The sequence below is a fragment of the Pseudomonas sp. Au-Pse12 genome (assembly GCF_021341665.1).
GTDB lineage: Bacteria > Pseudomonadota > Gammaproteobacteria > Pseudomonadales > Pseudomonadaceae > Aquipseudomonas.
On record NZ_JAJTTH010000006.1, the window covers coordinates 1 to 114,085 of the forward strand.

Sequence of the window (114,085 nt, forward strand, 5' to 3'; positions counted from 1 at the left end):
AGCCGCTGCTGAGCGCCAGCGAAGCTGCGAACGAGGACGCAGTCCTCGCAACCTGCTTTTTCCTGACACCCCGCAGTTGCCTGTTTTTACGGTCGCAGCCTCGCTGGCGCTCGGCAGCGGCTACAGGTCATCAGTCCACCAGCAGGCGGCCCAGGCGCTGCTTGAGCATCTGGTTCTCGGCGCGCAGTTGCCGCACTTCGTCCAGCAGGTCCAGGGCCAGGGCGACGCCTTCCCACTCCAGGTCCAGATCGCGGCGCAGCTTCGCCGCGCGCTTGGCCAGGGACAGTTCAACATCGTTGAAACGCCAGTCCTGGGGCGCCGTCCCCTGAGGTTCGAGAATGCCGTGCTCGACGATTTCGATCACGTAGGCCGCCGACAAATCGGCCACTTCACAGAATTCTTCCATGTCCAGCTGAACGATCAGGGTGCTCATGATCAGCGCCTCCTAGTGTCGAATCAGAAATGTTCCCGGGGATCGAACGCCGCCTTCTTCGCCAGCTCCTGCCACAAGGCCTTGACGTCGTCGCCGGTGTGCTTGGGCATCACCGCCTTGAGCTGGACGAACAGGTAGCCGCGCTGGCCGGCCTTGTTCAGCAGGCCGTGGCCCTTGGCGCGCATGCGCTGGCCATTCTGGCTGCCGGCCGGAACCTTGAGGTTGATCTTGCCGGTCAGGGTCGGTACCGCGACCTCGGTGCCCAGCGCCAGCTCCCAAGGGGCCAGCGGCAGGGTGATGATCAGGTTCTCGCCTTCGACATCGAATTTCGGGTGCGGCGCGAAGCGAATGGTCAGGTACAGGTCGCCATTGGCTCCGCCGCCCACGCCCGGCGCGCCCTGGCCCTTGAGGCGGATGCGCTCGCCGTCGGTGACCCCGGCCGGAATCTTCACGTTCAGGCTCTTGCTGGTGTTGCTGACGTGCTGGCCGGCGGCGTTGTACTGCGGCACCTGGAAGCTGATCTTCTTCGACTCGGCCGACAGGGTTTCCTCAAGAAAGATCGGCAGTTCCATTTCCACATCCTGTCCACGACGACCGCTGCTGCGGCGCTGCTCCGGGCCGCCGAATCCTGGCCCCCGGTTACCAAAGATCGAACTGAAGAAGTCCGAGAAATCGCCACCACCGTCGCCGCCGCCAAAGCCGCCACGGCTCTGCCAGCCCGGCGGCCCCTGGAACGGTTGGCCATGCTGGCCGTACTTGCGCAGGTCGTCGTACTCGGCGCGCTTGTCGGCGCTTTTCAGCGCTTCATAGGCTTCCGAGGCATCCTTGAACTTGGCCTCGGCATCCTTTTCCTTACTGACGTCGGGGTGGTATTTGCGCGCCAGCTTGCGATAGGCGGCCTTGATCGCCTTGTCGTCCGCTGTCGGCTCCACGCCGAGAATCTTGTAATAGTCTTTGAAGTCCATCGAGGGAATCACCATCCGTTATCAAAGTCGCGCGGCGTGCAGCACAGCATGCTCGGTCTGGCAGCATGAGAATTGATCAATCTCAATCCTCTGACTGAACGGCGCATCAGAAGTTTATCGGCAGCCGCGGACGGATCTTGTGATCCCGAGTGGCTGCTCGGCCCATGCCTGCAAGTTTGGGGGTCAAGGATAGTCTTTCAAGGCACAACAGGTGGTGATTTAGCAGATAGTCGGCCTTTGCAACGCGCGAGGACTGGCGTACGCTGCGCGGCCGTTTTTTTCACCGGACCCAAAGACATGAACAACGCCACCCCGGCCCGTGCCTGCGGCATTGACTTCGGTACCTCCAACTCCACCGTCGGCTGGCTGCGCCCCGGCGAGGAGACGCTGATCGCCCTGGAGGACGACAAGATCACCCTGCCTTCGGTGGTGTTCTTCAATATCGAGGAACGCCGTCCGGTGTACGGCCGCCTGGCGCTGCACGAGTACCTGGAAGGCTACGAAGGCCGGCTGATGCGCTCGCTGAAAAGCCTGCTGGGCTCCAAGCTGATCAAGCACGACACCAGCGTGCTGGGCACCGCAATGCCCTTCAAGGACCTGTTGGGGCTGTTCATCGGCCAACTGAAAAGCCGCGCCGAAGCCACCGCCGGCCGCGAGTTCGAAGAAGTGGTACTCGGGCGCCCGGTGTTCTTCGTCGATGACGACGCCGCCGCCGACCAGGAAGCCGAAGACACCCTGGTGGAAGTGGCGCGCAAGATCGGCTTCAAGGAAGTGTCCTTCCAGTACGAACCGATCGCCGCGGCCTTCGACTACGAGTCCAGCATCGAGCGCGAAGAGCTGGTGCTGATCGTCGACATCGGCGGCGGTACTTCCGACTTCTCCCTGGTGCGCCTGTCCCCCGAGCGCCGTGGCGTCGATAACCGCCACGACGACATCCTCGCCACCGGCGGCGTGCACGTCGGCGGCACCGACTTCGACAAGCAACTGAGCCTGCAGGGCGTAATGCCGCTGTTCGGCTACGGCAGCCGGATGAAGAGCGGCGCCTACATGCCCACCAGCCACCACATGAACCTGGCGACCTGGCACACCATCAACTCGGTGTACTCGCAAAAATCCCAGCTGGCCCTGGGCAGCATGCGCTACGACATTGAAGACACCGGCGGCATCGACCGTCTGTTCAAGCTGATCGAACAGCGCGCCGGGCACTGGCTGGCCATGGAAGTGGAAGAGACCAAGATCCAGCTGACCCACGCCGAAAGCCGCCTGGTGGCCCTGGACCGCATCGAGCGCGACCTCAGCGTCGACCTGAGCCGGGCCCTGTTCGAATCCTCCATCGACGGTTTGCTGGAACGCATCCGCACCAGCGTCACCCAGTTGCTGAGCGACGCCAATGTCGGTGTGGCCCAGGTCGACACGGTGTTCTTCACCGGCGGCTCCAGCGGCATTCCGGCGCTGCGCCAGAGCGTGGCGGCCATGCTGCCCAACGCCCGTCACGTGGAAGGCAATATCTTCGGCAGCATCGGCAGCGGCCTGGCCATCGAGGCCAAGAAGCGCTACGGATAAAGGCAGCGGCAAGCTACAAGTAAAGGCAGGACGGCGCCCGGCCCTGGCTTGTCGCTTGAAGCTTGCCGCTTGCAGCTGCCGTCCTAGACCAAGCCCGCCAGCTTCAACTCGCTCTTCAGGTACGCGTAGTAGATCGGCCCCGCCACCACCCCGGGCAGGCCGAAGGCGGCCTCGAACACCAGCATCGCCAGGAGCAGTTCCCAGGACTTGGCACTGATCTGCCCGCCGACGATCCGCGCGTTGAGGAAGTATTCCAGCTTGTGGATAAAGATCAGGTAGCCCAGCGCCGCTACCGCCACCCAGATCGACAGCGACAGCCCGACGATGGTGATCAGGGTGTTGGAGATCAGGTTGCCGATCACCGGCAACAGGCCCAGCAGGAAAGTCAGCACGATCAGGGTCTTGGTCAGCGGCAGCTTGACCCCGAACAGCGGCAGGACCAGCGCCAGGAAGATCCCGGTGAAGAAGGTGTTGAGCAGGGAGATCTTGATCTGCGCGAAGACGATGTTGCGAAACGCCTGGACCAGCAGGTGCAGGCGATCGAACAACGCCGCCGCCAGAGGCTTGCGCTTGGTCAGGTCGGGGATGCGCTGCAGGGCGATGATCGCCCCCAGGACCATGCCGATCAACAGGGTCACGAACATGTGCGCCGCGTCCTTGCCCACCAGCTGCAACTCGCTCAGGTGCTTGCTGGCCCAGGCGCCGATGGCGGCCTGGAACTCCGCGGCGCTGGCCGGCAGGTAGGCGTCGAGGAACGGCGGCAACTGGCCCCGGGCCTTGTCCACCACCACCATGAACTTGCCCAGCGAGGCGCCGGGATTCTCTGCTTCATGCAGCAAGAAACTGATGGCCCCGGCGAACAACAGGGTCAGCAGACTGACCACCAGCGTGCCCAGCAGCGCCACCGCCAGCCAGCGCGCGCGCCGGCCCTCGATCAGCCGCTGCAATTGCGGGGTGAGCATGTTGACCAGCTCGAACACCAACAGCCCTGCCAGCAAGCTGGGCAACAGACGCAGGGGCAAGGCCAGCAACAGGCCACCGAAAATGATGATCCAACTGATGAACAACAGATGACGCTGTGAAAACGCTGGCATATAGCCTCAAGACAAACAGCGGGAAAAGACCGGCAGTCTGCCAGCCTTCACCCCCGAGGAATAGTGGCAGGCGCCCCAAGGGCATGGGCTTACAGGGTACTGGAGCGTTGTGACCGGCGAAGGTTCAGTCGGTTTTGGCCTGAGGCACCGGGGCTGAAAGGTCGGGCAGCGGGACGTCGTAGCCGCAGTAGTGCAAGTGTGTCCGGATCAGTCGCTTGTCGGGGTAGTCACTCCCCCAGGGCAGCTTCTGGTCGTAGCGCGACTTGATATGGGCACAGAACCCCTGGATATCAGCCCGGGCCTTGGCCAGCACCGGCGCCGGCAGCGGATTGATCTTCAGGCTCTGAAAGAACGGCACGATGAACACCTGATCCAGATCGTAGCCCTTGCTCCCAAGGGGCAGGCGCTGGCCGGCATGCACATAGAAGGGTTGTTGCAGGCCGCTCTCCTGTTCCCAGCACCAGTACTTGACCTCATCCTCGAAGATCCCGACCGCGACGCCCTCCCAACGCTCATAGATGCGTAGGCATTGGTGCCCCCGCATGCTCACCCAGTCGATGCTGCTGGGCTTGACGCCGCTATAGGACGGCAGGGCCTGACGAGCCAGGAGATCGTCCAGAAACGCCTGCGGCGGATAGGGCAAGCCGTCCGCCCGGCCATCGAGAAAGCTGTTGACCCGCATATAGAGCGCAGATGCCGTCACCTGAATGTCGCCGTAGGAGAAAGACCCGGAGGTGCCGACAGACAAAGCATCGCGGCCCTTCTCGTAGGTAAAGCCACTGGTAATGGTGCCGCATTGCGCATGCCGATACGGCCCGGGCAAATCGAAGGAATAGCGCTGCATCAGGGTGATCCGCTTCGCGCCTTCGGTGCACAGCATGCGGCTGTCCAAGCGATCATTTTCGTAGACCAGGGGCGGCGACATGCAGCCGCTGATGATCACCAGAAGTCCGCCTACCAGTGCGCGCTCGATAGCGCGGCGCATGCTCATGGCCAGCCTCATCAGGCTCATTGCTGATATTTGCTGATAAATGAATATTGGCTCCCCGCGGCTTCGACGAGGCCCCGCATTTCCTGCTCCTGCGCCGGCTCGCCGACAAAGAACACCCAGACCCGAGGAAACTGCTGATCACTCAGCGCACCGCCGACAATCGCCTTGTCCAATGCCGGGTTGGCGCCGAATATCACGAACGTTCCATACTGCTCTGCCGAGGCTGTGCGAAACATATCGCGCATGTTGAACCGTTCCATTCCGCCTCCCGCCACAATCGCCAGGCGATCCGGAAGCACTCCATGACTGTTGATCCGAGTGAAGACCAGTGGCGGGCCTTCCTGGGATTGCAACGAACCATCGCGGCTGTGCTGCACAGCTGACACCACGTCAGAGAGGACCTCATCCTGGCTTTTTTGACGAGGAGCAGAAGCACACCCGGCAAGAACACAACACAGCAGAACCCACAGAACTTTTTTCACCGTCACTTCCCTATGCAATTGCTGGCCAGCTCCAAGCGCTGCGCCTCCATTAAGGCGTCGAACATCCGCCCCCTCGCTTGCGATGAAGCGCAAAGGATCATAAACACAATGACGGAATATGGCTGAAAAAAAACAGCCATGTGCAACGAGGCGCGCGGGAGATGAGCCTCCCCAAGGCAAGACGGGGAGGCGCAATGACGGTATCGATTGGACTTATTTCTTCTTCAGGCAATCACTCATGAACGCCTTGCGCGCATCGCCCTTGAGGGCCTTGGCGGTGGCGTCGGCGTTGCAGGTCTTCATTCTTTCCTGAGGCGTGGAAGGGGTGGCGGCGGCAGCCGGGGCGGCCTTGAGGCAGGTGCTCATGAAGGCCTTGCGCTCGTCGCCCTTGAGGCTCTTGGCGGTGGCTTCGGCGTTACAGTTGGTCATCTTGTTCTGTTGGGCAGTGGCGGCAAACCCCTGGGAGCACAGCAGCAGGCCCACCATCAACAACGGAATACGCAACATCTTCATGGAGTGTTCTCCTGGTCACCGCGCCGACGGGCACGGCCTCCTGCGCAGTGTAGACAAAGCCTGTTACACCTTCATCTGTTCTGCAGGCCGGCCCGGCGGTACTGCTCGGGCGTACTGCCGGCCTGGCGCTGGAACATCGCGATAAACGCCGAGGCGCTGCTGTAGCCCATGTCGAAGGCGATTTCCTGGATGCTGCGCGGGCTGTCCAGGGCCTCGATGGAGGCCAGGAAACGCTGGCGCTGGCGCCATTCGCCAAAGCTCATGCCCAGCTCGCGAACGAACTGCCGGGCCAGGGTCCGTTCGCTGACATGGGCCTGCCGCGCCCAGTGGGCAAGAGGCTGGTTGTTGCCCGGCTCGGCCTGCAACACCTGGAGCACCCGCAGCAGATCGGGGCTGCTGGCGTAAGGCAGGTAGCAGGTATGCACCGGCGCCTGGCGCAACTGATCCAGCAGTACCTGAGCCAGGCGCTGGTCGGCCTCGCCCTCGGGGATCTGCACGTCACGGGCGGCGAAGTCCTTGAGGATTGCCTTGAGGATCTCGCTGATGGCCAGGGTGCTGCCCTGAGCGGGCAACTGCGCGCACAGCTCCGGGGCCAGCAGCACGGCGCGGTAATTGATCGGCTGCGAGGTGTAGAAACTGTGGGGCGTCTGCGGCGGCACCCAGACCGCGTATTGCGGTGGCGACATGAAGCGCTGGCCGTCGATTTCCATGTGCATCACGCCGTGCGCCGAATACTCCAGGCAGCCCCAGGGATGACGGTGCTCCAGGGCATGGCTGTGGGCGGCGAAGTCGGCATAACGGAAATACACCGGCGCGGGCAGCCCGTGGAAATCCAGAAGATCGATGTGTTTTTTGCTCATGCTGTCCGGATGTCGGGGCGGGTTGTCTGGTTCGCAGTATAGGCATTGATTCGGACAAGGGGATAATCAGCCCTCATCAACTCTGTGGTTGTCTCCATGCAATACGCTTATCCACTGCTGGCCATCTTTATCTGGGCTGGCAATACCGTGATCAACAAACTCGCCGTGGGCGCGATCTTCCCCGCGGAGATCGGCTTCTATCGCTGGTTGCTGGCCGGCCTGCTGTTCACCCCCTTCATGCTCAAGCCGGTGCTCAGCCACTGGCCGGTGATCCGTCCCAACCTGTGGCGCATCGCCATTCTCGGCATCCTGGGCATGGCGGTGTATCAGAGCCTGGCTTACTTCGCCGCCAGCCTGACCTCGGCCACCAACATGGGCATCATCCTTTCGCTGATGCCGCTGATGTCCCTGGCCATGGCCATCGCCGCCCTGGGCCAGCGCCTGACCGCCGGGGCCCTGGTGGGCGCGGTGCTGTCGTTTGCCGGGGTGCTGCTGGTGGTGTCCTCCGGCAGCCTGGCCGCACTGCTGCAGCACGGGGTCAACCTGGGGGACGCAATGATGCTGGTGGCCACCCTGGCCTATGCGATCTACAGCACCTTGCTGAAAAAATGGCAGCTGCGCCTGCCACCGCTGGTGCTGCTGTACCTGCAGGTGCTGGTGGCGGTGGTGGTATTGCTACCGCTGTTCCTGGCCTCGCCCAAAGTCGGGCCGACCCTGCAGAACATTCCCCTGGTGCTTTACGCCTGCCTGCTGGCCTCGATGCTCGCGCCCCTGGCCTGGATGCAGGCGGTGGTGCACCTGGGGCCAAGCCGCACCACGCTGTTCTTCAACCTCTTGCCATTGATCACGGCGCTGATTGCCGCCGTGGTGCTGCATGAGCAACTGGCCTGGTTCCATCTGGTGGGTGGTGTGCTGACGTTGGCCGGGGTGGTTCTTTCGGAGCGCTGGACCACGGTGCTGCGGCCGTTCGCCGGCAAGCCGGTGCCTACGGGGCCAAGGTGAAGCTCAGAGGTCGGCGGCCTTGAGGCGCTGGGCATGTTCGACGAACAGGCGGATCGGTTCCGCGCCCTTGCCCACCAGCCCCAGCGACTGGTTGACGATATCGAAATGGTCCAGCGGGTAATCGTCGCCAATCACCTGCCCCAGGTGCGAGCTGTAGCGCCCGACCATGCCATCGCACTGGCCGGCCTCGCGGACGAAGGCCCGGGCGAACAGGCGGCAGCTGCGGCTGGTGCCGTCGAACAGATTGCGCCCGCGATTGGTCTTGCCCGGCTGCAAGGTGCCGGACCAGGAGTAGTAGCGCACGCCGCCGACCTGTTCCGGTCCCTGGCCACCCCAGGTTGTCGGTAACCCCTGAGGGTATTGACGGTTGAACAGGGCCACGCCCTCGGTGGTCAGCGACTGGTGCGAGGCGTGAATATCCACCGGCAGTTTCGGCCCGCGATAGCCGGTTTCCAGCAGCGCCATCAAGGCCGCGACACCCCGCAATAGCGCACTCAGAATGCGCCCCTTGAAGCTGTGGGCCGGTGAATGCCGGGCCAGGTAGTCCGCCAGTTCGGAGCCGTGGTTGGGCCCCGCCACCGAGGTCACCGAAGCCACCCAGTCCGGACGCTTGGCCGCCGCGTAGCGCGCCGTCAGCGCGCCCTGGCTGTGGCCGATCAGGTTGACCCGGGCGGCGCCGGTCTCGGCCATGATCCGCTGGATCTGCGTCAGCAACTGCTCCCCGCGCACCTCGCTGGAATTGAGTGGCGACACCTGCACCGCGATCACCCGCGCGCCCCCCCGGCGCAAGGCCGGGATGATCCCGTACCAGTAGGGATAAAGCAGCAGGCGGATAAAACCGAGCATGCCGGGCACCAGCACCAGGGGGTAACGCGTGGCAAGCTCTTGGGACATGCGGCGACATCCTTGTGCGAAGGCTGTGGGCTGGCTGAAAGCTAGACCATAACCAAGGCCATCGTCAGCCCCCATGACGCTTTGGCGACAAGCTGATGACAGCCCTTGCCGCGCCCGGCTACTTGAGCCCGATCACTCCCGCCACGATCAGCCCCACCGACACCAGCTTGACCGCCGTCAGGCTTTCCCCCAGCAACAGACAACCCAGCAACACCGTGCCCAGGGAACCGATGGCGGTCCAGATCGGGTAGGCCACGCTCACCGGCAACTCGCGCATGGCCAGGGTCAGGAAGTAGACGCCGCCCAGCGCCGCGACCACCGTCAGTAGCGACGGCCATGGCCGGGTAAAGCCCTCGGCGTACTTCATGCCCATGGCGAAGGTGACCTCGAAGGCCGCCGCCAGCAGCAGGAACATCCAGGCCATGACGCGGGCTCCTCAGAAGGTCGACGCCAGAGCCAGCAAACGCTGCTGCGCCTCGCCGCAGGAACGCTGGAAACCCTAGGCCTCCGACTCCTCGCCCTCCGCGGCAACCACCGTGACATCGTCGATGCCGATAAACCCCAGCGCCGTGCGCAACCAGCGGTCCGCATGGTTCATTGCCTCATGCTCGCCCCCTGGGCCAAACCCGGCGCCGCCGCGGCTGGTGACGATCAACACCTTCTTGCCTTGCACCAGTGGCTGGTACTGGGCCACACCGTTGTCCTGCAGGGTGTTGAACGTCAGCCCCAGGCGCACGATGTGATCGACCCAGGCCTTGATCCCGCTGGGCACGCTGAAGTTGTGCATCGGCGCGGCAATCACCAGGCGCTGGTGGCCGAGCAACTCGGCCACCAGCTCATCGCTCAGGGCCAGGTCGGCCTGCATCGACAGCGGCCGCGCCTCGGGCTGTGGATAAAACGCAGCGGCGATAAAGGCTTCGCTGACATGGGGCAAAGAACCCCGCCCGACTTCCCGGCGTGTGAGCATCCCCTGGGGGTTGGCCGCTTGCCAGGCCTGGAGGAAAACCTCGGCCAGGCGCCGGCTGTGGGAGCGTTCGCCCCGTGGGCTACCGTGGATCGCAAGAACTGTACTCATCTCATCTGCCTCGTGCGGGTTGCTCAATACGGCCTTGAAACCAAGGCCTTTCCGCGCTAAAGCTAAAATCACCGCCCTGCTTCAACAAATGAACAGAACTGCTCTCAGATGAATTCATCTCAGCCATGGAGCCCTCAATGTTTGCCCACCTGCCCCTCACCGCCCTGCGCACCTTCGAGTCCGCCGCGCGCCTGCTGAGCTTCAAGGCCGCCGCCGAGGACCTGTCGGTGACCCCCACCGCGGTGTCGCACCAGATCCGCAGCCTGGAACACTGGCTGGGGGTGGCGCTGTTCGAACGCCTGCCGCGCCAGGTGCGCTTGACCGAGCCCGGCCAGCGCTTGTTCCACAGCCTGCATGGCGCCCTGCTGGAAGTGACCCAGAGCGTCGACACCCTGCGCCCAACGCCAAGCAACGCCCAGCTCACCGTCTCCACCACCGCGGCCTTCGCCGCCTTGTGGCTGGTGCCGCGGCTGGGGCGCTTCTATGCCCGGCACCCCGGCATCAACCTGCGCCTGGACACCCAATGCGAGGTGGTCGACCTGCAACAGGACGCCAGCATCGACGTGGCGATCCGCTACAGCCAGGAGGGCTACCTGAACCTGCACGGCCTGTGCCTGTTCGACGAGCGTTTCGCGGTCTACGGCGCGCCGCAGCAAGTGGCCCTGGCGCGCCAGCAGCCGCCGACCCTGATCAGCGTGCACTGGCGCAACTCGCGGCTCTACGCCGACGGCTGGCAGGCCTGGTGCGCCCAGGCCGGGGAAAACTGGTTCGAGCAGCAGCCGCTGATCCGCTCCTACGACGAAGAGCAGTACGCCCTGCAAGCGGCGATTGCCGGCCAGGGCCTGGTCCTGGCCAGCGACATCCTGGTGTCGCAGAGCGTGGCCAGCGGCCTGCTGCAACCCTACCGGCCCGACGTCCAGGTGGACGGCGCCGGCTACAGCGCGCTGTGCGTACCAGGCCGCGAGCGCCATCCGCCGGTGCGCGCCTTTCTCCAATGGCTGCAGCAGGAGTCGCTGCTGGCCGGGCATCCGCCGCTGGCGCGCCGTTGACCGCCGGGCACATCCGATAAAACTTTTTGCCGCGCCCGCAACTCACACCCAAGGTAGCGATCAGGCCAACAGAGCCTGGCGCAAATCGGATTAGCCTTCAGGAGATCGAGATGAGCGACATGCATTTGTCTGATGTGAACACCCTGCGCGAACGGGCCCGCCAGCACGTCGAAAACGGTGCCGTGACCGAGGGCTACAACGCCGATCGCACGGAGATACTGCGCCTGCTCAACCAGTCGTTGGCCACCGAACTGGTGTGCGTGCTGCGCTACAAGCGCCACTACTTCATGGCCAACGGGCTCAAGGCCAGCGTCGCCGCCGACGAGTTCCTCGAGCACGCCACCCAGGAAGCCGCGCACGCCGACAAACTGGCCGAGCGCATCGTCCAGCTCGGTGGCGAGCCGGAGTTCAACCCCGACCTGCTGTCCAAGCACTCCCACGCCCAGTACGTGGCCGGCAATACCTTGAAGGAAATGGTCTACGAGGACCTCGTCGCGGAGCGTATCGCCGTCGACAGCTACCGCGAGATCATCCAGTACATCGGTGACAAAGACCCCACCACCCGCCGCCTGTTCGAAGAGATCCTGGCCCAGGAAGAAGAGCATGCCGACGACATGGCGGACATTCTCAACGACCTGTAACGCCCGCCTCTCAGCCCGCCCCAGCCTTGCGTCGGAGCGGGCTCGCCCGCCAACCCCCGGCCCCTCTTACCGGCTCGGTTTCACCGTCACCGGGGCCTTGCCCGCGCGCATCTGCTGCAACAACGGCGCGCACTGGTTGGGCTCATCGCCACTGGGTGCCACCAGCGCCAGCAAGCCGGCCGCCGGCCCGGCGATCACCCCCAGCGCCACCATCCCGGCACCACGCAGCACCAGCGGCACGGCCTTGACCCCGGCACTGGGCTGGATGAACTTGCCCTGTACATAAAGCGGCGAGCGCAGGGAAAACAGGCGCAGCCCCTTGGATTGCGGAGTGACGGTCAGGTCCAGTTGCTCGGTGGCCATGTTGGCGGTGCCATCGACGTAGATGATGGCGTTCTCGGTGTCGAAGACAAACAGCCGCGAGGTCACCAGGCCGCTCTTGATCCCGAAATCGGCAGCGGCGCAATTGATCTTCACTTCCTTGTCGCCAAACATCTTGCCCACCACGTAGTTGCCGACATTGAGCCCGGCGATTTCCATCAGGCTGCGGCTGATGGCCCCGTCGTTGATCAGCATCTTCAGATCACCGTTGGCAGTGCCCAGCAGGGCCGCCACCGAGTTGCCGCGGCCGGCGATGTCGGCATCGCCGTTGAGCTCGCCGAAGCTGGTCTTCATCGGTTCGAAGGTGGGGAACAGCTGCTTGAGCTTGAAATTGCGCGCCGTCAGCCTGGCCCGGCCTTCCAGCGGCGTGGCATGACCGTCGAGGCGGACCTGGGCGTCAAGCTTGCCGCCGGCCACGCCGAAGCGCAGCGGTTCCAGGCTGAGCTGGCCGTCGTTGAGCACCAGGTGGGTGTACAGGTCGGTGAACGGCAACTCGGCACTGTGGACGATGCGCTTGCCGGTGAACTCAACGTCAGCGTCCATGTCGCGCCAGCGTTCGGTGCGAAACTCTTCCACCGGCAGCACCTTGTCCGCCGGTTGCTTGCTCTCGCCGCCGCGGGCCTTCTGCTTGGCGTTGGAATCGGCGCCGATCAGTGGCGCCAGGTCGCTCATCAACAGCTGGTTGGAGACCAATGCGCCACTGAGCTTGGGCCGTGGCTGGCTGGCCACGTAGGTCAGGTTGCCGTGGATGTCGCTGTCGCCGATCTTGCCGTTGAAATCCTCGTAGCTGAAGGTCGCACCCGCCGGGTCATGCAGCTTGGCGGTCAGGTGGCCGTCGGTGGCATAGGGCGGCGAATCCGGCAGGGTCACCCCGGTCAGCGGGTAGAGGTTGCCCAGGCTGGCGCCCGCCAGCTTCAGCCGCAGGTCCAGGGCGCCGAGGTTCAGCGGGTCGGTCAGGCTGCCGCGCAGTTCCACCTTGGTATCGCCGATCTGCGCCTGGGCCTGCAGCGGGAATGGCTTGCTGGAATCCTGCAGCGCCAGTAGGCCGCCGATCTTGCCGCTGCCGGCGAGCTTCTGCCCGTGGTACTGGCCCTTGACCTGGAGGGCAAAGGCATAGGCCTGGGCTTGGGCGCCCTTGTCGGCGACTTTCTTCGCTTCGCTTTCGCCGACGATGTCGCTGAACGGGATCGGTTTGCCGAGCAATTCCACCTGCAGGTCCAGTTGGGTCTTCAGGCTCCGGTCGTCCAGGCTCACGCGGCCCTTGTCGAAGCCGATGGCGCCGATGTCCACCGTCCAACTGGAAGGTTCGGCGTCGGGGTCCTTGGGATCGAACTTGAAGGTCCAGTTGGCGCGACCGTCGGCCAGGCGCTGCAACGCAACGTCCGGTTCGGTGAGGTCGATGCGTGGAATGCTTACCCGCTGCGCCAGCAGGGCCAAGGGCGAAATGCGCAGCTCGACCCGTTTCAGGCTGACCATCTGTGCTGCCTTGGACCAGTCCGGGTTGCCCAGGGTCAGGTCCTGCGCCACCACGTGGGGCCAGAACACCCAGGCCCGCCAGCCGCCCTCGTCGGGTTCGCGCTGCCAGGCCACCGACAAGTCGCCATTGACCGCGAAAGGCCGGTGCAACTCCTCGGCGACCTTGGCATTGAGCATGGGCTTGATCCGGTTCCAATCGAAGAAGGCGAGCACCAGAACCAGCACCGCCAGTAGCAGGATCAGGCCGGTAACGGACCAGGCGAGAGTTTTACGAGTGCGCGTCATTGCACGAGGCTCCTGAAGACAGCTGAGCGCCAAATCACGACGCATCGGTGGAATGCCGGTGGGAAAATCCCCGGCCATGAAAACTACGACTGATAAAGCCCGCACAGGTTTAATCCGGGCGCCCGTTCGGACGAAAAAACCCGTTTTCCTGATCGATCAGACAGCAGGGTGTTACCTCGATCCGCCCTTGCGCGAAGCATGAGTGAGTCGAAACTACCCACCACGGTGCAAAAGCCATCGGCGCAAAGGCCCGGGCTAGAGCCTCGCAAGCAAACAATCAATTTCGTTGATTATTACCATTGTGGTTATGAACTTTTATATCGATTTTACGGCGGTAACATTAGCTCCGTACCCAATTTATCGCCCTACCAAGGAGCAACCCATCATGAAACGCCACCTTTTACTGAGCCTGACCTTGTCTGTTCTGGCCGCCAACGCCTTCGCCCTGCCAGCTGCAGAACAAGCCACCCCACAGGTCAAGGCCAGCCACAGCGTGTTCACCCAGACCCTGGCTGAAGGCGGTTCGGACCGTCTGATCGAACGCAACAAAGTCGCTGCCGACGGTTATGACCGTACGCCACAAGGCCAGAGCGTCGCCGAAGACGGCTATGATCGCACCCCTCAGGGCCAGAACGTTGCCGAAGATGGTTACGACCGTACTCCACAAGGCCAAAACGTCGCTGAAGATGGCTACGATCGCACTCCTCAAGGCCAAAACGTCGCTGAAGGCGGCCGTGATCGCCTGGAAGAGAAAGGCCTGGTGGAAGATGGCTACAGCCGCACGCCTCAAGGCCAGAACGTTGCCGAAGGCGGTGCCGATCGCTTGGCCGAACGCCATCAAGCTGCGAGCTGAGGTCATGAAGGCCCAGGAAAAAAGCCCGATCCCTGGATCGGGCTTTGACTTTTATGGCCACTGCATTGTCCTCGCGCCACCTCTCGCCTGTGCCTGACGCCAGTTCGACTCCGGCAAAGTTGATTTGCTAGAGTGCGCCGCTCCCATTGAGCAAAGAACACCCCGCCGATGCTGCCCCGCGCCGAACAGAAGCAACAGACCCGCAACGCCCTGATGGATGCCGCCCGGCATTTGATGGCGTGTGGCCGTGGGTTTGGCAGCCTGAGCCTGCGCGAAGTGGCGAAAGCCGCCGGTATCGTGCCCACCGGTTTCTACCGGCACTTCAGCGACATGGACCAGCTGGGCCTGGAACTGGTCAGCGAAGTCGGCCAGACCTTTCGCGAAACCATCCGCCTGGTGCGTCACAACGAATTCGTCATGGGCGGCATCATCGACGCCTCGGTGCGCATCTTCCTCGACGTGGTGGAAGCCAAGCGCGCGCAGTTCCTGTTCCTGGCCCGCGAGCAATACGGCGGCTCGCTGCCGGTGCGCCAAGCCATCGCCACCTTGCGCGAGAACATCAGCGCGGACCTCGCCGCCGACCTGACCCTGATGCCCAAACTGCAGCACCTGGACGCTGCCGACCTCAGCGTCATGGCCGACCTGATCGTCAAGAGCGTGTTCGCCACCCTGCCGGACATCATCGACCCTCCGGCTCAGGCACTGCCCGAGCACCTCACGCCGCAGGCGAAAATCACCCAGCAACTGCGCTTCATCTTCATCGGCCTGAAACACTGGCAAGGCCTGGGCAGCACCGAGTAAACCGGCTTTCCCACCCCCCCTTCACCCTGCGTGCCCCGCTCTGGGCTGCGCCTTTGCGCCTGCCTGTCGGCCCGGCACCGGATTGCAGCAAAAATATTTCACACGCACCAACTCAGTGCTATAAATCAGCTCAGCGCATCAATTTGTAACAATATAAAACAAGGTTTTGCCCCTTTTTCAGGCGCAGCTCCACATCGAGAAAGGGTTTTTCCTCTCCTCCGAGTGATTGGCAAGGCCCTTGCTCTGGCTTGTGCATCGCTCATAGCTGGAAGCTTTCCGATGCTGGTGATCCACCGCAGAACCGCCCCCCACGCCACCTGGTCCGCCGAGCTGCACCTGACTTACGAGGCCCGCAGCAAAAGCCGCCTGCGCTGTTTCAGTGCCGAGGGCGAAGACGTCGGCCTGTTTCTGGAGCGTGGCCAGCCGCCGCTGCACGACGGCGAGTTTCTTGAAGCCGAGGACGGGCGCATCGTCAAGGTCTGCGCCCGCCCGGAAACCCTGCTGCACGTCACCTGCCGCAATGCCTTCGAACTGACCCGCGCCGCCTATCACCTGGGCAACCGCCACGTGGCCCTGCAAGTGGGCGACGGCTGGCTGCGCCTGCTCGACGACTACGTGCTCAAGGCCATGCTCGAACAGCTGGGCGCCAGCACCGACACCATCGAAGCGCCGTTCCAGCCCGAGCACGGCGCCTATGGCGGCGGCCACCATCATTCGCGCCACGGCGATGAAGACTTCAACTACCCGCCGCGCCTGCATCAGTTCGGCGTCCGCCCATGAACCCGGCCTGGGCCCTGTTGCGCCTGGCCAGCCCGCAGTTGCCGATTGGCGGCTACAGCTATTCCCAGGGCCTGGAGATGGCCGTGGAACAGCTGCGCGTGCATGACCCGGACAGCGCCCGCCGCTGGATCGGCGACCAACTGCTGCTGAACCTGGCGCGCTTCGAAGCGCCACTGTTGCTGGCCCACTGTCAGGCCGCGGCCGATCAGGACTGGCCCCGGCTGCAACAACTGTGCGAGGCGCACCGGGCCAGCCGCGAAACCCGCGAGCTGTACCAGGAAAGCCGGCAGATGGGCTATTCCCTCAAGCAACTGCTGGAAGGCCTGCCGGAACTCGACACTGGCGCCCGGGCGCTGCTGGCCGACCAGGAAGAACCGCACCTGGCCCTGGGCTGGGCCCTGGCCGCCCGCGCCTGGGGGATCAGCCCCGATGACGCCCTGGCCGCCTGGCTCTGGAGCTGGCTGGAAAACCAGCTGGCGGTGCTGATGAAGACCCTGCCCCTGGGCCAGCAGGCCGCCCAACGCCTGACCAGCGAGCTGCTGCCTTTGTTGCAGCAGGCCCAGCACCACGCCGCGAACCTTGACCCCAACCATCATGGCAGCGCCGCTTTCGGCCTGTCCCTGGCGAGCATGGCCCACGAGCGCCAGTACAGCCGCCTGTTCCGTTCCTAGGGCCTCTTACTTTGGAGAATCACATGAACTCACAACCTCTGCGCGTCGGCATCGGCGGCCCGGTGGGCTCCGGCAAAACCGCCCTGACCCTGGCCCTGTGCCTGGCCCTGCGCGAACGCTACAACCTGGCGGTAGTGACCAACGATATCTACACCCGCGAGGATGCCGACTTTCTGGTGCGCAACCAAGCCCTGGCGCCAGAACGGATCATCGGCGTGGAAACCGGCGGCTGCCCGCACACCGCGATCCGCGAAGACGCCTCGATCAACCTGGAGGCGGTGGACCAGCTGAACCGGCGCTTTCCCGGGCTCGACCTGATCCTGGTGGAGTCCGGCGGCGACAACCTCTCGGCCACCTTCAGCCCCGAACTGTCGGACCTGACCATCTACGTGATCGACGTTTCCGCCGGCGACAAGCTGCCGCGCAAGGGCGGCCCGGGCATCTGCAAATCCGACCTGCTGGTGATCAACAAGATCGACCTGGCGCCGCTGGTGGGCGCCTCTCTGGAAATGATGAACAGCGACACCCAGCGCATGCGCGGCGGCAAACCGTTCGTCTTCAGCAACCAGAAGACCGGCCAGGGCTTGCAAGACATCATCGCCTTCATCGAACGCCAGGGCCTGCTGACGGCGGCCTGACCCCCTATTCCCACCCGCTCAACAAGGAAGCCACCCATGACCTTCAAGCGCATTCTCGGGGCCCTGGCCCTGCTGCTGACCCCGGCCCTGGCCTTCGCCCACCCGGGCCATGGCGACAACGGCCTGCTGGCCGGTATCAGCCACCCCATCGGCGGCCTCGACCATCTGCTGGCCATGCTCGCCGTCGGCCTGTGGGCGGCGCAGCAGCAAGGCGCGGCGCGCTGGGCGCTGCCCTGCACCTTCGTCGGCACCATGCTGCTCGGTGGCGTGCTGGGCTTCGAGGGGCTGAACCTGCCGGCCCTGGAAAGCGGGATTGCCGCCTCGGTACTGGCCTTGGGCCTGGCCGTGGCCCTGGCCGTGCGTCCGCCGCTGAGCCTGGCGCTGGCCGCCACCGCGCTGTTTGCCCTGTTCCATGGCGTGGCCCATGGCCTGGAGCTGCCGGACATGTCCAGCCCCTGGACCTACGCCGCCGGCTTTGTCGCGGCCACCGCGGCCCTGCATGCCGCCGGTTATGCCGTAGTGCGGGTCTTGCCCCAGGCGGCCGCGCCGCTGGTACGCGTGGCCGGTGCGGCGTCGGCCGCCACAGGCGTGTGGTTGCTGGCAGGCTGAGCCCTGCCCGCCTCTGCAGAAGCCGGCTGGCCGGCGAAGGCGGTCTTGCGGGCCGCGTTCGCTGGCCAGCCAGCTCCTGCTGGGATCATTGGCGGGCAAGCCGCCTTGCGGGGCTTCTCTGGTAACATGTCGCGCACTCAAACCTGCCGTGACGACGCCAGCCAATGCCCGATGTATCCCGCTCCGCCTCCTGCCCTGAATCGAGCGCCCGATTCAACGCCGTACAGCAGCATTTCCATGAGGTGATCGTGCCCCTGTGGCAGGGCCCGGGCTGGAATCCGCAGCTGGCACTGCCCTACGAGGCGCTGGACGCCGAGCATCGGCCGTTGCCACCACAGCGCTATCGGGCCATGGCCTGCGCCCGTCAGCTGTATGTGTTTTCGCAACTGATCGGCGATGCCGCCGCGCCCTTTGCCGAGGAGCGCGCCGCCGCGCTGTTCCGCTCCTTGCAGCGGCATTTCCACGACGCCGAGCACGGTGGCTGGTTCTACAGCATCGACCCCCAGGGCGCACCGCTGGACCGGCGCAAGGACCTCTACACCCACGCGTTTATCCTCTTTGCCTGCGCCCACTACTGGGCCAAGGTCCGCGAACCGCTGGTGGAATCGGTGCTCAATGCCGCCCTGGAAGTGGTGGCCCGGCGCTTTGCCCGCGGTGACGGCCTCTACGAAGCCAGCCTCGACCAGGACTGGTCGCTGCTGGGCTGCGGCCCGCTGCAGAATCCGTTGATGCACCTGGCCGAAGCCTTCCTCGCCACCCTGGCGGTCCGTGAGGACCAGGCCGTGCAAGCCGCGCTGCTGACCCTGTGCCAGGCCATGCAGCAGCACTTCATCGAGCCGCAGCACGGGGTGATGATGGAGAAACCGCTGGGAGCTGTGGATAACTGGTTCGAGCCCGGGCACCAGTTCGAGTGGTACTTCCTGCTCGCCTCGTCCCCCCTGCTGCGTGGCAGCGCCCTGCACCAATCGCTGGAGCGGGCTTTCGCCTTCACCGAACAGCGTGGCGTCGACCCAAAAAGCGGCGCCGTCTGCGCCATGCTCGAACTGCAGCCCCAGGCCAGCGTCAAGGACGCCACCCAGCGCATCTGGGCCCAGGCCGAATACCTGCGCGCGCTGACCCTGCGCGCGGACGGCCAGGCCGCCCTGCAACGCCAGTTGCAGGCGTTGCAAGAGCACTTCCTGCACGCCGGCGGCTGGCATGAATGCCTGGATGCCAGCGGCGCGGTCAGCCGGCGGGACATGCCGTCGACCACGCCTTATCACCTGGCGACCTGCTATCGCGGGCTGGCGAACTACTTCGCCTGAAACCTCTCGCCGGCTAGCCGCCTCCGACAACACCGCGCAGGAGCCGGCTTGCCCGCGAACAGCCCACCGATCAAGCAATCCACTTGCGATCCCCGGTAAAGCTGATGGTCAGCCAGCGCGCGGCATCGGCCTGGCCCAACTGGCTGGAAATCTCCTCGCGCAAGCGGTCCAGGGTCGCCACATCCCGCAGCGGATAATCCGCTGGCAGGACAATGTGGATCTCGATGAATCGCGCCCGCCCGTGCTTCTGCACGTAGGTGATGTAGTCATCGAAACCATGGGCCAGCTTGGCCTTCTCCATCACGCTGCGAACCTTCTCGTCCAACTGGTCCGGGGCGATCCCCAGCACATCGCGCAGGGCCGGCCGCAGGATCTTCAACGCCGGCGGCAACATGCTCAGGGCCAGCAGGATGAGGATCGCCGGGTCGACATACACCGCCCACTCGCCATGCCCGTACTGCTTGAGCAACAGGGCGATGACGAAGCTCACCAGCAGCCCCACCGAGAGCATCGCGTCCACCAGCCAACTGATGTTGTCGAACTGGATCAGCGACGATTTGAGCCTGCGGTTACGCCGACGCACATAGAAGAAGTACGCGAACTCGGCGACGGCGAAAAACCCTGCGTAGAAGATCACCAGCCCCAGCTCGACCTCGCGGCCGCCATTGATGATGCCGAACACCCCATTGAGGAAGGCGTAGATCGCGATCAGCATCAGGAAGCTGCCTTCGATCAGCAGCACCATCGGTTCCAGGTGCCAGAAGCCGAACTGGAAACGCTGGTTGCTTTCCTTGGCGATCAGCTTGGCGGTGATCAGCATCAGGACCTTGATGAAGGTGGCGATCAGGGAAAAAAATCCATCGAACAGGATGGATTGGGCGCCAGAAACAAACCCCGTGACGATTCCGGCGATCGCCACGATGAACATCAATACAGTCGATTGTTTGAGCAGAGACTGCTCACCTCGGTTACTCACGATTCCTCCTATCGAACTTCAAAAACACCGCCTCGTATGAGGCTGCAATGAAATTTCGGGGCGGAATTCTACCTTGCCACGCCTGGCTTCAAGCTGAAACGAATCAGCTTATGTGTTTCCGAGTACAACCATAGTCGCTGCCAAGCCATGGCGAGGCTGCGAGCGCCGAGGTCTTGCGAACGCAAGAGGGCCTGGCGGCCCTGTCGCAGCCTGCGGCAGCGGCTACACCTTGCGCTCGATGGCGAAACCGGCCCAGGTCTGGCTCACCGGCATCAGCTCCAGGCTGTTGATGTTGATGTGGGCCGGGGTATTCAGGACCCAGAAGATGGTCTCGGCGATGTCTTCGGGCTGGATCGGCTCGGCGCCGGCGTAAGTGGCGTCATAACGCGCCTGATCACCGGCGAAACGCACCAGGGAGAACTCGCTTTCGCACAGACCCGGCTCGATGTTGGTCACTCGTACGCCAGTGCCCTGCAGGTCGCAGCGCAGGTTCAGGGAGAACTGTTTGACGAAGGCCTTGCTTGCGCCATAGACGTGGCTGCCCGGGTACGGGTAGTTGCCGGCGATCGAGCCCAGGTTGACGATACCGGCGCCCCGGCCATGGGCGATCAGCCGCGGCAGCAGCAGGCGGGTGCTGTACATCAGGCCCTTGATGTTGGTGTCGACCATGGTGTCCCAGTCATCCAGGTCGCACTTGGGCGCCGGGTCGACCCCCAGGGCCAGGCCGGCATTGTTGATCAGGCCGCGCAACTTGCCGAAGGACGCTGGCAGGTTGGCGATGGCGGTTTCCATGGCCTTGCGGTCGCGCACGTCGAGCACCAGGCCGTGCACGTCGGTCTGCTTGGAGAGCTCCGCGCACAGCGCGTTGAGGCGCTCCTCGCGGCGGCCGGTGAGCACCAGCGACCAGCCGGCCTGGGCAAAGCGCCGAGCGCAGGCTTCGCCAAAACCGGACGTCGCGCCCGTAATGAACAGTGTGGAAGTCATGGTGTTCTCCTTGCTGGGTGGCGAGCCGCCATTGAAATGAAAAATCAGGGCGCCAACGTACACGCAATCTGCGCAAAGCTGCCACCGTTGAGAGTCACTACCGTAGCGCTGGTTTTCTCAATCTGGGTGGGTGGCGTCAAATGCAGGTCATGGGCCGCATTTTGCGGGTTCTGCCAGAGGATTTCTTTGTAGCGAACATAGCCGACGGCCTCGCCGCCGCCGTTCACCAGCCGCACCGAGCTGCCGCCAGGGCGGTAGTACAAGGTAGCGGTGGCGCCGTCGCATTGATAGACATTGTCCCTATGCGGCGAGGGCAACAGACTCCCGGCAAGCCCGCCAATCAGGCCATAGAGCAAGCCACACAACAGCAGCGTCAAGGCCAGGCCGGCCAGCACCCGCAACACTCCGCCAGAAGCCGGGAACCTGCGGCCGGCGAGCGCTGGCGCCACGACCACATCGCCCTCTGCGGCAAGCGGCTGCGGAGCCTGCATTGGTGACCTGGCGAGCGCTGCCACAGGCACGGCAGGATCGGGCACGGAGCTCGCCTGCGGGGTCGGTTCAAGCTCACGCAGAGGCCTGGGCAGGCTCACTCGCCGCTGGCGAATGATCCGTGATTGCAGCAGAACAAAAGCCGCCAACGACAAGGGCAACACTTGATTCAGCGCGGGCGACTGGCTGTTGAGCCAGTCGACCAACACTGGATCGGATACCGCAATGCTCCCCGCGACATATCCCAGCAGGCCTCCGCCGCCCCATACCAGCCAGGGCTGGGTGCCCATCAACCGGGTCAGTTGCAGGCTGCCAAACATCAACAACGGCACACTCAGCAGCAGCCCCAGCAGCAAATAGAACACTTGCCCTTGGGTCACTGCCGCCAGGCCGACCACGTTGTCCATGCTCATCACCAGATCGGCGATCAGTACAGTCAGCACTGCACCGCCCAGGGTCTGTGGCGCAGCAGCGGCCCCGGCGCTCTCGTCCTGCGCATCCTCATCGCACAGCAGGCGCAAGGCAATCACCACCAGCAACAAGGCGCCAATCAGCTTCAACCAGGGCACCAACAGCAGCCAGCCGGCCAAGGTGGTCAGCAATACCCGCAAGATGATGGCCGCGCCCATACCGATCATGATTGCCCGACGCGCCTGCTCGGGGGGCAGGCCACGACAGGCCAGGGCAATCACCAGCGCGTTGTCGCCGGACAGGATCAGGTCCAGCAGCAGCACCTGGAACACCATGCTCAAGGCGTACAGCGCACCATCAAACAACATGCGACAACACCCCTGGCAGAGAAATTCTGCTCACGTTCTCACCCCAGCACGCCACTCAAGGCGGCATAAAGACCCAGCCCGCCCGTCAGGATGAAGGTGACGAGCACCAGCACGCCATAGGGTCCACGCAAGCGCAGTTTCGCCGGCAACACATTGCGCGCCAGCAGCAGCAACAACAGCAACATCAGCGGAATCAACAGGCTGTTGAGTACCCCCACCGCCAGCGACAAACGGATCAGATCGATCCCTGACCCAACCAGCAGTGCACCGGCAATCAGCAGCATCGCGAAGGCGCCATAGAACCAGGGGGCGTCCAACGGATGCTGCTCCAGGGAGTGCCGCACGCCCAGTGCCTCGCCCATGGCCCAGACCGCACTCAGGCAGACCACAATGGTCGCCACCAACGCCCCGCCGGCCAAGCCGACGACAAACACCGCCTGGCCCCAGGTCGGCCCGATCAGTGCCCCGAAGGCCTCGCCGATCTGGGCAATGCTCGAAAGCCCGCCCCCCTGGCCGCCGAGGGTGGCGGCTGCGGCGATGATGATCGCCGTCGTCAGCACCTGGCAAAATAGCGTACCCAGCAAGGTATCCAGGCGCGCCAGGCGCAAGTGGTGCGGGCCCAGGCCTTTGTCCACCAGAGCCGACTGTTGGTAGAACAGGGTCCAGGGCATCACGCTGGTGCCCAGGTTGGCCGCCACCAGGTACAGATAATCGGGATCGTTGAGGGGGCTCTGCCGTAACTCATGCAGCATCTGCTGCAGATCAGGATGAGCCTTGTACGCCATGACCAAAAAAGCCAGGCCGAACAAGCCGACCAGCAGGGTGATGCGCTCCACCGATCGATAGGAGCCGGTCAACACCATGGTCAGGATAAACAGCACCAGGGTCACCAGGATCGGCCATGGCGCGACGCCGAACAGGCTACCGGCCCCCACCAGGCCACTGATTTGCGTCAGCAGCGCCCCCGAGCAACTGAGCAGCAATACTAGCGCCGAAGCCATCGCCAGCCCGCCGCCCCAGCGCTGACGCACCAGCTCCACATAGCCCTGGCCGGTACATAACCCCAGACGCACGGTCAGCTCCTGAGCCATGAACATCAGCGGCACCAACAGCAGTTGCAGCAACAGCAGCCGATACCCCCACTGTGCTCCGCTCTGCGCGGCAGTGATGACGCTGCCGGCCTCGGTGTCGGCCATCATCACCACCAGCCCGGGGCCCAGTGCTGCCAGCAGACGGCGCAGACGAGGTATCAAGGGCGCGCGCTCTGGTATCCGCCCTTGAATGCTCATGTCATTGCGCGCGCTGGGCGGTCGGGCCATGACGGAACTGCTTGAGGAACTCCGCATCGGGGCTCAGTACCAGCATCGGCTGGCTCTCGGCCATGGATTGCCGATAGGTCTGCAGGGAACGGTACAGCCTGTAAAACTCCGGGTCCTTGCTGAACGCGGCCGACAGGATCCGGTTCGCCTCAGCGTCCGCTTCGCCATGAGTGATCGCCGACTGGCGCTGGACTTCGGATAACAGCACCGTGCGGTCGCGGTCGGCCTTGGCTTGAATCTGTTGCGCCCACTCGAAGCCCTGGGCCCGCAACTCCTTGGCCTCGCGCTGACGCTCGGACTTCATGCGCTCGTAGATCGCCTGACTGGCTTCCAGTGGCAGGTCCGCACGGTGCAGCCGCACCTCCGTCACCTCGACCCCCAGTGCCCGAGCCTTGTCGGCCACGTCCTGCTCGATCACCGATACCGCCTGCTGGCGAGCCGGCGACAACAACGAACGCAGGGAAATCTCCCCCAGAGTGCGGCGCAAGGAGGAGCTGACCATCTGCGTCAGCTGGGCGTTGGCCTGCTCCAGAGTGCCTACCGCCTGGTAGAAACGCAGCGGATCGCTGACGCGAAAGCGCGTGTAAGTGGCGACCTCTATCCGCTTCTGATCACCAAGGATCACCTGCTCGGAGGCAGGCACGAGGGTCTGCAGGCGGCTGTCGTAAAACACCAGCGAATCACTGAAGGGCACCTTGAACTTGAGCCCCGGCTCGCCTGCAACGCCCATCGGAGCTCCGAAGCGGATGATCAGCGCCTGCTGCGACTCATCGACCACATACGCCGACGCCGCCAGCAACCAGAGAGCGGCCACGGCCAGGCCCAGCCCGAGCCACTTGAATGAGCGGTTCATGGTCGAGGGTCCTTCTGTGCGGGTTTGCCTGGGTCATTGAGCGGCATGTAAGGCACCACACCGGACATACCCTTGCCGGAAGTATCGATGATGACCTTGGAAGCCTTCTTCAGCACTTCGTCCATGCTTTCCATATACAAGCGCCAGGCGGTGACATCCTTGGCCTGTGCATAGCTGGCGTAGACCGAGAGAAACCGCTTGGCCTCGCCCTCTGCCAGGTTGGCGACCTGCGACTTGTAGGCTTCGGCCTCCTGGGCGATCCGCGCCGCGTCGCCACGGGCTCGCGGGATCACATCATTGGCATAGGCTTGCGCTTCGTTGCGGGCCCGCTCCTGATCAGCCCGGGCTCGCTGCACGTCGTTGAACGCATCAATGACCTGGGGAGGCGGATCGACCCGCTGCAATTGCACCTGGGTCACCAGTATCCCGGCTTGCTCACGGTCCAACAGCTGCTGTAGCAGATCACGGGTTTCGTCGGCGATCTGTGCACGCTTGTCCGACATCACCGACTGTATCGGCGTACGAGCAATGACCTCGCGCAATGCACTCTCGGCAGCCAGTTTCACTGAACGCTCTGGATCGCTGATCTGGAACAGATACAGGCGCGCGTCCTTGATACGCCAGAACACTGTGCAGTCGGCTTCGACGATGTTCTCGTCGCCAGTGAGCATCTGCTTGTCCCGCGAACCGCTGGCGGAGGCGCTCTGCAGAACCGCACTGCCCAGTTGCAGCTGATTGACTTGGGTGATCTTGGGTAACAGTACCCGCTCGATGGGGTACGGCAGGTGGTAGTGCAGCCCCGGCTCGGCGGTCTGCTGCCAGCGTCCAAAGCGCAGCACGATGCCCTGCTCGTCTGGCTGGACCTTGTAGATCCCGGAGCTGGCCCAGAGCAGCAGGAACAATCCGCCGAACAATGCCAACCCACGCCCGCCGAGATCCAGCAAGGCCAAGCGATAGGCAATCCGCTCACGCAGCCGCAGCAGAGGGCTTGCGGGCCTGACGGGAACAAACGCGGAACTATCGGTCATGCCATTGCTCCAGATCGGCAGATGACGCCCCAGGGGGCGCCAAGGCGCGCAGAATACCCGAAGCCATATCCCCATTCATAGAGGGGTTATAGCGGGTCGTTGGATAAAAAATACTCATCCTTCTCCGCGCCTTGCAGGCTCTGGTCTGCAGCCATATGCACGCACCTTATCCACAGGCCGGTCCACAGTCTTTGGGGGCAAGTGCACAGCTCGAAAAGCCGCTGTGTACAGGGCCTGCAGCCGATCATGTGAAGTTTTTTGCTTGACCCGCAACAGCTGTCCATGCAGCCGCGGCCGAAAAAGATGACCGCACGGTCAAAGTGCATAACGCCAGAGGCCAGTAACCACGCCGCTCAGAGCCGTCTTTCCAGAGTTTAGTCACAGACTTATCCACAGGCTTATCCAGCCCTTTTAGCGGGTCCGGCTGCGACAATAAAAAGGTTGACAACGGCCTCTTCGAGCCGCCCAAAAAACCCTGATCAAAAAACGCACAACCGTCTGAAAGCCACGTAAATCAAGGCCTTCAGCCAGCTACTCCCACGTTACCCACAGCCCGCTCCACAGCAAACGGGGACAAGTCAAAACGGTGGAAAAACAACTGTTTGCAGCGTCTTTATGCCGCGCTTTGCCAGCTTGCAAATAAGGTTGTCCACAATTGTCCGACGTGACCGCCCATCTGCGAACGCACGCTTGCCCATGCACGCACCAAGCGCGCGCTAAATACGTAGGTGCCGGCTTGCCGGCGAACCCCGAACGCACAACCGCCTCTGAACAAGCGGCCATGGGGATGGGGCGTTTCGCTGGCAAGCCAGCACCGACACGGCGGGCGGGATGCTGTGGATAAAAAATGCCCCGGCGGCGCGGGCCGGCGGGGCATGGTTTATCCACAGAGCGGGCGGTCAGTGACCGCCCAGGTAAGCGTTGCGCACCTCCTCGTTGACCAGCAGCTCCTTGCCGGTGCCACTGAGGCGGATCTCGCCGTTGACCATCACGTAGGCGCGGTCCGACAGTTTCAGCGCGTGGTTGGCGTTCTGCTCCACCAGGAAGATGGTCATGCCGGTGGCCGCCAGCTCCCGCAGGGTGGCGAAGATCTGTTTCACCACGATCGGCGCCAGCCCCAGGCTCGGCTCGTCCAGCAGCAACAACTTGGGCCGGCTCATCAGCGCCCGGGCAATGGCCAGCATCTGCTGCTCACCGCCGGACATGGTCATGGCCCGCTGGGTACGCCGCTCCTTGAGCCGTGGAAACAGCTCGAACATGCGCTGCATGTCCTCATTGGCGTACTTGTCGCCAATCGGGATGGTGCCCATCAGCAGGTTTTCTTCCACGGTCATGTCAGGAAACACCCGGCGCCCCTCCGGGGACTGGGCGATGCCGTTGGAGGCGATGTAGTGGGACGACTTGTGGGTGATGTCCACACCGCGATAGAGGATCTGCCCGGACTCCGCCCGGGGCTGGCCGAAGATCGACATCAGCAGGGTCGATTTACCGGCGCCGTTGGAGCCGATCAGGCTCACGGTTTCCCCTTCGTTGATGTGCAGCGAGACTTTCTTCAGGGCCTGGATCGGGCCGTAGTACACGTCCAGGTCCTTGAGTTCGAGGATAGGTTGGCTCATACCAGCTCCTCTTCATCGGCACCCAGGTAGGCGGCGATCACCTTCGGATCGTTGCGGATTGCCTCCGGTCCGCCTTCGGCGATCACGTTGCCGTGGTCCAGCACCACGATGTGGTCGGAAATACTCATCACCATGCCCATGTCGTGTTCAATCAGCACCACGGTCAGATCGTGCTCGTCGCGCAGCAGCCGGATCATCGCGCTCAGCGCTTCGGTTTCCTGAGGGTTGAGGCCGGCGGCCGGTTCGTCGAGGCAGATGATCTGCGGCCGGGTGCACATGGCCCGGGCGATCTCCAGGCGCCGTTGCTGGCCGTAGGACAACTCGCCGGCCAGGCGGTTGGCGCAGTCCACCAGGTCCACCACTTCCAGCCAGTAGAAGGCGTGGTCCAGGGCGGCGCTTTCCGCCTTGCGGTAGCCCTTGGTGTTGAGGATGCCGGACAGCAGGTTGCGATTGACCCACATGTGCTGGGCCACCAGCAGGTTCTCCACCACGGACATTTCCTTGAACAGGCGAATGTTCTGGAAGGTCCGCGCCAGCCCGGCCCGGTTCACCAGGTGGGTGCCGCCGAACATCTTGTAGTACAGGCGGCTGGCGAAGCTTTTCGGCGACACGAAGTCGGTGGGGCTAAACGGCTCGCCCAAGAGCTTGATGACGTTGGTCTGCTGGCCCCGGGTATTGAGCTCGATGCGCCCGCCGGAAGCCTTGTAGAAACCGGTCAGGCAGTTGAACACCGTGGTCTTGCCGGCGCCGTTGGGGCCGATCAGGGCGAAGATCGAGTTGCGCTTGACCTTCAGGCTGACGTCGCTGAGGGCCTTGATGCCGCCGAAGTGCATCATCAGGTTCTCGACCGAAAGAATGTATTCGCTCATGGCGCGTTCCCCTCAGTCAGAGCACCTTTGCGTGGCGTCACCCCGGTACGGCTGATGCGGATCAGCCCTCGCGGTCGCCAGATCATCATCAACACCATGAGGATGCCGAACAGCAGCACCCGGTATTCGGAGAAGCTGCGCAGCAGCTCCGGTGCCACGGTCAGCACAAAGGCCGCAATCACCACGCCCACCGTGGAGCCCATGCCACCCAGCACCACGATGGCGAGGATCAGCGCCGACTCGAAGAAGGTGAACGAGGACGGGTTGACGAAGCCCTGGTAGCTGGCGAAGAACACCCCGGCCAGGCCGGCGGTGGAAGCACCGATGGTGAACGCCGAGAGTTTCACCAGCACATGGTTCAGGCCCATGGCGCGGCAGGCGATCTCGTCTTCACGCAAGGCTTCCCAGGCCCGGCCTACGGGCATGCGGGTCAGCCGGTGCTTGATGTAGAGCACCAGCAGCACCACCAGGAACAGCACGATGTAGATGAACAGGAACTTCAGGTTGGGGTTGTATTCCAGGCCGAAGAATTCGTGGAACGGCACCCCGCCGTCCTTGGCCTTGCGGCCGAACTCCAGGCCGAAGATGGTCGGCGATGGCACCGGCATGCCGTTGGGGCCGCCGGTGAAGGACAGCCAGTTGTTGAGTATCAGGCGGATGATCTCGCCAAAACCCAGGGTCACGATGGCCAGGTAGTCGCCGTGCATCCGGAGCACCGGGAAGCCCAATATGCACCCCGCCAGCGCCGCGGCAATCGCCGCCAGGGGCAGCACGGTCCAGAAGCCCAGGCCCAGGTACTGGTAACCCAGGGCCAGGCCGTAGGCGCCGATGGCATAGAACGCCACGTAACCCAGGTCCAGCAGCCCCGCCAGGCCCACCACGATGTTCAGCCCCAGGCCCAGCAGCACGTAGATCAGCCCGAGGATGACCACGGTCAGCAGGTACTTGTTGGCGAAGAACGGGAACACGATGGCGATCACGATCAGCGCCGGGATGATCCAGCGCAGCCGCGACTTGTAGTCCGGCGCCAGCACATGCACCCCGGAACCGGTGGTCTCGAAGCCCTGGAGAATCTTCAGGCCCTTGGGGGTTTGCAGGAACAGGCTCAGGGCCAGGCGGCCGGCCATGACGATCGCCACCAGCCACGCCACGCGGGTCGGTTGCAGGTTGAAGCTGTAGCCATCGAGCACCACGCCCACGATGGGACCGAACACGATCAGCGAGATCAGCCCGGCGAGCACGGCGTCGATGACGCTCTTCTTGATATCAATCGGTTTATTGGCAGCAGACATACTTATACCTTCGCCACGAGTGGGCGACCCAGCAGGCCTTGGGGACGGAAGATCAGGATCAGCACCAGCAGCGAGAAACTGAACACGTCTTTGTAGTCGGAGTTGATCAAGCCGGAGAACAGCGACTCGGAGATCCCGAGGATGATCCCGCCGAGCATCGCCCCGGGCAGCGAACCGATGCCGCCGAGCACCGCCGCGGTGAACGCCTTGATGCCGATCACGAAGCCGGCATAGAAGTCGAAGGTGCCGTAGTTCATGGTGATCAGCACCCCGGCCAGGGCCGCCATGGCCGCGCCGATGACGAACACGTAGGAGATCACCCGGTCAGTATTGATGCCGAGGATCGAGGCCATCTTGCGGTCTTGCTGGGTGGCCCGGCACATGCGCCCCAGCTTGGTGTACTTGATGATGTAGGTGAGCAGCGCCATGCCGGCGAACGCCGCCACCAGGATGAAGATCTTGGTGTAGGTGAGCTGCACGAAGCCTGTGCCGATATCGACTTTCCAGGCCCCGGCCAGCAGGGTCGGAACCCCTTGCTGCTTGGCGCCCTGGCTGATCTGCGCGTAGTTCTGCAGGATCAGCGAGATACCGATGGCACTGATCAGCGGCGCCAGACGGGTGGAGTTGCGCAAGGGTTTGTAGGCCACGCGCTCGATCACCCAGCCATAGATCCCGGTCACCACGACGGTGAAGATCAGCGTGCCGAGAATGAGTAGCGGGAAGGATTCAATGCCGAAGTAGGCCAGCAGAGCCAGACTGATTGCCGCGAGGTAAGCGGAAATCATGTAAACCTCGCCGTGGGCGAAGTTGATCATGCCGATGATGCCATAGACCATTGTGTAGCCGATGGCGATCAGACCGTAGACAGACCCGAGGGTCAGTCCATTGATCAGTTGCTGCAGAAAAATACCATCCATAACGCAATCTCACGGACTTGAGAGACTGCACAGGCCGTTGACGCCGGACAGGGATCACCCGTCTGCGCAACACGTCCGTTGTGCAGCTCTACGAGAAAAGGCAAGTACTGCACGAGCATGGACCGGCATCAGGGGGTGATGCCGGCCCGTACGGACTCATGTCACTTCTGTTTTTCCAGCTGGTGGTACTTGCCGTCCTTGTCCCATTGATAGACCACGTAGTCGGAGATCTTCAGGTCGCCCTTGGCGTCCCAGGACTTCTCGCCCATCACGGTTTTCACCGGATTGGCCTTGAGCCACTTAGCGGCGTCTTCGCCCTTGTTGGATTTGGCGCCGTTGAAGCCGGCGGCCAGGGCCTGGACCGAGGCATAGGCGTACAGGGTGTAGCCTTCAGGCTCGGTGCCGGCCTTGCGGAAAGCATCCACCACGGCCTTGCTGTCGGGCAGCAGGCGTGGGTCGGCGCCGAAGGTCATGTACACGCCGTCAACGTATTGCGGACCGCCAGCGGTGGTCACCAATTCGTCGGTCACGATGCCGTCGTCGGACATGAACTTGACATCCTTCAGGCCCTGCTCGCGCAACTGGCGTACCAGCGGACCGGCTTCGGGGTGCAGGCCGCCGAAGTACACCACGTCGGCGCCGGCGGCGCGGATCTTGGTCACCACGGCGCTGAAGTCCTTCTCGCCACGGGTCAGGCCCTCGTACAGCACCGGGGTCACGCCACGCTTGGTCAGCTGCGCCTTGGTGGCATCCGCCAGGCCCTGGCCGTAGGTGTCCTTGTCGTGCAGCACCACGACTTTCTTGCCCTTGAGCACGTCGACGATGTAGTCGCCGGCGACGATGCCCTGCTGGTCGTCACGCCCGCACATACGGAACATCGCGGACAGGCCACGCTCGGTGACCTGCGGGTTGGTGGAGCCCGGGGTGATGGCAATCACGCCCGCGTCGCTGTACACCTCGGAAGCCGGAATGGTCGACGAGGAGCAGAAGTGCCCGACCACGCCGGCGACCTTGTCCTGGTCCACCAGGCGGTTGGCCACCGCCACCGCCTGCTTCGGTTCGCAGGCGTCGTCGCCCTTGACCAGGACGATCTTCTCGCCGTTGACCCCGCCCTTGGCGTTGATCTCGTCAGCCGCTGCCTGTGCACCCTTCATGTACTGCTCGCCAAATGCCGCATTGGCGCCTGTCATGGGACCCGCTACGCCGATCTTCACGTCGGCTTGAGCAAACGCAGAAACACCCAGCGCAGTTGCCACTGCGAGGGCCAGAAAGCCTTTCTTGTAAAACGTCTGGGACATGAGGTGGTGCTCCAAGGTTTTTTTAGTTGGCACTGCGACTTCACTAGGATTGCTCAGAGCAAGCGCCGTGCCAGTGGTTTTTTATTCTGAAAAAAGTCGCTGTCTTATTGTTATTTCGACTGTTTCGAGCCCTTTTTTATTGGGCGTGCAACCGTCTAAACCGCGGAAGGTGAAACCCTGCTTTTTAATGGGCGCAACCCATGCGTGCCATCATTGCAACCGCGACACAATTCAACGTGCAACCCTGCTGTAACAGCTCGCGTCACCGAACTGCACACTGCTGGTGCAGGACTGCTACGAGCCGCACCATTACAGGCTAGTCGCTGCATCGAAAAGCGTCGTCTGCGGCTAAATATTTCCTTGTTCAGATCACGATTCGCAGGCATTGGCCCGCGTGGTAGAGGGAGAAACCGGCCTCGTACAGGCAACTGCGCAAGCCCACCCCGGCCAAGGGCTGCATGGGTGCGAAGGGAATCGGCAGGGCTTGCGGATCACCGTTGCACAGGTAGTCGGCGAAGGCCTTGCCGACCACGGTTCCGGTGGTCACCCCACGGCCGTTGTAACCGGTGACGGCCACCAGCCCGGGCGCCGGTTCGAACAGGCGCATCAGATGGTCGGGGGTGAAGGCGATGCAGCCGGTCCAGGTGCATTCCCATTCGACCGGCTTGAGGTAGGGGAAGTAATGCTGCTGAACCCGATCGGCCCAGGCCTTGAGGAACCACAGGGGCTTCTGATTGCCGTTACCCAGGCTGCCGAGCAGCAAGCGACCTTCGGCATCGCGGCGAATGCTGCTGAGCACCTGGCGGGTATCCCAGGAGCCCTGGCCTCCCGGCAGAATCTGCTGCGCCGCCTCTTCGCTCAGGGGCGCGGAGGCCACCTGATAGTAATAGCCGGGGAAGAAGTTACGCCGCAGTTCAGTCCAGTCGCCTTCGGTGTAAGCGTTGGAGGCGATCACCACCTGCTCGGCCAGCACCGAACCCTGCCCGGTCTGCACCGACCAGCGCTGGCCCTGACGCTCCAGGCGGGTGACCGGGGAGTGGTCGAACAGCTGGCCACCGAGCTTGACCGCGGCCTCGGCCAGCCCAGTGGTGTAGGCCATCGGGTTGAGGGTGCCGGCGCGCCGGTCGAGCAGCGCCGCGGCGATTTTCCGAGTGCCGGTGGCGCGCTCACAGGCAGCGCCGGTCAGCAGCTCCACCGGCGCACCACGGCGTTTCCATTGTTCCTCGCGACTGCGCAGGTCAGCCTCGCCACGAGCGTTGTGAGCCATGTGCAAGGTGCCTTCGCGACGCAGCTGGCAATCGATCTGGTACTTGTCCACCAGGCTGAACACCAGGGACGGCGCGGCGCCGAGCATGCGGTTGAGCTGGCTGCCCACCTGCTCGCCGAAACCGGCTTCGATCTCGTCCGGGGGGATCCACATGCCGGCGTTGACCAGCCCGACGTTGCGCCCCGAACCGCCCTGCCCCGCGCGATGGGCCTCGACCACACAGACCCGCTTGCCCTGCTCCAGCAGGTGCACCGCCGCCGACAGCCCGGTAAAGCCGGCACCGATGATGCACACGTCCGCCGTCAGCTCGCCCTTGAGCGGCGCCCTGTCAGGCCGTTGCGGGGTCAGTTTTTCCCATAGACATTGCTCTTGTAGCGCCATAGGTACTCCTAACGGAGCAGTGGCGAGCCGCAAGCTTCAAGCGGCAAGCAGGTTCGCTTGCCGCTTGTGGCCTACAGCTTGCCGCTGCTATTCAAAACTGATGCCCTGGGCCAGTGGCAGCTCCCGGGAGTAGTTGACGGTGTTGGTCTGGCGCCGCATGTAGCCACGCCAGGCATCAGAACCGGATTCGCGACCGCCGCCGGTTTCCTTCTCGCCACCAAAGGCCCCACCAATCTCCGCGCCACTGGGGCCGATGTTGACGTTGGCGATGCCGCAGTCGCTGCCCACCGCCGACATGAACTGCTCGGCCTCACGCACGTCGGTGGTGAAGATGCAGGAGGACAGCCCCTGGGGCACGGCGTTGTTCAGGCGCAGGGCTTCTTCGAAGTCGTTGTAGCCGATCACATAGAGGATCGGGGCGAAGGTTTCGCTGCACACCACGTCGCTCTGCTCGGGCATTTCGACGATGGCCGGCGACACGTAGTAGGCGTTGGGGAAGGTGTCCTGCAATTGGCGCTGGCCACCGAAAACCCGGCCGCCCTCGCTCAGGGCCTGTTCCAGGGCGTCTTGCATGGCCTCGAAACTGTGCTTGTCGATCAGCGGGCCGATCAGGTTGCCTTGCAGCGGGTGGCCGATGCGCACCTTGGAATAGGCGGTCTTGAGGCGGCTGATGATTTCTTCCTTCACCGACTCATGGGCGATCAGCCGGCGCAACGTGGTGCAACGCTGGCCGGCGGTGCCGACGGCGCTGAACAGGATGGCGCGCACGGCCATGTCCAGGTCGGCGCTCGGGCCGAGGATCATGGCGTTGTTGCCCCCCAGTTCGAGGATGCTGCGGGCAAAGCGCGCGGCAACCTTGGGCGCCACTTCGCGGCCCATGCGGGTGCTGCCGGTGGCGCTGATCAGGGCCACGCGCGGATCGTCCACCAGGGCGGCGCCAGCGTCACGCCCGCCGATGATCACCTGGCTCAGGTACGCGGGCGCATCCTGGAAATTCTTCAGCACACGCTCCAGCAGGGCCTGGCACGCCAGGGCGGTGAGCGGGGTTTTCTCCGAGGGCTTCCAGATCACCGAGTTGCCGCAGACCAGCGCCAGGGCGGTGTTCCAGGCCCAGACCGCGACCGGGAAGTTGAAGGCGCTGATCACCCCGACAACCCCCAGGGGATGCCAGGTTTCACGCATGTGGTGGCCCGGGCGCTCGGAGGCGATGGTCAGGCCGTAGAGCTGGCGCGACAGGCCCACGGCGAAGTCGCAGATATCGATCATCTCCTGCACTTCCCCCAGGCCTTCCTGGGTGATCTTGCCGGCCTCCCAGGACACCAACTCCCCAAGGTCCGCCTTGTGCTCGCGCAGCACCTCACCGAACTGCCGCACCAACTCGCCACGACGCGGGGCCGGTACGTTGCGCCAGAGGGCGAATGCATGCTCTGCGCGACTGACCTGCTGCTCCACCTCGGCGGCGCCCTGCCAGTTCACCGCGGCGATCCGGCTGCCATCGATGGGCGAATGCACAGGCTGGGAGCCCGACTGGTACAGCGCCGGGTTGACACCCAGACGATCAAGCAATGCGGCAACCATGGGGTTACTCCTTACAGATGAAAGCGAAAGATCCCGACCGCTGCGACGGCCATCAAGGCTAGTAGTTGTAGCTGGCCCGAGACTTGCCAACAAACGACCTTTAAGCGAGATATCATTCCGTTTATTCATGCTGCGCCGCTTTCTCGCGCCGATAAGAACAAGGACCACCCCATGCTCAACAAACGCTACCTGCCGTCGATCACCGCCCTGCAGTGCTTCGAGGCCGTGACCCGGCACCTGAGCTTCACCCGCGCGGCCGAGGAACTCAACCTGACCCAGAGCGCGGTGAGCAAGCAGGTGGCGCAACTGGAAGAACTGCTGCAGCACCTGCTGTTCCGCCGGGTGCGGCGCCGCCTGCAGCTGACCCCAGCCGGCGACCTGTACCTGGTGGAGGTCCGCAAGATCCTCACCCAGGTGGAGATGTCCACCCATTACCTGCGCTCCTACGGCGGCGAGACCGAAGTGCTGCGGGTGTCCACGCCCTACACCTTCGGTGCCCGCTGGCTGGTGCCGCGCCTCAAAGGCTGGCGCCTGCGCCACCCGCACATCCACCTGGACCTGTGCAACGAGCAGGAGCCGGACGAACTGCTCCAGGGCCACGCCGACCTGGCGTTCTACTTCGGCCAGGGCGCGCGCCCCGGCACCGAAAGCCTGAAGCTGTTCAGCGAGGAACTGGTGGCGGTCTGCGCCCCGGACAGCCTGCCCGCCGAACCCTTGACCGACCCTCGGCAACTGACCGAGTTGGTATTGCTGCAAAACGCCTCGCGCCCCCAGGGCTGGCACGAATGGTTCGAACAGCAGGGCTATCAGACCGAACACAGCTATCACGGCCCGCGCTTCGAAACCTTCTATATGTGCATCCGCGCCGCCCAGGTCGGTTGTGGCGTGGCGCTGCTGCCGCGCTTCCTGGTGGAAGAGGAACTGGCCGAGGGCAAGCTGGTGATCGCCTGGAAATACGCCATGCCCAGCCAGGACGCCTACTACCTGGCCTACCCCGAACACTCGGCGGAAGTGCCCAAGGTCCGCGACTTCGTGCGCTGGATGCTCGAACATAACGACGCCCCTCACCCGCCGTGAAAAAACACTGGCAAAGCGCCGGGCGTCTATGCGCCACTAGCGCCTTCATTGAAAGAGCTGAAGCCGCCGCTGTCCGTCGCGGCCAGTATGGAGATTCCCGTTATGAGCGAGAGTGTGTTTGCCGATCGCATCGTGCAGAACCTGCTCGACACCGACTTCTACAAACTGACCATGATGCAGGCGGTGCTGCACAACTATCCCAACGTGGAAGTGGAATGGGAGTTTCGTTGCCGTAACAGCGAAGACCTGCGGCCGTACCTGGCAGAGATCCGCTACCAGTTCGAGCGCCTGGCGGAACTGAGCCTGAGCGCCGACCAACTGGGCTTTCTCGAACGCATCAGCTTTCTCAAGCCGGACTTCCTGCGCTTTCTCGGGCTGTTCCGCTTCAACCTGCGCTACGTGCACACCGGCATCGAGGACGGCGAGCTGTTCATTCGCCTGCGCGGCCCCTGGCTGCACGTGATCCTGTTCGAAGTGCCGATGCTGGCCATCATCAGCGAAGTGCGTAACCGCTACCGTTACCGCGAGATCCAGTTGGTGCAGGCCCGCGAGCAGCTGTACCGCAAGTTCGACTGGCTGACCGAAAACGCCAGCAGCGAGGAACTGTCCGAGCTGCAAGTGGCGGATTTCGGCACCCGCCGACGCTTTTCCTACCGGGTTCAGGAAGAAGTGGTGAACGTGCTCAAGCACGATTTCCCCGGGCGTTTTGTCGGTACCAGCAACGTGCACCTGTCCCGCGAACTGAACATGAAGCCCCTGGGCACCATGGCCCACGAATGGATCATGGCCCATCAGCAACTGGGGCCACGGCTGATCGACAGCCAGATCGCCGCCCTCGACTGCTGGGTCCGCGAATACCGCGGCCTGCTGGGCATCGCCCTGACCGACTGCATCACCACCGATGCCTTCCTCGGCGACTTCGACCTGTTCTTTGCCAAGCTGTTCGACGGCCTGCGCCACGACTCTGGCGACCCGATCCTCTGGGCGGAAAAAGCCATCGCCCACTACCACAAACTGGGCATCGACCCGATGAGCAAGACCCTGGTGTTCTCCGACAGCCTGAGCCTGCCGCGCTCCCTGGAAATATTCCGCGCGCTGCGCGGCCGGATCAACGTCAGCTTTGGCATCGGCACCAACCTGACCTGTGACATTCCCGGTGTCGAGCCGATGAGCATCGTGCTTAAAATGGCCGCCTGCAATGGCCAGCCCGTCGCCAAGATCTCCGATGAAGCGGGCAAGACCCATTGCAAGGATCCGAACTTCGTCGCTTACTTGCGCCACGTTTTCCAAGTACCAGCCCAACCTGGCAAGGAGTGAATCATGCAAGCCGTACAGCGTGAGATTGCGCAGCAGCTCAAGGTCCAAGCACCTTTTTCCGACCACGCCGCCCTGGAGGCGGAAGTCGCCCGACGCATCGGCTTTATCCAGGACTGCCTGGTCAATTCCGGGCTCAAGTCCCTGGTGCTGGGCATCAGCGGCGGCGTCGACTCACTGACCGCCGGCCTGCTGGCCCAGCGCGCGATGCGTGAACTGCGCGAACGCAGCGGTGACGACAGCTACCGCTTCATCGCGGTGCGCCTGCCCTATGAAACCCAGTTCGACGAACACGACGCCCAGGCCTCGGTGGATTTCATCAACCCCGACGAACGCCACACGGTGAACATCGGCCCGGCGGTCAAGGCCCTGGCCAGTGAAGTGGCGGCCTTCGAAGGGCAGCACGCGGTGTCCCGGGACTTCGTCCTCGGCAACACCAAGGCGCGGATGCGCATGGTCGCCCAGTACACCATCGCCGGCGCCGCCCACGGCCTGGTGATCGGCACCGACCACGCCGCCGAAGCGGTGATGGGCTTCTTCACCAAGTTCGGTGACGGCGCCTGCGACCTCGCGCCCCTGAGCGGCCTGGTGAAGAACCAGGTGCGTTCCATTGCCCGCTATTTCGGCGCGCCCGAATCCCTGGTGGAAAAAGTGCCGACCGCCGACCTTGAAGACCTATCGCCGGGCAAGCCGGATGAAGCGTCCCATGGCGTCACCTACGCCGAGATCGACGCCTTCCTGCACGGCCAGCCGGTGCGCGAGGAAGCCTTCAAGATCATCTGCGACACCTACCGCAAGACCCACCACAAGCGCGTCATGCCCTTCGCCCCATGACCCGCCACGCCCTGTAGAGCCGGCTTGCCGGCGAACGGGCCGGGTGATGCGGCACAAGGCTCAAGGGCCTCTTCGCGGGCAGGTTCGCAGCGACAGGCACGCACAAAAAAAGCGCCCCTCGGGGCGCTTTTCTGTTGCTGCCGGGCCTGATGCTTACTTCAGGACCACAGCGCCTTTCATCATCGAGTTGTGGCCTGGGAACGAGCAGAAGAACTGGTAGCTCTCGCCAGCAGTCAGCTTCGATACGTCGAAGGTCACCGAATCTTTCTCGCCGGCACCGATGATCTTGGTGTGGGCGATGACGCGGGTGTCGCCTTCCTTCAGGTAGCTCTTGTCGATGCCGGCAGCCATGCCGTCGGTGGCGATGCCAGCCATGTCTGCGGTCTTGCTCAGTACCCAGTTATGCCCCATGACGTTCTTCGGCAGGCTGCCGGAGTGGGTCAGGTTCACAGTGAAGGTCTTGCAGCTCTTGTCGATGGTGATTTCCTTAGTGTTGAAGGACATCTGGTCGGTAGAGTCGACATCGACCTTGCATTCGGCGGCCATCAATTGGCTGCTGGCCAGTGTCAACAGGGATACCGCAACGAGTTTGGCAAACATGGTGAATCTCCAAGGCAGGGTTAACAAAATCCATCTGAATCCATGGGACCGAAGACTGCCTGAATTTCTCGCAAGTTCCTATGATTTGCATCAAAAAACTGTATACAACTCTCTGCTATCGGGCCGATCAAGACAATCAACCGGCCCGCGTCATGGCACGCGCCTAGAATCGGCCCGTCATCCCTTCTCGGAGTCACCCGCATGCCGTTCAACAGCCTGTTTCGCAGCTTGCTCGCCGCCTACGCCTGCGGCGCCAGCGGTACCTATGAAACCCCGCAGCGGGAGGTTTAATGCTTGGAGCACGCTCGGCGAGCCTTTACTCTGAGCCCATCAATGAGCTCGGAGTAAGGCATGTCGTTAACTTCTGTCTGTGTGTTCTGTGGCGCCAGCACCGGCACCCATCCCCTCTATCGTGAAGCCGCCCAGGCCCTGGGCCGGGCCATCGCCGAACGCAAGCTGACCCTGGTGTATGGCGGCGGCGCGGTGGGCCTGATGGGCATCGTCGCCGACGCCGCCCTGGCGGCCGGTGGCGAAGTCATCGGGATCATCCCGCAAAGCCTGAAGGACAAGGAAATCGGCCACCGTGGCCTGACCCGCCTGGAAGTGGTGGACGGCATGCACGCCCGCAAGGCGCGCATGGCCGAACTCAGCGACGCCTTCATCGCCCTGCCCGGCGGCCTGGGCACCCTGGAAGAGCTGTTCGAAGTCTGGACCTGGGGCCAATTGGGCTATCACCACAAGCCGCTGGGCCTGCTGGAAGTGAACGGCTTCTACGAAAAACTCAGTGGATTTCTCGACCATATCGTCGGTGAAGGCTTCGTCCGCGCCCCACACCGTGACATGCTGCAAATGAGCGAGTCGCCGGCCGGCCTGCTGGCGGCGCTGGACGCCTGGCAACCCACGGTCCCGGACAAATGGGCCGAAGGCAAACCCAGTTAACCACCCTGCCCCGATAACAGGCAGAATACGCGCCGCTCAACCTCACCTTCGACCCCAGAGGATCGCCCATGGCCAAACCCAATTACTCCTTCGCCAAACGTCAACGCGACTTGGCCAAGGAACAGAAGAAAGAGGAAAAGCTGCAACGCAAGAAAGCCGCCGCTGAAGAAAGCAGCGCACTGCCCCTGGATGCAGAAGCTGAAGTGAGCGTCGACGAGGCCGAACCAGAAGCCCCCCAAGCCTGACCTGAGCCTGTAGGAGCTGGCTGCCAGCGAAAGCGCTTCCAGCTCCACGCGGTATCCGCTGGCCCCTTTGCCGGCAAGCCGGTTCCTACAAGGCTTGAATGGGCAGTTAGGCCAGCGGCATGACGGTCACCCGGACTTCCGGGTCGTGGCTGCCCCCTCCGAGAATCACCCCACGCAACGGCGACACATCGGAAAAGTCCCGGCCCCAGGCCAGGGTGATGTGCTCCAACGCCGGCTGTACGTTGTTGGTCGGGTCGAAATCCACCCAGCCGAGCAACGGGCAAAACACCGAAACCCAGGCATGCGAAGCATCGGCACCAATCAGCCGCGGCTGCCCCGGCGGTGGCTGGGTCAGCAGGTAACCACTGACATAGCGCGCCGCCAGCCCCCGCGAACGCAGGCAGGCCAGCATCAGGTGGGCGAAGTCCTGGCACACCCCGCGCCGGCGCTCCAACACCTCCACCAATGGCGTCGCCACCTGAGTGGCTTCAGCGTCGAAGGTGAACTCACTGAAGATCTTCTCCATCAACGCCTGGGCCCCCTGCAACAATGGGCGTCCCGGCACAAAGCAGCTGGCGGAAAACTCGACGAAGCTCTGCTTCAGGTGCACATAGGGCGACTCGAAACGGTAACGGCACGCCTCCAGCAGGGCCTCGGGCAACGGCCGGCCGCTGTAGGTCAGGGCGCCACGGGCGGCATCCCATACCAGGGATTGGGCAAAGTCCAACACCGGTCGCTCCAGCACTTCGACACTGAGCTGGGCATTGACCTGCAATTCATCATGGGGCCGCTCAAAGGCCAGCCGGGTCAGGGGATTGCCGAACACGTCCTGCTCGTCACGGCGGCTGGTGGGCTCGGGGCTGATCAGCAATTGCCGCTGGCTGCACTGCTGCCAGCGACAGGCCCGAGGCCACAAGTGCGCCAGTTGCTGAGCCAGGGACACCGGGCTGTCGTAGCGATAATGGGTGTCGTGAAAAATCTGATAGCGCGCGCTCATTACACCGACACCGTTTGCTGACTGACATCATCCACATGGGCGAAATGGCGCAACGCCAATCGATCCGAAACCTGGCCACTGACCTCGGCAATCTCTTGCAGCAGATCCGCCAGGCCTTCCACCGCGGCACGCACGCTGGCCTCACCGAACAGCGCGTTCTCCAGGCAGCCCAGATCGAAATGCGTCAATCGCTCCACCAGCTGCGGCAGCGCCAGCTCGCGGGGCACAGCGAAATCATCGTTGAGGCGCTTGAGGGTTCGAGTCACCAGCTTGAGCTGGAACAGCACGGCGTGGGGGTTCTGCTCATCCAGCAACAACAGGTCGAGAACCGGGATCAACTGCGCCACCGCCAGGTAGCGCGAACGGTAGGTGATGCTGCTGTTGCCCAGCTCCAGCAGCCAATCCAGGCCGGCCTGATCGAAAACCGCGGTGCCTCGCAAGAACGCCGCGAGGCTGCTGCTGAGAAATTGCAGGCGCTCGATGCGCCGGCCGATCATCAGGAAACGCCAGCCCTCGTCGCGGGTCATGTCGTCCAGGGCAAACCCGGAGAGCGCCGCCAGGGACATCACCAGGCGGTTGAGAAAATCCAGCAGTTCGGCGAAATCCGGCGCTGGGGTGTCCAGTTCCTGGGCTTCACGTTGCAACTCCACCAGGGCCTGCCAGTTTTCCCGGGACAGCTTGCCGCGGACCTGCGACGCCGCCCACTGCAGGCGCTGCAGGTTGGAGCGCAGGCTGAACGACCAATCCTCGCCCAGCAGGGCCACCAGCAAGCGCTCGGGCAGCTCGCCCTCGTCCGGCAGTAGCATCAGGCTTTCCCCCAGGTCCACCGCGGCCAGCAGGGCTTGCGGGTCATCGCCGTCGACGTAGCGCGCCAGCATGATCCGCAGCAACCGCGCACTGTCGTCACAGCGCTCGCAGTAGCGGCCGAACCAGAACAGGTTTTCCACCACCCGCGACGGCAGGTAAGGATCGCGGCGCACCAGGTCGTACACGCCAAGGGTGCGCTGGGCCTTCCACTGCTCGCCGCTGGGAGCCCCCTCCCCCAGCACCCACGTGTCCTTGCTGGCGCCACCGCGCTGCATCGACACCACCTCGGCACCCGCATCGGCCGCGACCCGGGTCAGGCCGCCGGGCAATACTCGATACCCCTGCGCACTGGCCACCGCATACACCCGCATGCCGATCGCACGTGGCTGCAACTGCCCGCTCTCTGCCTGCCAGACCGGCGCCTGGGACAGTTGCGGCAGCTCCTGGGCGACATAGGCGTAAGGCCGCGCCCGCATGCGCTCGGCCAGTTGCGCACGCTGCTCGGGGCTCAGGTCGCGGCCCAGCACCGGGGTGAAACTCTGGGAGGCGAAAGCCGGCTTGACCAACAGCTGCGGGAGTTTATCCAGGGCCTGTTGCAGCACCGGCGCCTCACCACACCACCAGGTGGCGATGGAGGGCAGGAGCAGCTCTTGCCCCAGCAGGAACTGGCTGATCTTCGGTAAAAAACCCAGCAACCCGGGGGACTCCAGCACGCCGCTGCCCAGGGCATTGGCCACCAGCACCCGGCCCTGGCGTACCGCATCGAGCAATCCAGGAACCCCCAGGGCCGAGTCGGTACGCAACTCCAGCGGATCACAGAAGTCGTCGTCCAGGCGACGCATGATGGCGTGCACCCGACGCAGGCCGCTGAGGGTCTTGAGGTACACCGTGGCATCGCGCACGGTCAGGTCGCCGCCTTCCACCAGCGGGTAACCCAGCTGGCGCGCCAGGTACAGGTGCTCGAAATAGCTCTCGTTGAAACGCCCCGGCGTCAGCAGCACCACCAGCGGCGCCTCACTGTCTCGCGGTGCCTGGCGCGCCAGGGTCTCCTGCAAGGTGCGGAAGAACCCGGCCAGGTGTTGCACCTGCAGGTCACGGTACAGATCCGGAAAGGCCCGGGACACGCTCATGCGGTTTTCCAGGGCATAACCGGCCCCGGAAGGCGCCTGGGTGCGGTCGGCAGTCACCCACCAACGCCCGTCGGGGCTGCGCGCCAGGTCCACGGCGTACAGGTGCAGGAAGGTTTCTTCCGGCGCAAGGATGCCCTGGCACGGCCAGAGGAAATTGTTGTGACCGAACACCAGCTCTGCCGGCAGCAACCCTTCGCGGATCAGTCGTTGCGGGCCGTACAGATCCGCCAACACGGCATTGAGCAGGCGCGCGCGCTGGGCAATCCCGGCGGACAGCCGTTGCCACTCGTCTGCGGCAATCACATGGGGCAAGAGGTCCAGTTCCCAGGGCCGGTCGGCGCCCTTGGGGTCGGCATAGACGTTATAGGTGACGCCGTTCTCGTGGATCTGCCGAGTCAGCAGCGCCTGGCGCTGGGCCAGTTGCCCGGGGCTGCTGCGCTGCAATTGTTCGAGCAGGCGCTGCCAGTGCGCCCGAACCTGGCCCTGGTCATCCAGCAACTCGTGGTAGGTACCCGCCGTCAGCGGGTAACGGTCTAGCAAGTCAGGCATGGAACACTCGGCAGACGGCAGGGAAAGTCAGATTAACGCACCGCCATGACACTCGGATATGGCGATCTCGCAGGCGGCGCAAGTGGATCAGAAACGTCGCAAATCCAGGGTCAGCGGCAGCTCGTCGTTGATCACCAGAGGCGGTACTTCCAGGCTTCCGGGGCTGTGCCCAAGGCGGAAGAAGCGCGCCATGCGCCGGCTCTCCGCCTCATTGGCATTCACCGGCAGGCTGTCGTAGTTGCGCCCGCCCGGGTGGGCCACGTGGTATTGGCAACCACCCAGGGAGCGCTGCATCCAGGTGTCCAGCAGGTCGAACACCAGCGGAGCGTGCACCGCGATGGTCGGTTGCAGGCAGTTGGCCGGCTGCCAGGCACGGTAACGCACCCCGGCGACGAACTCGCCAACCCGCCCGGTGGGGTGCAGGGGCAGCGCCACGCCGTTGCAGGTCAACACATGCCGCTGGGGCACCAGGCCGCTGACCTTGACCTGCAAACGCTCCAGGGAAGAGTCGACATAACGCACCGTGCCGCCCGCCGAGCCCTCTTCCCCCAGCACATGCCAGGGTTCCAGGGCCTGACGCAGTTCCAGCTCGACAGCGCCGACCGCGTAGTCGCCGACCTTGGGAAAACGAAACGCCAGGTGCGCGGCAAACCATTCGGCCCGTAGCGGATAGCCGGCGCCATTGAGCTCCACCAGCACGTCGGCGAAATCCTGTTCGATGAAGTGCGGCAGCATAAAGCGGTCGTGCAGCTCGGTGCCCCAGCGCGCCAGCCGGGCCGGGGCATAGGGTTCGCGCCAGAAGCGCGCCACCAGCGCCCGCAGCAGCAACTGCTGGGCCAGGCTCATGCGTGCATGGGGCGGCATTTCAAACGCCCGCAGTTCCAGCAGGCCCAGGCGCCCGGTGGCGCCATCCGGCGAGTACAGCTTGTCGATGCAGAACTCGGCGCGATGGGTGTTGCCGGTGACGTCGATCAGCAGATTGCGCAGCAACCGGTCGACCTGCCACGGCGCGCACGCCTCGCCGCGCGCGGGCATCTGCGCGAAGGCGATCTCCAGTTCGTACAGCGCGTCGTTGCGCGCCTCATCGACCCTTGGCGCCTGGGACGTGGGCCCGATGAACAACCCGGAAAACAGGTAGGACAGCGACGGGTGGTTGTGCCAGTAGCTGATCAGGCTACGCAGCAGGTCGGGGCGCCGCAGGAACGGCGAGTCGCCCGGCGTGGCCCCGCCAAGGACGAAGTGGTTGCCGCCGCCGGTGCCGGTGTGGCGCCCATCGATCATGAACTTCTCGCTGGTCAGGCGCGTCAGCCGGGCCTGTTCATAGAGAAACTCAGTGCGTTCCACCAACTCGTCCCAACTCACCGACGGCTGCACGTTGACCTCGATGACGCCCGGGTCCGGCGTCACCCGGAACGTGCACAGGCGCGGGTCCGCCGGTGGCTCATAGCCCTCCAGCAAAACCGGGCAGTGCAGCTCTTCGGCGGTGGCCTCGATCACGCTGACCAGTTGCAGGTAATCCTCCAGGCGCTCCAGAGGCGGCATGAACAGGTACAGCCGCCCCTCCCGCGCCTCGGCGCAGAGCGCGGTGCGGGTCAGCCAGTCGGCCGACTGATCGACCTGCGGCACGCGCTCATCCACGGCTGCCGGGTCATCGATCGCCTCCAACTGCGCCGCATCCGGCAACGCCGGGAACGCCTGGTTCGGGTCACTGGCATGAATGAACGGATACTCCGCTGCCGTCACCCAGGGTTGGGACGCCAGGGGCAGGCGATAGCCCAGGGGCGAATCCCCCGGTACCAGGCGGCAATGGCTGTCGCGCAGGTACCAGCGCCCGCTCTGCCACTGGTCGCCCTTGGCGGTACGGGCCAGGGGCAGCACCTGGCCGACAACCTTGGCCAAGCCCTGGCTGAAGACCTTGCGCAGCCGCTCCCGCTCAAGGGCATCCTCCAGCCGCGAGTCCTCGGCGCTGACGTTCAGTGGCAGGCCGCCTTCGCGCCACAGGTAGTAGAAGTGGTCTTCATAGGCGGGAAAGACAAATCGCGCGGGCAGCTTCAAGCGCTCGGCGACACTGGCCAGAAAGCGCCCGGCCACCTCCGCGTCGGCGGCGTAACCCTCATGCTCGTCGGCGATCAGCGCGCTGTTGCGCCACACCGGCACACCGTCGCGCCGCCAGTGGCAGTTCAGCGACCAGCGCGGCAGTGGCTCCCCCGGGTACCACTTGCCCTGGCCGAAGTGCACCAGGCCGTGCGGCGCATAGCGCTTGCGCAGGCGCTGGAACAGCTCGCCGGCCAGGCGGCGCTTGTTCGCCCCCAGCGCCGCGGTGTTCCACTCCGGGCCGTCGGGGTCGTCAATGGAAACGAAGGTCGGTTCGCCGCCCATGGTCAGGCGCACATCCGCCTCCAGCAGTTCGACGTCAATCTGCCGGCCCAGAGCCTGGATCGCCAGCCACTGTTCTTCGGTGTAGGGCTTGGTCACCCGGGGCGCTTCCCAAATGCGCTCCACACTCATTTCATGGCTGAATTCGCACTCGCAGGGTTGCACCAGGCCACTGATCGGCGCGGCCGAAGAGGGATCGGGGCTACAGGCCAGGGGAATATGCCCTTCCCCGGCGAACAAGCCAGACGTGGCATCCAGGCCGATCCAGCCGGCGCCGGGCAGGTAGACCTCGCACCAGGCATGCAGGTCGGTGAAATCCACCTCGGTGCCGGACGGGCCATCCAGGGATTTGACGTCCGCCGTCAGCTGGATCAGGTAGCCGGAGACGAAGCGCGCCGCCAGCCCCAGTTTGCGCAACAACTGCACCAGCAGCCAGGCCGAGTCGCGGCAGGAGCCGGAGGCGTTAAGCAGGGTCTGCTCCGGAGTCTGGACCCCGGGTTCCATGCGGATCAGGTAGGCAATGTCGGTGCTGAGCCGTTGATTCAGGGCCACCAGAAAGTCCACCGCCGGCAACGGCGCGCGCGGGATCGCCTCCAGGTAAGCCTGGAGCCTGGGCGTCAGCGGCAGGGTTTCCAGGTAGGGCGCCAGCTCGCGCTGTTCATCCGCGGCGTAGGCGAAGGGAATCTGCTGCGCGTAGGGCTCAAGGAAGAAATCGAACGGGTTGAACACGGCCATTTCCGCGAGCAGGTCGACTTCGATCCGCAGCTCGCTGGTTTTCTCTGGAAACACCAGGCGCGCCAGGTAATTGCCCTGGGGGTCCTGTTGCCAGTTGATGAAGTGCTGCTCGGGCTGAACCTTCAAGGCATAGGAAAGGATTCGCGTGCGGCTGTGGGCCGCCGGGCGCAAGCGAACGATCTGCGGGCCCAGTTCGACGGCACGGTCATAGCGATAGTGCGTGACGTGGTGCAATGCGACATGAATCGACACGGCGTGCCTCCTGCGAGCCTGAACGGTGGGGGAACCCGCGCAAGACTTATGCCAGCGCGCCAGTCCACGGGGTTGTTCAGTGAACCAGGGCAGTACAGCACCAAAACTGCGCAATCGAGGCATCCCCGTGCAGGCAATTGCACATAAATGCGCCAGAAGGCGTGCGAGGAATCAGCCGCGTTGGTGCGGCGGCTTCATGCGCTGGCGCTGGTGGCGGATCTCCAGCAGGCGTTCGCGCATTTCCCGGTGCCGCTTGCTGTTGAGCAGCAACAGCCCGAGCAGCGGCAGCAACACCCCGAACAGGTACACCCCCTGGTGCGGGTGATACCCAAGCATCGGCACCACCCCCAGCAGGCAAACGCCAAAGTAGCCGGCCACCAGCCATACCGCGCGGCGAATGCCCCGCACTATCAGCAGGTTGCCCAGCACCAGCAGCGGGATCAGAAACACCAGGCCAAGCAGAAAGTAATGATCGCGCTGATCCGCCGCCATGGCTCGCCAATAGGTGGTTCCAGCCAGTGACAGCAGGATCGAGGCACTGAAGCAGCCCAGCAGCACAGTGAGCATGAAGGTCGGGAAGTAACGCGCGAGAAACGCCCGCATCGAGCCGCCGCCGATCATTCGTTGAACTCCTCGTAGAGCCCCACCGCCAGCGTCTTCACGGTGCCGATATTGCCGGAACTGTAGCTGCCGGCGGTGCTCAGCGCCGCCCCGAGGGCGTCCTTCATCTGCGTCAGGGTGGCGTGCTTGATCTGTGCCGACGAATAGCGCTTGGGCAAGGCCCCAACCCGCTGCTGCAGCTTCAGCAGCTTGGGCGTCAGGCTCGGGTCCTGCAGGCTCAGCAACTCCTTGGTCAGCTTGGCGCGTTCCTGGCGATTGAGCCCCTTGAGCAACTGCATCCAGCTTTTACCGGTGTTGGCCGCCTTGTTGGCCTTGAGCAGCTTGACCGTGGTCAGCGCCGAGCCACCGACGCCCACCAGGGAGATGCCATCGAGGATCGGCGAAACCAGGCTGTACCACTCGGCGTCATCCATCCGGTCGTTGGCCGCTGGGTCCTGGATCTCGTTGATCACCCGAGCACCGCCAATCGCGCACTGGGCGGTGCCTGCGGCGGCGACCGTGACCCCGAGCCCGACCATCCAGGCGCTGGCCCCCGCCGTGAACGGCACCGCGATGCTGCCGCTGAACACCACCAGCCAGCCAATGACCGCAGCGGTGCAGGACAGCGTGGCATTGAACGATTCGGTGGCCAGCCGGGATTCCCGGGGGTTGTTCTTCACCTGATCGACGAACTGCTGGGGCGCGATGTATTTCTTCGCTTCGCGCAGGATGATCCGCTTGGGCGTGATGCTGCAGATCGGCTTGAATTCGCGCAGGGTCACCACATTGAAGTCGGCATCGATGTACACCACCCCGGCGCCGACGATCGCCGGATCGGCATCAATCGCGGCAAACAAGCGCGGCAGGTTGATCTGGCTTTCGATACGTTGGCGGGCAAGAAACTGCGAAGGGCTGGAGTCCATGCCGATGGCGGCTAACGAGCTGGTCACGCGATTCATCCTTGGGCTGGCGGTGGGAATCTGCCTGATGGCCTCACGCCATCCCGGCAGTGCGGCGATAAAAACCCGGCAACCTTAACAAAGCCCTGGCGATTTGTTGCGCGCCCGCGGGCAAAAAAATCCACTGCCGTAAAAGCAAAACGCCAGCTCGGGAGCTGGCGTTTTTCAGGTTCAGCGCGGCACTACCGGCTTGCGAGTGGGCTTCTTGCCCTTGCCCTTGGCGGCGTCGGCGCGCTCCTTGGCCGCCTGCTTGTTGCGGGCAAACGCTGCGGCCTTGGCCTGTTCGCGCTTGTCCCAGGCATTGCCGCCGTCGCTGCCACGCGGTGGCAGGCCGGTGTGCTGGGTGAGGATCCTGGTTTCCTTGGCCACCTTGTGGCTGCCGGCCGGGGTCGAGTTCTTGCGACGGGCACTCTGGTAGCTGTCGGTGGCCGGCTGGTGGGCCGGAATCAACTGGTTCTTGCCCGGGCCGATCAGGTCGCCACGGCCCATGCGCAGCAGGGCTTCACGCAGCATCGGCCAGCCCTTCGGATCGTGGTAGCGCAGGAATGCCTTGTGCAGGCGGCGCTGCTCCTCGCTCTTGACGATGGTCACGCCGTCGCTCTTGTAGGTGACCTTGCGCAGCGGGTTCTTGCCCGAGTGGTACATGGCGGTGGCGGTGGCCATCGGCGACGGGTAGAACGCCTGCACCTGGTCGGCGCGGAAGCCGTTGCCCTTGAGCCACAGGGCCAGGTTCATCATGTCTTCATCGGTGGTGCCCGGGTGGGCGGCGATGAAGTACGGAATCAGGTACTGCTCCTTGCCCGCTTCCTTGGAGTACTTCTCGAACATGCGCTTGAAGCGGTCATAGGTGCCGATGCCCGGCTTCATCATCTGGTTGAGCGGGCCTTCCTCGGTGTGTTCCGGGGCGATCTTCAGGTAGCCGCCAACGTGGTGGGTCACCAGTTCCTTGACGTACTCCGGCGATTCCACCGCCAGGTCGTAGCGCAGGCCGGAGGCGATAAGGATCTTCTTCACCCCGGGCAAGGCACGGGCGCTGCGGTACAGCTGGATCAGCGACGAATGGTCGGTGTTCAGGTTCGGGCAGATGCCGGGGAACACGCAGGACGGCTTGCGGCACGCGGATTCGATTTCCGGGCTCTTGCAGGCGATGCGGTACATGTTCGCGGTCGGGCCGCCGAGGTCGGAAATCACCCCGGTAAAACCAGGCACCTTGTCACGAATTTCTTCGATCTCGCGAATGATCGACTCTTCGGAACGGTTCTGGATGATCCGCCCTTCGTGCTCGGTGATGGAGCAGAAGGTACAGCCGCCGAAGCAGCCACGCATGATGTTCACCGAGAAGCGGATCATGTCGTACGCCGGGATCTTTTCCTTGCCATAGGCCGGGTGCGGAATGCGCTGATACGGCATGCCGAACACGTAGTCCATTTCCTCGGTGGTCATGGGAATGGGCGGCGGGTTGAACCACACATCCACTTCACCGTGCTTCTGCACCAGGGCACGGGCGTTGCCCGGGTTGGTTTCCAGGTGCAGCACGCGGTTGGCGTGGGCGTACAGGACCGGGTCGTTACGCACCTTCTCCATGGACGGCAGGCGGATCACGGTCTTGTCCCGGGTCATGCGCGGGCTGGCGAGGATCTGCACCACCTTGGCTTCGCTCGGGTCTTCAACCGGCCCCTTCTCCTGCTCGATGGCGCAGGCCTGGGTGTCCTGGGTGTTGACGTAGGGGTTGATGATCTTGTCGATCTTGCCCGGGCGGTCGATACGGGTGGAATCCACTTCGTACCAGTCTTTCGGTGTGTCACGGCGAATGAAGGCGGTGCCGCGCACGTCGGTGATGTCTTCGATCTTGTGGCCGTAGGACAGGCGCTGGGCCACTTCGACGATGGCCCGCTCGGCGTTGCCGTACAGCAGGATGTCGGCGCTGGCGTCGATCAGGATCGAGTTGCGCACCCGGTCCTGCCAGTAGTCGTAGTGGGCGATACGGCGCAGGGAAGCCTCGATGCCGCCCAGCACGATCGGCACGTTCTTGTAGGCTTCCTTGCAGCGCTGGCTGTACACCAGGCTTGCACGGTCCGGGCGCTTGCCCGCCAGGCCGCCCGGGGTGTAGGCATCGTCGGAACGGACTTTCTTGTCGGCGGTGTAGCGGTTGATCATCGAGTCCATGTTGCCGGCGGCGACGCCGAAGAACAGGTTCGGCTCGCCGAGCTTCATGAAGTCGTCTTTGGACTGCCAGTTGGGCTGAGCGATGATCCCGACGCGAAAGCCCTGGGACTCCAGCAGCCGGCCAATGATCGCCATGCCGAACGACGGGTGATCGACGTAGGCATCACCGGTGACAATGATGATGTCGCAGGAATCCCAGCCGAGCTGATCCATCTCCTCCCTGCTCATGGGCAGGAATGGCGCTGGCCCGAAACATTCGGCCCAGTACTTCGGATAGTCGAATAACGGCTTGGCTGCTTGCATGTCGATGACCGGTGTTGGCTTGAATAGGGACGCGATGGGTATCAGGAAAATTCGCGGGCGCGGAATATAGCACAAAAAATAACCAATTCCGACCAAAAGGGTCGGAATTCGTTATCAGGTCACGCGACCACCATGGCTGGCGCCGTTATTCGTCGTCGTCGAAGTTGTAACTGCCCGGCGCGAGGTTCTCGAAGCGGGTGTACTTGCCGATGAACGCCAGGCGGATAAAGCCGATCGGGCCGTTCCGCTGCTTGCCGATGATGATTTCGGCAATGCCCTTGTGTTCGGTTTCCGGGTGATACACCTCATCCCGGTACACGAACATGATCACGTCGGCGTCCTGCTCGATCGCTCCGGATTCCCGCAAGTCGGAGTTCACCGGGCGCTTGTTGGGACGTTGTTCCAGGGAGCGGTTGAGCTGGGACAGGGCCACCACCGGGCAGTTGAATTCCTTGGCCAGGGCCTTGAGGGACCGGGAGATCTCGGAAATCTCGTTGGTCCGGTTGTCACCGCTGGACCCCGGGATCTGCATCAGTTGCAGGTAGTCGATCATGATCAGGGCGATATCGCCGTGCTCGCGCACCAGACGCCGGGTCCGCGCACGCATTTCCGAGGGGCTGATGCCCGCGGTGTCGTCGATGAACAGCTTGCGGTCGTTGAGCAGGTTGACCGCCGAAGTCAGGCGCGGCCAATCGTCGTCTTCCAGCTGGCCGGAACGGACCTTGGTCTGGTCGATGCGGCCCAGGGAAGACAGCATACGCATGATCAGCGATTCACCTGGCATCTCCAGGGAGTACACCAGCACCGCCTTGTCGCTGCGCAGTACGGCGTTTTCCACCAGGTTCATGGCGAAGGTGGTCTTACCCATGGACGGACGGCCGGCGACGATGATCAAGTCGGCCGGTTGCAGGCCGCTGGTCTTCTCGTCGAGGTCGGTGTAGCCGGTGGACAGGCCGGTGATGGCGTTGTCGGTGTTGAACAGGGTATCGATGCGGTCGATGGCCTTGGTCAGCAACTCGTTGACGCCCACCGGGCCGCCGGTCTTGGGCCGCGCTTCGGCGATCTGGAAGATCTGCCGTTCGGCCTCGTCGAGGATCTCCTCGGCGGTGCGGCCTTCGGGGTTGAAGGCGCTGTCGGCGATCTCGGTGCTGATGCCGATCAGCTGGCGCAGGGTCGCCCGCTGGCGAACGATCTGCGCATAGGCCTTGATGTTGGCCACCGACGGGGTGTTCTTCGCCAGCTCGCCGAGATAGCCCAGGCCGCCGACCTGCGACGTCTGGCCTTCCTTGTCCAGCTGCTCGGACAGAGTGACCACGTCGATGGGCATGTTCTGGTCGGCCAGCTTGGCGATGGCGCGGAAAATCAAACGGTGGTCATGCCGGTAGAAATCGCCGTCGGACACTTGATCCAACACGCGTTCCCAGGCGTTGTTGTCCAGCATCAGACCACCGAGCACGGCCTGTTCGGCCTCGATGGAATGCGGCGGCACCTTCAGGGCGGCGGTTTGCAGATCGTATTGCTCGGGAGCGGAGATATCGTTCATGGCCACTTGGAATTCGGGGGTGAAATCAGGATCAGCAGAAAGACAAAGGGCACGACCTGTAAACAGGATCGTGCCCGATGTTAACCGTCAGCCACACAAGGTGCCAGACGATTTGGTACTGCTTAAGCAGCCACCACGACAACGCGTACGGTTGCTTCAACTTCAGCGTGCAGGTGCACGGCTACGTCGAATTCACCTACGTTGCGGATGGTGCCGTTCGGCAGACGAACTTCGCTTTTTGCCACTTCAACGCCGGAGGCGGTCAGTGCATCAGCGATGTCGTGGGTGCCGATCGAACCGAACAGCTTGCCTTCGTCACCGGCGGTGGCAGTGATGGTCACTTCCAGCTCAGCCAGTTGCGCAGCGCGAGTTTCGGCAGAAGCCTTCTTCTCTGCAGCCAGTTTTTCCAGCTCGGCACGACGCGCTTCGAACGCAGCCAGGTTGGCAGCGGTAGCAGCGGTGGCTTTGCCGAAAGGCAGCAGGTAGTTACGGCCGTAACCAGCCTTAACGTTTACCTTATCGCCCAGGTTGCCCAGGTTGGCGATTTTTTCCAGCAGGATCAGTTCCATTTGGTAATAACCTCTTAACTTTTAACCTTCACCGTTCGCAGAGCCGTTATCAGCGTCTTTCGGCGCCAAACGACCGCGAAAATCAACCAGACTGTCGACAGTGGCCATGACCACGAGCAACGGGACGAGCAGGTGCATCAAAGGCAATAGCGTGACGTAAACCCCGACCAGCCAGAAATTGGCCAGTCTTTTCTGTGCCACCAGCCCGTGCATCAGGGCCAGCCCGGCAAGGACCAGAGGTACGCTGCAAAACGGCACCATAATCCACATTTGCGGGCTCAGAGCCGGCCCCACAAACATCAATGCCAACAGCAACATCAAGGGTCCCTTGGGGATTCTGATCTGGCGAAATTCGCGACCAAAACCACCGGGGTTGTACAACGACGCTTGCCAGTAGCGCCCAAGAATCAGGCACAGCACGCTGAAGACCTGAAACATCATCGCAATCGAACCGATCACCAAAGGTGCAACGAGTGAAGCGAGGTTGGCTCGCTGGTCTACCGAAAGCTGCTGGTAGGCCTCACCCAACATCAGTGGCAGGAGCTTTACAAGTTCCTGCGTCACCGCGTCGACAAAGGGACTGAACAACGCCCCCAATATCGCTACACACAACAGCGCAATCGCCACGCTCGCCAACAGCACACGGTTCCAGGAGTGACCGGCGCGCAACACCAGCGCCAGACCGCAAGACCCAAGCAGCACCAGCAGTACGCTGGGGTCTTTCTGGAAGTGCCAGCAAATCAATGCTGAAAGCACCCCGACTCCAAGGACGCCAAGGGCGTCCGAACCGCGCCGAAGGAGCACGAGGCAACCCGCAGCGGCACTTAACCAGAACAACAGCGGCAATGCCGCAGATCCGGCCACGACTAACGTGGCCTGCACACGACCGCGCATGATGAACTCAGCTAAGGCGCGCATGCATTCAATCCCTTACTACTTGTCGACTGCCCGATCTCAGCGGCCGTGGCTGTCGGTGTAGGCCAGCAGGGCCAGGAAGCGGGCGCGCTTGATAGCGGTGGCCAGCTGACGCTGATAACGAGCTTTGGTACCGGTGATGCGGCTTGGAACGATTTTGCCGGTCTCGGATACGTAGGCTTTCAGAGTGTTGAGATCTTTGTAATCGATCTCTTTCACGTCTTCAGCGGTGAAGCGGCAGAATTTACGACGACGGAAGAAACGTGCCATGTAATTGGCTCCTCAAAAGGTCCGTGGATTACTCGTCAGCGTTATCGCTGGCGTCGCTGTTGTCGCTGTCATCGCCATCGGCGCTGTCAGCATGCTCAGGACGGTCACGACGCTCACGGCGCTCACTGCGGTTCTCTTCAGCCTTGAGCATCTCGGATTGGCCAGTGATGGCTTCTTCGCGACGGATGACCAGGTTACGGATCACAGCATCGTTGTAACGGAAGTTGTCTTCCAGCTCAGCCAGGGCTTTACCGGTGCACTCAACGTTCAGCATCACGTAGTGAGCCTTGTGAACATTGTTGATTGCGTAGGCCAGTTGACGACGGCCCCAGTCTTCCAGACGGTGGATTTTGCCGCCGTCTTCTTCGATCAGCTTGGTGTAACGCTCAACCATGCCGCCGACTTGCTCGCTTTGATCCGGGTGGACCAAAAAGATGATTTCGTAATGACGCATGAATGCTCCTTACGGGTTGTAGCCTGCCGCCTATAAGCGGTCAGACAAGGAGTGAATGACACTTGTGTGTCTTGCCATAGATAGGCACATATGCGCCTGCCGTCACGGCAAGGGGCGCAATTGTAGAGAAGGGGGAACAGCGGCGCAAGGAAATTGGTGATTATTTGAACAGCAGCTGCAAGCCACGAGCTTCAAGCGACAAGTCAAAAGCGCTTGTCGCTGGTAACTTGCCGCTTGCAGCTTATTTGCTACTTGCGCGAAGTCGAAGCCTTGACGCTACGTTGACGCATGGCTTCGAACAGGCAGACGCCCGTGGCCACGGAGACGTTGAGGCTGCTGACGCTGCCAGCCATTGGCAGGCGCACCAGGTAGTCACAGTGTTCGCGGGTCAGGCGCCGCATGCCTTTGCCTTCGGCGCCCATGATGATGATGGTCGGGCCGGTCAGGTCCTGATCGTACAGTTCCTGTTCGGCCTCGCCGGCGGTGCCGACGATCCACAGGCCACGCTGCTGGAGTTTCTCCAGGGTACGGGCCAGGTTGGTCACCGCCACCAGCGGTATCACTTCCGCAGCGCCGCAAGCCACTTTGCGCACGGTCGGCGTCAGGGTCGCCGACTTGTCCTTGGGCACCAGCACCGCCAAAGCACCGGCCGCATCGGCGGTGCGCAGGCAGGCGCCAAGGTTATGCGGGTCGGTCACGCCGTCCAGCACGAGCAACAGCGGCGCGCCTTCGGTACGGTCCAGCAGCTCATCGAGCATGGCCTCGCCCCACACCTGGCTCGGGCTGACTTCCGCCACCACGCCCTGATGCACACCTTCTACCCAGGCATCCATTTCGCGCCGCTCGGCCTGGCCGACCGACACACGGTTCTGCGCCGCCAGATCCACCAGCACTTGAACCCGTGGATCACTGCGCCCTTCAGCCAACCAGATCTGCTTGACCCGCTTGGGATGGTGACGCAGCAACGCTTCTACAGCGTGTACGCCGTAGATCTTTTCCAACTGACTCATGACTTGGCCTTAGGTTTGCGCGCCCCGCCGCTTTTCGCGCCGGAAGCAGGGCCCGCCTTGGGCGGCCCCTTACGATGTTTGCTCGGTTTGGCAGGTCGGTCGCTGTCTCTGGCGGGAGCCGATTTGCCGGACTTTCCCCCAGGCGCCGCTTTACCGCCGCTTTTGGCTTCAGCCAGCAGTGCCCGTTTCATTTCACGACTCTTGCGCACTTCGGCGTTTTTCGCCGCAGCGTCGCTTGGACGATAAGCCTCGACAGCCTTCTCCTTGGCGGCGCCGCGACGCCCCGCCTTGGCTGGAGCCGGCTCTTCCACCACCTTGCTTGCAGGGACGTCCGCGGCACCGCGCTTCTTGCGGCCGATCGGCGCATTGATGGTTTTTTCGGCCATCTCGAAGTCGATCTTGCGCTCGTCCAGATCAACGCGCATGACGCGCACTTCAACGGTGTCGCCCAGGCGGAAACTGCGACCGGTGCGCTCGCCCGCCAGGCGGTGATGCACAGGGTCGAAGTGGTAGTAGTCACCCGGCAGAGCCGTGACGTGTACCAGGCCTTCGACGTAGATATCGGTCAACTCGACGAACAGGCCGAACCCGGTCACCGCCGTGATCACCCCGGGGAACGACTCGCCGACACGATCCTTCATGAACTCGCACTTGAGCCAGTTCACTACGTCACGAGTGGCCTCGTCGGCACGGCGCTCGCTCATCGAGCACTGCTCGCCGAGTTGCTCCAGAGTGGCCTCGTCGTACGGATAGATACGTGCTTTCGGAATAGTCATTGCTCCAGCGCGACGCACGTGCGGCGTGTCCTGCTTGGAGTGGATGACACTGCGAATGGCCCGATGGGTCAGCAGGTCCGGGTAGCGACGGATCGGCGAGGTGAAGTGGGTGTAGGCCTCGTAATTCAGACCGAAGTGGCCCTGGTTATCGGCGCTGTACACTGCCTGGCTCAGGGAACGCAGCATCACGGTCTGGATCAGGTGGTAATCCGGACGATCCTTGATGGTTTCCAGCAGCGCCTGGTAGTCCTTCGGCGTCGGACCGTCCTTGCCTTTATGCAGGGACAGACCCAGTTCGCCGAGGAAGGCGCGGAGTTTTTCCAGGCGCTCCGGCGGCGGGCCGTCGTGCACCCGGTAAAGGGCTGGAATCTCGTGCTTCTTGAGGAACTCGGCGGTGGCCACGTTGGCCGCCAGCATGCATTCCTCGATCAGCTTGTGCGCATCGTTGCGGGTGGTCGGGCGAATTTCCGCGATTTTGCGCTCGGAACCGAAGATGATCCGGGTTTCCTGGGTTTCGAAGTCGATGGCGCCACGGGTATGTCGAGCCCCCAGCAGAACCTTGTACAGCGCATACAGCTGCTTCAGGTGTGGCAATACATCGCCATATTCACCGCGCAGTTGCTTGGCTTCGCTGGTCTTCGGCTGTTCGAGCATGGTGCTGACCTTGTTGTAGGTCAGTCGCGCCTTGGAGTGGATCACCGCTTCGTAGAACTGGTAGTCGGTCATCTCGCCAGACTTGGAGATGGTCATCTCGCACACCATGGCCAGGCGATCGACTTTCGGGTTCAGCGAGCACAGGCCATTGGACAGCTGCTCGGGCAGCATCGGAATCACCCGCTCGGGGAAATACACCGAGTTGCCACGCACCTGGGCTTCGGCATCCAGGGCCGAACCGATCTTCACGTAGCTGGAGACGTCGGCAATCGCCACGTACAGTTTCCAGCCGCCACCGAACAGACGCAGCTTGCCGGGCTTGGCTTCGCAGAACACCGCGTCGTCGAAGTCGCGGGCATCTTCGCCGTCGATGGTGACGAAAGGCAGGTCACGCAGGTCGATGCGCTTCTCTTTGTCCTTTTCTTCCACTTCGGGCTTGAGCTTGCCGGCTTCCTTGAGCACAGCCTCTGGCCAGACATGCGGGATATCGTAGGTGCGCAAGGCCACATCGATTTCCATGCCTGGCGCCATGTAGTTGCCCACCACTTCCACCACGTCGCCTTGCGGCTGGAAGCGCGGCGTCGGCCAGTGAGTGATCTTCACTTCAACGAACTGGCCGATCTTGGCATTGGCATTGCGCCCCGGCGTCACCAGCACTTCCTGCTGGATCTTCGGGTTGTCCGCCACGACGAAGCCGATACCACCTTCTTCGAAATAACGGCCAACGATGCTTTCGTGGGCACGAGAGACCACTTCGACGATCACGCCTTCACGGCGACCACGACGGTCCAGGCCGGAAACCCGGGCCAGGGCACGGTCACCATCGAACACCAAGCGCATTTGCGCCGGGCTCATGAACAGGTCGTCGCTACCATCATCCGGCACCAGGAAGCCGAAGCCGTCGCGATGGCCGCTGATGCGTCCGAGAATCAGGTCAAGCTTGTCTACCGGTGCATAAGTGCCACGGCGGGTATAGATCAGTTGAGCGTCGCGCTCCATGGCGCGCAGGCGGCGGCGCAGGGCTTCGAGCTGGTCTTCTGTGGTCAGACCGAACTCTTCTACCAGCTGCTCGCGGCTAGCAGGCGAACCCCGGTCAGCAAGGTGCTGGAGGATAAGTTCGCGGCTAGGAATAGGGTTTTCGTATTTTTCCGCTTCACGAGCGGCCTCGGGATCGAGGGACTGCCAATCGGCCATTAGATAAATTTCACCTTGTCTATATGCGGGTTAGTTTGGCATACGCGTATTGAAACGGGAAATTTCAGGCTCAGACAACACGGGAATAATCCTCGCCATTGCCTCAGAAACATCGTCACGCATACCGCTGCAGACTTTTTTCAAACTTTTTTGAAATCGGGGGTTTACAGCTTAAGGGAGCCTCCGTATAGTGCGCGCCATCGACGACGGAGACGTCAGCGATACTGCCCAGATGGTGAAATTGGTAGACACGCCAGCTTCAGGTGCTGGTGGCCGCAAGGCCGTGGAAGTTCGAGTCTTCTTCTGGGCACCAATTCAAGAGCTTGAGATTAGATCAGTTTCAAGGCTCAAACAAAAACCCGCGAAAGCGGGTTTTTGCATTCTAAGTGTTTGATTTAATAAAACCAAAACAGGGGTTTACAGATCAAAACACGATCCGTATAGTGCGCTCCATCGACACGGCGACGATGTCGATACTGCCCAGATGGTGAAATTGGTAGACACGCCAGCTTCAGGTGCTGGTGACCGCAAGGTCGTGGAAGTTCGAGTCTTCTTCTGGGCACCAATTCAAAACTTGAGAGCATCGCTTTCAAGTCTCACAAAAACCCGCGAAAGCGGGTTTTTGCGTTTCTGCCCTCCGATATTTCCTGCACCACCCGCCGCCTCCATACCCGCAAAGCGCACATGAGAAACGATATCGTTTATGATTGTTACAAGTTTTTGCGGCACTACAGTGAGGAAACCTGCGAATGATGTTTAGAAACACCCTCCTTCCAACATCCCTTCTGCGCGGCCTGACCATCACTTTGCTGGGACTGACCCTGGCATCCCCACTCACCCAGGCAGCCGATCCGGTTTCGCTGACCCTGTACAACGGCCAGCACAAGGAAGTCGGCGACGCGGTGGCCAAGGCCTTCGAAGCCAAGACCGGCATCCACGTCAATGTACGCAAGGGCAGTAGCAATCAACTGGCCAGCCAGGTCGTGGAAGAAGGGGACCGCTCCCCCGCCGATGTGATCTACACCGAAGAGTCTCCGCCCCTCAACAAGCTTGGCGAACAAGGCCTGCTGGCCCAGACCGACGCTGCAACCCTGGCCGTGCTGCCCAAGGAATATGTCGCAGGCAACGGCACCTGGATCGGCGTCACCGCTCGCGTGCGAGTCGTGGCCTTCAACCCGAAACTGATCGACGAAAAAGATCTGCCCAAGTCGGTGATGGAGTTTTCCCAACCGCAATGGCAAGGCAAGGTCGGCTTCGTGCCTACCAGCGGCGCCTTCCAGGAACAGGCCGTGGCCATCATCAAGCTGCACGGCACGGACGCTGCCGAAGAGTGGCTGACCGGCCTGCGGGCGTTCGGCAAGGTCTACAGCAATAACATGGTGGCCCTCAAAGCCGTGGAAAACGGCGAAGTAGCCACGGTCCTGGTGAACAATTACTACTGGTTCGCCCTGCAACGGGAAAAAGGCCGACTGGACTCGAAACTGCACTACTTCACCGGCGGTGACGTCGGCGGCCTGATCACTGTATCCAGCGCAGCAGTGCTCAAGTCCAGCAAACATCCGAAAGAGGCCCAGCAACTCCTCGCCTATATGGCCAGCGAAGAAGGCCAACGGGTCATCACCCAGACCACCGCCGAGTATCCACTGCATAAAGGCATGCAGTCGGATCGCGGGCTCAAGCCTTTCAGCGAGCTGGAGGCGCCGAAGGTCACCCCTGCCGACCTCGGCAATGCCGAAGAAGCCCTGGACCTGGAACGCGACGTCGGCCTGAACTGATGAATCCATCGCCCTCCGCTCCCGCCTTGCGCGCCACCTATGTGCCAAGGCGCAAGCGGCCTTCGATCTGGCTACTGCTGCCAGTCCTGCTGCTGGTTGGCCTGAGCCTGCTGCCACTGCTGTATGTCGGGCTCAAGGCCTGGCAGGCCGGCTGGGCAGAAGCCCTGCACCTGCTGTGGCGCCCCTACGTATTGCGCCTGCTGAGCAACACCTTGCTGCTGATGCTCGGGGTGACTGCTGCCTGCGCCGCGATCGGCCTATCCCTGGCCTGGCTGCTGGAACGCAGCGACCTGCCAGGGCGACGGATCTGGGGCGTGGTGCTGTGCCTGCCCTTCGCCGTGCCGGCCTTTGTCAGCAGCTTCACCTGGGTCTCCCTGAGTGCCGGATTCGAAGGCCTGGGCGGCGCCATCCTGGTGATGACCCTGTCCAAATACCCGCTGGTGTTCCTGCCAGTGGCGGCGACCCTGCGCAATCTCGACCCCTCCCTCGAAGAGTCGGCACGAACCCTGGGACAAAATCGCTGGGGCGTGTTCTTCAAGGTCACCCTCCCCCTGCTCTGGCCCTCGTTGCTGGCCGGATCGCTGCTGATTGCCCTGCATATGCTGGTGGAGTTCGGCGCGCTGTCGATCATCGGCCTGCAAACCTTCACCACGGCCATCTACCAGCAATTCGAACTGGAGTTCAGCAACGCCAACGCCGCCATGCTTTCGGCAGTGCTGCTGGCCCTGTGCCTGGCCCTGCTGGGGCTGGAGCTGCGGGTACGCGGCAAGGGCCGGCACGTGCGCACCGGCCAGGGCGCTGCACGACACGCCGAACAAGTGCGACTGGGGCGCTGGTCCGCAGGCGGCCAAATCTACTGCCTGCTGCTGACCCTGATCGGTAGCGGCATACCTCTGGGAATGCTCGCCTACTGGCTGGCAGTAGGCTCATCGGCCGCCTTCCCGGTCGCCGCCATCAGCGAGGCGCTGCTGTCCTCCCTGGCACTGTCCCTGGGCGGCGCCGGCCTGTGCCTGGTTCTGGCGGTGCCGGTGGGCCTGCTGGTGGTGCGCTACAAGGGCCAACTGGCGATCTGGGCCGAGCGCCTGCCGTATCTGCTGCACGCCCTGCCGGGGCTGGTGATTGCCCTGACCCTGGTGTATTTCGCCCTGCACTACGTGCCGGTGCTGTACCAGACCTCGACCCTGCTGCTGATTGCCTACGCCCTGCTGTTCCTGCCCCTGGCCCAGGCGCCAATCCGTACCGCGCTGAACAAGGCCGCACCGCAGCTGGAAGAAGCAGCACGAACCCTCGGCGCCTCGTCGTTCAGCGCCTTCTGCCGAGTGACCCTGCCGATCATCTTCCCCGCACTGGGTGCAGCGTTCGCCCTGGTGTTTCTGGATGCGATGAAGGAGCTGACCGCCACCCTCCTGCTCAGCCCGACAGGCTTGAACACGCTGGCCACGGAAGTCTGGGCGCATACGGCAAATGTGGAGTTTGCGGCGGCGGCACCTTATGCGGCACTGCTGATTCTGGTGTCGGGACTGCCGGTCTATCTATTGACGACGCGGATGTATTTGAGTCGCTGAGAAGGGGTTCGCCGGCAAGCCGGCTCCTACGGACCACTGCAGGAGCCGGCTTATCAGCGAAGCATCAGGCGCGGAACTGGCCGAGGCTGGCCTTGAGCTGCGCCGCCAGGCTGTCCAGCACCTTGCCACTGGCCGTGGTTTCCACCACCGCCTGGGCCGCACGCTCGGCCTGGGCATGGATGGTTTCCACCCGCCCACGCACCGCCTGCGCGCCCTGAGCCTGATGGGCCGCGGCCTGAGTGGCCAGGCCAATGGCGGCATGTACCTGCTCGACCGAAGACTGCACCGTCTGCTGCAGACGGGCACTGTCACGCAGCACCAGCAAGCCCTCGCTGGCCTGGCGCCCAGCCTGACCAATGGCCGCCACCGCCTCCCGCGCGCCCTGCTGCAACGCCCCGATATGGGCCTGGATATCGCCAGTGGAGCTTTGGGTCTTGCTGGCCAGGGCCCGGACCTCATCCGCCACCACGGCAAACCCGCGCCCGGTCTCGCCGGCTCGCGCGGCTTCGATCGCAGCATTCAATGCCAGCAGATTGGTCTGCTCGGCGATGCCATGAATCACCGTCAGCACCACCTCGATCTGTTCACTTTGCTGCGCCAGACGCTCGATCACCTTGGCCCCGGTATCCACCTGCCCGGCCAACGCCTCGATCAAGCTGCCAACCTGCTCGGAGGTGCGAGTGTTCTCATCCGTTGCCTGGCGGATCTCCACCACCTGCTGCAACGCCGCCTGCATTGCCTGACTTTCCGCCTGTGCTTCGTCAGCCATTTGCGACAAGGCCCGCAGGCTTTCCGCCACCTCGTCGCGCTGCGCTTCAGCCGCCGCATCGGCGCCAGCATTACGCTGGCTCATGGCGCCGATCTCGATCCCCGTGCGCTGCGCCACATCACCCGCCTCACGCACGATAGGCTGCAACTTATCCACAAAGCGATTCACCGCCGACGCCATGTCGCCAATCTCGTCATTGCCGTTGAGCGGAACGCGCTTGGTCAGGTCGCCCTCGCCCGCCGCCAGGTCATTGAGCGCGGCAATCAGCAAATGCAGCTTGCTCACCACCCGACGCCCCAGCACCACCGCCAGCAACAGAAGCAGGGCCAGGCCGACCAAGGCCAGGCCGACGCCGATCTGCCAGCGCAGGGTTGCAGCCGCTTCCTGCACCGTACTCGCGGTATTGGCCTGCATCTGCGCCGCCGTACCCTGAGCAGACTGCAGGCGCGACCGCATGGCCGCCGAACTGTCGGCGGAAGCCCCCTTGAGGCTGTCGCCAACCAACTGATCACTGCTGGCAATCAAGGCACTGAAGCGCTGATCCAGAGCGGCGATATCAGCCTCCACCGAAGCGGTGGAGACCCCCATCAGCACCTTGCCGATTTCCACCCCATTGGGATTGATCGAGGCTTCAAGGTAATACACCGAAGGATCGCTCTTCGCTGCATCCAGCACCTTGTCCAGGGCCCGATCGCCCTTGCCCTTTTCCAGCAGCGCCTTGTTGATCGGGTTCTCACGATTCAGATAGCGGGTCAGGTGCTCCCCCGCCGCATCGTCATAGACCACGAACAACACATTGGGATTGCGCTGAGCCCGGCGCGCGAACTCGGACAAGGTCGGCACGTCGCTGTCCCACATGGCGCGAGGCGCCACGGAAGCCAACAATTGAGCCATGTCATTGGCAGAGTCCTTCAGATCCTTCTCCAGGGCCGCACGCAGTTGCACCTGCTCTTCCTTCAGACGAGAAGACAGGCCAGCCGTGAGGCGCTGACGGGTACTGCTGGAGAGACTCTCCAGGCTGGAGGTGACTTCTTTGCCCGCTTGCTCGAGCTCACCAGCCAATTTCTGGCTGTCTCCCCCCAGGCGCGTAGCCAGATCCGCCTCAAGGGCGGTGACCGTGCTCCGAGTCAGGGCAACGGCTACCAGCACTTGCACCAAAAGGGCGATACCAAGAGTAACGAACACAGGCCGCAATAAACGGCTTTGTAACAGTGAGAGAACGGCCGACACAGGAAATCCCTCTACTTTTGACGCCATTATTCTGATGGCACTCTAGAAGTGAATTTCACAGCAAGGGTCGTGCCGCGCGACCGACAGAAACGACAAAGGGCCCGATCAAGGGCCCTTTGGTTTTTACATCAACAACTTATCAAGCGAACGGATGACGCAGAACGATGGTCTCGTTGCGGTCCGGGCCCGTCGAAATAATGTCGATCGGCGCGCCGACCAACTCTTCGATGCGCTTGATGTAGGCCTGGGCGGCGGCAGGCAGCTCTTCCAGGGTCTTGGCGCCCAGGGTCGATTCGCTCCAACCCGGCATCTGCTCGTACACCGGCTCCAGGCCGATGTAGCTGTCAGCGTCGGTTGGCGCGTCAATGACTGCACCATCCTGGTTCTTGTAGCCGACACAGATGTTGATGGTTTCCAGGCCGTCCAGTACGTCCAGCTTGGTCAGGCACAGGCCCGAGATGCTGTTGACGTCGATGGCGCGACGCAGGATCACGGCATCGAACCAACCGCAACGACGGGCACGACCGGTGGTCGCGCCGAACTCGTGGCCACGCTTGGCCAGGAACGCGCCGACGTCGTCGAACAGTTCAGTCGGGAATGGACCGGAACCCACACGGGTGGTGTAAGCCTTGGTGATGCCCAGGATGTAGTCCAGGTACATCGGGCCCACACCGGAACCAGTAGCAATGCCGCCGGCGGTGGTGTTGGAGCTGGTGACGTACGGGTAGGTACCGTGGTCGATGTCCAGCAGCGAACCCTGGGCACCTTCGAACATGATGTCCTTGCCGGCGCGACGCAGCTGGTGCAGCTCGGCGGTCACGTCGAGCATCATCGGCTTGAGCAGCTCGGCGTATTCCATGCATTCGTCCAGCGTCTTCTGGAAGTCGATGGCCGGCTCTTTGTAGTAATTCACCAGGACAAAGTTGTGGTAGTCCAGCAACTCGCCCAGCTTGGCGGCGAAACGCTCGCGGTGGAACAGATCACCGATGCGCAAGCCACGACGCGCAACCTTGTCTTCGTAAGCCGGGCCGATGCCGCGACCGGTGGTACCGATCTTCTGCTCGCCACGGGCTTTCTCGCGGGCCTGGTCCAGGGCCACGTGATAGGACAGGATCAGCGGGCAGGACGGGCTGATACGCAGGCGCTCACGCACAGGTACGCCTTTCTCTTCCAGCTTGACGATTTCACGCATCAAGGCATCCGGTGCAACCACCACGCCATTGCCGATCAGGCACTGCACGCCTTCGCGCAGCACGCCGGACGGAATCAGGTGCAGGACGGTCTTCTCACCGTCGATCACCAGGGTGTGGCCAGCATTGTGGCCACCTTGGTAGCGCACTACGGCGGCGGCATGTTCGGTCAGCAGATCAACGATCTTGCCTTTGCCCTCATCACCCCATTGGGTGCCCAGGACTACGACATTCTTACCCATAACACTTGTCCTCATTCGCGCAAACTTGGTGCCGGCAGCCGCCGGCAGGAAAACTCAAGAAGCCAGCGGCAATACTTGCCAAAGCCCATTCTGCTGAATCAATTGCCGGTCGCAGTCCGCTTCACGGGCGGCGGCCAAAGGCTGCCCAGGCAACGCCTGAACCACACGTTGACCCTCACTGCGCAACTGGCAGACGGCCTGCCAAAGTGCCGCGTCAGTGTTGTCTGGCATCCAGATACCGCCAGACGGTAGCTCGACTTCAGCACGCCCCAGGGTCACCAGGGTTTTCAAATCGGTGGAAAAGCCGGTCGCCGGACGGGCACGCCCGAAATCCGCGCCAATGTCATCGTAGCGACCGCCCTGGGCGATGGATTGACCCACGCCCGGTACAAATACCGCGAACACTACGCCGGTGTGATAGTGGTAGCCGCGCAACTCGCCCAGATCGAAATACAGCGGCAAGTCCGGGAACCGCACGGACAGACGCTCGGCGATGGTCAGCAATTCATCCAGCGCCAACAACACCGAAGTCGGCGCGCCGGCCAGGCGACGGCGGGCATCGCCGAGTACTTCGCGACTGCCGCACAGGTCCACCAGGGAACGCAGCATGTCCGCCAGGTCGGCAGGCAGGCCTTCGGTCAGGCTGATGACTTCATCGATGGCCTTGCGTTGCAGGGCATCGAACAGTTGCTGTTCTACCGCGCCGGACAGGCCGGCAGCCTGGGCCAGGCCACGGTAGATACCCACATGCCCCAGATCCATGTGCACATCCGGCACATCGGCCAGTTGCAGCATGGCCAGCATCAGGCTGATGACTTCGACGTCGCTGCTCGGGCTGGCATCGCCATACAACTCGGCACCCAACTGGATCGGGCTGCGCGAGGACGACAAGGCCCGCGGCTGCGCATGCAGCACGCTGCCGGCATAGCACAGGCGGCTAGGCCCTTCGCGACGCAGGGTGTGAGCATCGATACGCGCCACCTGCGGCGTGATGTCGGCACGGAAACCCATCTGCCGGCCCGACTGCGGGTCGATGACCTTGAAGGTGCGCAGATCCAGATCCTGGCCGGCGCCGGTCAGCAGGGATTCCAGGTATTCGATATGGGGAGTAACGACAAACTCGTAACCCCAGCTCTGAAACAGATCCAACACCTGACGACGCGCCACTTCGATGCGCGCCGCTTCCGGCGGCAATACTTCTTCGATGCCATCTGGCAGCAGCCAGCGGTCTACCGTTGCCATTACGCCATTCCCCTATGGTCCGGGCGGCAAGCCTGGGGCCAGCCTTAGAGTGAAGCAGAAAACAGTCGCATCCGACGCGAGCTCAGCCGGACAGGCAGCCAGGAATCAGCTGTACAGACCATTTTCCTCGAAAAATCTCGCCGGACTCTTGAACGAGCCACGGCCAATCAAAGATGCAGACGCAAAAAAGCCGGGAATTTCCCGGCTGCCGCATCATACACCCGTTTTCCCAAAGGATCACCCCGCGAGGCATTTTAGCCGCCCGGCGGGGTGCCCCAGGATCAGGGCCTGATCAAGGCTTGGACTTTTCCAGGTAGTGGAAGAAGTCGCTGCTTGGGTCCAGAACCATGACGTCGGATTTGTTCGCAAAACTTTCACGATAGGCACGCAGGCTGCGGTAGAACGCGTAGAACTCCTGGTCCTGGCCGTAGGCCTTGGCATAGATCGCCGCTGCCTGGGCATCACCATCACCGCGCGCCTCTTCAGACTCGCGATAAGCTTCAGCCAGCAACACGCGACGCTGACGATCGGCGTCAGCACGAATGCCTTCCGCCAGCTCGTTACCCTTGGCGCGGTGTTCACGGGCTTCACGCTCACGCTCGGTGCTCATGCGCTCGAACACGCTGCGGTTCACTTCCTTCGGCAGGTCGATGGCCTTGACCCGGACATCAACCACTTCGATGCCCAGCTCCTTTTCCGCCATCTTGTTCAGCGAAGCCGTGATATCCGCCATCAGCGCATCACGCTCGCCGGAAACCACTTCATGCAGGGTGCGTTTACCAAACTGGTCACGCAGGCCCGACTCCAGACGACGGGAAAGACGCTCGTCGGCGATCTGCTTGAGGCCGGAAGTCGCGGTGTAGAAGCGCTCGGCATCCTTCACGCGCCACTTGGCGTAGGCATCCACCATCACGGCTTTCTTTTCCAGGGTCAGGAAGCGCTGTGTCGGTGCATCCAGGGTCATCAGGCGCGCGTCGAACTTACGCACCTGGTTCACGTAGGGCACTTTCACATGCAGGCCAGGCTGGACATCCGCCTGGACCACACGACCGAACTGCAGCAACACCGCGCGCTCGGTCTGAGCGACGATGTAGAAGCTGTTCCAGGCAACCACCGCCACGACCACGCCCACGATCAGGGCGATCAGCGATTTATTGCTCATCAGCGACTCTCCCTAGAACGCGTCTGCTGCTGTTGCTGCATATGATCAGCCGCGGCGCGCGCATTCGCTTCATTGCTGGCCGCCGAAGCTGCCCCCGTTACCGGAGCAGCGCCGCTACGACCACTGTCGATCATCTTGTCCAGCGGCAGGTAGAGCAGATTGTTCTGCCCGCCCTTGCTGCCAGTCACCAACACCTTGCTGGTGTTGCTGAAGACTTCCTGCATGGTGTCCAGGTACAGACGCTGACGCGTGACTTCAGGCGCCTTGCGGTACTCGGCAACCAGCTTGGTGAAGCGATCCGCCTCACCCTTGGCCCGCGATACCACTTCATCGCGGTAACCGTTGGCATCCTCGAGGATGCGCTGGGCCTGACCACGAGCTTCCGGCACAACGCCATTGGCATAGGTTTCAGCCTGGTTGCGCGAACGCTGCTCGTCTTCACGGGCACGGATCACGTCATCGAAGGCTTCCTGCACTTCACGCGGTGCCGCTGCGCTCTGTACGTTCACCTGGGTCACGGTAATGCCGGTGCGGTAGTTGTCGAGGAAGCGTTGCAGACGCTCCTTGATCTCGCTGGCCATCAATTCACGACCTTCGGTCAGCACCTGGTCCATGGCGGTGGAGCCCACCACGTGGCGCAGGGCGCTGTCGGTCGCATGCTGCAGGCTGATTTCCGGCTGATCGACGTTCAGCACGAAGTCCTGCAGGTTGCTGATCTTGTACTGCACGGTCAGTGGCACTTCGACGATGTTCTCGTCCTCAGTGAGCATCTGCCCCTGCTTGGTATAGGCACGCTCGCGCGTGACGTTTTCCATGTACTTGCGATCGATCGGCGGGAAGTAGATGTTCAGACCCGGGCCGACGGTTTCGTAGTATTTGCCGAAGCGCAGCACCACGGCCTGCTCCTGCTCATCCACTACATACACCGCGCTGTACAGCCACACGGCCGCCAGCACGGCGAGACCGATACCCAGCAGGCCAAAACCACCGCCCTTGCCGGAACTACCGCCGTCATCACCACGTTTCTTACCACCACCGAACAACCCATTCAGGCTTTCCTGCAGCTTACGGAAGGCCTCGTCGAGATCTGGTGGCCCCTTGCGATCGCCATTATTGCGGCGCTTACCACCCCAAGGGTCCTGATTATTCGAGTTGCCACCCGGCTCATTCCAAGCCATAGCGCTCTCCATCTGATAAAGCAAAGACGCACCCACGGCGCGCCGACCAATGCTACAGAATGCCTGCTACAGCGGCACAACCGCTTGCCCAGGCTTTTATTGCAAAGTGTGTTGCTCGATGAAGTCCGACGGCTGCATGCCCTCGCGACTCACCAGCCGATTCAACTCGGCCCGTGGCAGGCGAACAGCAAGCAGACTGACACCTTCGTCGTCGTGATCTTCTTTCTGCACAGCGTTCAACTGGAAAAACTGTGCTCGCAGTCGAGCAAAACGCTGAGGCAAGCGCAAGGTGCCCACGAACAAATCTTCACCCAGCAGCTCGGCGATGGCCTGCTTGAGCAGATCCAACCCCTGACCATCACGGGCCGACAACCAGACCCGCTGCGGCTTGCCGTCAGGGTCGCGCTGAATCTGAGGCTCTACTCCCTCAAGCAAATCGAGTTTGTTATAGACCTCCAGGATCGGCAAGTCTTGAGCCCCGATCTCCCCCAGCACCACCATCACCTGCTCGATCTGAGCCATGCGCTCGGGCTCATGGGCATCGATCACATGCAGCAGCAGGTCGGAGTTGCTCGACTCTTCGAGGGTAGCTCGAAATGCTTCCACCAACTTGTGCGGCAGGTGGCGAATGAAACCCACGGTATCGGCCAGCACGATCGGCCCCAAGTCATCCAGCTCAAGCCGGCGCAAGGTAGGGTCGAGGGTGGCGAACAACTGGTCGGCGGCAAAAACATCGGACTGGGTGATCGCATTGAACAACGTGGACTTGCCGGCGTTGGTATAGCCCACCAAAGACACTGAAGGGATATCCGCACGCTTGCGGCCTCGACGGGCCTGCTCACGCTGGCTGCGAACCTTTTCCAGGCGCGCCTTGATCTGTCGCAGACGCACTCGCAACAAGCGCCGGTCGGTTTCCAACTGGGTTTCACCGGGCCCGCGCAGACCAATACCGCCTTTCTGCCGCTCAAGGTGCGTCCAGCCACGAACCAGCCGCGTGCTCATGTGCTCAAGCTGGGCCAGTTCAACCTGGAGCTTGCCTTCATGGGTGCGCGCGCGCTGAGCGAAGATATCGAGAATCAGACCCGTGCGATCAATCACGCGACACTCGAATACACGTTCGAGGTTACGTTCCTGACTGGGTGTGAGGATGTGATTGAAAATCACCAGGTCTACCTGTTCGGCTTTGACCAGGTCGCGCAATTCCTCGACCTTGCCGCTGCCAACCAGGTATTTGGCGGTTGGCCGATGACGCGGCACGCTAACAAACGCGACGGTCTCGGCGCCGGCCGATAATGCCAGCTCCTGAAACTCCTGCGGATCTTCGCGCGCCTCAGGGTCCTGACCATCCAAGTGAACGAGAATGGCCCGTTCACCACCACCGTGGCGCTCAAAGAACAAAGGAGACTCCTATCAGGCGTTACCTGGCTCAGCGTCACCCTGTTCGGATTCAGATGCGCTAGGCAGACGAATCGGGCGAACTGGAACCACTGTAGAGATAGCGTGCTTGTAAACCATTTGGCTGACGGTGTTCTTCAGCAGAATGACGAACTGGTCGAAAGACTCGATCGTACCTTGCAGTTTGATCCCGTTGACCAGATAGATGGAAACCCCAACCTTCTCTTTACGCAATGTATTCAAGTAAGGGTCTTGTAGCGAATGCCCTTTTGACATGTGCCGCACTCCTTTAAGGATCAATAATAAAAATCAGAAAACAGATGGCCAAAGCCGTCACACCCCCAAGGATAGACGGCAATTGCAAGGACTCAGCTCAATATGGAGATCGTCCCTAAGTATTTCAAGGCGCGTGGCAGATTGTCGCAATCCAGGCTGTCCAACCATTGCAGGTCAGCCCAACTACGTAACCAGGTGAACTGGCGCTTCGCCAACTGGCGCGTGGCAATGATGCCCCGCTCCTGCATTTCGGCTGACGTCAGCTTGCCATCCAGATGATCCCAGACTTGGCGGTAGCCCACTGCACGTATAGACGGCAACCCGGCATGCAGGTCACTTCTGGAGCGCAGAGCTACGACCTCGTCAATGAATCCCTGTTCCAACATTTGTGTGAATCTTTGTGCAATACGCTGGTGCAGTACCTGACGATTCGCCGGAGCGATGGCCAGATTGGCGACAGTATAGGGCAATTGGCTGCGTCCCGATGCGCCTGCTTCAGTACTTTGCGCCAATTGACGCTGACGATGGGCCGTCATTGTCAGGCCACTGACCCGATAGACTTCCAGTGCCCGAGTCAGGCGCTGGGGATCATTGGGATGGATCCGCGCCGCCGACTCAGGATCGACCGCCGCCAGCTGGTCGTGCAGGGCCTGCCAACCAAAGCGCGCAGCCTCTTCCTCAAGCTCGGCGCGCACCTGCGGGTCCGCCGCGGGCATGTCCGCCAGCCCCTCGAGCAGCGCCTTGTAGTACAGCATGGTGCCACCCACCAGCAGCGGGATCTTGCCCCGGGCTGTGATGTCGGCCATGGCCGCCAGCGCATCGGCACGAAAATCCGCTGCCGAATAGCTCTCGGCAGGGTCGAGAATATCGATCAGGCGGTGAGGAAACTGTGCCAGCAACTCTCTGGAAGGCTTGGCGGTACCAATGTCCATGCCGCGATAGACCAAGGCCGAATCGACACTGATCAGCTCGCAGGGCAGCACCTTGGTCAGCTCGATGGCCAGGTCGGTCTTGCCCGCAGCGGTCGGGCCCATCAGGAAAATCGCTGGAGGAAGCTGAGTCATCAACGGCCGCGCAAAAAGAGTTTGTCCAGGTCGTCCAGGCCCAATTGGGTCCAGGTCGGCCGACCGTGGTTGCATTGACCGCTGCGCTCGGTGTTTTCCATGTCCCGCAGCAAGCCGTTCATTTCCGCCACGGCCAGGCGCCGGTTGGCGCGGATCGCGCCATGGCAGGCCATGGTGCCGAGCAACTCATTGAGATGGGCCTGGATCCGGTCGCTGGTGCCGTATTCCATCAGGTCCGCCAGCACGTCGTGCACCAGACGATTGGCTTCCGCCTGTTTCAACAATGCCGGGATCTGCCGAATGGCCAGGGACTCAGGCCCCAGACGCTGCAGCTCGAAGCCCAGGCGCTGGAACCAGCTCATATGCTCTTCCGCGCAGTCGGCTTCACGCTGACTGACGGCAATCGACTCCGGCACCAGCAGCGGCTGGCCACTCAGGCCCTCGCTGGCCATGGCCACCTTCAAGCGTTCGTACATGATCCGCTCGTGCGCTGCGTGCATATCCACCAACACCAGGCCCAGAGCGTTTTCCGCCAGGATGTAGATCCCCTTGAGCTGGGCCAGGGCATAGCCCAAAGGCGGAATGTCCTCCTGGCCGTCCGGCAGGGCTGCGGCCGGTGCCCCAGGCAACGGCGCGAAAAACTCACGATAGACACCTTGGCTTTCAGCAGCGGGCAGCACCGGCTGCGGGCGCGGGGTGTACTGATACTGATAGCCACTGCCGGCGCCCGTGCCCGGCGCGCTGGAGCCGGGCTGGGATTGCGGCGGCTCCAGAGCGAGGTTCGCGGCCAGGCGCATTTCGCCCTGAGGCCCGAACTCACCGGCCTCGAGGCCTGTCGGCCGGACTATACCGGCGACTGCCGCCGGCGCCGCCAACTGGTCTTCAGGGCGCACATCGCCGAGGGCCCGGTGCAACGTGCCATAGAGGAAGTCATGCACCATGCGTCCGTCACGGAAACGCACTTCGTGCTTGGTCGGGTGCACGTTGACATCGACCACCGAAGGGTCGACTTCGAAAAACAGCACAAAGGTCGGGTGCCGACCGTTGAACAGCACGTCGCGGTAGGCCTGGCGCACCGCATGGGCCACCAGCTTGTCTCGCACCGCACGACCGTTGACGTAGAAATACTGCAAGTCCGCCTGGCTGCGGGAAAAGGTCGGCAACCCTACCCAGCCCCACAGGTGCAAGCCGTTACGCTCGACCTCGATGGGCAGCGCCTGCTCCAGAAAGCCCGAACCACAGACGGCAGCCACACGCCGGGCACGAGCCGCGTCGTCCTTGGCTTCGTGCAGGCTGAGGATGCTCTTGCCGTTGTGGCGCAAGTGGAAAGCCACATCGAAACGCGCCAGCGCCAGGCGCTTGATCACTTCCTGCAGGTGATCGAACTCGGTCTTTTCCGCCTTGAGAAACTTGCGCCGCGCCGGGGTATTGAAGAACAAGTCGCGAACTTCCACCGAGGTGCCTACCGGGTGCGCCGCCGGCTGCACCCGTGGGGCCATGTCCCGACCTTCAGTTTCCACTTGCCAGGCCTGTTCGGCATCCCGGGTCCGCGAGGTCAGGGTCAGGCGCGCCACGGAGCTGATGGATGCCAGGGCCTCACCGCGAAACCCCAGGCTCATCACCCGTTCCAGGTCTTCCAGATCACGGATCTTGCTGGTGGCGTGTCGAGCCAGGGCCAGCGGCAGGTCGTCGGAGGAAATGCCGCTGCCGTCATCGCGCACCCGCAACAGCTTGACCCCGGCCTGCTCCACATCCACATCGATGCGCCTGGCGCCGGAGTCCAGGCTGTTTTCCAACAGCTCCTTGATCACCGAGGCCGGACGCTCAACCACCTCGCCCGCGGCGATCTGGTTGGCCAGGCGCGGGCTGAGCAGCTCGATGCGGGCGCCACTGATTACCGATTCACTCATTCCTTGGCCGCCAGTTCTGTACCGGGGATGGTCAGCACCTGCCCCACTTTCAATTCATCGCTCTTCAGGTTGTTGGCACTGCGCAGGGAAGCCGCGGAGACCTGATAGCGCACGGCGATCATGGCTAGGCTTTCCCCCGGGCTGACCCGATGATCACGTGGTCCCTGGGCGATCTTCCCGGAATCGCGCAGCCAGGCGATGTAAGTGCCAGGCGGTGGGTTCTGCTGGAAGAATTGCCGCACGCCACTGCTGATCGAGCGCGCCAGAGCCTGCTGATGGCTGGCGGTGGCCAGCTTCGAGGCTTCGTTGGAGTTGGAGATAAAGCCGGTTTCCACCAGGATCGACGGAATGTCCGGAGACTTGAGCACCATGAACCCGGCCTGTTCCACGCGCTGTTTGTGCAGCGGGGTCACGCGGCCAATGTTGTTCAGGACTTTCTGCCCGACATTCAGGCTGGAGGTCAGGGACGCCGTCATCGACAGGTCCAGCAATACCCCGGCGAGCATACGGTCCTTGTCATCCAGGCTGACGTTGCCGGCCCCGCCGATCAGGTCGGAACGGTTTTCGCTGTCTGCCAGCCAACGGGCGGTTTCCGAGGTTGCGCCACGCTCGGACAAGGCGAACACCGAAGCACCAAAGGCCGCGGCCGAAGGTGCGGCGTCGGCGTGAATCGAAACGAACAGGTCGGCGCCCTTCTTGCGGGCAATCTCGGTACGGCCGCGCAACGGAATGAAGTAGTCGCCGGTACGGGTCAACTCGGCGCGAAAGCCCTTGAGGCCGTTGACCTGGCGCTGCAGTTCACGGGCGATGGCCAGCACCACGTCTTTCTCATGCTGGCCACGCGAACCGGAGGCGCCTGGGTCTTCGCCGCCGTGACCGGCATCGATCACCACGATGATGTCGCGTTTGCCCGCCGGGGCCGGCGGCAGCTTGATCGCCGGCTCCGCCGGAGTGACGGGCACCGCCGGAACGGTGGCTACAGCGGGTGGAGGAGCAGCAGGCGGCGCGGCATCGGCCGGATTATCGAACAGGTCGACCACCAGGCGATTGCCATATTGAGCGTTGGGCGCCAGGGTAAAACTCTTTGGCGTAACGGCTTTTTTCAGGTCGATGACCACCCGCAGGTCACTTGGCGTGCGCTGCGCGGAACGCATGGCGGTAATCGGCGTATTGGCCGTGGCCACATTCAGCGGACCGCCGAGGGTCGCGCCATTGATATCGATCACCAGACGATCTGGGGCCGTCAGGGTAAAGACGCTGTGCTGAACCGGGCCGGACAGGTCGAATACCAGTCGCGTGTTATCCGGTGCCCGCCACAGGCGGACGCTGCGAACCTGTGTAGCGGCCACAGCATCGACGGCCAATGCCGTAAGCAACAGTCCTACGACAGCAACCAACGCGCGAATGCGCATACCTAACCCCATCAATTATTTGAATTCCAACGCCAAAGCGGCACACCAGGACTCGCCTCGCGAGCCTTGAGACAACAGATGCACAGAACGCCCATTGTTATGCGGGGTAATGGTAATGGTCAGGTCGGGCTTTGGCAAAAAGCCTGCACCACGCTGGGGCCACTCCAACAGGCACAATGCATCGCCCTCGAAGTAGTCGCGAATCCCCAGAAACTCCAGCTCTTCCGGATCGACCAGGCGGTACAAGTCGAAGTGAAAAGCCCGTACCGAGCCAATCTCGTAAGGCTCGACCAAGGTGAAGGTCGGGCTCTTCACCGCTCCAGCATGGCCCAGCCCGCGGATGATCCCTCGCGACAAGGTGGTTTTACCCGCTCCCAGGTCGCCCTCAAGAAAGATCACTCCAACGCCCCGTGTAACCTGGGCAATGCGTGCGCCAAACTCCACCATGGCCTGCTCATCAGCCAGAAAAAGGGTTAACTCAGACACGGTGATTGTTCCTCCAACAACTGACGAATGACTGGAATCAGATCACTGGCCGCCAGCCCACGGCCCAATTTGCCTTGCTGCTCACCCGCCCGGGCATGCAACCAGACCGCCAGGCAGGCGGCATCGAATGCCGACAACCCTTGCGCCAGCAGCGCGCCAACCAAGCCGGCCAGGACATCCCCCAAACCTGCCGTGGCCATTGCAGGATGCCCCGCATCACAACGAGCCAGCCGTCCGTCGGGACTGGCAACCAGGCTGCCGGCCCCCTTGAGCACCGCGACCGCTGTATATTTTTTACTCAATGCCAGAGCCGCTGCGGGGCGATCGGCTTGAATGTCAGCAGTGGAGATCCCCAGCAGCCGCGCCGCTTCCCCCGGATGCGGGGTGATCACGCTGCCCGCCGGCAGTTGCAGTTCACCCTGAGCCAGCAGGTTCAAGGCATCGGCATCCCACACCTGAGGCAAGGGTGCATTGGCCGCCGCCGACAGCAGGCTACGCCCCCAGGCGCCCTGCCCCAACCCGGGCCCGACCACCAGCACCGTGGCCCGAGCCAACAACCCCATCAACTGGTTGGCCGAATGCGTGCCCTGGGTCATGACCTCCGGCAAACGCGCTGCAGCGGCAGCCACGTGCTCGCTACGGGTTGCCAGGGACACCAGCCCCGCGCCACTGCGCAAGGCACTTTCCGCGCTCAACAAGGCCGCGCCGGCAAAACCACGGTCGCCGCCAATCAGCAACAGGTGCCCGAATTGGCCTTTATGGGCATCCAGGGATCGGCCACTCAGGCGCGGCAAATGGCCAGAAGTCAGCAACTGAACGTCAGGTAACGGGTGTTTTGTCTGCGGCATGCGTCTTCAAGCTCCGATGTCTGGCAGAATTATACGCACCTCAGCCCCGGTTTCTCTCGCCTCATGCCCGCTATTACCCAGGATCTCCCCGCTCTCGCCCAATCGATCAAAGACTGGGGCCGCGAACTGGGCTTTCAACAAGTTGGCATCAGCGGCCTGGACCTGGCCGAGCATGAGCAGCACCTGGAGCGTTGGCTCGCCGCCGGCTACCACGGCGAGATGGAATACATGGGCGCCCACGGCAGCAAGCGCTCCCACCCCGAGCAACTGGTGCCCGGCACCCTGCGGGTGGTCTCGCTGCGCATGGACTACCTGCCCGGCGACACCCAGATGGCCCAGCGCCTGGCCCAGCCTTCCAAGGCCTATGTCTCGCGCTACGCCCTAGGCCGCGACTATCACAAGCTGATCCGCAAGCGCGTGCAGCAATTGGCCGAGCGCATCCAGCACGCCATCGGCCCCTTTGGCTATCGCGCCTTCGTCGACAGCGCCCCCGTGCTGGAGAAGGCCATCGCCGAACAGGCCGGGCTGGGTTGGATCGGCAAGAACACCCTGGTGCTGAATCGCAAGGCTGGCAGCTACTTTTTCCTCAGCGAGCTGTTCGTCGACTTGCCACTGCCAGTGGACGCGCCCCACGCCACCGAACATTGCGGGCGCTGCACCGCCTGCCTGGACATCTGCCCGACCAACGCCTTCGTCGGCCCCTATGTGCTGGATGCGCGACGCTGCATTTCCTACCTGACCATCGAACTGAAAAACGCCATCCCCGAAGACCTGCGCCCGCTGATCGGCAACCGGGTGTTTGGTTGCGACGACTGCCAGATCGTCTGCCCCTGGAACCGCTTCGCCCGCCCCTCGGCAGAAGGTGACTTCAAGCCCCGGCACAACCTGGACAATGCCGAACTGGCGGAGCTGTTCATGTGGGACGAGGAAAAATTCCTCAGCAGCACCGAGGGCTCGCCCCTGCGCCGCGCCGGTTACGAGCGCTGGCTACGCAACCTGGCCGTGGGCCTGGGCAACGCCCCGTCGAGCATTCCCGTGCTGGAAGCCCTCAAGGCCCGCCAGGACTACCCGTCGGAACTGGTACGCGAGCACGTGCAGTGGGCCCTGGCCCAGCACGCCAACCGTCAATGTTCGTCGTTATAGACGAACTTGGGCATTTCCCAATGAAAACGGATGGCCAGCAGGCGCAATAGAAAGCCGCCGAACAGGGTGATCAGGATCGACTGCTCGCTGGGAAGTTGCAGGTAGATGCACAGCATGTAGCACCAGGCAGCGGCGAAGGACACGCTGGCGTACAGCTCGCGACGAAAGATCAACGGGATGTCGTTACAGAAGATATCCCGGAGGATGCCGCCAAACACCCCGGTGATCACCCCGCTGACCGAAGCCACCAGCATGCCGTGGCCCATTTCCAGGGCGGTCATGCAGCCGATCAGGGTAAAGGCCACCAGGCCCACGGCGTCGAGCACCAGGAACAGCGAACGCAGGTGACGCATCAAGGGCGCGATAAAGATCGTCACCAGGGCTGCCACCGAGGTCAACACCAGGTATTCCGGGTGTTTGACCCAGGTCAGCGGGTAGTGGCCCAGCAGCACATCTCGCACCGAACCGCCGCCGAGCGCGGTGACACAGGCGATCAGCACCACGCCGAACCAGTCCATGCCGCGCCGGCCGGCAGACAGGGCGCCGGTCATGGCTTCGGCGGTAATGGCGATCAGATAAAGCATCAACAGCATGATGGCGGTCCTTACGGGAAGGCGCGCAGTCTACTCAGTTGAAGCGAGCACCAAAAGAGGGCGGGCACGGGCGCTGGATTGCATCGCGCGCCCGTTCGCCGGCAAGCCGGCTTCGACAGGTCAGAACTTGATGAAGTGCTTGCGGTAGTGCTGGAGCTCGGCGATGGACTCGCGGATGTCGTCCAGGGCCAGGTGGGTACTGCCTTTCTTGAAGCTGTCGCGCACGTCCGGTGCCCAGCGCGCGGCCAGTTCCTTGAGGGTCGACACGTCCAGGTTGCGGTAGTGGAAGTAGCTTTCCAGGGCTTTCATGTGGCGATACAGGAAGCGCCGGTCCTGGCAGATGCTGTTGCCACAGATCGGCGACTTGCCCTTGGGCACCCACTGCTCGAGAAAGGCAATGGTCTGGGCCTCGGCCTCAGCCATGCTGATGCGGCTTTCACGCACGCGCTGGGTCAGACCGGAACCACCGTGCTGGCGGGTGTTCCATTCGTCCATGCCGGCCAGGATCTCGTCGCTCTGGTGGATGGCGATGACCGGCCCTTCAGCCAAGGTGTTGAGGTTGCTGTCGGTGACGATGGTCGCCATCTCGATGATGACGTCGGTGTCGGGGTTCAGACCGGTCATTTCCAGATCGATCCAAATCAGGTTCTGCGGGTTTTGCATGGGTGGGCTCCTCGGCGTAGTTGCGCAGTTTAGCCTAGAGGGCCTGCCCGGCGTGCTAAACTCGCCGCCGTTTTACCCAACCGCCGTAATTATCGACACGGAACACCAATGGCCAAACGCCAGCTCAATCGTCGCCAAAACTGGCGCATCGAAAAGATTCAGGGTGAGCGCGCTGCCCGCGCCGCCAAACGCGAGTCCTCCGCCGTAGAGGCGCTGGAGGGTGGCGACCTGGGCCCGGAACAGACCGGCCTGGTGATCGCTCACTTCGGCGTCCAGGTCGAGGTCGAGGCCCGCGAAGGCGAGCTGGCCGGCCAAGTGTTCCGCTGCTACCTGCGCGCCAACCTGCCGGCCCTGGTGACCGGTGATCAAGTCGTCTGGCGTGCCGGCAACCAGGGCATCGGGGTGATCGTCGCGCAACTGCCGCGCAGCACCGAGCTGTGCCGCCCGGACAGCCGCGGCCAGCTAAAACCGGTGGCCGCCAACGTCGACATGATCGTGATCGTGTTCGCGCCCATGCCCGAACCCCACGCCAACCTCATCGACCGCTACCTGGTGGCCGCCGAGCACGCCGGCATCCGCCCGTTGCTGCTACTGAACAAGGCCGACCTGATCGACGAGCAGAACGCCCCGGCGCTCAACGCCTTGCTCGCGGTCTACCGCCAGTTGGGCTATCCGCTGCTGGAAGTCTCGGCGCACCATGGCGACGGCATGGAGCAACTGCAAGCCCTGCTGGACGGGCGCATCAGTGTGTTCGTCGGTCAGTCGGGGGTGGGCAAGTCTTCGCTGGTCAACAGCCTGCTGCCGGAAGTTGAAACCCGGGTCGGCCCACTGTCGGAGTTCTCCGGCCAGGGCACCCACACCACCACTACGGCGCGGCTGTTCCACTTTCCTGGTGGCGGCGAACTGATCGACTCCCCGGGCATTCGCGAGTTCGGCCTGGGGCATGTCAGCCGTGCCGATGTCGAGGCCGGCTTCATCGAGTTCAACGACCTGCTGGGCACGTGCCGCTTCCGTGACTGCAAGCATGATCGAGAGCCTGGCTGCGCTCTGCTCAAGGCCCTGGAGGACGGGCGCATCCAGCAACAACGGATGAACAGCTACCGCTCGATCCTCGCCAGCCTGCCTGACAACAGCTACTGATTGAACTGCCGTAGAAACGACAAGGCCGCGATCTTCGCGGCCTTGTCGTTTGTTACTTCGCAGTTCCCGGCGCAGCGGGCGGAGCCGCTGGAGCTGGAGCGGAAGACTGCCCTGCAGCCCCCTGCTCGTCCATCTTCAGCACACCGTCCTCGAAGATATTCAGACGCTGGCGCACTTCGTGGGCCGGCAGCGACTCGCTGCCTGGCGGCAACGCATTCGGGTCAGCGGCAGCCCCCGGTACCTCGCCAGGCGCACCTTGGCCCTGAGTCGGTGCCGGGGCATTCGGGTCGGTCTGCTCACCTTCGATGGCCCGCTGAGCTTTCTTGGTCAGCACCACGATATCGATGCGCCGGTTGACCGGGTTGAACGGGTCCTTGCGATCGAACAGCGCCGAAGAAGCAAAACCCACCACCCGCGCTACCTGCGGATCTGGATAACCACCCGCCACCAGCGCCCGACGCGCAGCGTTGGCACGGTTGGCCGACAGCTCCCAGTTACCGAAATCGCCAGTGCCCGAATATGGCTTGGCATCGGTATGGCCGCTGATGCTGATCTTGTTCGGCACGGTCTTGATGGTGTCGGCCATGGCCAACAGAATGTCTTCGAAATACGGTTTCAGGCGCGCACTGCCGGAGTCGAACATCGGCCGGTTCTCAGCGTCCATGATCTGGATCCGCAGGCCGTCCGGCGTAATCTCGAAAAGGATCTGGTCCTTGAATTTCTGCAGTTGCGGGTTCTCTTCAACCTTGTTCTGCAACTCTTGCAGCAGCAATTCGAGACGCTCGCGCTCAACCTGCTCGGCCATGCCCTCGACCTGATCGGCGTCCACCGTGACCTTGTCCGGCTGTGGCTGGGACTTGATCTCGGGGTTGAGGGTGGTGTCCGGTGCCAGCTCCGGGGAGCCGCCCAGGTCGATGATGTAGGGCGTGCCGCTTTCCGAGAAGCCGATCGGGTCCTTGAAGTAACCGGCAATGGCGATCTTCTGCTCCGGGGTCGCGGTGGACAGCAGCCACAACACCAGGAAGAACGCCATCATCGCCGTGGCGAAGTCGGCGAAGGCGATTTTCCAAGCGCCCCCGTGATGCCCGCCAGCGAAGCGCTTGACGCGCTTGATGATAATCGGCTGATTATTTTCCATGACTTAGCGACCGCGAACCGCTTGTTCCAGCTCGGCGAAGCTAGGACGGTGCGCTGGGTACAGCACCTTGCGCCCGAACTCCACCGCCAGCGAAGGCGGCATGCCGGAAGCCGAGGCTACCAGGGACGCCTTGATGGCTTCGTAGACATTCAGTTCTTCCTTGGCATCGTGGGACAGCGAAGTCGCCAGAGGGCCGAAGAAACCATAGGCCGCAAGAATACCGAAGAAGGTACCCACCAGCGCGGCACCTACGTGCAGACCGATGGACTTCTGGTCACCCTCGCCCAGGGACGCCATGGTCACCACGATACCCAGTACCGCCGCCACGATACCGAAGCCCGGCATGGCGTCGGCGATCCCGGTAACCGCGTGGGATGGATGCTCGAGGTCTTCCTTGAGACTGAACAGCTCCATGTCGAACAAGCCTTCGAGCTCGTGGGGAGCCATGTTGCCGGAGGACATGATGCGCAGGTAATCACAGACGAAGGCGGTCATGCGTTCATCTTTGAGCACTGCCGGGTACTTGGCGAAAATCGGGCTGGCCGCGGCGTCCTCGATGTCACCTTCGATGGCCATCATGCCTTCGCGGCGACTCTTGTTGAGGATCTCGTAGATCAGGCCCAGCACTTCCAGGTAGAAGGTGTGGGTGAAACGCGAGCTGAACATGCCCAGGGACTTTTTCACGACGTGCATCGTCATGTAGCCCGGGTTGGCCTGCAGGAATGCGCCGAACGCAGCACCACCAATGATCATGACCTCGAAGGGCTGGATCAAGGCAGCAATTTTGCCGTGAGAGAGCACGTATCCGCCGAGCACGCTCGCGAATACGACGATGATGCCGATAATTTTAGCCATAGGTAGGGGAGTACTTATTGAGTCGGGTTCAAGGTCATATTCGGAAGTTCTTAAAACTCTTCTTCTACTTATCGGCAAAACTGCGCCAGACTATAGCCAGTTAAGGCGAAAAGCCAGTTTGGCCCGCTCTGGGCGTGTTCACAGCAGACGATGATTGCGCCCGACCATGTCCAATGAAACCAGCGTCCCACATTCTCCACCCGCCTCTCTCGACGCCTGGGTAAAGCTCCTCAATGGCGTGCGTTTGCCTGTACCCCAGGCCAGCCATGACCGGGTTTGCCGAGCCATTGCCAACAACCGCAGTTCGCTGCGGGAGATTGTCGACCTGATGCAAAACAGCCCGGCACTGGCCTTGAGCGTGATCCGCGAAGCCAACCGGCAGACCCACGGCAGCATGAGCGAACCGGCGGAAAACCTGGAGGTCGCGGTCAACCGCCTGGGCCTCAAGCGCACCGAGGAACTGCTCGAACAACTGCCAACCCTGGCCGAAGAGCAGATCCCCCAGGCATTGCGCCAGTTTCAACTGATCAGCCAGCACGCCAGCCAGCAAGCCAACGGTTTCTTCGCCGGGCGCCTGGCCCGCCTTTGGCAGGATATCCACTGGGGCAGCCTGCTGTTTCTTTCACCGCTGTGGGCCATGGCCCTGGTCTATCCCAAGCTGCTGGAAGAGTGGGAACTGCGGGTCATCTATAAGCACGAGCGCGCGCACGACGTCGAACTGCAACTGTTCGGGGTACGGCTGATGGAAATGTGCCAGGCCCTGGTGCTGGCTTGGCATCTGCCGATCTGGGTCCAGCAGGGCTATCGCCTGCTGACCCAAGAACAGCCTCAGCTGGCCAAGGTCATGTTGATTGCCCGGGACAGCGACAACCCGCTGCGCCAGCAACAGCGCCTGGACGCCGAACCGGAACTGCGGCGCTGGTTGAACCAGCCGGCCAACACCGTGCTGCTGGCAAACGGCCTGGCATTGGCGGCGCAGCAGTCCTGGAGCAGCCCCCACGGACGACGCTGGCAGAATCTCACCGCCCTCTATCTGCAGATCCCCCTGGCCCAGGTCCAGCAACAGCTGCACCAACAGGCGGTGCAAAGTGCGCGCAACGATGCCCAGCCCGATCTCTGGCACCCGGCCCAGGCCTTGCTCTGGCCCTGGGATGCCCGACGCCTGCATCCAGGCGAACAGCCGGCCCCGGCCCCCACCGCGGTGGAGCTGGCCAAGTGGCGCAAACTCTGCGGCGAACTGCTGCTGGAGCCCAGCCCCTTTACCAACGCCGTGCACCTCACCGGCTTTGCTCGCGATGCCCTGGTCGCCTGCGGCATGCAACGGGTCATGCTGCTGATGGTCGATCGCAGCCTGAGCCACCTGCGGGTGCAGCAGCTGCATGGCCTGCCCAAGGAGGCGGCCAGCCTGACCCTGCAGACCAAACAGAGCCCGCTGCTGCATCGCCTGCTGGAAAAGTCCGCGCAGATCCGCCTGACCCCGGCCAACCGCGCACAGTTCGCTGCCCACCTGCCAGGCCCGTTGCGCCAGCTGTTTCGCGGCGAACACTTGCTGATCCGTTCACTGTCGTGCAACGACCGGGTGCTGATGCTGGCAATCGCCGACCAGGGCGGCGTGCCGTTCTCGGAAATCAGCGTCCAGGCGTTCGGCAAGACTGCCCAGTGCATCGAAAAAGCCCTACACAGCTTTACCAACCGCAGCCAATGACGCTTGCGCTACAATTCCTCCCTTTGCGCCCTGGGGACCTGACATGTCTGACTTCTCTGGCTTGCCGCTGGTCATCGAACCGAGCGACCTGCTCGCCCGCCTCGACGCCCGCGAACTGATCCTGGTCGACCTGACCAGTGCAGCCCGCTATGCCACTGGGCACATTCCCGGGGCACGCTTCGTCGACCCCAAGCGGACCCAACTGGGCCAGGCCCCGGCTCCCGGCCTGCTACCGTCGCAGGCTGCGCTTGAAGCGCTGTTTGGCGAGCTCGGGCATAACCCGGACGCGGTCTATGTGGTCTACGACGATGAAGGCGGCGGCTGGGCCGGGCGCTTCATCTGGCTGCTGGACGTGATCGGCCACAAGCGCTACCACTACCTCGACGGCGGGCTGCCGGCGTGGCTGGCGGAAAGCCTGCCGGTCGCCACCGAAGCGCCAGCCTCGGCTGGCGGCCCCGTAGCCCTGACGCTGCATGACGAACCTACCGCCACCCGCGAGTACCTGCAAAGCCGTCTCGGCGCCGCCGACCTGGTGATCTGGGACGCCCGCGGCCCGCTGGAGTATTCCGGCGAGAAGGTCCTGGCGGCCAAGGGCGGGCACATCCCCGGCGCAGTGAATTTCGAGTGGACCGCCGGGATGGATCAGGCGCGCCACCTGCGCATCCGCCGCGACATGCCACAGATCCTCGCGGACCTGGGCATCAGCAAAGACAAAGAAGTGATCACCCACTGCCAGACCCACCATCGCTCCGGCTTCACCTACCTGGTGGCCAAGGCGCTGGGCTACCCGCGGGTCAAGGGCTACGCCGGCTCCTGGGGCGAATGGGGCAATCATCCCGATACGCCCGTAGAGATTTAAGGTTTTTAAGGACACCCAATGAAAAAGCGTTTGTTCATCATCAGCCAGTACCTGCTGCCTCACCACTTGCTGTCGCGTCTGGCGGGCTGCATCGCCGAGTGCCGCGTGCGCTGGTTCAAGAATGCGTTCACCCGCTGGTTCGCCAAGCAGTATCAGGTCGACATGTCCGAGGCCCAGGTAGAAGACGTGACCGCCTACGAGCACTTCAACGCCTTCTTCACCCGCGCCCTGAAAGAAGGGGCACGACCACTGGACACGACCCCTGGCGCAGTGCTCAGCCCTGCCGATGGCGCGGTCAGCCAATTGGGCCCGATCGAGCACGGCCGGGTGTTCCAGGCCAAGGGCCACAGCTACAGCGTGCTGGAACTGCTGGGCGGTGATCCGGCCCTGGCGCAGCCGTTCATGGGCGGCGACTTCGCCACCATCTACCTGTCGCCCAAGGACTACCACCGGGTGCACATGCCCCTGGCCGGCACCCTGCGGGAAATGGTCTATGTCCCGGGTCGGATCTTCTCGGTGAACCAGACCACCGCTGAAAACGTACCCGAGTTGTTCGCCCGCAACGAACGCGTGGTGTGCATTTTCGATACCGAGCGTGGCCCAATGGCTCTGGTGCTGGTGGGCGCGATGATCGTTGCCTCGATCGAAACCGTCTGGGCCGGCCTGGTAACGCCACCCAAGCGCGAGCTCAAGACCGTGCGCTACGACGAAGCGGCCCGAGCGCCGATCCAGCTGGAAAAAGGCGCCGAAATGGGCCGCTTCAAACTGGGCTCCACGGCCATCGTGCTGTTCGGCCCGAATCAGGTGCAGTGGGCCGAAGAACTGGCCGCCGGTTCGCCAGTGCGCATGGGCCAGGGCTTGGGCCTGCCCAAGGCTTGAGACCTGGATGACGGACACAAAAACGCCGCTGATCAGCGGCGTTTTTCATGGGCGTTTTTGACCGGCGCCTCAGAGCTGCCCGTCACGATCCCGGAAGCCCAGCAGATACAGCACGCCGTCCAGGCCCAGGGTGGAGATGGCCTGCTTGGCCGACTGTTTGACCAGCGGCTTGGCGCGGAACGCCACGCCCAGGCCGGCAATGCCGAGCATCGGCAAGTCGTTGGCACCGTCACCGACCGCAATGGTCTGCTCCAGGCGCAGGCCTTCCTTGTGCGCCAGCTCGCGCAGCAGATCGGCCTTGCGCTGGGCGTCGACAATCGGCTCGATCGCCACGCCCGTGACTTTGCCATCCACCACTTCCAGCTCGTTGGCAAACACGTAGTCGATACCCAGCTTGGCCTGCAGCTGTTTGGCGAAGTAGGTGAAACCGCCTGAAAGAATTGCAGTCTTGTAGCCCAGGCGCTTGAGTTCGGCGAACAGGGTTTCGGCACCCTCGGTCAGGCGCAGGGAAGCGCCGATGGCGTCGAGCACATTGACATCCAGCCCCTTGAGCAGCGCCAGGCGCTCCTTGAAGCTGGCACGAAAATCCAACTCGCCAGCCATCGCCCGCTCGGTGATTTCCGCGACTCGATCGCCCACACCGGCAGCCTTGGCCAGCTCGTCGATGACCTCGGCCTCGATCAGCGTCGAGTCCATGTCGAACACCGCCAGGCGCCGGTTACGGCGGAACAGCGAGTCTTCCTGGAAGGCGATATCGACGTTCAGTTCCTGGGCCACGCTGAGGAACTCGGCGCGCAGGGCTTGCGGGTCGGCGGCTTCGCCACGCACCGAGAACTCGATGCAGCCCTTGCCCTGATCGGCCGGCATGTCCAGGGACATGCGCCCGGACAGGCGATCGATGTGGTCGATGTTCAGGCCGTACTTGGCGGTGATCGAACTCACCCGCTGCAACTGCTCGGCGGTGACCTTGCGGGTCAGCAGGGTGACGATGTGGCGCTTCTTGCCCTGGCCGGCGACCCACTGCTGGTAATCCTCTTCGGAGACCGGGGTGAAACGCACCTGCTGGTCGAGCTTGTAAGCGGTGAACAGAATGTCCTTGAGCACCGACGAGCTCTGCTCGTTGCCGGGAATCTCAACCAGGATGCCGAACGACAAGGTGTCGTGGATCACCGCCTGACCGATGTCGAGAATGTTCACACCACCCTGGGCCAGAACGCCGGTAATGGCTGCAGTCAGACCGGGACGATCTTCGCCGGTGATGTTTATCAGGACAATTTCGCGCAAGGCGCACCCCCGAGGTGGAAAAAAAGCGCATTCTACCCACTTTCGGTGACCATCGGGCACAGCCAGCGCTTTGCCGGTCTAGGGCCTGTCGCTATACTGCGCGTCAACTTCACGGACAAAAGAGCCGAGCTCAGTGAACCGGCCCACGCCAGTTAAAACCGACAACTTCTTCCTGCTGATCTTCCGTGCACTGCGCCATCGCCGTGTGCCGATTGCATTGCGCATTGCCAGCCATAACGTGATCCTGGTCGCCCTGGCCCTGGTGATCTATGCCGGAGTGATGGGCCTGCAGTTCAAGCAAGCCATGCATGAACAGGCCGACGCCCTGGGCCAGAGCCTGACCACCCAGACCGCCACCTCGGCCACCGAGTTGCTGGTGTCCAACGACATCCTCAGCCTCAACGTTCTGCTCAACAACCTGACCAAGAACCCGTTGGTGGCCCACGCGGCGATCTACAGCGTCGACAACCGCATCCTCGCCGAAGCCGGGCAGCGCCCCAAGAGCAGCCTGCTGGGTGAAACCGAGGGTGTCTACCAGACCAAGATCACCTTTCAGGACGTGACCGCCGGCAACCTGCGGATCAGCCTGGACATGGCGCAATTCCAGCAGCCGATGACCATCAGCCTGCAAAGCATGGGCATCCTCAGCGCCATCCTGCTGGCCCTGGCCCTGGCCTTGAGCCTGCGCCTGGGCCGGCACATTTCGACCCCGCTGTTGCAACTTCGGGTCTGGCTGCGCGACCTCGATGAACACACCCCGGCAACCCAGCGCCAGGACGAAATCGGTGACCTGGCGCGCCAACTGCACGCCCGCCTGGTGCCAGAGAAAGCCGAGCCGGCGCCGCAACCAGAGCTTGAAGAGCAGGACGACGAGGACGATGAACCCGCGTTCGAAGTACGCAACCTGCGCGACCCGAGCTTTGATGAAAGCGCCCCGGTGGCCGGCCTGAAACCAGCCCCGCGGCACCTGGTCCACGCCGAGGAAGACGAACAGGACGAGGAAGACCCCTTCGCCGACCTGCGGGACAACTCCCCGACCCCGGCACCCAAGGCCCAGCCGCAACCTCAGGTCCCGGCCCAGCCTCAGCACAGCGCCGTACTCGCGGTGCAACTGGGCGCCCAGGAACAGCTGCGACGCCTGCCCCGCGCGCGCCTGATGGAACTGCTGGAGCGCTACCGCGATTGCCTCGACCAGGCAGCCTCGCTGTACCAGAGCGAACTGCACACCCTGAATGACGGCAGCACGCTGATGCTGTTCCACAGCGAAGACAGCGGCGACGACTACCTGACCAACGCCATCTGCTGTGGCGAGCTGCTGCGGGCCCTGGGCCACGCCTTGCAGATCGAAGTCGCGGACAGCGGCATCACCCTGCAACTGCAGTTGGGCCTGACCCTGGGCGACGAACTGTTCGGCCTGAGCCAGATCGACCTGCTGCTGACCGAAACCGCCCAGGATGCCCTGGCACTGTCCCAGCACAGCCGCAACCTGCTGCTGGTGGAACGCAAGGTCAATGACGACGCGCTGCTGCGCCAGCGAGCACGTATTCGTCCGATCGCCAGCCCGGAAGGTGCTTGCTGCGTTGAACGCCTGATGGAGCCCTACCCATCGATGCTGGAGCGGCAACTGGCGCGCATGCACGAGACACGAGCCAAGCTGTAAGGCTGCCCTCGTGCCAGAAAAAGCCCGCCAAGTACGTAATGCTGTCCACTTAACAAAAAACGGCGCTTCCTCAAGATGAGCAAGCGCCGTTTTTTTGGGCTTCGCTGCCGCCCCAAAAGAGACATTCTTCGTTCGGCCGCTCGAATACAGAGCATTGCCCTGTGGCGAGGGAGCTTGCTCCCGCTGGGGTGCGCAGCGCCCCCAGTCGCATCTACGCGGTGAGCCTGAAAAAACGCGCCGGCAGGTTTTACGACCGCTACGCGGTCGAGCGGGAGCAAGCTCCCTCGCCACAACAGGCCTTGCCACTACAACAAGTCCCTGTTCGTTCGGCCGCTTAAGTGAACAGCATTACGCCAAGTGCGGGCTTTTTCGTGTCTGGCGGACGGGTTTGTCGCGCCCTGCGCGGGCAAACCGACGCCGACGACCCTGCTCTGGCTCGCCAACCGAGCAGCACCTGGCCCTGGCCCAGAAACAACAAGGCCCGCTGCTAGGCGGGCCTTGTCTTGCGGCGGTGCGCTTCAGAAGCGGAACACTTCCATATCCGTACGGATAGGCGTGGCCATCGGAATCTTCGGCTGCTTCTCGTGCTCGGCAGGCTTGGGCGCTGGCGCCGGAGCCGCCTTGCGAGGCACTTCGGCGACGGCGGGCTGATTGGCCAGGGGCTTGAGGGCGCCCGACAGTTGCTCGGCCAGGCGTTGCAACAACACGCCCTGAGCCTGAACCTGCGACGCCGTGGTCCCCGCATGCTGTTCCTGCAGGTGGATGATGCGGTTATCCCGCACCTGGCCACGACGGTCGATCAGGCGCCATTGCGCGTCCAGCACTGCAGGTTGCGACTTGCCCGAATCCAGGCGCGTGATCGACAGCAGCACCTGGACATCCGGGGTGAAGCCGCTGGTGGCCGGGGCCAACACGACTCGCTGACTGTCCAGGTGACCGGCCACCTGGCGCAGCAGCAACTGGTTGATGTCCGAAGACAGGCTGCCGGCCCAGCGACCATCGGTCGAGGCTTGCAGGCTGCCATCATCCTGACGCTGAAGGAGGGTTTCACGTTGCAGGTAATCGGCGATCAACACCGGCCCCAGCACTACCGACATGCCGGCAGTGGCCGGCTGGGCTGGACTTCCGCTGTCCAGCTGATACAGCGACACCGGCTGGTGTACGCTGCAACCCGCCAGGCCAAGAACGCCAGCGAGCAAGAAAACAAGAGGAAGGCGCAGAGCAGTCATCATCCCATCCAGGTGGCGGCCACAAGGCTAACCACAGTGTAAATACTCAAAAAAACCTGAATAACGCCCGGCCACGCCGGCGTTTGAAAGCGCATATCATCCGTGAATATGCGCCCTGACTCCAGTGTTGTAGCGTCGATCCGCCGCTTAAATCGCAGATAGAACGCTCTAGCACGCCTTTAACTGAGAGTTTCTACCAACAACGCATCCACCCGCTGGAAACCGCGAGGCAGTTTGTTGCCACGGCGACCGCGCTCGCCTTTGTAGTGCTCCAGATCGTCGGCCTTCAGCGACAAGGTGCGCTTGCCGGCCTGCAGCACCAGGGTCGCGCCATCCGGCAGTACCGCGATGTCGGTAACGTACTCTTCGCGGCTGGCCACGCGCTCACCGGGAATACCGATGATCTTGTTGCCCTTGCCCTTGCCCAGTTGCGGCAGGTCGCTGATCTTGAACACCAGCAGGCGCCCTTCGGTGGTCACCGAAGCCAGCCAGTTCTGTTCACGATCGGCCACTGGCCGCGGCGCCAGCACCTTGGCGTTGTTCGGCAGGCTCAACAGTGCCTTGCCCGCCTTGTTCTTGGCCTGCAGGTCCTCGCCCTTGACCACGAAGCCGTAACCGGCATCGGAAGCGATGACATACAAGGCATCGTCATCCGGCAACAGCACGCACTCGAAGGTCGCACCTGGCGGCGGCGTCAGACGGCCGGTCAGAGGCTCGCCCTGGCCACGCGCCGATGGCAGCGTATGAGCGGCCACCGAGTAACTGCGGCCGGTGGAGTCGATGAACACCGCGAACTGGTTGGAACGCCCGGCAGCGGCGGTCTTGTAGCCATCGCCAGCCTTGTAGGACAAACCAGTGGCGTCAATATCATGCCCCTTGGCGCAACGGACCCAGCCTTTTTCCGACAGAACGATGGTGACCGGTTCGGTAGGCATCAGTTCGTTTTCCGACAGTGCCTTGGCCTCGGCCCGGGCAACGATCGGCGAACGGCGGTCGTCGCCGTAGGTTTCTGCGTCTTGCAGCAGCTCGCTACGCACCAGCTTCTTCAGCTTGGCTTCACTGTTGAGCAGCGCTTGCAGCTTGGCCTGTTCCTTGAGCAGTTCATCCTGCTCGGCCCGCAGCTTCATCTCTTCCAGACGCGCCAACTGCCGCAGACGGGTGTCGAGGATGTAGTCGGCCTGGATTTCGCTAAGGGCAAAACGCTCGATCAGCTTGGCCCGTGGATGCTCCTCGGTGCGGATGATGTGGATCACTTCATCCAGGTTGAGGTAGGCAATCAGCAAACCGTCCAACAGGTGCAGGCGACGCTCGACCTTGTCCAGGCGGAACTGCAGGCGCCGACGCACAGTGCTGACGCGGAATTCCAGCCACTCCACCAGCAGGGCCCGCAGGTTCTTCAACTGCGGCTTGCCATCCAGGCCGATGATGTTGATGTTGACCCGATAGGTAGACTCCAGCTCGGTGGTGGCGAACAGGTGCTGCATCAGCTCTTCGGGATCGACCCGGTTGGAGCGCGGGATGATCACGATGCGGCACGGGTTCTCGTGGTCCGACTCGTCGCGCAGGTCGGCCACCATCGGCAATTTCTTGGCCTGCATCTGACCGGCGATCTGCTCCAGCACCTTGGCCCCGGACACTTGATGCGGCAGCGCCGTGACGATGATGTCACCGTCCTCGACGCGGTACACGGCGCGCATGCGCACCGAGCCACGGCCGGTTTCGTAGATCTTCAGCAGATCGGCGCGAGGCGTGATGATTTCCGCTTCGGTGGGGTAGTCCGGGCCCTGGATATGCTCGCAGAGCTGCTCGACGCTGGCCTTGGGCTCATCGAGCAGGCGCACGCAAGCCGAAGCCACTTCCCGCAGGTTGTGCGGCGGCACGTCGGTGGCCATGCCCACGGCGATGCCGGTGGTGCCGTTGAGCAGGATGTTCGGCAAGCGCGCCGGCAACACCAGCGGTTCCTGCAGCGTGCCGTCGAAATTCGGCCCCCAGTCCGCAGTCCCCTGGCCCAGCTCGCTGAGCAGCACTTCGGAGTAGCGCGACAGGCGCGCCTCGGTATAACGCATGGCGGCGAAGGACTTGGGGTCGTCCGGCGCCCCCCAGTTACCCTGCCCGTCCACCAGCGTGTAGCGGTAGCTGAACGGCTGGGCCATCAGCACCATGGCCTCGTAGCAGGCCGAATCGCCGTGCGGGTGGAACTTGCCGAGCACATCGCCCACGGTACGCGCGGACTTCTTGTGCTTGGAATCGGCATCCAGCCCCAGCTCACTCATGGCGTAGACGATACGCCGCTGTACCGGTTTCAGGCCGTCGCCGATATGCGGCAAAGCACGGTCCATGATCACGTACATGGAGTAGTTGAGGTAGGCATTTTCGGTGAAGTCAGCCAGTGACCGGCGTTCTACGCCATCCAGGCTGAGATCAAGGGAGTCGCTCATGCGGGCCTCATTGGTTCGTAGTCTGGCGCAGCAGCATGCTGCCGCCGCGCTGAGTAAATTCAAGTTTCTTCAAAGCGCTCATGCCCAGTAGAACCTGGTCGCCATCGAGCCCCGGGGCCACCAGAGCGGCCACATCGCGCAACACGATATCGCCCAGTTGCAGGAGTTCGATACGGGTTCGATACCCCTCGCTGCGGCCGTTGGCCGTGCTCAGGCTGACCGGAGCGCCCCGCTCCAGGCCCAGGCGCTCGGCCAGGTCCGCGGGCACCGAGACATCGGTGGCGCCGGTATCGAGCATGAATTGCACCGGCCGCCCGTTGATATGGCCGCTGGCGACGAAATGCCCCTGGCGATTGCCCGCCAACTGCACTTCGATGTAACCCTCATGTTGTTGCGAACTGACGACAGTGTTGGGGTTCTCCTGGCGCGCTTCCCAGTCGGCAAAGAACCGCGTGGCCAAAAACAGCGCCGCCGCCCAGGCCATGATCAGCATCACCCGCCCTGCACTCTTGCCCGGCTGCTGGCTCACGGTTTGGCACTCCAACCGCCTTCGGGAGCGGCAAAGCGCCAGACGATCGGTCGGGCCTCGCCATCGGCGCGGGCACCGTTGTTGTTGTCCAGGCCGATCCAGGCGCCCTTGGCATCCACCACCAGGGCTTCCGCCAACCCGTAGGGCTGTGGATAACGCCGGTGCGCCACCAGTGCTTCGCCAGCAAACGACCAGCACAGCTCGACCTTGGCGGTCAGAGCGTCCCGGCGACAGATCTGGTAGGCATTGCGCTCCAGGGTGAACAGCTTGCCGTCGAACAGCGCCAGGTCGGCAAAGTCCCGGGACACGGCCTTGGCGTTCGGCACCTGCTCAGGCTGCATTTCCAAACCTGCTTCGCTGAGCAGCACACACCGGCCATCGCAGTCCCAGGTGGTCTGGCCGCGCTTGATCAACAGCAACCCGCGTCGCTCGCGCTCCGCCGCCAACCAGATCCGGTCCCCGGCGGGGTTGACCGCCAGGCCCTCGAACAGGGCGTTGAAGTGCAGCAGCATGCCGCTCGCGCGGGCTTCGCGGACCATGATCGGGGAAATCTTCAACCAGGTCGGAGCCCCTTGCGCCGGAACCTGCAGCACCGCGGCGTGGGCTTCGCTGACCACATATTTGTTGCCGGCGGCGTCGCAGGAAATGCCTTCGAAGTCCAGGTCGCCACCGCGCACGAAAGACGCCGCCCAGGTCCGCGACTTCAGGCCCCAGGGCAAGCCGGTATCGGGTACCGATGGCACCTCGATCCTGATGGTCTCGGCCTGCCAGACGGTGTCACGGGTATCGAGTTTGTAGATCTGCTCGTCATCGCGGTCGGAGACGGTCCAGAGATCCTGACCACAGAGCGCCAACCCGGACAGATTGCCGCCGCGCATGCCTTCCACAGGATGCTCGGACAGCAATTTCAGTTCGGGCGCCGGCGCGGCCAGCACTGAAGTTGCCAATAGCGCCAGGGCCAGGGCAAGACCTCTGTGCATCAGGCCAGCACCTCGGCCAGGTTGCCCTTGGACTCCAGCCAGGACTTGCGATCACCGGCGCGTTTCTTCGCCAGCAGCATGTCCATGATTTCCGCGGTGGCCTCGACGTCGTCCAGGGTCAACTGCACCAGACGCCGGGTGTTCGGATCCATGGTGGTCTCGCGCAGTTGCGGCGGGTTCATTTCACCCAGCCCCTTGAATCGGGTGACCTGCGGTTTGCCGCGCTTCTTCTCGGCCACCAGGCGGTCGAGAATGCCGTCACGCTCGGCCTCGTCCAGGGCGTAGTAGATTTCCTTGCCCAGGTCGATGCGATACAACGGCGGCATGGCCACATAGACGTGGCCGGCGTCCACCAGCGGACGGAAATGCTGGACGAACAAGGCACACAACAAAGTGGCGATGTGCAGACCGTCGGAGTCGGCGTCGGCGAGGATGCAGATCTTGCCGTAGCGCAGCTGGCTCATGTCCTCGGCGCCCGGGTCGACACCGATGGCCACGGCGATGTTGTGCACCTCCTGGCTGGCCAGGACTTCGCTACCGTCCACTTCCCAGGTGTTGAGGATCTTGCCGCGCAACGGCAGGATCGCCTGGAATTCCTTGTCCCGCGCCTGCTTGGCCGAACCACCGGCGGAGTCACCCTCCACCAGGAACAGTTCGGAACGCATCGGGTCCTGGCCGGCGCAGTCGGCCAGCTTGCCGGGCAGTGCCGGGCCCTGGGTAATGCGCTTGCGCTCGACCTTCTTGCTGGCCTTCAGGCGGCGGCCGGCGTTGCTGATGGCCAGCTCCGCCAATTGCATGCCCAGTTCGGGGTTGGCGTTGAGCCACAGGCTGAACGCGTCCTTGACCACGCCGGAAACGAAAGCGGCCGCCTCACGGGACGACAGGCGCTCCTTGGTCTGGCCGGAGAACTGTGCGTCCTGCATCTTCATCGACAGGACAAAGGCGATGCGCTCCCAGACGTCTTCCGGGGCCAGCTTCAGGCCGCGTGGCAACAGGTTGCGGAACTCGCAGAACTCGCGCATCGCATCCAGCAGGCCCTGGCGCAGGCCATTGACGTGGGTACCGCCCTGAGCCGTGGGGATCAGGTTGACGTAGCTTTCCTGGACGCTGTCGCCGCCTTCGGGCAGCCACAGCAGGGCCCAGTCCACGGCTTCCTTGTTACCCGCCAGGCTGCCGCAGAACGGCTCGCTGGGCAGGCGTTCGAATTCGCTGACCGCGTCCACCAGGTAGGAGCGCAGGCCGTCTTCGTAATGCCACTCGACCTTTTCGCCGCTGGACTTGTCCTCGAAGCTCACCAGCAGCCCCGGGCACAGTACGGCCTTGGCCTTGAGCACGTGCTTGAGGCGGCTGACGGAAAATTTCGGTGAATCGAAGTATTTCGGATCCGGGGCAAAGTACACGCTGGTGCCGGTGTTGCGCTTGCCCACGCTGCCGACCACTTCCAGCTCGGTGGCCTTGTAGCCGTCGGCGAACGTCATCTGGTACTCGTTGCCGTCGCGCTTGACCCGCACCCGCACCTGGTTCGACAGGGCGTTGACCACGGAAATGCCCACCCCGTGCAGGCCGCCGGAGAACTGGTAGTTCTTGTTGGAAAACTTGCCGCCGGCATGGAGCTTGGTAAGGATCAGCTCGATCCCGGACACGCCCTCTTCCGGGTGGATGTCCACGGGCATGCCGCGGCCGTCGTCGGACACTTCCAGGGAATGGTCGGCGTGCAGGATGACCTGTATCGACTTCGCATGGCCGGCCAGGGCTTCGTCGACGCTGTTGTCGATGACTTCCTGGGCCAAATGGTTGGGCCGCGTGGTGTCGGTGTACATGCCCGGGCGTTTGCGCACCGGGTCGAGTCCCGAGAGGACTTCGATGGCGTCTGCGTTATAAGAGCTAGCGCTGGGAGTGGCCATGGGTTCTCGTCGTTAGTCGTTCAATGAATATGGGGCGAAAGCTCACAGTGCCGTGAAGTCGATCGCCTGGTACTGATCGGCAGTGATGCCGGCAAAATTCAACATCGCCGGCAATTGTCCGGTAAAACCTTGGAAACTATGATCGCCGCCGGCCTGGATGCGCAAGGCGCAGGCGCGGTAATAGCGTTCGGCGCTGCGATAGTCCAGCGTCTCGTCCCCGGTCTGCAACCACACCTGATACCGCTCCGGGTCCTGGGGAGGCGCGACTTCCAGCGCCGCCAGGGCCGCCACATGATCGTGGGTCAGCTCCCAGGTTTCATCGGTATACAGGTTCTTCTGCGTGCCCAGATAACCGTCGAACATCCGGTGCGGGCTGACCGCAGGGTTGATCAGCAGGGCTTTCAGACCATAGCGCTCGGCAAGGTGAGTCGCATAGTAGCCGCCGAGCGAGCTGCCGACCAGCAATGGACGACCGAGCTCGGCAATCGCCTGTTCCAGCTGGCCAATGGCCTGGCGCGGATGATGGTGCAGGGCCGGTACACGCAATTGCCCGGCCAGGCCGAGCTGCTCCATGACCTGCCTCAGCTGAGTGGCCTTGGTCGAAGCCGGAGCACTGTTGAAGCCGTGGATATAAAGGATCGAGCCGGACATGCGAACTCCCTGTGCACCTGGGCAAAAGCCGCAGTTTACAGGGATGACGGCGGGTAACGAAGCCGCTTCAGTAGCCGTTGCTGCCGTAGTCGAGGGTGAATGCGTAGCCCTCGACCCGCTGCACGCCGGTTTCCAACCGTCCATCGGGCAGCAACCGCAGCCAGCGGTAGCCCGGCGCCCGCTCCTCGACCTTGAAGTCGTCGCTCAAGGGCTCGAACTGGATGCAGGTTGAAGGTGAGGCCAACAGTCGCACCTCGCCACGCAGGCGGTCGATCTCCTGGTGGACATGGCCCCAGAGCACGGCGCGGACCTGTGGAAACGCATCGATCACGGCAAACAGTGCCTGGGCATTACGCAAGCCGATGGGCTCCATCCAGGCGCAGCCGATGGACACCGGGTGGTGATGCAGACAGATCAGGTGATGCCGTTCCGGCGCCTCGCTCAGCGAGCGGGTCAGCAGTTGCAGTTGGTCATCCTGCAGATAACCCGGTACCGACCCCGGCACCGCCGAGTCCAGCAGGGTGATACGCCAGTTGCCGATATCCACCACCGGGGCGAGCAGATCACTGCCACTCGCGGCCAGTTCCATGACCTGCGGTTCGTCATGATTGCCCGCTAGCCAGCGGGCTGGGGCGGCAATCTGCCGGGTCAACTGGCGAAAGCGCTGATAGGACTCCAGCGTACCGTCCTGGGACAGATCGCCGGTGGCCAGCATCAGGTCGATCCGCGGCTGCTGCGCCAGCACCAGGTCGATGACCCGTTGCAGGCTGTCGGCGGTGTTCATGCCCAACAGCGCGCCGTCCGGCTCGGCAAACAGATGGCTATCGGACAGTTGCACCAGCCATACGGAGTCGTCGGCAGTCAGTGCGGATACGCTTGGCACGGCGTTCTCCTGGAGCAAGGGCACAAAGCATGGTGAAGGCGGCAATTATGCTGGGGGAAGTGAAAAAGAGGAAACCTGGGAAGCGGACCCAGTTCACATCTAGCGCACGGCTTCGAACTCGTGACCACAGGCCAGGCAGTGACTCAGCCACTCCCCCAGAAAGACATTAAGCTGGGCCTTTTCATCCGGCTGGTGCATGAAGGCATTCGGATAGGGATAGATGCTGCGAAACCGTCGGGCATGTTCGGCGCTGATGACTTCCGCCATGCGCGCATCGTGATAGACCTGCACTTCCAGCTGCGGCACCGGCAGCCACGGCAGGCTGTGCTCCTGGCGCACCTGCAAGGTGGTGGTGTAGGGGCAAGCCAACACCACTTCCAGGGCCAGTACGCCGAGCATCTGGTCGCCCTGGGTCACGGCAATGCGCCGCGCCACAGGCTGGTTGCGCATGTCGGGCAACAGGCGCATCAGCCGGGCGTAGTTGGCCTCGCAGGAAGCTTGCAGCCCCGCGAGATCCACCCGGTAGCGGTCGCGTACCTTGTTTACGACCATAACCCCCTCACTTCGGCGCGATTGAGCGCCAGCCACTGCAAGGCAATGATGCTGGCGGCGTTGCAGATTCGCCCGTCACGCGTGGCCTGCAAGGCATCCTCGTAAGCCATCACGCACACCCGGATGTCCTCCGCCTCTTCCTCCAGCCCGTGCAGGCCACCGGCGGCGCTGCTGTCGCAACGCCCCAGGAACAGATGGACGAACTCGGTGCTGCCCCCTGGCGACGGGAAGTACTGGGTCATCGGCCACAGCGCCGAGATGCCCAGGCCAGCTTCCTCCTGCGCCTCACGACGCGCCACTTCTTCCGGCTGCTCGTCCTTGTCGATCAACCCGGCCACCAGCTCCACCAGCCAGGGCGTGCCAGCCTTGCTCATGGCGCCAACGCGGAACTGTTCGATCAGCACCACCTCATCGCGTTGCGGATCGTACGGCAGTACGCAGACCGCATCGTGACGGACCAGAACTTCACGATTGATTTCACGCCCCATGCCACCGGCGAACAGTTCATGACGCAGTTGCAGGCGATCAAGCCGGTAAAAACCCTGGAAGCAGTTCTCGCGCCGGATGATCTCGACGGCACTCGGCGTGGAGTGGGCAAAGTCAGTCATAACAATCCTCGTGTACAGCGTATTCGACCCGAGGATCCCCCTCGACTTCGCGCCATCCTAACGCGCTCGCGGCTGCCGATGCAGCCCCTTTACCCTCAGCGGGATAGACGGCGAGGGGCTAAACCTACTCTAATTGCCTCTATTGAGCTTAGTGGCGAACCGACTGCCTCGCAGACAGTCGAAGCCGGTAACTTTTGCCTCCCCCTGGTTTATGAAGGACGCCCATGTCGCTTGTCAAAATCGCCTCCGTGGCCTGTATCGCCCTGACCCTGGGCGCCTGCCAAAGCCTGTTTCAACCCAGCTACATGACCCCACTGGAAACCACCCGGGACAAATCCGAGCAACTCAAGCCCGGCTGCAGCGGCGCCGACTGCCCACTGGTCAACCTCGACATCGTGCACTTCCCCGCCGAGCCGAAACTGGATGCCATCGTTGAGAAACGCCTGCTGCAAATGACCCGCACCAGCCCCGACGCAGCACTGCCGGCCAGCCTGGCGGCCTACCGCGAGCAGTTCCTGCGCAGCGCGCCGGACCGCCACGGTATATACCTGCAATCCAAGGTACGCGAGCAGCATGACGGCCTGGTGATCATCGAACTGGCCAGCTACCTGGACACCGGCGCCGCCAACGGCACCCCGGGCCGCGGCTTCGTCAACTATTCACGCCAGCAGCACCAGGCCCTGAACCTGGCGGACATGCTGCTGCCGGGCCAGGAAGAGATGTTCTGGAAAGCCGCGCGGGTCGCCCACAACAACTGGCTGATCAGCACCCACCTGGATCGCGAGGCGGAGTTCGTGAAGACCTGGCCCTTCCAGAAGACCCAGAACGTGGCGCTGACCCGCAACGCCGTGACCCTCAAGTACGACGTCACCACCATCGCGCCGCAGGTTTTGGGCCACGTCGAGCTGCAGATCCCCTACGACCGCCTCAAGGGCGTACTCAAGCCCGAGCTGTTTCCTGGCGGTAACTGAACGCCCGGCCCAACAGCCATTGCAGCAACCCTGCCAGCACCAGTGACGGCAGGGTTGCACCAATATCCGGGTACAGATTGGCCAGCAGATGATAGGTGCTCACCCCACCCAGCCAGGCCAGCAGCGCCGGCCAGCGCAAGGCTGACACCGAGTTCTGCCCCAAGCGCCGACGCAGGATGAAGTGATCCACCAGCACCACGCCAAACAGCGGCGCGAATACCGAGCCGATCAACAGCAGGAAGTTCTGGTACTGAGCCAACGGCGCCAGGCAGGCGATCAGGGTGCAGAGCACGCCAATGGCCAGCGCCAGGTGCTCGACCTTCAGGCGCAGCAGAATGCCACTAGAGACCGCCGCAGAGTGGATATCAGCAAAGGCGTTCTCCGACTCGTCCAGCAGGATCAGCAGCAGCGGAATCCCCAACCCGGCCCCCGCCAGCGCCAACAGCAAGGCATTCACCTCACCGCTTGGGGCGAAAGCCAGGGTGTAGGCGACGCCCAGGCTCATCAGCCAGAAATTGCCGATGAAAAAACCCAGGGCCGTACCGCCGAACACGCTCTTGGCGCGCCGGCCGAAACGCGAGTAGTCAGCGATCAGCGGCAACCACGACAAGGGCATGGCGATGGCGATGTCGAAGCCCACGGCGAACGGCATGGAACCGTCGCCGGCCTGGGCCCAGAGCGCCGCCAGGTCGGCCCGGGCAAACAGGTTCCAGGTCAGCCACAGGCACGCCGCCAGCAATAGCCAGATGCCCCACTTGCGCAGGATCTGACGGACGAAGGTCAAGGGCCCACTGACCGCCAGCAAGGTGGCCAGGGCACCGAAAAACAGGGTCCAGAGCAACGGGCTGGCCAGCAGGCTGCCCTCACTGAAGGCCCGGGAGCCCAAAAGGCTCGCAGCATCGCGCATGACGATGATTTCAAACGAGCCCCAGCCCACCAGTTGCAGCAGGTTCAGCAGTGCCGGCAGGCTCGCGCCACGCCGGCCCAGGCTGAGCTTGAGTGCGGCCATGGACGACAGGCCGGTATCGCTGCCGATCACCCCCACCGCCGCCAGCAGCAGCACACCGACCGCGGTGCCGAGCAGGATCGCCAGCAACGAATGGGCCAGCCCCAGGCCCGGCGCCAGCAGGGCACCGGTCTGCAGCACCATCAGGCCGATGCCCAGGGAAAACCACAGGGAAAACAGATCGCGGGCGCCAAACACGCGCTTGTCGGCCGGCACCGCGAGATCGGGAGAATAGGTACTTGGACTGTTCAAGGGATATATCTCAAAAAGAACAGGAACAAGCTGCAAGCCTCACGCATCAAGAAAAAGCACTTCGGCCTTTGCTTTCCACTTGCAGCTTGCAGCTCGTGGCTTAGACCTTCTTGTACAGCTGGCTGCCTTCCTGCTTGAAGCGCTCGGCCTGTTCCGCCAGCCCCTTGGCGACGTCCACGTCCACCGTTTCGATGCGCTGGTTGGCCGCGTATTCGCGAACTTCCTGGGTGATCTTCATCGAGCAGAACTTCGGCCCGCACATGGAGCAGAAATGCGCGACCTTGGCCGAATCCTTGGGCAGGGTTTCGTCGTGGTACGAACGCGCGGTATCCGGGTCCAGGCCGAGGTTGAACTGGTCTTCCCAGCGGAATTCGAAACGCGCCTTGGACAGGGCGTTGTCGCGGATCTGCGCACCGGGATGCCCCTTGGCCAGGTCGGCGGCGTGAGCGGCGATCTTGTAGGTGATGATCCCGGTCTTCACGTCATCCTTGTTCGGCAGGCCCAGGTGCTCCTTGGGCGTGACGTAGCAGAGCATGGCGCAACCGAACCAGCCGATCATCGCCGCGCCGATACCGCTGGTGATGTGGTCGTAGCCGGGAGCGATGTCGGTGGTCAGCGGGCCCAGGGTGTAGAACGGCGCCTCGTCGCAGCACTCCAGCTGCTTGTCCATGTTCTCCTTGATCAACTGCATCGGTACGTGGCCCGGGCCCTCGATCATGCACTGTACGTCGTGCTTCCAGGCGATCTTGGTCAGCTCGCCGAGGGTTTCCAGTTCACCGAACTGGGCTTCGTCGTTGGCGTCGGCGATCGACCCCGGACGCAGGCCATCTCCCAGGGAGAAGCTGACGTCGTAGGCCTTCATGATTTCGCAGATTTCGTCGAAGTGGGTGTAGAGGAAATTCTCCTTGTGGTGCGCCAGGCACCACTTGGCCATGATCGAACCGCCACGGGACACGATGCCAGTCACTCGCTTGGCGGTCAGCGGCACATAGCGCAGCAGCACCCCGGCGTGAATGGTGAAGTAGTCCACGCCCTGCTCGGCCTGCTCGATCAGGGTGTCGCGGAACAGCTCCCAGGTCAGGTCCTCGGCCACCCCGTTGACCTTTTCCAGGGCCTGGTAGATCGGCACGGTGCCGATCGGCACCGGCGAGTTGCGAATGATCCACTCGCGGGTTTCATGGATGTGCTTGCCAGTGGACAGGTCCATCACCGTGTCCGAGCCCCAGCGAATGCCCCAGGTCAGTTTCGCCACTTCTTCTTCGATGGAGGAACCCAAGGCGCTGTTGCCGATGTTGCCGTTGATCTTCACCAGGAAGTTGCGGCCGATGATCATCGGCTCCAGTTCAACGTGGTTGATGTTGGCCGGAATGATCGCGCGGCCGCGGGCGATTTCCTCGCGCACGAACTCGGGGGTGATTTCCTTGGGGATGCTGGCGCCGAAGCTGTGGCCGGCGTGTTGCTGGTTCAGCAGGCCGGCGGCGCGGGCTTCCTGCAACTTCATGTTTTCGCGGATGGCGACGTATTCCATCTCGGCGGTGATGATGCCTTTACGGGCGTAGTGCATCTGGCTGACGTTGGCCCCGGCCTTGGCCCGGCGCGGGTTGTTGACGTGGGCGAAGCGCAGCTTGGTCAGCTCCGGGTCCGCCAGGCGCTGCTGGCCGAAATTGGAACTCAGGCCGGGCAGGCGCTCGGTGTCGCCACGGTCTTCGATCCAGGCCGAACGCACATCGCCCAGGCCCTTGCGCACATCGATCACCACGTTCGGGTCGGTGTAGGGGCCGGAGGTGTCGTACACGGTCACCGGGGCATTGATCTCGCCACCGAAATCGGTGGGGGTCACGTCCAGGGTAATTTCGCGCATGGGCACGCGGATGTCCGGGCGCGAACCCTGGACATAGATTTTTTGCGAGCGGGTAAAGGGCTGCACCGATTGTTGGTCGACTTGGGCCGACTCACTGAGGTTGCTAGCGTTTTTTAGTTTTGTCGTCATCACGGGCTCTCCAGACAGCATCCAGGCAGTGGATTGTTGTCGGAGCGAACCTGTAACGGATGGACGCACCCTGACTAGGCAACTAGTGAGTGCAGTGCTTGGTACTCGAGGGGTGTTCGATTGTCGAACAACATCCCGGACGAAGCACAAGAGGACTCGCCGGGTGACGAGAAATCTTGTTCCCTACGCAGGCGCTAACCTGATCAGGTTCAACGGGATCCGGATTATCCGATCTCAGCCTCATAGCAAGGCACCCCGACAAGAACCGGGCCAGTCTAGACAAAGCCGCAGCAGAACGCCAACCCCCGTACGATCAGCATGATGAATGGCGTAATTGCAGGATTGTTGCCACCCCCCAGCGCATCTACACTCGTTGCCCTGTGTCTAACCTTGACGCTCTGTGGGTCGCGCCTTAGCCTTGGCGCCGGGATTATCTCCGTAATATCAACTCTAGGGATCGCCGAATGCTGCGCAAACTCTCACTGGCTGTTGCCGTGTCTTGTGCGTCCAATGGAATGGCCTGGGCAGCAGAAGCGCCTTTGACCACCAAGACCGATCTGGTCAGCGTCTACCAGGAAGCGGTGGACAACAATGCCGATCTGGCCGCTGCGCGCGCCCAGTACGGCGCCCAGAAAGAAGTCGTGCCCCAGGCCCGCGCCGGCCTGCTGCCGAACCTCTCGGCGGGGGCGAACATCAACAATACCCGCACCCAGTTCGATGAGCCCTCCATGGCCTCGACCCGCAGCGGCAACGTCTACCAGGCGACCCTGGCCCAGCCGCTGTTTCGCGCCGATCGCTGGTTCCAGTTGCAGGCCGCCAAGGACATCAACGAGCAGGCGTCGCTGCAACTCTCGGCCACCGAACAGAACATGATTCTGCAAAGCGCGGAGAACTACTTCGCGGTGTTGCGCGCCCAGGACAACCTGGCCTCGACCAAGGCCGAGGAAGCCGCCTTCAAGCGTCAGCTGGATCAAGCCAACGAGCGCTTCGACGTGGGCCTGTCGGACAAGACCGACGTGCTGCAATCCCAGGCCAGCTACGACACCGCCCGAGCCAACCGGATCCTCGCCCAGCGCCAGGTGGATGATGCCTTCGAAGCCCTGATTACCCTGACCAACCGCGACTACAACTCGATCCAGGGCATCGTCCATACCCTGCCGGTGCTGGCGCCGACACCCAACGATGCCAAGGCTTGGGTCGACACCGCGGCCAAGCAGAACCTCAACCTGCTGGCCAGCAACTACGCCGTCAGCGCCGCCGAGGAAACCCTCAAGCAGCGCAAGGCCGGACACGCGCCGACCCTCGACGCCGTGGCGCAATACAAGAAAGGCGACAACGACGCCCTGGGGTTCAGCAACCCCAACCCGCTGACGCGCTACGGCAGCGATGTCGAACAGCGCTCCATCGGCCTGCAACTGAGCATCCCGATCTACAGCGGCGGCCTGACCAGCTCCCAGGTTCGCGAGTCCTATTCGCGCCTGAGCCAGACCGAACAGCAGCGTGAGTCGCTGCGCCGCCAGGTGGTGGAAAACACCCGCAACCTGCACCGCGCGGTGAACACCGATGTCGAACAGGTCCAGGCCCGACGCCAGTCGATCATCTCCAACCAGAGCGCAGTGGAAGCCACGGAGATCGGCTATCAGGTCGGCACGCGCAACATCGTCGACGTGCTCGACGCCCAGCGCCAGCTCTACAACTCAGTGCGCAACTACAACAACAGCCGCTACGACTACATCCTCGACAACCTGCGCCTGAAACAGGCCGCCGGCACCCTGAACCCGGGGGACTTGCAGGACCTGTCGCGCTATCTCAAGGCCGACTACAACCCGGACCGCGACTTCCTGCCGCCGGACCTGGCCAAGGCCGCGCAAGAGCAGCTCAAGGCTCGCCCCTGAAGGTCGCGAGCATGAAAAAGGCCACCTGTGCGGGTGGCCTTTTTTTTGCGGCCGCTACGCAGCTGAACGCAGCCTGCGGCAGCGGCTACAGACAGACGATCACTGCCTGTTCAAGAGACGATCAAGGCCATCCAGCAACCGCTGCAAGGCCCCCTGGTTGGCCTTGAGCACCTTGAGCCCGGCCTCGGCCATCTTCTGTGCATCCCGAGGCAACTCGAACAGGCGCTGCACCGCTACCGCAAGGCCTTCGGCATCGTCCACTTCCTGCAAGGCACCGGCTTCGCGCAGCATCGCGGCGATTTCCAGGAAGTTGAACAGGTGCGGCCCGCTGATCACCGGCTTGGCCAGCGCCGCCGGCTCCAGCAGGTTGTGCCCGCCATTGGCGACCAGGCTGCCGCCGACAAAAGCGCTGTCGGCCAGGGCGTAGAGGAACAGCAACTCGCCCATGGTGTCCCCCAACAGCACCGAAGTCGTGGCGCTCACTGGCTCCCCGGAAGACCGGCGAACCGTCGCAAACCCCTGTTGCTGGCACAACTCGAACACCGAATTGAAGCGCTCCGGGTGCCGTGGCACCAGGATCAGCAAGGCATTCGGGTAACTGGCCAGCAGTTGCCGATGAGCATCGAGCACCACCGCATCCTCGCCCTCATGGGTACTGGCGGCGATCCACACCGGGCGCTCCATGGCCTGCCATTGCTGGCGCAGCTCGGCAGCCCGTTGCAGCAATTGAGGGTCGATGCTCAGGTCGAACTTGATCGAACCGGTCACCTGCACCGTTTCCGGACGGGCCCCCAGCCGGAGAAAACGCTGGGCTTCGGCGTCGGTCTGCACCGCAAACAGACTCATCTGCCCGAGCATCGGCGCGGTCAGGCCGGCAAAGCGTGCATAACCCTTGGCCGAACGCTCGGACAAACGGGCATTGGCCAGCGCCAGCGGAATCCCGCGCCGGGCGCACTGGTCTATGTGGTTGGGCCACAGCTCGGTTTCCATGATCACCGCCAGCTTGGGCTGCACGCGGTCGAGAAACCGCGCGGCGGCGCAAGGCAGGTCGTAGGGCAGGTAGCAATGCTGGACTCGCGGCTCGTTGGCGAACAGCGCCTGAATACGCTCGGAGCCCGTCGGGGTCATGCAGGTCACGGTGATCGGCAACTGTGGATAACGCGCCAACAGGGCCCGAATCATCGGCGCGGCAGCGATGCTCTCGCCGACCGAGACCGCGTGCACCCAGATGCCGCCAGCCTGCATGGCCGGCAGGCCCAGGGAGAAACGCTCGCCGATGCGCTTGGCATAAGCCGGGGCCTTGCGCGAACGCAACCACAGGCGAATCGCTACCAACGGCAGCCCCAGGTAAAACAGTGCGGTATACAGAGTTCTATTCATGGCGGCGGAGTTTATCGGTTTTTTAGCCGATCGCCTTCAGGTGCACGGCAAAACGTTCCGCCAGCCAGCGCGCCGCCGGCCCCAGGGGTTCGTCGCGGCGCCAGACCAGCTCCACCACCAGGGCCGGCGGCGTCCATTCGCTGGCCAGCTCCACCATCTGGTTCTGGTACGCCGGGTACTGCACCACATGCCGTGGCAGCCAGGCCCAACCCAGCCCGCGCATCAGCCATTCGGCCATCACATAAAAGCTGTCCGCCCGCCAGACCTGGGGGCTGACCTGCTCGCCACCGGGATAACCACTGAGTTGCGGTGCGATCAGCAACTGCCGGTGCCGGGCCAGCAGTTGGCGGTTGACCCGTTTCTCATGGGCCAGCGGATGCCCCACCGCACAGACGGTGACCATCTCGACGCTGCCCAAGGCCTGGCGTTCCAGGGTTTCCGGCATGTGCTCATGGTGAAACAGCAATCCCAGGTCGGCTCGACGCTCCACCAGTTTGCGCGCCACATCGCCCTGGGCGCCGCTGGCCAACTGCACTTCCAGGCTGGGAAAGTGATCCGCCAGGGCTTCCAGGCTGTCGAGCACCGGCTGAAAGGGCATCGCTTCGTCCTGGGCCAGGCGCAACCGGGCTTCCTGGCCGCGCATCAAGGCCAGCGCCCGGCCGTTGAGACGGTCGCACTGACGCAGGATCTCCCGCGCTTCCTGCAACAAGGCACTGCCGGCTTCCGTGAGCTTGGGCTGACGACCACTGCTGCGCTCGAACAAGCTGACTCCAAGATCCTCTTCCAGCAGGGCAATGGCACTGCTGATGGCGGACTGAGCCTTGCGCTGCTGGCGGGCCACCGCAGAAAACGAACGCAACTCGGCGACACTGACAAACAGTCGCAACTGCTCGAGATTCCACTGCATGTTCATGAGGCAACCTATCTTGTTATCAGATAGGTAATGACTTTACCCCATCTGAACAACCTCTAGAATGCCGACCTCAGAAAAGCAGTCCCAGACACGAGGAACCCTCCCATGAACGCTTACTACTACCTGGCTATCGCCATCTGCGCGGAAGTGATTGCCACTGTTTCAATGAAAGCGGTCAAGGGCCTGAGTACGCCGCTGCCCCTGGCACTGATCATCGTCGGCTATGGCGTGGCTTTCTGGATGCTGACCCTGGTGGTACGCACCGTCCCGGTGGGTGTGGCCTACGCGGTATGGGCCGGCATGGGCATCGTCATGGTCAGCATCGCCGCGCTGTTCCTCTACGGCCAGAAACTCGACATCCCGGCGATGCTCGGCATGGCGCTGATCGTCCTCGGCGTGGTGGTGATCCAGTTGTTCTCGAAAACCGCCGGGCATTAAAAAGCAGCCCCAAGCGACCAGCTTCAAGCGGCAAGAGTACGCGCCATGCTTGCAGCTTGAAGCTTGAGGCTGGAAACTTGCGGCTTCGTTTTGTTTACCGAGGTCGCTGCATGCCATCCGCTATTTCCACCGATGTGCTGATTGTCGGCGCAGGCGTCGCCGGTCTCTGGCTCAACGCCCGCCTGCGGCGCCAGGGTTTTGCCACTGTGCTGGTGGAAAGCGCCAGCCTCGGCGGCGGACAGAGCGTGAAATCCCAGGGCATCATCCACGGCGGCGCCAAGTACGCCCTGCATGGCGCCCTCACCGGTGCCTCGGAAGCCATTGCCGACATGCCCCGGCGCTGGCGCGAAGCCCTGGCCGGCACCGGCGAGCTGGACCTGTCCGGCGTGCGCCTGCTGTCCGATGCTCACTACCTCTGGTCTCCTGGCACCCTGGCCGGCAACCTCACCAGCTTTTTCGCCAGCAAGGCCGTGCGTGGCCGGGTCGATCAGGTCAAGGGCGAACAACTGCCCCCGGCCCTGCAAGACAGGCGCTTCAAAGGCAAGGTCTATCGTCTGGCCGAACTGGTGGTGGATGTGCCAAGCGTCATCCAGCGCCTGGCCGACCTGGGCGGCGACAGCCTGCTGGCCGGGCAGAAGATCGAACCGCTGCTGGAAAATGATCGGCTGGTGGGCCTGCGGGTCGATGGACGCGAGATTCGCGCGCAACGCATCGTCCTCAGCGCCGGTGCCGGCAATGCCGACCTGCTCCAGGCGGTCGGCCTGAGCCAGCCGGCCATGCAGCGACGCCCGCTGCACATGGTGCTGGTCAAGGGGCCAAGCCTGAAACCGCTGTACGCCCATTGCCTGGGCGGCGGCCCCAAACCCCGAGTCACCGTCACCACCCACCCGGCCGCCGACGGCCAATGGGTCTGGTACCTGGGCGGCGACCTCGCCGAGGCCGAAGGCGTGGCCCGGGAACCGGCGGCACAGATCGCTGCGGCCCAGAAGGAGCTGGGGCAGCTGCTACCCTGGGTCGACCTGAGCCAAGCGCAATGGGCCACCTTGCGAGTGGATCGGGCAGAACCTGCACAGTCAGGCCTGACTCGCCCGGACAACGCCTTCCTCGCCGAACAGGATCGCCTGCTGGTGGGCTGGCCGACCAAGCTGGCCCTGGCGCCGGACTTCGCCGACCGGGTCCTGGCGGCCCTGGAGCGCGATGGCATTCGCCCCGGCCACAGCCAAGCCCTCCCCGACCTGCCCAAACCGCCGCTTGCGCAACCGGCCTGGGAGCAGCTGCTGCCATGAGCCAAGCAACCCTGCACGACCTGCATCGCCCCTTCGGCAGCACCGGGCTGCTGGTTTCCCCCCTGGGCCTGGGCACGGTCAAGCTGGGCCGTGACCAGGGCGTGAAATACCCCAACGGCTTCCAGATCCCCGACGACCAGGAAGCACGCATGCTGCTCAAGCTGACCCGCGACCTGGGCATCAACCTGATCGACACCGCTCCCGCCTACGGCCGCAGTGAAGAGCGCCTGGGCCCGCTGCTGCGCGGCCAGCGCCAGGAATGGGTGATCGTCAGCAAGGTCGGCGAGGAGTTTGCCAACGGCGTGTCCCGCCACGACTTCAGCGCTGCCCACACTCGACTGTCCGTGGAACGCAGCCTGCAACGCCTGGAAACCGACTTCATCGACCTGGTGCTGGTGCATTCCGACGGCAACGACTTGGTAATCCTTGAGCAGTGCGAGGTCTACCAGACCCTGGCGCAGCTCAAGCAGGAGGGCAAGATCCGCGGCTTCGGCTTCTCCGGCAAGACCGTCGATGGTGGTTTGAAGGCATTGGAGCAAGGCGATTGCGCCATGGTTACCTACAATCTGAACGAACAGGCCGAGCGTGCGGTCATTGATTATGCCGCCGCCCAGCACAAGGGCATCCTGGTGAAAAAGGCCCTGGCCAGCGGCCACGTCTGCCTGAGCCCGGGCACCGATCCGGTGCGGGCCAGCTTCGAATTGCTGTTTGACCGGCCCGGTGTCGCCAGTGCTATTGTCGGGACCATCAATCCGCTGCACCTGGCCCATAACGTGGCGACCGTGGCACAGGTGCTAGGGTCTGTTCGCGTTTAGTGACAGGCCGCGACGGGGGCCCCGTCTCTTCGGGTTGCGTGCCAAACGGCGCGGCTCGTCACCAAACAGGAACAGCCCCTAGGCCAGAACTGATGCCGCCAACGCGGCCGACCCCGACGCAAGAAGGAGCCGAAATGTCGCGACCGCTGATTAGAAAGAACCCCAGCAACTTCAAGACCCTGCCCCTGTTCGTCGAAGCGACTCCCGAAGGCTTGTGCTACCAGAGCGTCGGGATGCCGCTGAACTTCGCCCAGACCTTGCAGCGCCGGCGCGCAGTGACGGTGGCCGATAACCAGCGCTTTGCCCTGGAACTGGCCAACCTCGGGGTTTCGGTGCGCCTGACCCTGCACTGGCAGAACCGCGACTACTGGGTGCTGGTACGCCAGCGCCGCCAGGATCGCGGCGACGTGGTGCTCAAGCTGATCTCCGGTTATGTCCCGGCCCACGAGCTCAACCTGCCGCTGCATACCGCGATCCAGGAAATTGCCGAGGAATGCCTGCTGGAAACCCCCGAAGGCTGGCTCAGCGGGCGTTTCAACGACACCTGGCTGCCCGCGCCCTATGCAGGCGCCCTGCACTACCGCGAGGCCCTGCCCTTTCGCCTGACGCCGCTGTCCGGAGCGGCGCTGCCAGTCCGTTGCGCCAACCTGCAATTGCTCGAACGCCCCCAGGCCTATGTGCACCTGCCCACGGCGTCGCTGCAGCTGATCTACGACCTGCGCCTGGACGTGCCCAAGGAAGCCAAGTCCCTGAGCCTGTTCCACGTCGATGAACGCCTGGAGGGCGACCAACTGGTGGCCCGGCTGGACCGCAAGCGCCCGGACCTGTACCTGATGCCCCTGGAGAACGGCGAACCTTGCGCCGAGCTCTACACCCTGAAGAAGGACCAGTTGTACCCGGCGAGTACCCGTGGCCTGTACCTGGCAGAAAGCTTCGCCCAACAAGCAGGCTGGGTGGTGAGCGATGAGCGAATTCGCTGGAAGGACTGGCTCAGGCAGCGCGGCCTGAACGAAGCGGGAAAGGATTCGAAACTGTCGCGCCTGACCGGCAAGGCCCGGCAGATCCTGCGCAAGATCGTCCCCGGCAAGGCTGGACGCCAGAATTGAGGCCAAAAAAAGGCGCCTGCAACAGGCGCCTTCTTGGCAGACTCAGGGCCGTTACTCGGCCTTGTCAGTCTTGCGGATCTTCTCGACGATGGCCGTGGTCGAGCTGTTTTCCACCAACCCCAGCACCTTCACGGTGCCGCCATAAGCACTGACGATATCGGCGCCCACCACTTGGTCGATGGAATAATCACCGCCTTTCACCAGCACATCCGGCCGTACCTGGGCCAAGAGGTTTTCCGGAGTCCCCTCGGGGAAGCTGATCACCCAGTCCACCGCCCCCAGCCCCGCCAGCACCGCCATGCGCCGATCAACGCTGTTGATCGGACGGCCAGGGCCCTTGAGACGGCTGACCGAAGCGTCATCGTTGATCGCCACGATCAACCGGTCGCCCTGGGCGCGCGCCTGCTCCAGATAGGTCACATGCCCGGCGTGGAGGATGTCGAAGCAGCCATTGGTGAAGACGATCTTCTCGTTGTGTGCCCGCGCATCATCGATGGCCAGCAGCAACTGATCGAGGCTCAGCACCCCGCGCTCGGAGCCTTCCTCACGCTGGATCGCCCGACGCAGCTCGGGGGCACTGATGGCCGCGGTCCCCAGCTTGCCGACCACGATACCGGCCGCCAGATTGGCCAGGCCCACCGCGTGGGGCAGCTCTTCACCGGCGGCAATGGCGGCTGCCAGGGTCGAGATCACCGTATCCCCGGCCCCCGTAACGTCGAACACTTCCCGGGCACGGGCCGGCAGGTGCATGGCCGGATGCTCAGGACGCAACAAGGTCATGCCGTGCTCGCCACGGGTCACCAGCAGCGCCCCGAGCTCCAGGTCATGCATCAGCTTGGCGCCCTTGCTCACCAGTTCGTGCTCATCGGCACAACCGCCGACGATGGTTTCGAACTCGCTGAGGTTCGGCGTGATCAGGCTGGCGCCACGGTAAATGGAAAAGTCCTTGCCCTTGGGGTCGGCCAGTACCGGAATACCCCGGGCCCGCGCGGCGGCGATCAACGCCTGGTGATTGCGCAGCGCGCCCTTGCCGTAGTCGGACAGCACCAGCACCTTGATCCCGTCGAGCAGAGCATCGACCTCGGCCGCCAGGGCCAGGGCGTCGGTCGCGAAAGGCTCTTCGAAATCGATACGCAGCAGTTGCTGGTGGCGGCTCATGACCCGCAACTTGACGATGGTCGGCTGATGCTTGATGCGCTGGAACAAAGCGCGCACGCCTGCGCCTTGCAGGCTGTTAGCCAGACTGTCGGCGGCTTCATCGTCACCGGTCACCCCCACCAGAGAGGCCGGTGCGCCGAGCGCGGCGATGTTCAAAGCAACGTTGGCGGCACCGCCCGGGCGGTCCTCGATTTGCTCGACCTTGACCACCGGCACCGGCGCCTCAGGGGAAATCCGTGAGGTACCACCATGCCAGTAACGGTCGAGCATGACATCGCCGACCACCAAGACGGGGGCTTGATCGAATCGCGGCATGGACAACTTCATGGAGCATCCCACATACAAAATGAACAGGGGCGCGATATTAACACAGGGTTGGCACCGCCTAGTTCTATGCCTTGAGTGGGGCCGACGAAGAATTCTCGTCCCTTATTTGTGAGGCAGTAGCTGCAGCAGTCGGCGGATCGCCTCAGGCAATGCCACGGTCGCCGTGTCGATCTCGCAATCAGCCTGCAACGGCGCTTCATAGGGGCTGTCGAGCCCGGTGAAGTCCTTGATCTGCCCTGCCAGTGCCGCCTGGTACAGGCCTTTCGGGTCACGCTGGGCACAGGTGTCGAAAGGAGTGCTGACATACACCTCGATAAACTCTCCCGGGCCGAACAGGCTACGGGCGGCATCGCGCTCGGCGCGAAACGGCGAGATCGCCGACACTATCACCAGCAGGCCGGCGTCCACCATCAGGCGTGCGACCTCGGCCATGCGGCGGATATTTTCCTTGCGCGCCTCGGCCCCCATCCCCAGGTCACTGCACAAGCCACTGCGAACATTGTCGCCGTCAAGGACGAAGGTGTGCATCCCCAATTCGTTGAGGCGCAACTCCAACACATTGGCCAGGGTCGACTTGCCTGCTCCCGACAACCCGGTCAACCACAGGCAACAGGGGCGCTGCTGCTTGAGAGCAGCCCGCGCCTCGATGGGCAGCGACAGGCTGTAGGGACGGATTTGCGGTCGATCCAGAGCTACGCAGGCAAGCTTATTCATAACCGAGCATCTCGTAGTCACGTTGATAGACACGGCGCACCAGGCGCCGGGTGCGTACTGAACAGATATCCCTGACGGGCGTACTGTGGCGTTGCTGGGTGCTATTGACATGAGGCAGTTGCGCCTCGACCTCCAACTGCTCACACAGCAATTGGAAGTCGCGTCGCAGATGCTCCTGATAGCCCAGGAAGTCCAGGGACAAGCGCCCAAGAGAATCGATAAGGAAATCGCTCTGGGCGGCAAAGTGCATCTGCTTGTGGATAGTTTCCGGGTGCAACCAGCGACAGATAAAGTCATCAAAGTCGCGGTAGTGCGTGACCAGTTGCTGAGCCGCCTGGTCCCGTCGCCCCAGGCGATTGCCACGCAGGAAGGCGTAGGCCGAGTAGGCACGCTCCAGAGGATCACGAACGAAGGCAAATTTGAAACTGCTGGAAAAAGCCTGGGGAAACTGCTGCTCGTACCAGTACAACGGCAAGTGCCCCGGCATCCAGCCATCGAATAGTGCCGAACAGATACTGCTGCCCGCGCATTTCGGGACATGGATGAACAGGCAGGAGCGTCGAGCGAAGGCATCCGGGAAGCGCACATTGGCCGACATGGATTTGTTCACCACCTGACGATCCACGACAGACAGTCGCCCAAGCAGGAAATTACGCTGGGTCTTGGGTAATAACTTCCACACAAAGCGTTGCAACATTCCACTACCCACGCGAGAAGGATGGCCCTCTCGATCTGTTCAAAGACTCAGATGGGAACCATAACAAGCGGGAAAGGTAGAATTATTTAGCCTTGGTCAAGACTGTAAGAAGGGCGACACAAATGGTGTCAAGGTGCCTGGTGCCCCCTAAAGACTCCGGGAAGCGAGCAGGCTCGCTTCCCGGAGAACGTCAGGCAATGCCGCTGGGCGCAGGCTCCTCCAATCCCATGGCATGCAGCCGCGAGTAGTAGCCATTCTGCGCCAGCAGCTCGGCATGAGTGCCGCGCTCGACAATCCGCCCTTGGTCCATGACCAGGATCAGGTCGGCCTTCTCGATGGTCGACAGACGGTGGGCGATCACCAGGGTAGTGCGGCCCTTCATGACCTTGTCCAGTGCGGCCTGGATATGCCGCTCGGACTCGGTATCGAGGGCCGAGGTGGCTTCGTCGAGAATCAACAGTGGGGCGTTCTTCAGCAAGGCGCGGGCAATTGCCAGGCGCTGGCGTTGGCCGCCAGACAGCAGTACGCCGTTCTCCCCGACCTGGGTATCCAGGCCTTCGGGCAACTGGGCAATGAAGTCCATGGCATAGGCGTCGGCGGCAGCTTTTTCAATGTCCGCGCGCGGCGCCCCGGCCAGGTCACCGTAGGCGATGTTATTGGCCACGGTGTCACTGAACAGGGTGACGTGCTGGGTAACCTGAGCGATATGCCGACGCAGGTTCAGCAGACGGAACTCTTCGATCTCGGTGCCATCGAGGAGAATCTGGCCCTTGTCGTGGTGATAGAACCGCGGAATCAGGTTAGCCAACGTCGACTTGCCACTGCCGGAACGCCCTACCAACGCCACCATCTTCCCGGGTTCAACACTGAAACTGATGTCGTCGAGCACCTGACGCTCGGTTCCCGGATAAGTGAAGCTCAGATTGCGCACCTCCAGATGGCCGCTGATGCTGGCACGCTCGACAGTGCCGCGATCGACTTCAGGCTCGACGTCGAGTTGCTCGAAGATACTCTCCGCACCGGCAACTCCCTTCTGGATCGTCGAACTGACTTCCGACAATTGGCGAATCGGCTTGGGCAACAGACCAGCCATTGTAATGTAAGCCACCATCTCACCGGCCGATGCATCGCCGCGCAGATACAGCACCAGGAACATCAACACCGCCATGGCGCTATAGATCACCAGTTGCAACAGCGGAGTGTAGATCGCACCGGTGCGGGTCATACGCAGTTGCTTGTCGGTATTACCCTGGCTCGCCGCGAGAAAGCGCTGCTGCTCATAGATCTCGCCGCCAAAGCTGCGAACCACGCGATAGCCCTGGATGGTTTCCGAGGCAACGTGGGTCACGTCGCCCATGGCCACCTGGATCTTCTTGCTCTGCTTGCGGAATTTCTTGCTGGCGGTGCGGACCATCAGGGCGATCAG

At 63.1% G+C, this 114,085-nt stretch carries 101 protein-coding genes, 2 tRNA genes, 1 pseudogene and 1 riboswitch (1 of these 105 cut by a window edge); of the genes and pseudogenes, 32 read left to right on the top strand and 72 right to left on the bottom strand.

The genetic code is table 11. From position 1 onward, the window contains the following. Nucleotides 1–130: 130 nt before the first annotated feature. Both LXM55_RS17650 and LXM55_RS17655 read right to left on the bottom strand, forming a co-directional pair. A complete protein-coding gene (locus LXM55_RS17650; protein WP_047301406.1) occupies nucleotides 131–433 on the bottom strand; it encodes a chaperone modulator CbpM in 303 nt (100 codons plus the stop codon). Nucleotides 434–456: 23 nt separating this feature from the next. Next, nucleotides 457–1,398, bottom strand: a complete 942-nt coding sequence (locus tag LXM55_RS17655) for a DnaJ C-terminal domain-containing protein (RefSeq protein WP_233321524.1) — start codon at nucleotides 1,396–1,398, stop codon at nucleotides 457–459. 297 nt (nucleotides 1,399–1,695) lie between these two features. Here LXM55_RS17655 and LXM55_RS17660 point away from each other — a divergent pair, with 297 nt between their 5' ends. Beyond that, on the top strand, nucleotides 1,696–2,961 hold the full coding sequence (locus LXM55_RS17660; protein ID WP_233321525.1) for an Hsp70 family protein: 1,266 nt from the start codon (nucleotides 1,696–1,698) through the stop codon (nucleotides 2,959–2,961). 83 nt (nucleotides 2,962–3,044) lie between these two features. Here the strand turns inward: LXM55_RS17660 and LXM55_RS17665 are convergent, their stop codons facing one another. The 5 genes from LXM55_RS17665 to LXM55_RS17685 all read right to left on the bottom strand — a co-directional run bounded on the left by LXM55_RS17665 (nucleotide 3,045) and on the right by LXM55_RS17685 (nucleotide 6,901). Further along, the gene (locus LXM55_RS17665; RefSeq protein WP_233321526.1) at nucleotides 3,045–4,055 is read right to left on the bottom strand and encodes an AI-2E family transporter; all 1,011 of its coding nucleotides are present in this window, start codon (nucleotides 4,053–4,055) and stop codon (nucleotides 3,045–3,047) included. A 124-nt stretch (nucleotides 4,056–4,179) separates the two neighbouring features. Then, nucleotides 4,180–5,067, bottom strand: coding sequence for a hypothetical protein (locus tag LXM55_RS17670; protein ID WP_233321527.1), 888 nt, complete (start codon nucleotides 5,065–5,067; stop codon nucleotides 4,180–4,182). Further along, on the bottom strand, nucleotides 5,064–5,528 hold the full coding sequence (locus LXM55_RS17675) for a hypothetical protein (RefSeq protein WP_233321528.1): 465 nt from the start codon (nucleotides 5,526–5,528) through the stop codon (nucleotides 5,064–5,066). The genes LXM55_RS17670 and LXM55_RS17675 overlap by 4 nt, the downstream gene beginning before the upstream one ends. 213 nt (nucleotides 5,529–5,741) lie before the next feature. After that, on the bottom strand, nucleotides 5,742–6,041 hold the full coding sequence (locus LXM55_RS17680; RefSeq protein WP_233321529.1) for a PsiF family protein: 300 nt from the start codon (nucleotides 6,039–6,041) through the stop codon (nucleotides 5,742–5,744). Between the two features lie 71 nt (nucleotides 6,042–6,112). Continuing rightward, entirely contained in the window at nucleotides 6,113–6,901 is a 789-nt protein-coding gene (locus LXM55_RS17685) for an AraC family transcriptional regulator (protein WP_233321530.1), read from the bottom strand. Between the two features lie 96 nt (nucleotides 6,902–6,997). Between LXM55_RS17685 and LXM55_RS17690 the strand changes: the two genes are divergently transcribed. After that, nucleotides 6,998–7,903, top strand: coding sequence for a DMT family transporter (locus LXM55_RS17690; RefSeq protein WP_233321531.1), 906 nt, complete (start codon nucleotides 6,998–7,000; stop codon nucleotides 7,901–7,903). A gap of 3 nt (nucleotides 7,904–7,906) precedes the next feature. Here LXM55_RS17690 and LXM55_RS17695 read toward each other — a convergent pair whose 3' ends face one another. The 3 genes and pseudogenes from LXM55_RS17695 to LXM55_RS17705 all read right to left on the bottom strand — a co-directional run bounded on the left by LXM55_RS17695 (nucleotide 7,907) and on the right by LXM55_RS17705 (nucleotide 9,872). Next, a complete protein-coding gene (locus tag LXM55_RS17695; protein ID WP_233321532.1) occupies nucleotides 7,907–8,797 on the bottom strand; it encodes an esterase/lipase family protein in 891 nt (296 codons plus the stop codon). Between the two features lie 118 nt (nucleotides 8,798–8,915). Further along, nucleotides 8,916–9,221 (bottom strand): DMT family transporter, encoded by a 306-nt coding sequence (locus LXM55_RS17700; RefSeq protein WP_233321533.1) that lies wholly within the window; start codon nucleotides 9,219–9,221, stop codon nucleotides 8,916–8,918. Between the two features lie 12 nt (nucleotides 9,222–9,233). Beyond that, nucleotides 9,234–9,872 (bottom strand): annotated as a pseudogene (locus tag LXM55_RS17705) (FMN-dependent NADH-azoreductase). A 125-nt stretch (nucleotides 9,873–9,997) separates the two neighbouring features. Here LXM55_RS17705 and LXM55_RS17710 point away from each other — a divergent pair. Together LXM55_RS17710 and LXM55_RS17715 are read left to right on the top strand one after the other, a co-directional pair. Continuing rightward, on the top strand, nucleotides 9,998–10,921 hold the full coding sequence (locus tag LXM55_RS17710; protein ID WP_233321534.1) for a LysR substrate-binding domain-containing protein: 924 nt from the start codon (nucleotides 9,998–10,000) through the stop codon (nucleotides 10,919–10,921). A gap of 110 nt (nucleotides 10,922–11,031) precedes the next feature. Continuing rightward, nucleotides 11,032–11,562: a ferritin-like domain-containing protein gene (locus LXM55_RS17715; RefSeq protein WP_233321535.1), complete on the top strand. Its 531-nt coding sequence runs from the start codon at nucleotides 11,032–11,034 to the stop codon at nucleotides 11,560–11,562. A 66-nt stretch (nucleotides 11,563–11,628) separates the two neighbouring features. On the opposite strand, the gene LXM55_RS17720 is transcribed toward LXM55_RS17715, so the two are convergent. Beyond that, the gene (locus tag LXM55_RS17720) at nucleotides 11,629–13,704 is read right to left on the bottom strand and encodes an AsmA family protein (RefSeq protein ID WP_233321536.1); all 2,076 of its coding nucleotides are present in this window, start codon (nucleotides 13,702–13,704) and stop codon (nucleotides 11,629–11,631) included. Between the two features lie 385 nt (nucleotides 13,705–14,089). Between LXM55_RS17720 and LXM55_RS17725 the strand changes: the two genes are divergently transcribed. From LXM55_RS17725 to LXM55_RS17755, 7 genes are all read left to right on the top strand, one after another. Next, complete coding sequence (locus LXM55_RS17725; RefSeq protein WP_233321537.1) at nucleotides 14,090–14,557, top strand: hypothetical protein; 468 nt, start codon at nucleotides 14,090–14,092, stop codon at nucleotides 14,555–14,557. A 168-nt stretch (nucleotides 14,558–14,725) separates the two neighbouring features. Continuing rightward, complete coding sequence (locus LXM55_RS17730) at nucleotides 14,726–15,358, top strand: TetR family transcriptional regulator (protein ID WP_233321538.1); 633 nt, start codon at nucleotides 14,726–14,728, stop codon at nucleotides 15,356–15,358. A 279-nt stretch (nucleotides 15,359–15,637) separates the two neighbouring features. Then, a complete protein-coding gene (ureE, locus tag LXM55_RS17735) occupies nucleotides 15,638–16,138 on the top strand; it encodes an urease accessory protein UreE (protein ID WP_233321539.1) in 501 nt (166 codons plus the stop codon). Further along, on the top strand, nucleotides 16,135–16,809 hold the full coding sequence (locus tag LXM55_RS17740) for an urease accessory protein UreF (RefSeq protein ID WP_233321540.1): 675 nt from the start codon (nucleotides 16,135–16,137) through the stop codon (nucleotides 16,807–16,809). Before ureE ends, LXM55_RS17740 begins: the two co-directional genes overlap by 4 nt. A 23-nt stretch (nucleotides 16,810–16,832) precedes the next feature. Next, entirely contained in the window at nucleotides 16,833–17,447 is a 615-nt protein-coding gene (gene ureG / locus LXM55_RS17745; RefSeq protein ID WP_233321541.1) for an urease accessory protein UreG, read from the top strand. A 36-nt stretch (nucleotides 17,448–17,483) separates the two neighbouring features. Then, on the top strand, nucleotides 17,484–18,056 hold the full coding sequence (locus LXM55_RS17750) for a HupE/UreJ family protein (RefSeq protein WP_233321542.1): 573 nt from the start codon (nucleotides 17,484–17,486) through the stop codon (nucleotides 18,054–18,056). A 164-nt stretch (nucleotides 18,057–18,220) separates the two neighbouring features. After that, nucleotides 18,221–19,360 carry an AGE family epimerase/isomerase gene (locus tag LXM55_RS17755; RefSeq protein ID WP_233321543.1) on the top strand — a complete coding sequence of 380 codons (1,140 nt, stop codon included), beginning with the start codon at nucleotides 18,221–18,223 and terminating at the stop codon, nucleotides 19,358–19,360. 70 nt (nucleotides 19,361–19,430) lie between these two features. Here the strand turns inward: LXM55_RS17755 and LXM55_RS17760 are convergent, their stop codons facing one another. The 13 genes from LXM55_RS17760 to amaB form a co-directional block, all read right to left on the bottom strand. Beyond that, nucleotides 19,431–20,336: a cation diffusion facilitator family transporter gene (locus LXM55_RS17760; protein WP_233321544.1), complete on the bottom strand. Its 906-nt coding sequence runs from the start codon at nucleotides 20,334–20,336 to the stop codon at nucleotides 19,431–19,433. 222 nt (nucleotides 20,337–20,558) lie between these two features. Further along, nucleotides 20,559–21,320: an SDR family oxidoreductase gene (locus LXM55_RS17765; RefSeq protein WP_233321545.1), complete on the bottom strand. Its 762-nt coding sequence runs from the start codon at nucleotides 21,318–21,320 to the stop codon at nucleotides 20,559–20,561. Between the two features lie 44 nt (nucleotides 21,321–21,364). Beyond that, nucleotides 21,365–22,588, bottom strand: coding sequence for a TerC family protein (locus LXM55_RS17770; RefSeq protein WP_233321546.1), 1,224 nt, complete (start codon nucleotides 22,586–22,588; stop codon nucleotides 21,365–21,367). A gap of 38 nt (nucleotides 22,589–22,626) precedes the next feature. After that, entirely contained in the window at nucleotides 22,627–23,907 is a 1,281-nt protein-coding gene (locus LXM55_RS17775) for an NRAMP family divalent metal transporter (protein WP_233321547.1), read from the bottom strand. Beyond that, complete coding sequence (gene hflC / locus LXM55_RS17780) at nucleotides 23,879–24,760, bottom strand: protease modulator HflC (protein ID WP_233321548.1); 882 nt, start codon at nucleotides 24,758–24,760, stop codon at nucleotides 23,879–23,881. The genes LXM55_RS17775 and hflC (LXM55_RS17780) overlap by 29 nt, the downstream gene beginning before the upstream one ends. Continuing rightward, a complete protein-coding gene (gene hflK / locus LXM55_RS17785; protein ID WP_233321549.1) occupies nucleotides 24,757–25,788 on the bottom strand; it encodes an FtsH protease activity modulator HflK in 1,032 nt (343 codons plus the stop codon). Before hflK (LXM55_RS17785) ends, hflC (LXM55_RS17780) begins: the two co-directional genes overlap by 4 nt. An 899-nt stretch (nucleotides 25,789–26,687) precedes the next feature. Then, nucleotides 26,688–27,404, bottom strand: a complete 717-nt coding sequence (locus LXM55_RS17790) for an ABC transporter ATP-binding protein (RefSeq protein WP_016967871.1) — start codon at nucleotides 27,402–27,404, stop codon at nucleotides 26,688–26,690. Then, a complete protein-coding gene (locus LXM55_RS17795; protein WP_233321550.1) occupies nucleotides 27,401–28,273 on the bottom strand; it encodes an ATP-binding cassette domain-containing protein in 873 nt (290 codons plus the stop codon). The genes LXM55_RS17790 and LXM55_RS17795 overlap by 4 nt, the downstream gene beginning before the upstream one ends. Further along, the gene (gene livM, locus LXM55_RS17800) at nucleotides 28,270–29,565 is read right to left on the bottom strand and encodes a high-affinity branched-chain amino acid ABC transporter permease LivM (protein WP_233321551.1); all 1,296 of its coding nucleotides are present in this window, start codon (nucleotides 29,563–29,565) and stop codon (nucleotides 28,270–28,272) included. The genes LXM55_RS17795 and livM overlap by 4 nt, the downstream gene beginning before the upstream one ends. A 2-nt stretch (nucleotides 29,566–29,567) precedes the next feature. After that, on the bottom strand, nucleotides 29,568–30,482 hold the full coding sequence (locus LXM55_RS17805; RefSeq protein ID WP_011058967.1) for an ABC transporter permease subunit: 915 nt from the start codon (nucleotides 30,480–30,482) through the stop codon (nucleotides 29,568–29,570). A gap of 161 nt (nucleotides 30,483–30,643) precedes the next feature. Continuing rightward, nucleotides 30,644–31,780, bottom strand: coding sequence for a branched-chain amino acid ABC transporter substrate-binding protein (locus tag LXM55_RS17810; RefSeq protein WP_233321552.1), 1,137 nt, complete (start codon nucleotides 31,778–31,780; stop codon nucleotides 30,644–30,646). Between the two features lie 364 nt (nucleotides 31,781–32,144). After that, entirely contained in the window at nucleotides 32,145–33,428 is a 1,284-nt protein-coding gene (amaA, locus tag LXM55_RS17815; protein WP_233321553.1) for an L-pipecolate oxidase, read from the bottom strand. 87 nt (nucleotides 33,429–33,515) lie between these two features. Beyond that, a complete protein-coding gene (amaB, locus tag LXM55_RS17820; RefSeq protein ID WP_325169902.1) occupies nucleotides 33,516–35,006 on the bottom strand; it encodes an L-piperidine-6-carboxylate dehydrogenase in 1,491 nt (496 codons plus the stop codon). A 171-nt stretch (nucleotides 35,007–35,177) separates the two neighbouring features. Here amaB and LXM55_RS17825 point away from each other — a divergent pair, with 171 nt between their 5' ends. The 3 genes from LXM55_RS17825 to nadE all read left to right on the top strand — a co-directional run bounded on the left by LXM55_RS17825 (nucleotide 35,178) and on the right by nadE (nucleotide 38,231). Continuing rightward, nucleotides 35,178–36,083 (top strand): LysR family transcriptional regulator, encoded by a 906-nt coding sequence (locus tag LXM55_RS17825; RefSeq protein WP_233321555.1) that lies wholly within the window; start codon nucleotides 35,178–35,180, stop codon nucleotides 36,081–36,083. A gap of 102 nt (nucleotides 36,084–36,185) precedes the next feature. Beyond that, on the top strand, nucleotides 36,186–37,400 hold the full coding sequence (gene pncB / locus LXM55_RS17830; RefSeq protein WP_233321556.1) for a nicotinate phosphoribosyltransferase: 1,215 nt from the start codon (nucleotides 36,186–36,188) through the stop codon (nucleotides 37,398–37,400). Between the two features lie 3 nt (nucleotides 37,401–37,403). After that, nucleotides 37,404–38,231 (top strand): ammonia-dependent NAD(+) synthetase, encoded by an 828-nt coding sequence (nadE, locus tag LXM55_RS17835; RefSeq protein WP_233321557.1) that lies wholly within the window; start codon nucleotides 37,404–37,406, stop codon nucleotides 38,229–38,231. A 153-nt stretch (nucleotides 38,232–38,384) separates the two neighbouring features. Here nadE and azu read toward each other — a convergent pair whose 3' ends face one another. Next, nucleotides 38,385–38,831: an azurin gene (gene azu, locus LXM55_RS17840; protein ID WP_011058960.1), complete on the bottom strand. Its 447-nt coding sequence runs from the start codon at nucleotides 38,829–38,831 to the stop codon at nucleotides 38,385–38,387. 351 nt (nucleotides 38,832–39,182) lie between these two features. Between azu and LXM55_RS17845 the strand changes: the two genes are divergently transcribed. Together LXM55_RS17845 and LXM55_RS17850 are read left to right on the top strand one after the other, a co-directional pair. Further along, a complete protein-coding gene (locus LXM55_RS17845) occupies nucleotides 39,183–39,770 on the top strand; it encodes a TIGR00730 family Rossman fold protein (protein WP_233321558.1) in 588 nt (195 codons plus the stop codon). Between the two features lie 68 nt (nucleotides 39,771–39,838). After that, nucleotides 39,839–40,015 carry a hypothetical protein gene (locus tag LXM55_RS17850; protein ID WP_233321560.1) on the top strand — a complete coding sequence of 59 codons (177 nt, stop codon included), beginning with the start codon at nucleotides 39,839–39,841 and terminating at the stop codon, nucleotides 40,013–40,015. Nucleotides 40,016–40,121: 106 nt separating this feature from the next. On the opposite strand, the gene LXM55_RS17855 is transcribed toward LXM55_RS17850, so the two are convergent. From LXM55_RS17855 to rnr, 13 genes are all read right to left on the bottom strand, one after another. Continuing rightward, nucleotides 40,122–41,012: a transglutaminase family protein gene (locus tag LXM55_RS17855; protein WP_233321561.1), complete on the bottom strand. Its 891-nt coding sequence runs from the start codon at nucleotides 41,010–41,012 to the stop codon at nucleotides 40,122–40,124. Then, the gene (locus tag LXM55_RS17860) at nucleotides 41,012–43,498 is read right to left on the bottom strand and encodes a circularly permuted type 2 ATP-grasp protein (RefSeq protein WP_233321562.1); all 2,487 of its coding nucleotides are present in this window, start codon (nucleotides 43,496–43,498) and stop codon (nucleotides 41,012–41,014) included. The genes LXM55_RS17855 and LXM55_RS17860 overlap by 1 nt, the downstream gene beginning before the upstream one ends. 87 nt (nucleotides 43,499–43,585) lie before the next feature. After that, complete coding sequence (locus LXM55_RS17865; RefSeq protein ID WP_233321563.1) at nucleotides 43,586–46,861, bottom strand: transglutaminase family protein; 3,276 nt, start codon at nucleotides 46,859–46,861, stop codon at nucleotides 43,586–43,588. 171 nt (nucleotides 46,862–47,032) lie between these two features. Then, entirely contained in the window at nucleotides 47,033–47,482 is a 450-nt protein-coding gene (locus LXM55_RS17870; RefSeq protein ID WP_233321564.1) for a hypothetical protein, read from the bottom strand. After that, on the bottom strand, nucleotides 47,479–48,420 hold the full coding sequence (locus LXM55_RS17875) for an NAD synthetase (RefSeq protein ID WP_267924468.1): 942 nt from the start codon (nucleotides 48,418–48,420) through the stop codon (nucleotides 47,479–47,481). The genes LXM55_RS17870 and LXM55_RS17875 overlap by 4 nt, the downstream gene beginning before the upstream one ends. 171 nt (nucleotides 48,421–48,591) lie before the next feature. Then, complete coding sequence (locus tag LXM55_RS17880) at nucleotides 48,592–50,889, bottom strand: YgiQ family radical SAM protein (protein ID WP_233321566.1); 2,298 nt, start codon at nucleotides 50,887–50,889, stop codon at nucleotides 48,592–48,594. 145 nt (nucleotides 50,890–51,034) lie between these two features. After that, complete coding sequence (gene dnaB / locus LXM55_RS17885) at nucleotides 51,035–52,432, bottom strand: replicative DNA helicase (RefSeq protein WP_007921486.1); 1,398 nt, start codon at nucleotides 52,430–52,432, stop codon at nucleotides 51,035–51,037. Nucleotides 52,433–52,554: 122 nt separating this feature from the next. Beyond that, the gene (rplI, locus tag LXM55_RS17890) at nucleotides 52,555–53,001 is read right to left on the bottom strand and encodes a 50S ribosomal protein L9 (RefSeq protein WP_007921484.1); all 447 of its coding nucleotides are present in this window, start codon (nucleotides 52,999–53,001) and stop codon (nucleotides 52,555–52,557) included. Nucleotides 53,002–53,022: 21 nt separating this feature from the next. After that, nucleotides 53,023–53,919 (bottom strand): hypothetical protein, encoded by an 897-nt coding sequence (locus LXM55_RS17895; RefSeq protein WP_233321567.1) that lies wholly within the window; start codon nucleotides 53,917–53,919, stop codon nucleotides 53,023–53,025. A 36-nt stretch (nucleotides 53,920–53,955) separates the two neighbouring features. After that, complete coding sequence (rpsR, locus tag LXM55_RS17900) at nucleotides 53,956–54,186, bottom strand: 30S ribosomal protein S18 (protein WP_002551829.1); 231 nt, start codon at nucleotides 54,184–54,186, stop codon at nucleotides 53,956–53,958. Between the two features lie 28 nt (nucleotides 54,187–54,214). Then, nucleotides 54,215–54,640 carry a 30S ribosomal protein S6 gene (rpsF, locus tag LXM55_RS17905; RefSeq protein ID WP_011058949.1) on the bottom strand — a complete coding sequence of 142 codons (426 nt, stop codon included), beginning with the start codon at nucleotides 54,638–54,640 and terminating at the stop codon, nucleotides 54,215–54,217. Between the two features lie 248 nt (nucleotides 54,641–54,888). Then, entirely contained in the window at nucleotides 54,889–55,650 is a 762-nt protein-coding gene (gene rlmB, locus LXM55_RS17910; RefSeq protein ID WP_060842330.1) for a 23S rRNA (guanosine(2251)-2'-O)-methyltransferase RlmB, read from the bottom strand. Further along, nucleotides 55,647–58,274 (bottom strand): ribonuclease R, encoded by a 2,628-nt coding sequence (gene rnr / locus LXM55_RS17915; protein ID WP_233321568.1) that lies wholly within the window; start codon nucleotides 58,272–58,274, stop codon nucleotides 55,647–55,649. Before rnr ends, rlmB begins: the two co-directional genes overlap by 4 nt. A gap of 226 nt (nucleotides 58,275–58,500) precedes the next feature. Between rnr and LXM55_RS17920 the strand changes: the two genes are divergently transcribed. The 4 genes from LXM55_RS17920 to LXM55_RS17935 all read left to right on the top strand — a co-directional run bounded on the left by LXM55_RS17920 (nucleotide 58,501) and on the right by LXM55_RS17935 (nucleotide 61,614). After that, nucleotides 58,501–58,587 (top strand) — tRNA-Leu (locus tag LXM55_RS17920). 165 nt (nucleotides 58,588–58,752) lie between these two features. After that, nucleotides 58,753–58,839, top strand: a tRNA-Leu gene (locus tag LXM55_RS17925). Nucleotides 58,840–59,023: 184 nt separating this feature from the next. After that, a complete protein-coding gene (locus LXM55_RS17930; RefSeq protein ID WP_233321569.1) occupies nucleotides 59,024–60,049 on the top strand; it encodes an extracellular solute-binding protein in 1,026 nt (341 codons plus the stop codon). After that, nucleotides 60,049–61,614, top strand: coding sequence for an ABC transporter permease (locus LXM55_RS17935; protein WP_233321570.1), 1,566 nt, complete (start codon nucleotides 60,049–60,051; stop codon nucleotides 61,612–61,614). The genes LXM55_RS17930 and LXM55_RS17935 overlap by 1 nt, the downstream gene beginning before the upstream one ends. Before the next feature lie 64 nt (nucleotides 61,615–61,678). Here the strand turns inward: LXM55_RS17935 and LXM55_RS17940 are convergent, their stop codons facing one another. The 12 genes from LXM55_RS17940 to LXM55_RS17995 form a co-directional block, all read right to left on the bottom strand. Continuing rightward, on the bottom strand, nucleotides 61,679–63,613 hold the full coding sequence (locus LXM55_RS17940) for a methyl-accepting chemotaxis protein (RefSeq protein WP_233321571.1): 1,935 nt from the start codon (nucleotides 63,611–63,613) through the stop codon (nucleotides 61,679–61,681). 139 nt (nucleotides 63,614–63,752) lie between these two features. Next, nucleotides 63,753–65,045, bottom strand: a complete 1,293-nt coding sequence (locus LXM55_RS17945) for an adenylosuccinate synthase (RefSeq protein ID WP_047283686.1) — start codon at nucleotides 65,043–65,045, stop codon at nucleotides 63,753–63,755. A 54-nt stretch (nucleotides 65,046–65,099) separates the two neighbouring features. Next, on the bottom strand, nucleotides 65,100–66,287 hold the full coding sequence (locus LXM55_RS17950) for an ATP phosphoribosyltransferase regulatory subunit (RefSeq protein WP_233321572.1): 1,188 nt from the start codon (nucleotides 66,285–66,287) through the stop codon (nucleotides 65,100–65,102). Nucleotides 66,288–66,579: 292 nt separating this feature from the next. Then, nucleotides 66,580–67,449 (bottom strand): protease modulator HflC, encoded by an 870-nt coding sequence (hflC, locus tag LXM55_RS17955; protein WP_011058941.1) that lies wholly within the window; start codon nucleotides 67,447–67,449, stop codon nucleotides 66,580–66,582. Continuing rightward, nucleotides 67,449–68,627, bottom strand: a complete 1,179-nt coding sequence (gene hflK / locus LXM55_RS17960; protein ID WP_233321573.1) for an FtsH protease activity modulator HflK — start codon at nucleotides 68,625–68,627, stop codon at nucleotides 67,449–67,451. The genes hflC (LXM55_RS17955) and hflK (LXM55_RS17960) overlap by 1 nt, the downstream gene beginning before the upstream one ends. A gap of 96 nt (nucleotides 68,628–68,723) precedes the next feature. Further along, on the bottom strand, nucleotides 68,724–70,025 hold the full coding sequence (gene hflX, locus LXM55_RS17965; RefSeq protein WP_233321575.1) for a ribosome rescue GTPase HflX: 1,302 nt from the start codon (nucleotides 70,023–70,025) through the stop codon (nucleotides 68,724–68,726). 12 nt (nucleotides 70,026–70,037) lie between these two features. Continuing rightward, nucleotides 70,038–70,298, bottom strand: coding sequence for an RNA chaperone Hfq (gene hfq / locus LXM55_RS17970; RefSeq protein WP_007921378.1), 261 nt, complete (start codon nucleotides 70,296–70,298; stop codon nucleotides 70,038–70,040). Between the two features lie 92 nt (nucleotides 70,299–70,390). Further along, complete coding sequence (miaA, locus tag LXM55_RS17975; protein WP_233321576.1) at nucleotides 70,391–71,362, bottom strand: tRNA (adenosine(37)-N6)-dimethylallyltransferase MiaA; 972 nt, start codon at nucleotides 71,360–71,362, stop codon at nucleotides 70,391–70,393. After that, on the bottom strand, nucleotides 71,362–73,272 hold the full coding sequence (gene mutL / locus LXM55_RS17980) for a DNA mismatch repair endonuclease MutL (RefSeq protein ID WP_233321577.1): 1,911 nt from the start codon (nucleotides 73,270–73,272) through the stop codon (nucleotides 71,362–71,364). The genes miaA and mutL overlap by 1 nt, the downstream gene beginning before the upstream one ends. Continuing rightward, entirely contained in the window at nucleotides 73,269–74,696 is a 1,428-nt protein-coding gene (locus tag LXM55_RS17985) for an N-acetylmuramoyl-L-alanine amidase (protein ID WP_233321579.1), read from the bottom strand. The genes mutL and LXM55_RS17985 overlap by 4 nt, the downstream gene beginning before the upstream one ends. 3 nt (nucleotides 74,697–74,699) lie before the next feature. After that, nucleotides 74,700–75,170, bottom strand: coding sequence for a tRNA (adenosine(37)-N6)-threonylcarbamoyltransferase complex ATPase subunit type 1 TsaE (gene tsaE / locus LXM55_RS17990; RefSeq protein WP_233321581.1), 471 nt, complete (start codon nucleotides 75,168–75,170; stop codon nucleotides 74,700–74,702). Next, nucleotides 75,158–76,018 carry an NAD(P)H-hydrate dehydratase gene (locus tag LXM55_RS17995; protein ID WP_233321583.1) on the bottom strand — a complete coding sequence of 287 codons (861 nt, stop codon included), beginning with the start codon at nucleotides 76,016–76,018 and terminating at the stop codon, nucleotides 75,158–75,160. The genes tsaE and LXM55_RS17995 overlap by 13 nt, the downstream gene beginning before the upstream one ends. A 63-nt stretch (nucleotides 76,019–76,081) precedes the next feature. Between LXM55_RS17995 and queG the strand changes: the two genes are divergently transcribed. Next, complete coding sequence (gene queG / locus LXM55_RS18000) at nucleotides 76,082–77,161, top strand: tRNA epoxyqueuosine(34) reductase QueG (protein WP_233321584.1); 1,080 nt, start codon at nucleotides 76,082–76,084, stop codon at nucleotides 77,159–77,161. On the opposite strand, the gene LXM55_RS18005 is transcribed toward queG, so the two are convergent. Further along, entirely contained in the window at nucleotides 77,143–77,757 is a 615-nt protein-coding gene (locus LXM55_RS18005) for a trimeric intracellular cation channel family protein (protein WP_173655924.1), read from the bottom strand. The two genes, queG and LXM55_RS18005, sit on opposite strands and share 19 nt — an antisense overlap. Nucleotides 77,758–77,874: 117 nt before the next feature. Further along, nucleotides 77,875–78,417: an oligoribonuclease gene (orn, locus tag LXM55_RS18010; RefSeq protein WP_011058931.1), complete on the bottom strand. Its 543-nt coding sequence runs from the start codon at nucleotides 78,415–78,417 to the stop codon at nucleotides 77,875–77,877. Between the two features lie 108 nt (nucleotides 78,418–78,525). Here orn and rsgA point away from each other — a divergent pair, with 108 nt between their 5' ends. Then, on the top strand, nucleotides 78,526–79,557 hold the full coding sequence (rsgA, locus tag LXM55_RS18015) for a small ribosomal subunit biogenesis GTPase RsgA (RefSeq protein ID WP_233321586.1): 1,032 nt from the start codon (nucleotides 78,526–78,528) through the stop codon (nucleotides 79,555–79,557). 52 nt (nucleotides 79,558–79,609) lie between these two features. On the opposite strand, the gene motB is transcribed toward rsgA, so the two are convergent. Both motB and motA read right to left on the bottom strand, forming a co-directional pair. Continuing rightward, nucleotides 79,610–80,695 (bottom strand): flagellar motor protein MotB, encoded by a 1,086-nt coding sequence (gene motB / locus LXM55_RS18020; protein WP_233321587.1) that lies wholly within the window; start codon nucleotides 80,693–80,695, stop codon nucleotides 79,610–79,612. A gap of 3 nt (nucleotides 80,696–80,698) precedes the next feature. Next, the gene (motA, locus tag LXM55_RS18025; RefSeq protein ID WP_233321588.1) at nucleotides 80,699–81,550 is read right to left on the bottom strand and encodes a flagellar motor stator protein MotA; all 852 of its coding nucleotides are present in this window, start codon (nucleotides 81,548–81,550) and stop codon (nucleotides 80,699–80,701) included. A gap of 166 nt (nucleotides 81,551–81,716) precedes the next feature. Here motA and LXM55_RS18030 point away from each other — a divergent pair, with 166 nt between their 5' ends. From LXM55_RS18030 to asd, 3 genes are read left to right on the top strand one after another with little or no spacing between them, the layout of a single operon-like run. Further along, on the top strand, nucleotides 81,717–83,255 hold the full coding sequence (locus tag LXM55_RS18030) for an HDOD domain-containing protein (RefSeq protein ID WP_233321589.1): 1,539 nt from the start codon (nucleotides 81,717–81,719) through the stop codon (nucleotides 83,253–83,255). Nucleotides 83,256–83,298: 43 nt separating this feature from the next. After that, nucleotides 83,299–84,114 carry a thiosulfate sulfurtransferase gene (gene rhdA, locus LXM55_RS18035; protein ID WP_233321590.1) on the top strand — a complete coding sequence of 272 codons (816 nt, stop codon included), beginning with the start codon at nucleotides 83,299–83,301 and terminating at the stop codon, nucleotides 84,112–84,114. 18 nt (nucleotides 84,115–84,132) lie between these two features. Beyond that, nucleotides 84,133–84,993 carry an archaetidylserine decarboxylase gene (gene asd / locus LXM55_RS18040; protein ID WP_233321591.1) on the top strand — a complete coding sequence of 287 codons (861 nt, stop codon included), beginning with the start codon at nucleotides 84,133–84,135 and terminating at the stop codon, nucleotides 84,991–84,993. Between the two features lie 69 nt (nucleotides 84,994–85,062). Here the strand turns inward: asd and serB are convergent, their stop codons facing one another. Further along, nucleotides 85,063–86,277, bottom strand: coding sequence for a phosphoserine phosphatase SerB (gene serB / locus LXM55_RS18045; RefSeq protein WP_233321592.1), 1,215 nt, complete (start codon nucleotides 86,275–86,277; stop codon nucleotides 85,063–85,065). Nucleotides 86,278–86,410: 133 nt separating this feature from the next. On the opposite strand from serB, the gene LXM55_RS18050 reads away from it, so the two are divergent. Then, the gene (locus LXM55_RS18050) at nucleotides 86,411–87,937 is read left to right on the top strand and encodes an AhpA/YtjB family protein (RefSeq protein WP_233321594.1); all 1,527 of its coding nucleotides are present in this window, start codon (nucleotides 86,411–86,413) and stop codon (nucleotides 87,935–87,937) included. Between the two features lie 518 nt (nucleotides 87,938–88,455). Here the strand turns inward: LXM55_RS18050 and LXM55_RS18055 are convergent. The 9 genes from LXM55_RS18055 to LXM55_RS18095 all read right to left on the bottom strand — a co-directional run bounded on the left by LXM55_RS18055 (nucleotide 88,456) and on the right by LXM55_RS18095 (nucleotide 97,711). Then, on the bottom strand, nucleotides 88,456–89,166 hold the full coding sequence (locus LXM55_RS18055) for a PqiC family protein (protein WP_233321596.1): 711 nt from the start codon (nucleotides 89,164–89,166) through the stop codon (nucleotides 88,456–88,458). Between the two features lie 179 nt (nucleotides 89,167–89,345). Beyond that, on the bottom strand, nucleotides 89,346–91,604 hold the full coding sequence (parC, locus tag LXM55_RS18060; protein WP_233321597.1) for a DNA topoisomerase IV subunit A: 2,259 nt from the start codon (nucleotides 91,602–91,604) through the stop codon (nucleotides 89,346–89,348). 7 nt (nucleotides 91,605–91,611) lie between these two features. Next, a complete protein-coding gene (locus LXM55_RS18065) occupies nucleotides 91,612–92,133 on the bottom strand; it encodes a retropepsin-like aspartic protease family protein (protein WP_233321599.1) in 522 nt (173 codons plus the stop codon). Then, nucleotides 92,130–93,113 (bottom strand): esterase-like activity of phytase family protein, encoded by a 984-nt coding sequence (locus tag LXM55_RS18070; protein WP_233321600.1) that lies wholly within the window; start codon nucleotides 93,111–93,113, stop codon nucleotides 92,130–92,132. The genes LXM55_RS18065 and LXM55_RS18070 overlap by 4 nt, the downstream gene beginning before the upstream one ends. Then, nucleotides 93,113–95,017: a DNA topoisomerase IV subunit B gene (gene parE / locus LXM55_RS18075; RefSeq protein WP_233321601.1), complete on the bottom strand. Its 1,905-nt coding sequence runs from the start codon at nucleotides 95,015–95,017 to the stop codon at nucleotides 93,113–93,115. The genes LXM55_RS18070 and parE overlap by 1 nt, the downstream gene beginning before the upstream one ends. Nucleotides 95,018–95,059: 42 nt before the next feature. After that, nucleotides 95,060–95,668, bottom strand: coding sequence for a YqiA/YcfP family alpha/beta fold hydrolase (locus LXM55_RS18080; protein WP_233321602.1), 609 nt, complete (start codon nucleotides 95,666–95,668; stop codon nucleotides 95,060–95,062). 67 nt (nucleotides 95,669–95,735) lie between these two features. Further along, the gene (gene cpdA / locus LXM55_RS18085; protein WP_233321603.1) at nucleotides 95,736–96,551 is read right to left on the bottom strand and encodes a 3',5'-cyclic-AMP phosphodiesterase; all 816 of its coding nucleotides are present in this window, start codon (nucleotides 96,549–96,551) and stop codon (nucleotides 95,736–95,738) included. 99 nt (nucleotides 96,552–96,650) lie between these two features. After that, a complete protein-coding gene (locus tag LXM55_RS18090) occupies nucleotides 96,651–97,103 on the bottom strand; it encodes a DUF1249 domain-containing protein (RefSeq protein ID WP_011058915.1) in 453 nt (150 codons plus the stop codon). Next, the gene (locus tag LXM55_RS18095; protein WP_233321604.1) at nucleotides 97,094–97,711 is read right to left on the bottom strand and encodes an NUDIX domain-containing protein; all 618 of its coding nucleotides are present in this window, start codon (nucleotides 97,709–97,711) and stop codon (nucleotides 97,094–97,096) included. Before LXM55_RS18095 ends, LXM55_RS18090 begins: the two co-directional genes overlap by 10 nt. Before the next feature lie 224 nt (nucleotides 97,712–97,935). On the opposite strand from LXM55_RS18095, the gene LXM55_RS18100 reads away from it, so the two are divergent. Beyond that, entirely contained in the window at nucleotides 97,936–98,682 is a 747-nt protein-coding gene (locus LXM55_RS18100; protein WP_233321605.1) for an RsiV family protein, read from the top strand. Here the strand turns inward: LXM55_RS18100 and cytX are convergent. Both cytX and thiC read right to left on the bottom strand, forming a co-directional pair. After that, nucleotides 98,651–99,940, bottom strand: a complete 1,290-nt coding sequence (gene cytX, locus LXM55_RS18105; protein WP_233321607.1) for a putative hydroxymethylpyrimidine transporter CytX — start codon at nucleotides 99,938–99,940, stop codon at nucleotides 98,651–98,653. The two genes, LXM55_RS18100 and cytX, sit on opposite strands and share 32 nt — an antisense overlap. 100 nt (nucleotides 99,941–100,040) lie before the next feature. Beyond that, nucleotides 100,041–101,930, bottom strand: a complete 1,890-nt coding sequence (gene thiC, locus LXM55_RS18110) for a phosphomethylpyrimidine synthase ThiC (protein ID WP_233321609.1) — start codon at nucleotides 101,928–101,930, stop codon at nucleotides 100,041–100,043. 163 nt (nucleotides 101,931–102,093) lie between these two features. After that, nucleotides 102,094–102,198: riboswitch (TPP riboswitch) on the bottom strand. A 196-nt stretch (nucleotides 102,199–102,394) separates the two neighbouring features. On the opposite strand from thiC, the gene LXM55_RS18115 reads away from it, so the two are divergent. Then, nucleotides 102,395–103,825 carry a TolC family outer membrane protein gene (locus LXM55_RS18115; RefSeq protein ID WP_233321610.1) on the top strand — a complete coding sequence of 477 codons (1,431 nt, stop codon included), beginning with the start codon at nucleotides 102,395–102,397 and terminating at the stop codon, nucleotides 103,823–103,825. 99 nt (nucleotides 103,826–103,924) lie between these two features. Here the strand turns inward: LXM55_RS18115 and waaA are convergent, their stop codons facing one another. Both waaA and LXM55_RS18125 read right to left on the bottom strand, forming a co-directional pair. After that, nucleotides 103,925–105,205, bottom strand: coding sequence for a lipid IV(A) 3-deoxy-D-manno-octulosonic acid transferase (waaA, locus tag LXM55_RS18120; protein ID WP_233321611.1), 1,281 nt, complete (start codon nucleotides 105,203–105,205; stop codon nucleotides 103,925–103,927). 22 nt (nucleotides 105,206–105,227) lie between these two features. Next, nucleotides 105,228–106,112 (bottom strand): LysR family transcriptional regulator, encoded by an 885-nt coding sequence (locus LXM55_RS18125; RefSeq protein WP_233321988.1) that lies wholly within the window; start codon nucleotides 106,110–106,112, stop codon nucleotides 105,228–105,230. A 111-nt stretch (nucleotides 106,113–106,223) separates the two neighbouring features. Here LXM55_RS18125 and LXM55_RS18130 point away from each other — a divergent pair, with 111 nt between their 5' ends. From LXM55_RS18130 to LXM55_RS18145, 4 genes are all read left to right on the top strand, one after another. Then, a complete protein-coding gene (locus LXM55_RS18130) occupies nucleotides 106,224–106,556 on the top strand; it encodes a DMT family transporter (RefSeq protein WP_011058907.1) in 333 nt (110 codons plus the stop codon). 110 nt (nucleotides 106,557–106,666) lie between these two features. Then, nucleotides 106,667–107,842: an NAD(P)/FAD-dependent oxidoreductase gene (locus tag LXM55_RS18135; protein ID WP_233321612.1), complete on the top strand. Its 1,176-nt coding sequence runs from the start codon at nucleotides 106,667–106,669 to the stop codon at nucleotides 107,840–107,842. Further along, nucleotides 107,839–108,657 (top strand): aldo/keto reductase, encoded by an 819-nt coding sequence (locus LXM55_RS18140; RefSeq protein WP_233321614.1) that lies wholly within the window; start codon nucleotides 107,839–107,841, stop codon nucleotides 108,655–108,657. The genes LXM55_RS18135 and LXM55_RS18140 overlap by 4 nt, the downstream gene beginning before the upstream one ends. Before the next feature lie 134 nt (nucleotides 108,658–108,791). Further along, entirely contained in the window at nucleotides 108,792–109,763 is a 972-nt protein-coding gene (locus LXM55_RS18145; RefSeq protein WP_233321615.1) for a metal ABC transporter ATPase, read from the top strand. Nucleotides 109,764–109,814: 51 nt separating this feature from the next. On the opposite strand, the gene hldE is transcribed toward LXM55_RS18145, so the two are convergent. The 4 genes from hldE to msbA form a co-directional block, all read right to left on the bottom strand. Next, nucleotides 109,815–111,248 carry a bifunctional D-glycero-beta-D-manno-heptose-7-phosphate kinase/D-glycero-beta-D-manno-heptose 1-phosphate adenylyltransferase HldE gene (hldE, locus tag LXM55_RS18150; RefSeq protein ID WP_233321616.1) on the bottom strand — a complete coding sequence of 478 codons (1,434 nt, stop codon included), beginning with the start codon at nucleotides 111,246–111,248 and terminating at the stop codon, nucleotides 109,815–109,817. 102 nt (nucleotides 111,249–111,350) lie between these two features. Beyond that, nucleotides 111,351–111,962 (bottom strand): adenylyl-sulfate kinase, encoded by a 612-nt coding sequence (gene cysC, locus LXM55_RS18155; protein WP_233321617.1) that lies wholly within the window; start codon nucleotides 111,960–111,962, stop codon nucleotides 111,351–111,353. Continuing rightward, entirely contained in the window at nucleotides 111,955–112,659 is a 705-nt protein-coding gene (locus LXM55_RS18160; RefSeq protein ID WP_233321618.1) for a sulfotransferase family 2 domain-containing protein, read from the bottom strand. The genes cysC and LXM55_RS18160 overlap by 8 nt, the downstream gene beginning before the upstream one ends. A 190-nt stretch (nucleotides 112,660–112,849) precedes the next feature. Next, a protein-coding gene (msbA, locus tag LXM55_RS18165) for a lipid A export permease/ATP-binding protein MsbA (RefSeq protein WP_233321619.1) crosses the window boundary here: on the bottom strand, nucleotides 112,850–114,085 show its 3' portion. Its footprint extends 570 nt past the window's final position; only the last 1,236 of its 1,806 coding nucleotides appear in the window; the start codon falls outside the window, past its right edge — the gene reads right to left on this strand; the stop codon is at nucleotides 112,850–112,852.

Bases quoted from the DNA above. Each gene is read 5' to 3' on its own strand.
- LXM55_RS17650 (WP_047301406.1), bottom strand. From the start codon at position 433: ATGAGCACCCTGATCGTTCAGCTGGACATGGAAGAATTCTGTGAAGTG.
- LXM55_RS17655 (WP_233321524.1), bottom strand. From the start codon at position 1,398: ATGGACTTCAAAGACTATTACAAGATTCTCGGCGTGGAGCCGACAGCG.
- LXM55_RS17660 (WP_233321525.1), top strand. From the start codon at position 1,696: ATGAACAACGCCACCCCGGCCCGTGCCTGCGGCATTGACTTCGGTACC.
- LXM55_RS17665 (WP_233321526.1), bottom strand. From the start codon at position 4,055: ATGCCAGCGTTTTCACAGCGTCATCTGTTGTTCATCAGTTGGATCATC.
- LXM55_RS17670 (WP_233321527.1), bottom strand. From the start codon at position 5,067: ATGAGCCTGATGAGGCTGGCCATGAGCATGCGCCGCGCTATCGAGCGC.
- LXM55_RS17680 (WP_233321529.1), bottom strand. From the start codon at position 6,041: ATGAAGATGTTGCGTATTCCGTTGTTGATGGTGGGCCTGCTGCTGTGC.
- LXM55_RS17685 (WP_233321530.1), bottom strand. From the start codon at position 6,901: ATGAGCAAAAAACACATCGATCTTCTGGATTTCCACGGGCTGCCCGCG.
- LXM55_RS17690 (WP_233321531.1), top strand. From the start codon at position 6,998: ATGCAATACGCTTATCCACTGCTGGCCATCTTTATCTGGGCTGGCAAT.
- LXM55_RS17695 (WP_233321532.1), bottom strand. From the start codon at position 8,797: ATGTCCCAAGAGCTTGCCACGCGTTACCCCCTGGTGCTGGTGCCCGGC.
- LXM55_RS17700 (WP_233321533.1), bottom strand. From the start codon at position 9,221: ATGGCCTGGATGTTCCTGCTGCTGGCGGCGGCCTTCGAGGTCACCTTC.
- LXM55_RS17710 (WP_233321534.1), top strand. From the start codon at position 9,998: ATGGAGCCCTCAATGTTTGCCCACCTGCCCCTCACCGCCCTGCGCACC.
- LXM55_RS17715 (WP_233321535.1), top strand. From the start codon at position 11,032: ATGAGCGACATGCATTTGTCTGATGTGAACACCCTGCGCGAACGGGCC.
- LXM55_RS17720 (WP_233321536.1), bottom strand. From the start codon at position 13,704: ATGACGCGCACTCGTAAAACTCTCGCCTGGTCCGTTACCGGCCTGATC.
- LXM55_RS17725 (WP_233321537.1), top strand. From the start codon at position 14,090: ATGAAACGCCACCTTTTACTGAGCCTGACCTTGTCTGTTCTGGCCGCC.
- LXM55_RS17730 (WP_233321538.1), top strand. From the start codon at position 14,726: ATGCTGCCCCGCGCCGAACAGAAGCAACAGACCCGCAACGCCCTGATG.
- ureE (WP_233321539.1), top strand. From the start codon at position 15,638: ATGCTGGTGATCCACCGCAGAACCGCCCCCCACGCCACCTGGTCCGCC.
- LXM55_RS17740 (WP_233321540.1), top strand. From the start codon at position 16,135: ATGAACCCGGCCTGGGCCCTGTTGCGCCTGGCCAGCCCGCAGTTGCCG.
- ureG (WP_233321541.1), top strand. From the start codon at position 16,833: ATGAACTCACAACCTCTGCGCGTCGGCATCGGCGGCCCGGTGGGCTCC.
- LXM55_RS17750 (WP_233321542.1), top strand. From the start codon at position 17,484: ATGACCTTCAAGCGCATTCTCGGGGCCCTGGCCCTGCTGCTGACCCCG.
- LXM55_RS17755 (WP_233321543.1), top strand. From the start codon at position 18,221: ATGCCCGATGTATCCCGCTCCGCCTCCTGCCCTGAATCGAGCGCCCGA.
- LXM55_RS17765 (WP_233321545.1), bottom strand. From the start codon at position 21,320: ATGACTTCCACACTGTTCATTACGGGCGCGACGTCCGGTTTTGGCGAA.
- LXM55_RS17770 (WP_233321546.1), bottom strand. From the start codon at position 22,588: ATGTTGTTTGATGGTGCGCTGTACGCCTTGAGCATGGTGTTCCAGGTG.
- LXM55_RS17775 (WP_233321547.1), bottom strand. From the start codon at position 23,907: ATGGCCCGACCGCCCAGCGCGCGCAATGACATGAGCATTCAAGGGCGG.
- hflC (WP_233321548.1), bottom strand. From the start codon at position 24,760: ATGAACCGCTCATTCAAGTGGCTCGGGCTGGGCCTGGCCGTGGCCGCT.
- hflK (WP_233321549.1), bottom strand. From the start codon at position 25,788: ATGACCGATAGTTCCGCGTTTGTTCCCGTCAGGCCCGCAAGCCCTCTG.
- LXM55_RS17790 (WP_016967871.1), bottom strand. From the start codon at position 27,404: ATGAGCCAACCTATCCTCGAACTCAAGGACCTGGACGTGTACTACGGC.
- LXM55_RS17795 (WP_233321550.1), bottom strand. From the start codon at position 28,273: ATGAGCGAATACATTCTTTCGGTCGAGAACCTGATGATGCACTTCGGC.
- livM (WP_233321551.1), bottom strand. From the start codon at position 29,565: ATGTCTGCTGCCAATAAACCGATTGATATCAAGAAGAGCGTCATCGAC.
- LXM55_RS17805 (WP_011058967.1), bottom strand. From the start codon at position 30,482: ATGGATGGTATTTTTCTGCAGCAACTGATCAATGGACTGACCCTCGGG.
- LXM55_RS17810 (WP_233321552.1), bottom strand. From the start codon at position 31,780: ATGTCCCAGACGTTTTACAAGAAAGGCTTTCTGGCCCTCGCAGTGGCA.
- amaA (WP_233321553.1), bottom strand. From the start codon at position 33,428: ATGGCGCTACAAGAGCAATGTCTATGGGAAAAACTGACCCCGCAACGG.
- amaB (WP_325169902.1), bottom strand. From the start codon at position 35,006: ATGGTTGCCGCATTGCTTGATCGTCTGGGTGTCAACCCGGCGCTGTAC.
- LXM55_RS17825 (WP_233321555.1), top strand. From the start codon at position 35,178: ATGCTCAACAAACGCTACCTGCCGTCGATCACCGCCCTGCAGTGCTTC.
- pncB (WP_233321556.1), top strand. From the start codon at position 36,186: ATGAGCGAGAGTGTGTTTGCCGATCGCATCGTGCAGAACCTGCTCGAC.
- nadE (WP_233321557.1), top strand. From the start codon at position 37,404: ATGCAAGCCGTACAGCGTGAGATTGCGCAGCAGCTCAAGGTCCAAGCA.
- azu (WP_011058960.1), bottom strand. From the start codon at position 38,831: ATGTTTGCCAAACTCGTTGCGGTATCCCTGTTGACACTGGCCAGCAGC.
- LXM55_RS17845 (WP_233321558.1), top strand. From the start codon at position 39,183: ATGTCGTTAACTTCTGTCTGTGTGTTCTGTGGCGCCAGCACCGGCACC.
- LXM55_RS17850 (WP_233321560.1), top strand. From the start codon at position 39,839: ATGGCCAAACCCAATTACTCCTTCGCCAAACGTCAACGCGACTTGGCC.
- LXM55_RS17855 (WP_233321561.1), bottom strand. From the start codon at position 41,012: ATGAGCGCGCGCTATCAGATTTTTCACGACACCCATTATCGCTACGAC.
- LXM55_RS17860 (WP_233321562.1), bottom strand. From the start codon at position 43,498: ATGCCTGACTTGCTAGACCGTTACCCGCTGACGGCGGGTACCTACCAC.
- LXM55_RS17870 (WP_233321564.1), bottom strand. From the start codon at position 47,482: ATGATCGGCGGCGGCTCGATGCGGGCGTTTCTCGCGCGTTACTTCCCG.
- LXM55_RS17875 (WP_267924468.1), bottom strand. From the start codon at position 48,420: ATGAATCGCGTGACCAGCTCGTTAGCCGCCATCGGCATGGACTCCAGC.
- LXM55_RS17880 (WP_233321566.1), bottom strand. From the start codon at position 50,889: ATGCAAGCAGCCAAGCCGTTATTCGACTATCCGAAGTACTGGGCCGAA.
- dnaB (WP_007921486.1), bottom strand. From the start codon at position 52,432: ATGAACGATATCTCCGCTCCCGAGCAATACGATCTGCAAACCGCCGCC.
- rplI (WP_007921484.1), bottom strand. From the start codon at position 53,001: ATGGAACTGATCCTGCTGGAAAAAATCGCCAACCTGGGCAACCTGGGC.
- LXM55_RS17895 (WP_233321567.1), bottom strand. From the start codon at position 53,919: ATGCGCGCCTTAGCTGAGTTCATCATGCGCGGTCGTGTGCAGGCCACG.
- rpsR (WP_002551829.1), bottom strand. From the start codon at position 54,186: ATGGCACGTTTCTTCCGTCGTCGTAAATTCTGCCGCTTCACCGCTGAA.
- rpsF (WP_011058949.1), bottom strand. From the start codon at position 54,640: ATGCGTCATTACGAAATCATCTTTTTGGTCCACCCGGATCAAAGCGAG.
- rlmB (WP_060842330.1), bottom strand. From the start codon at position 55,650: ATGAGTCAGTTGGAAAAGATCTACGGCGTACACGCTGTAGAAGCGTTG.
- rnr (WP_233321568.1), bottom strand. From the start codon at position 58,274: ATGGCCGATTGGCAGTCCCTCGATCCCGAGGCCGCTCGTGAAGCGGAA.
- LXM55_RS17930 (WP_233321569.1), top strand. From the start codon at position 59,024: ATGATGTTTAGAAACACCCTCCTTCCAACATCCCTTCTGCGCGGCCTG.
- LXM55_RS17935 (WP_233321570.1), top strand. From the start codon at position 60,049: ATGAATCCATCGCCCTCCGCTCCCGCCTTGCGCGCCACCTATGTGCCA.
- LXM55_RS17945 (WP_047283686.1), bottom strand. From the start codon at position 65,045: ATGGGTAAGAATGTCGTAGTCCTGGGCACCCAATGGGGTGATGAGGGC.
- LXM55_RS17950 (WP_233321572.1), bottom strand. From the start codon at position 66,287: ATGGCAACGGTAGACCGCTGGCTGCTGCCAGATGGCATCGAAGAAGTA.
- hflC (WP_011058941.1), bottom strand. From the start codon at position 67,449: ATGAGCAATAAATCGCTGATCGCCCTGATCGTGGGCGTGGTCGTGGCG.
- hflK (WP_233321573.1), bottom strand. From the start codon at position 68,627: ATGGCTTGGAATGAGCCGGGTGGCAACTCGAATAATCAGGACCCTTGG.
- hfq (WP_007921378.1), bottom strand. From the start codon at position 70,298: ATGTCAAAAGGGCATTCGCTACAAGACCCTTACTTGAATACATTGCGT.
- miaA (WP_233321576.1), bottom strand. From the start codon at position 71,362: ATGACTCAGCTTCCTCCAGCGATTTTCCTGATGGGCCCGACCGCTGCG.
- mutL (WP_233321577.1), bottom strand. From the start codon at position 73,272: ATGAGTGAATCGGTAATCAGTGGCGCCCGCATCGAGCTGCTCAGCCCG.
- LXM55_RS17985 (WP_233321579.1), bottom strand. From the start codon at position 74,696: ATGGGGTTAGGTATGCGCATTCGCGCGTTGGTTGCTGTCGTAGGACTG.
- LXM55_RS17995 (WP_233321583.1), bottom strand. From the start codon at position 76,018: ATGCCGCAGACAAAACACCCGTTACCTGACGTTCAGTTGCTGACTTCT.
- queG (WP_233321584.1), top strand. From the start codon at position 76,082: ATGCCCGCTATTACCCAGGATCTCCCCGCTCTCGCCCAATCGATCAAA.
- orn (WP_011058931.1), bottom strand. From the start codon at position 78,417: ATGCAAAACCCGCAGAACCTGATTTGGATCGATCTGGAAATGACCGGT.
- rsgA (WP_233321586.1), top strand. From the start codon at position 78,526: ATGGCCAAACGCCAGCTCAATCGTCGCCAAAACTGGCGCATCGAAAAG.
- motB (WP_233321587.1), bottom strand. From the start codon at position 80,695: ATGGAAAATAATCAGCCGATTATCATCAAGCGCGTCAAGCGCTTCGCT.
- motA (WP_233321588.1), bottom strand. From the start codon at position 81,550: ATGGCTAAAATTATCGGCATCATCGTCGTATTCGCGAGCGTGCTCGGC.
- LXM55_RS18030 (WP_233321589.1), top strand. From the start codon at position 81,717: ATGTCCAATGAAACCAGCGTCCCACATTCTCCACCCGCCTCTCTCGAC.
- rhdA (WP_233321590.1), top strand. From the start codon at position 83,299: ATGTCTGACTTCTCTGGCTTGCCGCTGGTCATCGAACCGAGCGACCTG.
- asd (WP_233321591.1), top strand. From the start codon at position 84,133: ATGAAAAAGCGTTTGTTCATCATCAGCCAGTACCTGCTGCCTCACCAC.
- LXM55_RS18055 (WP_233321596.1), bottom strand. From the start codon at position 89,166: ATGACTGCTCTGCGCCTTCCTCTTGTTTTCTTGCTCGCTGGCGTTCTT.
- parC (WP_233321597.1), bottom strand. From the start codon at position 91,604: ATGAGCGACTCCCTTGATCTCAGCCTGGATGGCGTAGAACGCCGGTCA.
- LXM55_RS18070 (WP_233321600.1), bottom strand. From the start codon at position 93,113: ATGCACAGAGGTCTTGCCCTGGCCCTGGCGCTATTGGCAACTTCAGTG.
- parE (WP_233321601.1), bottom strand. From the start codon at position 95,017: ATGGCCACTCCCAGCGCTAGCTCTTATAACGCAGACGCCATCGAAGTC.
- LXM55_RS18080 (WP_233321602.1), bottom strand. From the start codon at position 95,668: ATGTCCGGCTCGATCCTTTATATCCACGGCTTCAACAGTGCTCCGGCT.
- LXM55_RS18090 (WP_011058915.1), bottom strand. From the start codon at position 97,103: ATGGTCGTAAACAAGGTACGCGACCGCTACCGGGTGGATCTCGCGGGG.
- LXM55_RS18095 (WP_233321604.1), bottom strand. From the start codon at position 97,711: ATGACTGACTTTGCCCACTCCACGCCGAGTGCCGTCGAGATCATCCGG.
- LXM55_RS18100 (WP_233321605.1), top strand. From the start codon at position 97,936: ATGTCGCTTGTCAAAATCGCCTCCGTGGCCTGTATCGCCCTGACCCTG.
- thiC (WP_233321609.1), bottom strand. From the start codon at position 101,930: ATGACGACAAAACTAAAAAACGCTAGCAACCTCAGTGAGTCGGCCCAA.
- LXM55_RS18115 (WP_233321610.1), top strand. From the start codon at position 102,395: ATGCTGCGCAAACTCTCACTGGCTGTTGCCGTGTCTTGTGCGTCCAAT.
- waaA (WP_233321611.1), bottom strand. From the start codon at position 105,205: ATGAATAGAACTCTGTATACCGCACTGTTTTACCTGGGGCTGCCGTTG.
- LXM55_RS18125 (WP_233321988.1), bottom strand. From the start codon at position 106,112: ATGCAGTGGAATCTCGAGCAGTTGCGACTGTTTGTCAGTGTCGCCGAG.
- LXM55_RS18130 (WP_011058907.1), top strand. From the start codon at position 106,224: ATGAACGCTTACTACTACCTGGCTATCGCCATCTGCGCGGAAGTGATT.
- LXM55_RS18135 (WP_233321612.1), top strand. From the start codon at position 106,667: ATGCCATCCGCTATTTCCACCGATGTGCTGATTGTCGGCGCAGGCGTC.
- LXM55_RS18140 (WP_233321614.1), top strand. From the start codon at position 107,839: ATGAGCCAAGCAACCCTGCACGACCTGCATCGCCCCTTCGGCAGCACC.
- LXM55_RS18145 (WP_233321615.1), top strand. From the start codon at position 108,792: ATGTCGCGACCGCTGATTAGAAAGAACCCCAGCAACTTCAAGACCCTG.
- hldE (WP_233321616.1), bottom strand. From the start codon at position 111,248: ATGAAGTTGTCCATGCCGCGATTCGATCAAGCCCCCGTCTTGGTGGTC.
- cysC (WP_233321617.1), bottom strand. From the start codon at position 111,962: ATGAATAAGCTTGCCTGCGTAGCTCTGGATCGACCGCAAATCCGTCCC.
- LXM55_RS18160 (WP_233321618.1), bottom strand. From the start codon at position 112,659: ATGTTGCAACGCTTTGTGTGGAAGTTATTACCCAAGACCCAGCGTAAT.